The organism is Gluconobacter sp., from assembly GCF_047722525.1.
In the GTDB taxonomy this organism is placed as follows: Bacteria; Pseudomonadota; Alphaproteobacteria; order Acetobacterales; family Acetobacteraceae; genus Gluconobacter.
In genome coordinates, this window is record NZ_JBDNYY010000006.1 from 115,344 (window position 1) to 225,471 (window position 110,128).

The 110,128-nt window shown below is 62.9% G+C and carries 111 protein-coding genes and 2 tRNA genes (1 of these 113 running past the window's edge); 42 read left to right on the forward strand and 71 right to left on the reverse strand.

The window, feature by feature from the left end:
* The 4 genes from ABF859_RS07650 to ABF859_RS07665 all read left to right on the forward strand — a co-directional run.
* Positions 1-1,602, forward strand: the 3' portion of a protein-coding gene (locus ABF859_RS07650; RefSeq protein ID WP_415527181.1) for an FUSC family protein. 567 nt of this gene lie to the left of the window's left edge; 1,602 of the gene's 2,169 nt are visible here — the last part of the coding sequence; its start codon lies off the left edge, out of view; its stop codon occupies positions 1,600-1,602.
* 159 nt (positions 1,603-1,761) lie between these two features.
* Positions 1,762-2,163, forward strand: coding sequence for an alcohol dehydrogenase subunit III (adhS, locus tag ABF859_RS07655; protein WP_215745288.1), 402 nt, complete (start codon positions 1,762-1,764; stop codon positions 2,161-2,163).
* Between the two features lie 173 nt (positions 2,164-2,336).
* Entirely contained in the window at positions 2,337-2,858 is a 522-nt protein-coding gene (gene ppa, locus ABF859_RS07660) for an inorganic diphosphatase (protein ID WP_415527182.1), read from the forward strand.
* 219 nt (positions 2,859-3,077) lie between these two features.
* Positions 3,078-4,685: a carbohydrate porin gene (locus tag ABF859_RS07665; RefSeq protein WP_415527183.1), complete on the forward strand. Its 1,608-nt coding sequence runs from the start codon at positions 3,078-3,080 to the stop codon at positions 4,683-4,685.
* Positions 4,686-4,849: 164 nt separating this feature from the next.
* On the opposite strand, the gene ABF859_RS07670 is transcribed toward ABF859_RS07665, so the two are convergent.
* Together ABF859_RS07670 and ABF859_RS07675 are read right to left on the reverse strand one after the other, a co-directional pair.
* Positions 4,850-4,924: transfer RNA gene (locus ABF859_RS07670), tRNA-Gly, on the reverse strand.
* Positions 4,925-5,073: 149 nt separating this feature from the next.
* Positions 5,074-5,148: transfer RNA gene (locus ABF859_RS07675), tRNA-Gly, on the reverse strand.
* A gap of 171 nt (positions 5,149-5,319) precedes the next feature.
* Here ABF859_RS07675 and ABF859_RS07680 point away from each other — a divergent pair.
* From ABF859_RS07680 to ABF859_RS07690, 3 genes are read left to right on the forward strand one after another with little or no spacing between them, the layout of a single operon-like run.
* On the forward strand, positions 5,320-6,288 hold the full coding sequence (locus tag ABF859_RS07680) for a tetratricopeptide repeat protein (protein WP_415527184.1): 969 nt from the start codon (positions 5,320-5,322) through the stop codon (positions 6,286-6,288).
* A gap of 4 nt (positions 6,289-6,292) precedes the next feature.
* The gene (locus tag ABF859_RS07685; protein ID WP_415527185.1) at positions 6,293-6,967 is read left to right on the forward strand and encodes an LON peptidase substrate-binding domain-containing protein; all 675 of its coding nucleotides are present in this window, start codon (positions 6,293-6,295) and stop codon (positions 6,965-6,967) included.
* A gap of 2 nt (positions 6,968-6,969) precedes the next feature.
* Positions 6,970-7,149: a Trm112 family protein gene (locus tag ABF859_RS07690; protein WP_011252335.1), complete on the forward strand. Its 180-nt coding sequence runs from the start codon at positions 6,970-6,972 to the stop codon at positions 7,147-7,149.
* Between the two features lie 15 nt (positions 7,150-7,164).
* Here the strand turns inward: ABF859_RS07690 and ABF859_RS07695 are convergent, their stop codons facing one another.
* Positions 7,165-8,727 (reverse strand): methyl-accepting chemotaxis protein, encoded by a 1,563-nt coding sequence (locus ABF859_RS07695; protein WP_415527186.1) that lies wholly within the window; start codon positions 8,725-8,727, stop codon positions 7,165-7,167.
* Positions 8,728-8,827: 100 nt separating this feature from the next.
* The gene (locus ABF859_RS07700) at positions 8,828-9,130 is read right to left on the reverse strand and encodes a hypothetical protein (RefSeq protein ID WP_415527187.1); all 303 of its coding nucleotides are present in this window, start codon (positions 9,128-9,130) and stop codon (positions 8,828-8,830) included.
* Positions 9,131-9,307: 177 nt separating this feature from the next.
* Between ABF859_RS07700 and ABF859_RS07705 the strand changes: the two genes are divergently transcribed.
* Entirely contained in the window at positions 9,308-9,970 is a 663-nt protein-coding gene (locus tag ABF859_RS07705) for a protein tyrosine phosphatase (RefSeq protein ID WP_415527282.1), read from the forward strand.
* A gap of 3 nt (positions 9,971-9,973) precedes the next feature.
* Here the strand turns inward: ABF859_RS07705 and ABF859_RS07710 are convergent, their stop codons facing one another.
* The 5 genes from ABF859_RS07710 to ABF859_RS07730 all read right to left on the reverse strand — a co-directional run bounded on the left by ABF859_RS07710 (position 9,974) and on the right by ABF859_RS07730 (position 14,212).
* Positions 9,974-10,588 carry a helix-turn-helix domain-containing protein gene (locus tag ABF859_RS07710; RefSeq protein WP_415527188.1) on the reverse strand — a complete coding sequence of 205 codons (615 nt, stop codon included), beginning with the start codon at positions 10,586-10,588 and terminating at the stop codon, positions 9,974-9,976.
* A 62-nt stretch (positions 10,589-10,650) separates the two neighbouring features.
* Entirely contained in the window at positions 10,651-12,150 is a 1,500-nt protein-coding gene (gene lnt / locus ABF859_RS07715) for an apolipoprotein N-acyltransferase (protein WP_415527189.1), read from the reverse strand.
* Positions 12,151-12,226: 76 nt separating this feature from the next.
* Positions 12,227-13,057 carry a GNAT family N-acetyltransferase gene (locus ABF859_RS07720; RefSeq protein ID WP_415527283.1) on the reverse strand — a complete coding sequence of 277 codons (831 nt, stop codon included), beginning with the start codon at positions 13,055-13,057 and terminating at the stop codon, positions 12,227-12,229.
* Between the two features lie 110 nt (positions 13,058-13,167).
* Entirely contained in the window at positions 13,168-13,701 is a 534-nt protein-coding gene (locus tag ABF859_RS07725) for a Fur family transcriptional regulator (protein WP_415527190.1), read from the reverse strand.
* A gap of 103 nt (positions 13,702-13,804) precedes the next feature.
* Positions 13,805-14,212 carry a MucR family transcriptional regulator gene (locus tag ABF859_RS07730; RefSeq protein WP_415527191.1) on the reverse strand — a complete coding sequence of 136 codons (408 nt, stop codon included), beginning with the start codon at positions 14,210-14,212 and terminating at the stop codon, positions 13,805-13,807.
* Between the two features lie 87 nt (positions 14,213-14,299).
* Between ABF859_RS07730 and ABF859_RS07735 the strand changes: the two genes are divergently transcribed.
* The gene (locus tag ABF859_RS07735) at positions 14,300-14,542 is read left to right on the forward strand and encodes a sulfurtransferase TusA family protein (RefSeq protein ID WP_415527192.1); all 243 of its coding nucleotides are present in this window, start codon (positions 14,300-14,302) and stop codon (positions 14,540-14,542) included.
* Here the strand turns inward: ABF859_RS07735 and ABF859_RS07740 are convergent.
* The 6 genes from ABF859_RS07740 to ABF859_RS07765 form a co-directional block, all read right to left on the reverse strand.
* Positions 14,529-14,936 (reverse strand): GNAT family N-acetyltransferase, encoded by a 408-nt coding sequence (locus ABF859_RS07740; protein WP_415527193.1) that lies wholly within the window; start codon positions 14,934-14,936, stop codon positions 14,529-14,531. The two genes, ABF859_RS07735 and ABF859_RS07740, sit on opposite strands and share 14 nt — an antisense overlap.
* A 44-nt stretch (positions 14,937-14,980) precedes the next feature.
* The gene (gene tsaB / locus ABF859_RS07745; protein ID WP_415527194.1) at positions 14,981-15,601 is read right to left on the reverse strand and encodes a tRNA (adenosine(37)-N6)-threonylcarbamoyltransferase complex dimerization subunit type 1 TsaB; all 621 of its coding nucleotides are present in this window, start codon (positions 15,599-15,601) and stop codon (positions 14,981-14,983) included.
* 11 nt (positions 15,602-15,612) lie between these two features.
* A complete protein-coding gene (locus tag ABF859_RS07750) occupies positions 15,613-16,245 on the reverse strand; it encodes a malonic semialdehyde reductase (RefSeq protein ID WP_415527195.1) in 633 nt (210 codons plus the stop codon).
* A gap of 3 nt (positions 16,246-16,248) precedes the next feature.
* A complete protein-coding gene (locus tag ABF859_RS07755) occupies positions 16,249-16,812 on the reverse strand; it encodes a NifU family protein (RefSeq protein ID WP_415527284.1) in 564 nt (187 codons plus the stop codon).
* Between the two features lie 117 nt (positions 16,813-16,929).
* Complete coding sequence (locus tag ABF859_RS07760) at positions 16,930-18,243, reverse strand: ATP-binding protein (protein WP_415527196.1); 1,314 nt, start codon at positions 18,241-18,243, stop codon at positions 16,930-16,932.
* A 71-nt stretch (positions 18,244-18,314) separates the two neighbouring features.
* The gene (locus ABF859_RS07765; RefSeq protein WP_041111363.1) at positions 18,315-19,082 is read right to left on the reverse strand and encodes a response regulator; all 768 of its coding nucleotides are present in this window, start codon (positions 19,080-19,082) and stop codon (positions 18,315-18,317) included.
* A gap of 170 nt (positions 19,083-19,252) precedes the next feature.
* Between ABF859_RS07765 and fbaA the strand changes: the two genes are divergently transcribed.
* Entirely contained in the window at positions 19,253-20,329 is a 1,077-nt protein-coding gene (gene fbaA / locus ABF859_RS07770; RefSeq protein WP_415527197.1) for a class II fructose-bisphosphate aldolase, read from the forward strand.
* A 50-nt stretch (positions 20,330-20,379) separates the two neighbouring features.
* Here the strand turns inward: fbaA and ABF859_RS07775 are convergent, their stop codons facing one another.
* Positions 20,380-21,957 carry an efflux transporter outer membrane subunit gene (locus tag ABF859_RS07775; protein ID WP_415527198.1) on the reverse strand — a complete coding sequence of 526 codons (1,578 nt, stop codon included), beginning with the start codon at positions 21,955-21,957 and terminating at the stop codon, positions 20,380-20,382.
* A 98-nt stretch (positions 21,958-22,055) separates the two neighbouring features.
* On the opposite strand from ABF859_RS07775, the gene ABF859_RS07780 reads away from it, so the two are divergent.
* Positions 22,056-22,724, forward strand: a complete 669-nt coding sequence (locus ABF859_RS07780) for a TetR/AcrR family transcriptional regulator C-terminal domain-containing protein (RefSeq protein ID WP_415527199.1) — start codon at positions 22,056-22,058, stop codon at positions 22,722-22,724.
* Here ABF859_RS07780 and ABF859_RS07785 read toward each other — a convergent pair.
* The 4 genes from ABF859_RS07785 to ABF859_RS07800 form a co-directional block, all read right to left on the reverse strand.
* Entirely contained in the window at positions 22,718-24,295 is a 1,578-nt protein-coding gene (locus ABF859_RS07785; protein WP_415527200.1) for a DHA2 family efflux MFS transporter permease subunit, read from the reverse strand. The genes ABF859_RS07780 and ABF859_RS07785 overlap by 7 nt on opposite strands.
* Complete coding sequence (locus ABF859_RS07790; RefSeq protein ID WP_415527201.1) at positions 24,292-25,398, reverse strand: HlyD family secretion protein; 1,107 nt, start codon at positions 25,396-25,398, stop codon at positions 24,292-24,294. The genes ABF859_RS07785 and ABF859_RS07790 overlap by 4 nt, the downstream gene beginning before the upstream one ends.
* Before the next feature lie 172 nt (positions 25,399-25,570).
* Complete coding sequence (locus tag ABF859_RS07795; RefSeq protein WP_415527202.1) at positions 25,571-27,073, reverse strand: UdgX family uracil-DNA binding protein; 1,503 nt, start codon at positions 27,071-27,073, stop codon at positions 25,571-25,573.
* Complete coding sequence (locus ABF859_RS07800) at positions 27,070-28,302, reverse strand: putative DNA modification/repair radical SAM protein (protein WP_415527203.1); 1,233 nt, start codon at positions 28,300-28,302, stop codon at positions 27,070-27,072. The genes ABF859_RS07795 and ABF859_RS07800 overlap by 4 nt, the downstream gene beginning before the upstream one ends.
* Before the next feature lie 178 nt (positions 28,303-28,480).
* On the opposite strand from ABF859_RS07800, the gene ABF859_RS07805 reads away from it, so the two are divergent.
* Positions 28,481-29,956, forward strand: a complete 1,476-nt coding sequence (locus tag ABF859_RS07805; protein ID WP_415527204.1) for a flagellin — start codon at positions 28,481-28,483, stop codon at positions 29,954-29,956.
* Positions 29,957-30,106: 150 nt separating this feature from the next.
* A complete protein-coding gene (locus tag ABF859_RS07810; RefSeq protein WP_415527205.1) occupies positions 30,107-30,532 on the forward strand; it encodes a flagellar biosynthesis regulator FlaF in 426 nt (141 codons plus the stop codon).
* Positions 30,533-30,673: 141 nt separating this feature from the next.
* Here the strand turns inward: ABF859_RS07810 and ABF859_RS07815 are convergent, their stop codons facing one another.
* From ABF859_RS07815 to folD, 3 genes are read right to left on the reverse strand one after another with little or no spacing between them, the layout of a single operon-like run.
* Entirely contained in the window at positions 30,674-32,674 is a 2,001-nt protein-coding gene (locus ABF859_RS07815) for a M1 family metallopeptidase (RefSeq protein WP_415527206.1), read from the reverse strand.
* Between the two features lie 33 nt (positions 32,675-32,707).
* A complete protein-coding gene (locus tag ABF859_RS07820) occupies positions 32,708-33,460 on the reverse strand; it encodes a methylenetetrahydrofolate reductase (RefSeq protein WP_415527207.1) in 753 nt (250 codons plus the stop codon).
* The gene (folD, locus tag ABF859_RS07825) at positions 33,457-34,374 is read right to left on the reverse strand and encodes a bifunctional methylenetetrahydrofolate dehydrogenase/methenyltetrahydrofolate cyclohydrolase FolD (RefSeq protein WP_415527208.1); all 918 of its coding nucleotides are present in this window, start codon (positions 34,372-34,374) and stop codon (positions 33,457-33,459) included. The genes ABF859_RS07820 and folD overlap by 4 nt, the downstream gene beginning before the upstream one ends.
* Before the next feature lie 83 nt (positions 34,375-34,457).
* Here folD and ABF859_RS07830 point away from each other — a divergent pair, with 83 nt between their 5' ends.
* Positions 34,458-35,522: a threonine aldolase family protein gene (locus ABF859_RS07830; protein ID WP_415527209.1), complete on the forward strand. Its 1,065-nt coding sequence runs from the start codon at positions 34,458-34,460 to the stop codon at positions 35,520-35,522.
* Positions 35,523-36,881 carry an L-serine ammonia-lyase gene (locus ABF859_RS07835; RefSeq protein WP_415527210.1) on the forward strand — a complete coding sequence of 453 codons (1,359 nt, stop codon included), beginning with the start codon at positions 35,523-35,525 and terminating at the stop codon, positions 36,879-36,881.
* A 6-nt stretch (positions 36,882-36,887) separates the two neighbouring features.
* On the opposite strand, the gene ABF859_RS07840 is transcribed toward ABF859_RS07835, so the two are convergent.
* The gene (locus ABF859_RS07840) at positions 36,888-38,003 is read right to left on the reverse strand and encodes a CDP-glycerol glycerophosphotransferase family protein (protein WP_415527211.1); all 1,116 of its coding nucleotides are present in this window, start codon (positions 38,001-38,003) and stop codon (positions 36,888-36,890) included.
* A gap of 233 nt (positions 38,004-38,236) precedes the next feature.
* Between ABF859_RS07840 and ABF859_RS07845 the strand changes: the two genes are divergently transcribed.
* Positions 38,237-39,547, forward strand: coding sequence for a lipopolysaccharide biosynthesis protein (locus ABF859_RS07845; protein ID WP_415527212.1), 1,311 nt, complete (start codon positions 38,237-38,239; stop codon positions 39,545-39,547).
* Positions 39,548-39,554: 7 nt separating this feature from the next.
* Here ABF859_RS07845 and ABF859_RS07850 read toward each other — a convergent pair whose 3' ends face one another.
* From ABF859_RS07850 to ABF859_RS07860, 3 genes are all read right to left on the reverse strand, one after another.
* The gene (locus ABF859_RS07850; protein WP_415527213.1) at positions 39,555-39,887 is read right to left on the reverse strand and encodes a superinfection immunity protein; all 333 of its coding nucleotides are present in this window, start codon (positions 39,885-39,887) and stop codon (positions 39,555-39,557) included.
* Between the two features lie 120 nt (positions 39,888-40,007).
* The gene (locus ABF859_RS07855) at positions 40,008-41,567 is read right to left on the reverse strand and encodes a Do family serine endopeptidase (RefSeq protein ID WP_415527214.1); all 1,560 of its coding nucleotides are present in this window, start codon (positions 41,565-41,567) and stop codon (positions 40,008-40,010) included.
* Positions 41,568-41,685: 118 nt separating this feature from the next.
* The gene (locus tag ABF859_RS07860; RefSeq protein WP_415527215.1) at positions 41,686-42,147 is read right to left on the reverse strand and encodes a nucleoside deaminase; all 462 of its coding nucleotides are present in this window, start codon (positions 42,145-42,147) and stop codon (positions 41,686-41,688) included.
* 51 nt (positions 42,148-42,198) lie between these two features.
* Between ABF859_RS07860 and ABF859_RS07865 the strand changes: the two genes are divergently transcribed.
* From ABF859_RS07865 to ABF859_RS07885, 5 genes are all read left to right on the forward strand, one after another.
* On the forward strand, positions 42,199-42,933 hold the full coding sequence (locus ABF859_RS07865; RefSeq protein ID WP_415527216.1) for a gamma-glutamyl-gamma-aminobutyrate hydrolase family protein: 735 nt from the start codon (positions 42,199-42,201) through the stop codon (positions 42,931-42,933).
* 32 nt (positions 42,934-42,965) lie between these two features.
* Entirely contained in the window at positions 42,966-43,766 is an 801-nt protein-coding gene (locus tag ABF859_RS07870; protein WP_415527285.1) for a pseudouridine synthase, read from the forward strand.
* Positions 43,767-43,769: 3 nt separating this feature from the next.
* The gene (rsmD, locus tag ABF859_RS07875; protein WP_415527217.1) at positions 43,770-44,369 is read left to right on the forward strand and encodes a 16S rRNA (guanine(966)-N(2))-methyltransferase RsmD; all 600 of its coding nucleotides are present in this window, start codon (positions 43,770-43,772) and stop codon (positions 44,367-44,369) included.
* A gap of 119 nt (positions 44,370-44,488) precedes the next feature.
* Positions 44,489-47,206 (forward strand): DNA translocase FtsK, encoded by a 2,718-nt coding sequence (locus ABF859_RS07880; RefSeq protein WP_415527286.1) that lies wholly within the window; start codon positions 44,489-44,491, stop codon positions 47,204-47,206.
* Positions 47,196-47,993: an RluA family pseudouridine synthase gene (locus tag ABF859_RS07885; RefSeq protein ID WP_415527218.1), complete on the forward strand. Its 798-nt coding sequence runs from the start codon at positions 47,196-47,198 to the stop codon at positions 47,991-47,993. The genes ABF859_RS07880 and ABF859_RS07885 overlap by 11 nt, the downstream gene beginning before the upstream one ends.
* On the opposite strand, the gene ABF859_RS07890 is transcribed toward ABF859_RS07885, so the two are convergent.
* The 12 genes from ABF859_RS07890 to ABF859_RS07945 form a co-directional block, all read right to left on the reverse strand.
* Complete coding sequence (locus ABF859_RS07890; protein WP_415527219.1) at positions 47,984-48,721, reverse strand: DUF4097 family beta strand repeat-containing protein; 738 nt, start codon at positions 48,719-48,721, stop codon at positions 47,984-47,986. The genes ABF859_RS07885 and ABF859_RS07890 overlap by 10 nt on opposite strands.
* 20 nt (positions 48,722-48,741) lie before the next feature.
* A complete protein-coding gene (locus tag ABF859_RS07895; RefSeq protein WP_415527220.1) occupies positions 48,742-49,167 on the reverse strand; it encodes a hypothetical protein in 426 nt (141 codons plus the stop codon).
* Between the two features lie 141 nt (positions 49,168-49,308).
* Positions 49,309-49,731: a hypothetical protein gene (locus tag ABF859_RS07900; protein ID WP_415527221.1), complete on the reverse strand. Its 423-nt coding sequence runs from the start codon at positions 49,729-49,731 to the stop codon at positions 49,309-49,311.
* An 87-nt stretch (positions 49,732-49,818) separates the two neighbouring features.
* Positions 49,819-51,246, reverse strand: coding sequence for a sugar porter family MFS transporter (locus tag ABF859_RS07905; protein ID WP_415527222.1), 1,428 nt, complete (start codon positions 51,244-51,246; stop codon positions 49,819-49,821).
* An 87-nt stretch (positions 51,247-51,333) separates the two neighbouring features.
* Positions 51,334-52,353 carry an asparaginase gene (locus ABF859_RS07910; RefSeq protein WP_415527223.1) on the reverse strand — a complete coding sequence of 340 codons (1,020 nt, stop codon included), beginning with the start codon at positions 52,351-52,353 and terminating at the stop codon, positions 51,334-51,336.
* Positions 52,354-52,384: 31 nt separating this feature from the next.
* Entirely contained in the window at positions 52,385-52,840 is a 456-nt protein-coding gene (locus ABF859_RS07915; RefSeq protein ID WP_415527224.1) for a hypothetical protein, read from the reverse strand.
* A gap of 5 nt (positions 52,841-52,845) precedes the next feature.
* A complete protein-coding gene (locus tag ABF859_RS07920; RefSeq protein ID WP_415527225.1) occupies positions 52,846-53,400 on the reverse strand; it encodes a Fur family transcriptional regulator in 555 nt (184 codons plus the stop codon).
* A 57-nt stretch (positions 53,401-53,457) separates the two neighbouring features.
* Positions 53,458-55,329: a phosphoenolpyruvate--protein phosphotransferase gene (ptsP, locus tag ABF859_RS07925; RefSeq protein ID WP_415527226.1), complete on the reverse strand. Its 1,872-nt coding sequence runs from the start codon at positions 55,327-55,329 to the stop codon at positions 53,458-53,460.
* Positions 55,322-55,621, reverse strand: a complete 300-nt coding sequence (locus ABF859_RS07930) for an HPr family phosphocarrier protein (protein WP_408872624.1) — start codon at positions 55,619-55,621, stop codon at positions 55,322-55,324. Before ABF859_RS07930 ends, ptsP begins: the two co-directional genes overlap by 8 nt.
* Before the next feature lie 14 nt (positions 55,622-55,635).
* Positions 55,636-56,076: a PTS sugar transporter subunit IIA gene (locus ABF859_RS07935; protein WP_415527227.1), complete on the reverse strand. Its 441-nt coding sequence runs from the start codon at positions 56,074-56,076 to the stop codon at positions 55,636-55,638.
* Positions 56,073-57,038, reverse strand: a complete 966-nt coding sequence (rapZ, locus tag ABF859_RS07940) for an RNase adapter RapZ (RefSeq protein WP_211558925.1) — start codon at positions 57,036-57,038, stop codon at positions 56,073-56,075. The genes ABF859_RS07935 and rapZ overlap by 4 nt, the downstream gene beginning before the upstream one ends.
* Positions 57,039-57,087: 49 nt before the next feature.
* Positions 57,088-57,549 (reverse strand): HPr kinase/phosphorylase, encoded by a 462-nt coding sequence (locus tag ABF859_RS07945; protein ID WP_415527228.1) that lies wholly within the window; start codon positions 57,547-57,549, stop codon positions 57,088-57,090.
* 92 nt (positions 57,550-57,641) lie between these two features.
* On the opposite strand from ABF859_RS07945, the gene ABF859_RS07950 reads away from it, so the two are divergent.
* Both ABF859_RS07950 and ABF859_RS07955 read left to right on the forward strand, forming a co-directional pair.
* Positions 57,642-57,992 carry an endoribonuclease L-PSP gene (locus tag ABF859_RS07950; protein WP_415527229.1) on the forward strand — a complete coding sequence of 117 codons (351 nt, stop codon included), beginning with the start codon at positions 57,642-57,644 and terminating at the stop codon, positions 57,990-57,992.
* A 170-nt stretch (positions 57,993-58,162) separates the two neighbouring features.
* Positions 58,163-58,531, forward strand: coding sequence for a UrcA family protein (locus tag ABF859_RS07955; protein WP_415527230.1), 369 nt, complete (start codon positions 58,163-58,165; stop codon positions 58,529-58,531).
* A gap of 134 nt (positions 58,532-58,665) precedes the next feature.
* On the opposite strand, the gene ABF859_RS07960 is transcribed toward ABF859_RS07955, so the two are convergent.
* Entirely contained in the window at positions 58,666-60,333 is a 1,668-nt protein-coding gene (locus tag ABF859_RS07960; RefSeq protein WP_415527287.1) for a stimulus-sensing domain-containing protein, read from the reverse strand.
* 189 nt (positions 60,334-60,522) lie between these two features.
* Positions 60,523-61,293, reverse strand: a complete 771-nt coding sequence (locus ABF859_RS07965) for a response regulator transcription factor (protein ID WP_415527231.1) — start codon at positions 61,291-61,293, stop codon at positions 60,523-60,525.
* A 162-nt stretch (positions 61,294-61,455) separates the two neighbouring features.
* Here ABF859_RS07965 and ABF859_RS07970 point away from each other — a divergent pair, with 162 nt between their 5' ends.
* From ABF859_RS07970 to infC, 5 genes are all read left to right on the forward strand, one after another.
* The gene (locus ABF859_RS07970; RefSeq protein WP_415527232.1) at positions 61,456-62,121 is read left to right on the forward strand and encodes a nucleotide exchange factor GrpE; all 666 of its coding nucleotides are present in this window, start codon (positions 61,456-61,458) and stop codon (positions 62,119-62,121) included.
* Between the two features lie 113 nt (positions 62,122-62,234).
* Complete coding sequence (locus ABF859_RS07975; protein ID WP_415527233.1) at positions 62,235-63,155, forward strand: glycosyltransferase family 9 protein; 921 nt, start codon at positions 62,235-62,237, stop codon at positions 63,153-63,155.
* Positions 63,152-64,207, forward strand: coding sequence for a glycosyltransferase family 2 protein (locus ABF859_RS07980; protein ID WP_415527234.1), 1,056 nt, complete (start codon positions 63,152-63,154; stop codon positions 64,205-64,207). Before ABF859_RS07975 ends, ABF859_RS07980 begins: the two co-directional genes overlap by 4 nt.
* Before the next feature lie 113 nt (positions 64,208-64,320).
* Positions 64,321-66,258, forward strand: a complete 1,938-nt coding sequence (thrS, locus tag ABF859_RS07985; protein ID WP_415527235.1) for a threonine--tRNA ligase — start codon at positions 64,321-64,323, stop codon at positions 66,256-66,258.
* Between the two features lie 153 nt (positions 66,259-66,411).
* Positions 66,412-66,933: a translation initiation factor IF-3 gene (infC, locus tag ABF859_RS07990; RefSeq protein WP_011252394.1), complete on the forward strand. Its 522-nt coding sequence runs from the start codon at positions 66,412-66,414 to the stop codon at positions 66,931-66,933.
* A gap of 73 nt (positions 66,934-67,006) precedes the next feature.
* On the opposite strand, the gene ABF859_RS07995 is transcribed toward infC, so the two are convergent.
* The 15 genes from ABF859_RS07995 to ABF859_RS08065 all read right to left on the reverse strand — a co-directional run bounded on the left by ABF859_RS07995 (position 67,007) and on the right by ABF859_RS08065 (position 80,970).
* Positions 67,007-68,521 carry a tetratricopeptide repeat protein gene (locus ABF859_RS07995; protein ID WP_415527236.1) on the reverse strand — a complete coding sequence of 505 codons (1,515 nt, stop codon included), beginning with the start codon at positions 68,519-68,521 and terminating at the stop codon, positions 67,007-67,009.
* A gap of 82 nt (positions 68,522-68,603) precedes the next feature.
* Positions 68,604-68,951, reverse strand: a complete 348-nt coding sequence (locus ABF859_RS08000) for a thiol-disulfide oxidoreductase DCC family protein (protein ID WP_415527237.1) — start codon at positions 68,949-68,951, stop codon at positions 68,604-68,606.
* 28 nt (positions 68,952-68,979) lie between these two features.
* Positions 68,980-69,708 carry an SIMPL domain-containing protein gene (locus ABF859_RS08005; protein WP_415527238.1) on the reverse strand — a complete coding sequence of 243 codons (729 nt, stop codon included), beginning with the start codon at positions 69,706-69,708 and terminating at the stop codon, positions 68,980-68,982.
* Between the two features lie 45 nt (positions 69,709-69,753).
* Positions 69,754-70,098, reverse strand: a complete 345-nt coding sequence (locus ABF859_RS08010; RefSeq protein ID WP_415527288.1) for a hypothetical protein — start codon at positions 70,096-70,098, stop codon at positions 69,754-69,756.
* Positions 70,099-70,156: 58 nt separating this feature from the next.
* Positions 70,157-71,575: an ATP-binding protein gene (locus tag ABF859_RS08015; RefSeq protein WP_415527239.1), complete on the reverse strand. Its 1,419-nt coding sequence runs from the start codon at positions 71,573-71,575 to the stop codon at positions 70,157-70,159.
* A gap of 6 nt (positions 71,576-71,581) precedes the next feature.
* On the reverse strand, positions 71,582-72,262 hold the full coding sequence (locus tag ABF859_RS08020) for a response regulator transcription factor (protein ID WP_011252400.1): 681 nt from the start codon (positions 72,260-72,262) through the stop codon (positions 71,582-71,584).
* A 99-nt stretch (positions 72,263-72,361) separates the two neighbouring features.
* A complete protein-coding gene (locus ABF859_RS08025; protein WP_415527240.1) occupies positions 72,362-72,547 on the reverse strand; it encodes a hypothetical protein in 186 nt (61 codons plus the stop codon).
* 25 nt (positions 72,548-72,572) lie between these two features.
* Positions 72,573-73,826, reverse strand: a complete 1,254-nt coding sequence (locus ABF859_RS08030) for a S1C family serine protease (RefSeq protein WP_415527241.1) — start codon at positions 73,824-73,826, stop codon at positions 72,573-72,575.
* Positions 73,827-73,901: 75 nt separating this feature from the next.
* Positions 73,902-76,409: an ATP-dependent helicase HrpB gene (hrpB, locus tag ABF859_RS08035; RefSeq protein ID WP_415527289.1), complete on the reverse strand. Its 2,508-nt coding sequence runs from the start codon at positions 76,407-76,409 to the stop codon at positions 73,902-73,904.
* 92 nt (positions 76,410-76,501) lie between these two features.
* The gene (locus ABF859_RS08040; protein WP_215745346.1) at positions 76,502-76,708 is read right to left on the reverse strand and encodes a cold-shock protein; all 207 of its coding nucleotides are present in this window, start codon (positions 76,706-76,708) and stop codon (positions 76,502-76,504) included.
* A gap of 324 nt (positions 76,709-77,032) precedes the next feature.
* Entirely contained in the window at positions 77,033-77,863 is an 831-nt protein-coding gene (locus ABF859_RS08045) for an NADPH-dependent oxidoreductase (RefSeq protein ID WP_415527242.1), read from the reverse strand.
* Between the two features lie 11 nt (positions 77,864-77,874).
* Entirely contained in the window at positions 77,875-78,414 is a 540-nt protein-coding gene (locus tag ABF859_RS08050) for an adenine phosphoribosyltransferase (protein ID WP_415527243.1), read from the reverse strand.
* Positions 78,415-78,514: 100 nt separating this feature from the next.
* A complete protein-coding gene (locus ABF859_RS08055) occupies positions 78,515-78,862 on the reverse strand; it encodes a response regulator (protein WP_415527244.1) in 348 nt (115 codons plus the stop codon).
* Between the two features lie 13 nt (positions 78,863-78,875).
* Positions 78,876-80,144 carry a multidrug effflux MFS transporter gene (locus tag ABF859_RS08060; protein WP_415527245.1) on the reverse strand — a complete coding sequence of 423 codons (1,269 nt, stop codon included), beginning with the start codon at positions 80,142-80,144 and terminating at the stop codon, positions 78,876-78,878.
* Positions 80,145-80,187: 43 nt separating this feature from the next.
* Positions 80,188-80,970 carry a TVP38/TMEM64 family protein gene (locus ABF859_RS08065; protein ID WP_415527246.1) on the reverse strand — a complete coding sequence of 261 codons (783 nt, stop codon included), beginning with the start codon at positions 80,968-80,970 and terminating at the stop codon, positions 80,188-80,190.
* A gap of 123 nt (positions 80,971-81,093) precedes the next feature.
* On the opposite strand from ABF859_RS08065, the gene ABF859_RS08070 reads away from it, so the two are divergent.
* The 3 genes from ABF859_RS08070 to ABF859_RS08080 all read left to right on the forward strand — a co-directional run bounded on the left by ABF859_RS08070 (position 81,094) and on the right by ABF859_RS08080 (position 82,713).
* Positions 81,094-81,903, forward strand: a complete 810-nt coding sequence (locus ABF859_RS08070) for a PadR family transcriptional regulator (RefSeq protein ID WP_415527247.1) — start codon at positions 81,094-81,096, stop codon at positions 81,901-81,903.
* Positions 81,904-81,962: 59 nt separating this feature from the next.
* Complete coding sequence (locus tag ABF859_RS08075; protein WP_415527248.1) at positions 81,963-82,340, forward strand: hypothetical protein; 378 nt, start codon at positions 81,963-81,965, stop codon at positions 82,338-82,340.
* 79 nt (positions 82,341-82,419) lie between these two features.
* On the forward strand, positions 82,420-82,713 hold the full coding sequence (locus ABF859_RS08080; protein ID WP_415527249.1) for a putative quinol monooxygenase: 294 nt from the start codon (positions 82,420-82,422) through the stop codon (positions 82,711-82,713).
* 3 nt (positions 82,714-82,716) lie between these two features.
* Here the strand turns inward: ABF859_RS08080 and ABF859_RS08085 are convergent, their stop codons facing one another.
* Positions 82,717-83,274, reverse strand: a complete 558-nt coding sequence (locus ABF859_RS08085; RefSeq protein ID WP_415527250.1) for a hypothetical protein — start codon at positions 83,272-83,274, stop codon at positions 82,717-82,719.
* 33 nt (positions 83,275-83,307) lie between these two features.
* Positions 83,308-83,886: an NUDIX domain-containing protein gene (locus ABF859_RS08090; protein ID WP_415527251.1), complete on the reverse strand. Its 579-nt coding sequence runs from the start codon at positions 83,884-83,886 to the stop codon at positions 83,308-83,310.
* 50 nt (positions 83,887-83,936) lie between these two features.
* Here ABF859_RS08090 and dinB point away from each other — a divergent pair, with 50 nt between their 5' ends.
* The 4 genes from dinB (at position 83,937) to ABF859_RS08110 (ending at position 87,475) form a co-directional block, all read left to right on the forward strand.
* Entirely contained in the window at positions 83,937-85,007 is a 1,071-nt protein-coding gene (gene dinB / locus ABF859_RS08095; protein WP_415527252.1) for a DNA polymerase IV, read from the forward strand.
* Positions 85,008-85,121: 114 nt separating this feature from the next.
* A complete protein-coding gene (locus ABF859_RS08100) occupies positions 85,122-85,565 on the forward strand; it encodes a hypothetical protein (protein WP_415527253.1) in 444 nt (147 codons plus the stop codon).
* A gap of 129 nt (positions 85,566-85,694) precedes the next feature.
* On the forward strand, positions 85,695-86,888 hold the full coding sequence (locus ABF859_RS08105; protein WP_415527254.1) for an MFS transporter: 1,194 nt from the start codon (positions 85,695-85,697) through the stop codon (positions 86,886-86,888).
* 32 nt (positions 86,889-86,920) lie between these two features.
* Positions 86,921-87,475 (forward strand): TIGR00730 family Rossman fold protein, encoded by a 555-nt coding sequence (locus ABF859_RS08110; RefSeq protein WP_415527255.1) that lies wholly within the window; start codon positions 86,921-86,923, stop codon positions 87,473-87,475.
* 25 nt (positions 87,476-87,500) lie between these two features.
* Here the strand turns inward: ABF859_RS08110 and ABF859_RS08115 are convergent, their stop codons facing one another.
* Positions 87,501-87,977, reverse strand: coding sequence for a GAF domain-containing protein (locus tag ABF859_RS08115; RefSeq protein ID WP_415527256.1), 477 nt, complete (start codon positions 87,975-87,977; stop codon positions 87,501-87,503).
* A gap of 220 nt (positions 87,978-88,197) precedes the next feature.
* On the opposite strand from ABF859_RS08115, the gene ABF859_RS08120 reads away from it, so the two are divergent.
* A complete protein-coding gene (locus tag ABF859_RS08120; RefSeq protein WP_415527257.1) occupies positions 88,198-89,673 on the forward strand; it encodes a mannitol dehydrogenase family protein in 1,476 nt (491 codons plus the stop codon).
* Between the two features lie 125 nt (positions 89,674-89,798).
* Here the strand turns inward: ABF859_RS08120 and murA are convergent, their stop codons facing one another.
* From murA to ABF859_RS08160, 8 genes are all read right to left on the reverse strand, one after another.
* A complete protein-coding gene (murA, locus tag ABF859_RS08125) occupies positions 89,799-91,055 on the reverse strand; it encodes a UDP-N-acetylglucosamine 1-carboxyvinyltransferase (protein WP_415527258.1) in 1,257 nt (418 codons plus the stop codon).
* 34 nt (positions 91,056-91,089) lie between these two features.
* Entirely contained in the window at positions 91,090-91,641 is a 552-nt protein-coding gene (gene dcd, locus ABF859_RS08130) for a dCTP deaminase (protein ID WP_011252421.1), read from the reverse strand.
* A gap of 95 nt (positions 91,642-91,736) precedes the next feature.
* Entirely contained in the window at positions 91,737-92,651 is a 915-nt protein-coding gene (locus ABF859_RS08135) for a DMT family transporter (protein WP_415527259.1), read from the reverse strand.
* Positions 92,652-92,657: 6 nt separating this feature from the next.
* On the reverse strand, positions 92,658-92,837 hold the full coding sequence (locus ABF859_RS08140) for a hypothetical protein (RefSeq protein WP_415527260.1): 180 nt from the start codon (positions 92,835-92,837) through the stop codon (positions 92,658-92,660).
* Complete coding sequence (locus ABF859_RS08145; protein ID WP_415527261.1) at positions 92,827-94,011, reverse strand: glycosyltransferase family 4 protein; 1,185 nt, start codon at positions 94,009-94,011, stop codon at positions 92,827-92,829. The genes ABF859_RS08140 and ABF859_RS08145 overlap by 11 nt, the downstream gene beginning before the upstream one ends.
* A 200-nt stretch (positions 94,012-94,211) precedes the next feature.
* Positions 94,212-96,443: a pyrroloquinoline quinone-dependent dehydrogenase gene (locus ABF859_RS08150; RefSeq protein ID WP_415527262.1), complete on the reverse strand. Its 2,232-nt coding sequence runs from the start codon at positions 96,441-96,443 to the stop codon at positions 94,212-94,214.
* Entirely contained in the window at positions 96,443-96,823 is a 381-nt protein-coding gene (locus ABF859_RS08155; RefSeq protein ID WP_415527263.1) for a glycerol dehydrogenase, read from the reverse strand. Before ABF859_RS08155 ends, ABF859_RS08150 begins: the two co-directional genes overlap by 1 nt.
* 151 nt (positions 96,824-96,974) lie before the next feature.
* Positions 96,975-98,126: a hypothetical protein gene (locus ABF859_RS08160; protein WP_415527264.1), complete on the reverse strand. Its 1,152-nt coding sequence runs from the start codon at positions 98,124-98,126 to the stop codon at positions 96,975-96,977.
* 269 nt (positions 98,127-98,395) lie between these two features.
* Here ABF859_RS08160 and dnaK point away from each other — a divergent pair, with 269 nt between their 5' ends.
* The 3 genes from dnaK (at position 98,396) to ABF859_RS08175 (ending at position 104,230) form a co-directional block, all read left to right on the forward strand.
* Positions 98,396-100,300, forward strand: a complete 1,905-nt coding sequence (gene dnaK / locus ABF859_RS08165) for a molecular chaperone DnaK (protein ID WP_415527265.1) — start codon at positions 98,396-98,398, stop codon at positions 100,298-100,300.
* A gap of 143 nt (positions 100,301-100,443) precedes the next feature.
* On the forward strand, positions 100,444-101,586 hold the full coding sequence (dnaJ, locus tag ABF859_RS08170) for a molecular chaperone DnaJ (RefSeq protein WP_415527266.1): 1,143 nt from the start codon (positions 100,444-100,446) through the stop codon (positions 101,584-101,586).
* Positions 101,587-101,827: 241 nt separating this feature from the next.
* The gene (locus tag ABF859_RS08175) at positions 101,828-104,230 is read left to right on the forward strand and encodes a TonB-dependent receptor (protein WP_415527267.1); all 2,403 of its coding nucleotides are present in this window, start codon (positions 101,828-101,830) and stop codon (positions 104,228-104,230) included.
* A 215-nt stretch (positions 104,231-104,445) separates the two neighbouring features.
* Here the strand turns inward: ABF859_RS08175 and aroE are convergent, their stop codons facing one another.
* Both aroE and ABF859_RS08185 read right to left on the reverse strand, forming a co-directional pair.
* A complete protein-coding gene (aroE, locus tag ABF859_RS08180) occupies positions 104,446-105,303 on the reverse strand; it encodes a shikimate dehydrogenase (RefSeq protein WP_415527268.1) in 858 nt (285 codons plus the stop codon).
* A gap of 86 nt (positions 105,304-105,389) precedes the next feature.
* Entirely contained in the window at positions 105,390-105,839 is a 450-nt protein-coding gene (locus ABF859_RS08185) for an RrF2 family transcriptional regulator (protein WP_415527269.1), read from the reverse strand.
* An 80-nt stretch (positions 105,840-105,919) separates the two neighbouring features.
* On the opposite strand from ABF859_RS08185, the gene hmpA reads away from it, so the two are divergent.
* The gene (gene hmpA / locus ABF859_RS08190) at positions 105,920-107,101 is read left to right on the forward strand and encodes an NO-inducible flavohemoprotein (protein ID WP_415527270.1); all 1,182 of its coding nucleotides are present in this window, start codon (positions 105,920-105,922) and stop codon (positions 107,099-107,101) included.
* A 15-nt stretch (positions 107,102-107,116) separates the two neighbouring features.
* Here hmpA and ABF859_RS08195 read toward each other — a convergent pair whose 3' ends face one another.
* The gene (locus ABF859_RS08195; protein WP_415527271.1) at positions 107,117-107,722 is read right to left on the reverse strand and encodes an FMN-dependent NADH-azoreductase; all 606 of its coding nucleotides are present in this window, start codon (positions 107,720-107,722) and stop codon (positions 107,117-107,119) included.
* Positions 107,723-107,813: 91 nt separating this feature from the next.
* Here ABF859_RS08195 and ABF859_RS08200 point away from each other — a divergent pair, with 91 nt between their 5' ends.
* Complete coding sequence (locus ABF859_RS08200) at positions 107,814-108,221, forward strand: winged helix-turn-helix transcriptional regulator (protein WP_415527272.1); 408 nt, start codon at positions 107,814-107,816, stop codon at positions 108,219-108,221.
* Positions 108,222-108,245: 24 nt separating this feature from the next.
* The gene (gene dapB, locus ABF859_RS08205; RefSeq protein WP_415527273.1) at positions 108,246-108,992 is read left to right on the forward strand and encodes a 4-hydroxy-tetrahydrodipicolinate reductase; all 747 of its coding nucleotides are present in this window, start codon (positions 108,246-108,248) and stop codon (positions 108,990-108,992) included.
* A 67-nt stretch (positions 108,993-109,059) separates the two neighbouring features.
* On the opposite strand, the gene ABF859_RS08210 is transcribed toward dapB, so the two are convergent.
* Entirely contained in the window at positions 109,060-109,848 is a 789-nt protein-coding gene (locus tag ABF859_RS08210) for an SDR family NAD(P)-dependent oxidoreductase (protein WP_415527274.1), read from the reverse strand.
* Positions 109,849-110,128: the final 280 nt, after the last annotated feature.

Sequence of the window (110,128 nt, forward strand, 5' to 3'; positions counted from 1 at the left end):
ACCAGCACATTCGAAGACACCCTCAAACCGGCCCTGACCGCCATCGCCGGCATTCTGGCGGGCCGGGCAGAAGCGTTACAGAACGTACAGGCCATCTTCACCCAGATCACGACGCTCGGCGATCAGGTGGAGTTCGCGGAAGTCGAACTCGGCCGCCGCGACCATGCCGGAGACCATGCCCGCGCAGCTTTGGCAGACATCGCCGTGCTGCTCGCACGCGCGCTCGATCTTGCGACCCTCATGCGCCTGCCTCTCAGTCAGGACGACATGTTTCACCGCGAGGCCGAGGCCATTCGCAATGTCTTCCTGACCCTTCCGGCCCGGCTGGAAAGTACGGAGAGCATGACCTCCATCCTGTCGGACCTCCTGACCATGCGCCGTCAGTGCCGCCGCAAGGTAGTCTCCGACTTCAGCACGGCCCAGCCCGACGATACGGCCCGGGAGGCCGTTCTGCGGCACGGCATGCTCCAGCAGGCGCTGGTCGAACTGATCGATGCACTCCGCATGGCCCTGACCCAGTTCGAGGCGAGCCGCCATCCGCAACCCCATGACCACTTCCATTCCCCGATCCGCTCCTACCGCGACTGGCAGCAGGCCATCACCAACAGCCTGCGCTCTTCCGTCACGGTCTTCGGCGCCGGGCTGATCTGGATCTGCACCGCGTGGCCCAGCGGACTGACCTTCATCATGTTCGTCTGCATCGTGTGCAGCCTGTTCTCCACGCTTGAGCGCCCGGCACTGGCCACACAGGCCTTCCTGCGCGGCGCGTGCTGTGCCGTCGTGGCGGCAGGCGTGCTCAATCTGGCGCTGATGGGCAAATCGACGACGTTCGAGATGCTGGGCATGTGGTCCGGTCTGGCGATGATGATCGGCGGCCTGGCCTTCGCCTATCCACCCCTGACCCTCCCGGCCGTCTCCTACAACCTGTTCCTGCCCATCCTCATCGGCCCGTCCAATCAGGCGAAAACCGACGAAATCGTCTATTTCAACACGGCCCTGCCGCTGGTGCTGGGCCTGCTCTACGCATCATGGATGTACCGGGTTTTCCTCCCTTACGATCCCGCCCATCAGCGCTGGACCATGCGCGAGAACATCCTGCGGGACCTGCACCGCATCGCGGACGGTCGCGCGCAGGAAACAGTGGACAGCGTGGTGTCACGCAACGTGGACCGCTTCGTGCGGCTGATGACCAATTCGGGCTCGACACCATCGCCGGTGATTCAAGCCTATCTGACAGGCATCCTGTCGGGCATGCGCGTCATGCTCAACCTTCTGCGGCTTCAGGCCATCCGGCGTGACACCCGACTGAGCGACGATGCCAGACAGGCCCTGTCCCTCGTCATGGGGCGCATGAGCCATTTCAGCGGGCGCTATCATGGCCATTACGGCCGTACCCTGCGGGCAACGAAACTCGCGATTCTCCGCCTGCGGACCTGCGAACGCGACGAAGCCCATCCCCGTGAACGCTTCGTCCTGATCGCGGCCCTGACCAGTCTGGATGTCATCGCCACGGAACTGGACACGAACCGCATTTTCTTCGACGCCAGAAGTCCGTATTTCGACCCGTCGCTCGGGTCTGCCGAACTGGAATCCACAGGCTGATCCGAAGCTGACACAATGTTCACGAACCGATCACGAAGAAATGTTCTGCAACAGACTTCCCTTTTTCGGGAAACATGGGAATTGTGCATTTTCAGCCGCGGGTGACCGCGGACGATCAGGGTTTCAGACCTACTGGGTTTCAGAACTAAGGATACCGTGATGTTTCGTCGTATCGTGCCCGTCCTCGGCCTCGCCCTCGGGCTGGGTCTGGCTTCCCAGGCCGCCATGGCACAGGAACAGTCCCCCCCGCCCCCGCCGGCCGTCCAGGGTACGCCTGGCAAGGACTTCACGGGCGTCTCGCCCACCAACCTGGCCGGCATCATGAACTACTGCGTCGAACAGCAGTACGTATCCTATGACGAAGGCAATCCCGTCCTGTACGGGCTGAGCGAGAAGTACAAGGCAACCGAGCAGACGGTCGGCAACTTCGACTACGCCCTCGGCACCGCCGGCTATTTCGACAGCAATGGCAAGCGCTACTATCTCGTGGCTTATACGAACGAAGACGATCGTCGTGCCGCCTGTCATGCTGCCGTCAAGGCTGCCCAGCCGATGCTCTGAGCCCCGCTCGCAGGGACCAGACCTTTGAAAGCTCCCCATGCCGGACGGTATGGGGAGCTTTTTTATGACTGCTTCAGACCGCCGGACCGGAGTTCTCCCCTTTCCACTCTGGGCAGAGGCTCCGGGCGCCGGTAATATCCCCGCCTCTCCAAACAGTTCAGGACATGAACATCATGGACGTTTCCAAGATCTCGCCCGGCAAGGACCTGCCCAACGACATCAACGTCGTCATCGAAATCCCGCAGGGTTCGCAGGTGAAATACGAAGTGGACAAGGACAGCGGCGCGCTCGTCGTAGACCGCTTCCTCTTCACGCCGATGGCCTATCCGGCGGCCTACGGCTTCATCCCGGGCACGCTGGCCGCCGATGGCGATCCGGCCGATGCCCTTGTCCTGACACCCTCCGCCGTCGTTCCGGGCGCCGTGATCCGCGCCCGGCCGATCGGCATGCTGAAGATGGAAGATGAGAGCGGGCAGGACGAAAAGATCATCTGCGTCCCGCACGACAAAGTCCACCCGCAGTTCACCAACGTCCATTCCGTGGACGACCTGCCGGAAATCACGAAGAAGGCGATCACGCATTTTTTCGAGCGGTACAAGGATCTTGAACCCAACAAATGGGTTAAGGTCACAGGCTGGGCCGACAAGGCCGCCGCAGGTGAAGTCATCATGGCCGCTCTCGCAGCAGCCAAGTAAGAAGCTGCCTCGCAGGCCCGGAGCAGTGCGCCAACCCTGACCGGAACTGCGACGACTTCCCTGTTAAAAGCCCTGCCTTCCCTATGGAGGCAGGGCTTTTTTGCCAATATCACATCTTTTTGTGACGTTTTGCGATACAAGTCACATTATTTTATGATCTTTAGCGTTAAATGCATGTTACCTCGGAATTGCTAACCTGCTTTCCAAGGAATCAGCGGCTTGTCTCGAGTCCATCTCCACGCAGCTTTCTGCCTGGCCACGTTTCTTCCGTCCTGCGCAATCGCCCAGAGCCTTGGAGCCACAGGCACCACAGCTCAGAATGAGGCCGCACGGGCTCCCTCAGCTTCCAGCACCGGATCCGTCCCTTCAAACCGGACACGATCGACTTTCCATATCTATAATCCAGCCGGAAAAATCACCCAGGTCAGGGTTACGGCGCCACCGCAGACCATCCCGTCGGTCGTCTGGCCTTCCGAAAACTCGGAACTCCCCAGCGAGCGCGTCAACACGCCGCTGAACCAGATCTATTTCGGCAAGGAATGGGTCCCACCCCTGCCCCACCCGGAAGCCATCCTCACAGATCCGTTCGGCTGGAACACCTGGCTGCGCGACCGGGGCGTGGCCATCATGATGGATACGACCAACGAGTTCTCGGGCGCCATCACCAGCCCGACCCCGGGCTATGGCCTGCGCCAGGGCAGCAGCAATGCCGGCCAGTACAGCCTTGAAAACGACATCGACTGGGAAAAGCTCGCCAATGTGCGCGGCTTTTCGACCCATGCGCTTGTCGTAGGCCGGTACGGCATTCCCGCAAGCCGCATGTTCGGCGACAACCTCAACCCGAGCTCCGAAATCTACGGAGCCGGCGGCAACGTGGTCGTCCATCTCGTCTACGCCTATGCGGAAGAGACGATTGCCAAGGGTCGTGTGGACCTCGCGGGCGGCCGTATCCCGTTCCTGAACGATTTTTCATCCAGCCCGCTCTACTGCACGTTCCAGAACAATGCGTTCTGCGGAAACCCGAAAGCCTCGTCCGACAACCTCTCCCATTCGTCCTACCCCGATGCAAGCTGGGCCTTCCGGGTGCGCACACGCCCGACCATCAGCACCTACATCCAGACCGGCGTGTATTTCGCGCAGGCGGGCATCTACGGCAACACGCAGTACCGCACGGGCTTCAAGTTCAATGGCGCGGATATTCACGGTGAGGCCATCCCGGTCGAAGCCGGCTGGGAGCCGCTGTTCGGCAAGGACAAGCTGCCGGGCCACTACAAGGTCGGCTATGCCTTCGACAACGCCCCCCACAAGGACAATTACTACGACCGGAACGGGCAGCCTTACGTCATCAGCGGCCTGCCTGCCCGCGTACTGAACTATTCCTGGTCGGCCTGGGCCCTGGCGGACCAGATGGTGCTGCGTCATCATGTCCGCGGCAATACCGATGCAGGTCTGATCCTGATGGGAGGCATGTATGCCAACAGCCCCCGGACCCAGCTTCGCGGACAGCAGTACTTCGCGGGCCTGCTCGACAGCGGCTTCTGGCCCTCTCGCCCGCTGGATACGATCGGCATCAATTTCAGCTATGTCCGCGTCTCCAAAACCGCCACCCAGACGGAACGGCTTCAGGCACTGTACGGCATGCCCCTCATGGGCGGATCCCTGACCCCCCAGACATTCGGGGAGGTGCTGGAAGCGATATACCGTATCCACGTCATGCGCGGCGTCACATTCGCGCCGGATTTCCAGTACTTCTTCCGCCCGGGCGCGCAGAAGGCCCTGAAGGACGCCGCGATGCTCGGCTTCAAGAGCCACATCCAGTTCTTCTGAGACCCGTCTTCTCCGGGAAACATCGTCCCACAGGATGTTTCCCGGCCATTGCTGGCGGACAGAACCGCGGCTGAACTGGCGTCCAGAAAGGGCGCCGGGACGGTCAGCAGAAATCCTGCCCGGAACAGGGCCAGTCTGCGATTTATGTTTTTCTGGAAATTTTCTGGAGCGGGCGATGGGATTCGAACCCACGACCCCAACCTTGGCAAGGTTGTGCTCTACCCCTGAGCTACGCCCGCACTCCGTGGAAGGGCTTATGACCGAATCCCGAACGGCACGCAAGAGGGAACACGCACTCTCGAAAGCACATTGCGGAGGGGAAAATGGAAGGTTTTTCGAAGAGACTGCCTGAAACGAAAAAAGGCACCAAAAGGTGCCTTTTTTTCGATGGAGCGGGCGATGGGATTCGAACCCACGACCCCAACCTTGGCAAGGTTGTGCTCTACCCCTGAGCTACGCCCGCACTCCGTGGAGGGGCTTATGACCGAATCAGAGCCATCGCGCAAGAGGGATTTTTCAATTCCGGTGCAATATCCTTCTCCACGGCCCTGGCTGCCTCTTGCGGACTTGCACACGGCGCCACCGCATCCGATCTTTCAGGGAACTCTTCTTCCCAGCGAACGGTTCCCGCCCCATGAGCAGCACATTCGACGAACACCTGATCGGCCAGCCTCGCGCAGGAGCGTCCCCCGCAGGCGCACCGGCGACGGGAACCGCCACCATCATTGACGCCGATCAGTCCAGTTTCATGGCGGATGTGGTGGAAGCCAGCCGGACAATCCCGGTTCTCGTCGATTTCTGGGCACCGTGGTGCGGTCCGTGCAAACAGCTCACACCTGTCCTTGAAAAGGTCGTTCGCGCCGCGGCTGGTCGCGTCAGACTCGTCAAGGTCGACGTGGAGGCCAATCAGGCCCTCGCCGCACAGCTTGGACAACTGGGACTGCCCCTTCAGTCCATCCCCGTCGTGGTGGCCTTCTGGAAGGGTCAGGTGCTCGATCTTTTCCAGGGCGCACAGCCGGAGAGCGAAATCCGCAGATTCGTGGAGTCTCTCCTCAAACTTGCCGGCGACGTCATGCCCGCCACCGAAATCCTTGCAGCCGCCCGTCAGGCGCTGGCTGATGGACACGCGGATCAGGCAGCCGGCCTTTTCTCACAGCTTCTGGAGGCCGAACCTGAAAGCCCCGAAGCCTGGGGCGGCATGATCCGCGCGCTCATCGCCCTGAAGGAGGCCGAGGCCGCCGAAGATGCCTCCGCACAGGTGCCGGCAAAGCTGGACACACATCCCGAGATTACCGGAGCCCGCGCGGCTCTGGCCCTCCATAACGAAGGCGCAAAAGCCGCTTCGGAACTGGACACCCTCCGTCAGCAGAGCGCCGCGGCACCGGATGATTTCGAACTGCGCCTCAAACTGGCGGCGGCGCTCAATGGTGCGGGCCAGCGGGCGGAAGCAGCCAACACCCTGCTGGAGATCCTCCGTCAGGACCGGAACTGGAACGACGGCGCGGCAAAAACGGAGCTTCTGCGATTTTTCGAGGCCTGGGGCCATACGGATCCTGATACGCTCGCGGCGCGACGCAAACTCTCCTCCCTTCTGTTTTCGTGAACCGATGACCGAAACGCCCGACTTCCCCTCCAGCGACTTTCCCCGGCGCGCCCCACCGCTGACGGAACTGACGCTCGCCGATATTCCGCCGCGTGTTGGCCTGTTTCCCCTTTCGGGCGCGCTGCTGCTGCCGGGTGGACATCTGCCGCTGCTGGTCTTTGAGCCGCCTTATGTAGCGTTGCTCGAGGATGCGCTGGCCGGACGCCGGATGATCGGCGTGATCCAGCCCCTCATGGACCCGGACACGGACGAGCACCCCCTGCTCTACCGGACCGGAACCCTGGGCCGCATCACGGAATTTACCGAACATGTGGATGGCACGTTCTCCGTAACCCTCCTTGGCATCTCGCGCTTTCGCCTGATCCGCGAGACCCAGACGGATCGTGGCTGGCGCGAGGGCATCATAGACGCCACCCCCTTCGCAGCCGACCTCGTCGAGGAAGATCCCCGCCCGATCAACCGCGATCTGCTGCTGGAGGGCCTGAAGACCTATCTCGACTCCCGGGATCTCCAAGCGAGCTGGCCGCTGATCGAGGATATGGACGATGAGACGCTGCTGGTCGTCCTGCCGATGCTCGTGCCGTTCACGCCGGTGGAAAAACAGTCCCTTCTGGAAGCCATGACGCTGGATGAGCGTGCGGGGCTCTTGCTGGATCTGCTTGAGAGAGGCATGGAATAGACATGACTACAGAACTCGATCCCCGCCTCCTGTCCCTTCTGGTCTGCCCGGTCACCAAGGGGCCGCTGACCTATGACCGCGAGACCCAGGAACTCATCAGCCCCCGGGCGAAGCTGGCCTTCCCGATCCGGGACGGCATTCCGATCATGCTGCCCGAAGAGGCGCGCCAGATCGACGCCTGATCCCTGCGCGGGGGATCAGACCTTTTCTTCGGTGCTGTTCGGGGACGGTGTTTTCCGGACCGCCGGCGCCCGCTGTGACGGGCGGGACTGGCTTTTACGGACCTTGAAATTCCGCACGACGCGCGTCAGTTCGCCGGCATCCCCCACAAGCTTCTGACTTGCGCTGCTGGTCTGGTGAACGATCGCAGCGTTGCTCTTGGTCACGCCTTCGAGCTGGGTCGTGCTCGCATTGATGTCCATGATGCGCTGGGCCTGCGCTTCGGCTCCTGAAGCGATCTGCCCCACGGCCGTTCCCAGACGCTCGACGGAGGTACTGATGTTCCCCAGCGCCGTCCCGGTCTCGTCTACCATCTGCACGCCGCGCTGTACGTCTTCCATGCTGCTGGCGATCAGCGATTTGATTTCCTTGGCCGCCGTGGCGGAGCGCTGCGCCAGAGCCCGGATTTCCTGTGCGACAACCGCAAAGCCGCGTCCCGCGTCACCGGCATGGGCGGCTTCGACACCGGCATTCAGCGCCAGGAGATTGGTCTGGAACGCAATCTCGTCGATCACGCCGATGATCTGGACGATCCGGTTGGACGACGAGGAGATCTTGGCCATGGCCTCGACCGTCCTGCCCACGATATCGCGCCCCTGCTCGGTTTCCTGACAGCAGTCGGCCACGGTCGTATCGGCCTGACGGGCCTCCTCGGCGACTTCCTTGACCGAGGAGGTCAGCTCCGTGATGTTGCGCGCCACGGCTGCCAGCGCATCGACCTGTTCGGCGATGCGACAGGTGATGTCTTCCGTGGAACCACTGATTTCGCGGGCCCTCTGTTCGACGGCCCCCGAGGTCTCCCGCACGGCATGCACGATCTGCCCAAGCCCTTCGCAGGCACGGTGGAAGGCGCCGCTCATTCGGGTCGAGCCATTTTCCAGCGAGGGGTCGATCTGCTGAAGCAGGTCGCCGCCCGCCATCCGGTCCAGAGCCTCCGCCAGTGCGTCCGAAAGAGCCGCAAGGCTTTGGATCCGCTCGCCCTCCGCCCGTGAACGCTCACGGACATCCAGATTCTGGGTGTAGGTTTCCAGACCGAGTTCCATGTCCAGAAGACCACATCGGATCAGCAGGCCGATCTGCGCGGCCGCTTCCTCGGCAGAGGTTCCCCTGGCGGGACGTCGCAGGAGGCGGTCCAGAATGCTGCGGCGCGGCTGGGGCCAATACTGGCGAAGCAGATCCGTCACCATGCCCTCGATCAGGAGCGCATAGCCGCCGACATACCACTGCGGCCTGAGGCCGATGCGGGCATGGGTATTGCCGATGGCGCGGGTGCTCTCGACGTAATCGGGACCGAAGTCACCTTCAAGAATCCGCTTCCAGTGCTTTTCCTGCTGGTTGCGCGCACCGATGCGATGCTGCTCGTTGGCAAAAAAGCGGTTCAGGGCCGGGGTCTTGTGAATCCGGCCATAAAAGCGGTCCAGCGCAGGCCCGAGCACCCCCAGCGCCTGAGGGCGGATTCTGGCCAGATGGGCTTTCTCAGCTGCGCCGATGCCAAGAAACAGCAGCCGCTCGGCAATGTCTGCCTTGACCTGCTCAGTCATAATCGGAGTCTCCAGAGCGTGGATTTGGCGCGTGTTCAGGGCAAAGCCCGTAACACACCAAGAGTTACGCAATCATGAAGAACAGCCGACAGGCCCGGGATCAGTTGGACGCGCTGTTCTGTCCGTAGGAGACTTCGGTATCGGGGGTCGCGGGGTGGGGCGCGATATCGACGCTGCCGCCCTGACCACCGAAGGACATGCCCCCCGGAGACGAACTGCTGCCGGAATCATGCGAGGACGACGCAGGACTTTCCGCACCCGGCGGCATCGGCATGACCGGAGCATCATCGGCATAGGACATGCCACTGGCCTGACGGTGATGGGTGCTGCCGTGGGAATGATGACCGGGCGCCGCACCTGGCGGCGGGAGGGCCGCCATGTCCGGGGCGGGCCCGCTGAACATGGACCCGCATCCCGTCATGGCGAGAAACGACAGCATGAGGAAAGGAGAAACGAAACGCATGCGAAGCAGTATAGCACTTTTCAGCGGTTGACGCATCCCTTTGCGGGATGGGACACAGCGCGTTCTTCCCGCCGCCCCTCCCTCCTGAGCGGCATGTCCAGCAAGGATGCACTCTCCATGTTCGAAGGCCGGATCACGTCCCCCGCCACACGGCGTCGCGCCTGGTGGGACAGTCTGTTCGTGGACCATTCCATCTTCCGGCTGGGCTGGACCAATCTGGCACCCGTCGTGCCGGGCAAGGTCTGGCGCTGCAACCATCCCACGCCCTCGCGCCTGCGCAGCCTGACGCGGCGTCTGCATCTGAAGACGCTCGTGAACCTGCGCGGGCATCGCAAATGCGGATCGGATGCGCTGTCCCGTGGCGCCAGCGCGAAGCTGGGGCTGACGCATCTGGACATGGCTTTCGAGAGCCGCGGTGCGCCGCATCGCGACCGTATCCTGCGCTTTTACGACATGTACCAGACGCTCGCCTTCCCCATGCTCATGCACTGCAAATCCGGCGCGGACCGGGCTGGTCTGGCTTCGGGGCTGGTGCTGATGTTTGAAGGCGGGACGGCGCAGGACGCTCTGGGGCAGTTGCACTGGCGGTTCGGGCATTTCAACCGCTCCCGCACCGGCATTCTGGACGCGTTTTTCCTGCGCTATCAGACGGAAGCCGAAGGACGTCTGCCGTTTCTGGACTGGGTCCGGGACGAGTATGACGAGGACCGTCTGCGGGCCGATTTCAAGGCCGGGAAGCTGGCGTCTTTCGTAAACGACAGCATCCTGCGCCGGGAATAAGGCTCAGTCCGCCTTGACGTCCGCCGGGCCAAGAGAGCGGATCAGGTCCAGCATCCGCTTGCGGATCGCGGGGTCCGGGATCCGGTAATAGGAGCGGACCAGATCAACCGTTTCGCGGCGGCTGAACAGGGCGGCTTCGTCTACCGGCAGATCGAACAGCCGCGGTGACGGCGCAGCAGGACGGGGCGACTGGGCTCCGAACGCCGACTGCGTTTCGGCAAACCCCGTGACGGGGGCCTGAGCGGCGGGTGTCTGCCCGAAGACTGGATTGAACGTTGGGGTGGAACCGGAAAACGGCCGGGGCGCGCTGGACGGCGCGACCGGACGGGTATCCTGCGGTTCATGCATGTCATCGAAGAAAAAGCCGATCGGCACGTCCAGAACCTGCGCCAGATCGTACAGACGGCTGGCGCCCACGCGGTTCGCGCCACGTTCGTATTTCTGGATCTGCTGGAAGGTCAGCCCCAGCGCCTCGCCCAGTTTTTCCTGTGACAGACCCATGAGGGTACGACGCAGCCTGATGCGGTTGCCGACATGGACATCCACAGGCCCCGCCGCAGCGGAACTGCGGGATTCGGGGCGGGTGCGATCCGTGGGAGAGGGTTCTTTTCCTGACACGCTTAAATGGTTAATAAGACAACCACAGATTGTCAATGTTAACCTTTTTGCGCCTTAACAACCTATCCGCGTCGTCTCCGACCTGCGGGAAGCAGCGCTACCAGCATGCACAGGAGCGACAGGGTAAGTGGCGTGGCGCGGCCGAAACGGGAGAAGAACGTCGGTGGGAGTGGCGACGGGATGTCGCTGACCAGCACATCGGCCCGGCCCCAGCCCAGACGCGCCGTTTCGTGTCCGGTGGCGTCATAGATGGCGGAAATCCCGGTATTGTTGGCGAAAACGACCGGCAGGCCCTCTTCCACGGCCCGCATCCGTCCGGTGGCGAGATGCTGGCGGGGACCGGCGCTGTTGCCGTACCAGGCGTCGTTCGAGATCGTGACGAGCCAGTCCGGGCGGTCATTGCGAGCCGTGACGGAGCCGGAGAAGATGATCTCGTAGCAGACCATCGGCCCCACGCGCCCCATGCCCGGCAGATCCCATGTTTTCAGGCCCGGCCCCGGCGTCAGAACGCCCGGCAGGACGTTAAAAGGCAAGATCCAGGGCTGGTATTCGCCGAACGGGACAAGGCGGCTCTTGTCGTAGATGGCCGCGATGCTGCTATCGGGAGCGACGGCGATCAGGCTGTTGAACCAGTCCTTTCCGGACTGCCGATCCGAACCGACCAGCGCCGGAGCGCCGTCTGCGGCACGGGCGATCATCTCACGAGCAAGGGTGTCCTCGTCCAGCAGGCCGGGGAAGCCGGATTCCGGCCAGATGACCACGGGGGAACGGCCACCCTGTGCGAAGGCTTTCTGTGCGCCCTGTGCCGTCAGGCTCAGGTAACGGCGGAAATTGCCGACCGCGTCCGCATGACTGATGACTTCCGCTTCGGGCACGTTGCCCTGCACCAGAACCGCGCGGGGATTGCTGATGTTCAGCGGCGTGGCGGACGACAGGCGCCATGTGCCGAAGCCGATCCAGAGCACGGATACGGCCAGCACGGCCAGCGCCGCGCGTCTGCCACGGAACAGGGCGAGTGAGCCAAGCACGAGGGCCAGAGAGAGGCCATCCACACCCAGAACCGCAGCCGGCTGGATCATGACGTCTCCGGCGAAACCCGGGAATTCAAGGTCACTTCCCAGCGGATTCCACGGAAAGCCCGAGAACATGAAGACGCGCCCCATGTCCATGACGGTCCAGCTTCCCGCGAATATCAGCACCCGCCGCCAGCCGGGCTGCACCACGCGACACAGGATCGCCGGGACGCAGATGAAGGGAGCGATCAGCAGCGCCACACCGGGAGAGGCGAACGGGATGACCCACCAGAACTCGTGGACCCGCGTCAGGATGGCATTGGTGAGCCAGTACAGCCCGACCGTATGGAAGCCCATGCCGAACAGGAAGCCACACCACGCCGCCTGTTTCCACGACCATGCATCCTCCGACACGCGGTAGAGGATCATCAGACCCACGGGCAGCAGGAACAGGGCGTGGACCGGAGGCAGGGACAGGGCTGCCAGTGCTCCGGCGAGCAGCATCAGTCCGGCAAGGCGCCAGCCACGGACAGGGAGCGTCGAAATCATGAGGAAACCGTCCGGCTGACGAAGGGCTGAAACAGAAAAACAGCCGGATCCTGAAGATCCGGCTGCGAACAGGCTGTCAGTCGAGGGCGTCGCGGAGGCGGCGTTCGTAATGGCGGTAATACTTGTCCGCCAGAAGCTCGCTCTTCACCAGAACGGCGACATCCGTGGTGTTGAACTGCTCGTCCACCACGGCCCCGTCCCCGACATAGCCGCCCAGACGCAGATAGCCCTTGATCAGCGGGGGCAGCTTGTTGAGGCAGGCACGAAAGTCCAGCACATGCGGATCGGTCCGCTGCATTTCCACATAGCGGTCCGGCAGCGCACGGATGCGCAGGGCCGGCGGGGCCAGATGGTTGTGGTGCATGTAAGTGAGCTGGTCGGCCAGGGCGTCCGGATTGGTGCCCGGAAGGCTGCCGCAGCCGAACAGGACGTCGATCCGGTGCAGGAAGATGTAGGACGCGATGCCGCGCCACAGGAGCTGCATCGCGGACCGGCCGCGATATTCCTTCGCCACGCAGGAGCGTCCGACTTCGAGCAGGCGCCCGGGAAACTCCGTCAGGGTCGAGATGTCGTATTCGGACGACGTGTAGAAGCGCCCGACCTTCTCAGCTGCGTCCGAACGCAGGAGACGGTAGGTCCCGACCACACCGGCGGCACCGGGGCCCTTGGCATGGTCGATAACGAGAAGGTGATCGGCGGCCTCGTCAAACTCGTCCACATCGCGCTTGGTGCGGAAGGCGCGTTCGTCGGGGTGTGCACCGAGTTCCTCAAAGAAGACGCGGTAACGCAGGGCCTGTGCCGCGTCGCGCTCTTCGGCCGTTTCGGCAATACGCACACCGAGCGTACCGCCACGCAGTTCCTGAAAGCCGCCATCACGGTTCAGGGACAGCGTGGAGAGCGTCTCCATCTGGCGCAGGGTTTCCTCGCTGCTGGTCAGCGTATGCGGGGCCGGCGCCGATACTGGGGAGACGGTGTCGTCATCCGGAGCGGAATGGGGCGTGCCAGCCGGTTTGGTGGTCATGATCCGCTCTTGTTCCTATTTTCTGGAGGAGAGTCTTTCCTGTCACCGGCTTCGGCGCGACGACCGAACAGCTCGATACGATGGGAGACAAGATCAAATCCCAGACGCTGGGCCAGCCGGCTCAGAAGACGTACCGTCTCTTCGTCCTCGAACTCGATGACCCGGCCACTGTCCACATCGATCAGATGATAGTGGTTCCCGCTGTCGCTGGCTTCGTACCGTGCACGCCCGCCACCGAAATCGCGGCGTTCGAGGATGCCTTTTTCTTCCAGCAGGCGCACCGTGCGATAGACCGTCGCCACGGAAATGCGGCTGTCGATCTCGGATGCGCGCCGGTACAGTTCCTCAACGTCGGGATGGTCGTCGGCAACGGACAGGACGTGCGCGATCACACGTCTTTGGCCGGTCATTTTCAGACCGCTTTCCACACACAGGCGGGCAATGTGCGAATCATCCGGCACCGGGGAAGAAGGGACCTTCCGATTCCCTGGGCTGACGCGTCTCTCAGCGGTTTTCGTATCTGCGACCATATCTGCGGCCTAGCCGAAAAACAGGCTTGTTGTCCAATTTATGGAGCCTGTCAGGGTTTCCCTGCCGTCGGGATGAAGAGACCGAAGGCAGGGAAAAGGACACTCAGTCTTCGCGACGACGGCCGAGACCGATCTTGCGAGCCAGGGAGGAACGGTGGTTCGCATAGTTGGGAGCGACCATCGGATATTCCGGCGGCAGGCCCCAGCGCTCGCGGTATTCCTGCGGGGTCATGTTGTAGGCGGTCTTGAGATGACGGCGCAGCAGCTTCAGCTTCTTTCCGTCCTCCAGGCAGATGATGTAGTCCGGGAAAACCGACTTGCGCGGCGAAACGGCGGGCACCGGCTTTTCGGCAGGAACCTCTTCCGGGACATTCACCGTTGCAAGAGAGTCATGAACGGACCGGATCAGCGCCGGGAGAGCGTCGGCCGGAATATCATTATTTGATACATAAGCCGTAACGATCTGGGCGGTCAACTGATGCAGTTCGGGAGCATTTGTCTCTTGCGACATGATAGATAAGTCCTTCATCCTTGAGCGAGTGAGCATGTAGCAGTCATAAATTGCTGCATTCAAGCATAAAAAGAAAGAAACGTGTTCGTGACAGAAAATGAAACATTTTTCATAGATATAACTGAAAAAACATGCCCCATGACGACAGTATATGTACGGGCAAAACTGGACGCCATGACTTCCGGTCAGAGACTTGACGTACGCCTCCGCGGAACAGAGACACGGAAAAATGTCAGGGCATCGGTACAGGCACTGGGCCATGCAATTCTGGCAGATTTACCTGTTACTGAAGGCACAGATCTTTATTGCCTGAGTCTCAGGCGTCGTTAGAAACAAGCACCTGCGCGTCACTTCCGTCCCTGTAGTAACCACGACGGAGCCCTGCTTTTACAAAACCGCACTGCACATACAGCGCGAGAGCAGGAGTGTTACATACTGCGACTTCCAGAAATACTTTTCCTTTGCCCTGAACACTCCGCACCAGGGACTTTCCGATGCCCCGCCGACGAAAATCCGGATGCACGGCCAGGGTCAGGATCTCCGTTTCGTCCAGAACGGTCCGTGACAGGATGAAACCGGCCGGGTCCTTGCCCATCAGAGCCAGAGTGACTTCGGTCCCATGACCCGAAAGCAGGGCGGCAAAGGAAGTTGCGTCCCAGACTTCGCCGCCGCAAAACGTGACTTCATGCAGGGCCGCCAGAAGTGGTGCGCACTCGATGCCCATTTTCCGGAACTGGAGCCTTGACTGGGAATCCTTTTCAGGACTGTTCACAGTGGCGCAGGCCTCAGACCGGCAGCCGGGGGCTTTGCTTCGGGCGGATCGACATAAAGCGGCATGAGCGGCCCGGGCGCGACGGTTTCCGCCGCCTGTACGATGCCCAGCGCATGGGGGGCCTCGCAGGGGAGCACGGGACAGGGCCAGTCACTCTTTTCGGAGACGGCATCCCCCGTCACGCAGGCCCAGCCCGTGGGGTCGAGATCAACGGTCTGACGGGCCAGAACCGGCCCTTCCGGCGGATCGACAAAAACCCGGCCACGACGGGCGATACTCACACAGACGGCGTCCGGACGCGCAAGGGTGGCGCGGATGGCCGCACCGAGCGTGACGCCGATCGTGGGGCAGTTCCAGCCCGCCGCCAGTCCCGCCGCGAGCGACAGGGAGGAACGCAGACCGGTGAACGAGCCCGGGCCGATGACGGCGACGACGCAATCAGGGGCGGTGGTCCAGTTGTTCTGCGTCAGGAGATCGCGGATGGCGGGAGCGAAATGCTCGGAAGCGCCACGACCGGCCATCAGTTTTTCCGCAACGACATGTCCGTCCTCAACCAGCGCCACCAGACTGGTCAGACCGGTGCCCGCCCCTGCCCCGTTGAAAACGACTGTCCTCACAGACCCCGTCTTTACAGACACAGACACGCCTCGCCGAAGTCCAGACGGGGAGCGCGGGGCTCGGCGTGATCGGGGGCGGGTTCATTTTCCGCCGGGTAGCCAAGCCCCACGAGGAAGTTCACGCGCCAGCCGGTGGCATTCAGCAGCGTGTCCTCGACCATGAAGCTGTCGAAGCCGGACATGGGCATGGCGGACAGGCCGAGCATCCGGGCGGCCATGATCAGATAGGCGCCTTCCAGCGTGCCGTTGCGGAACGCCGTCTCGTCGGACAGGCCCACATCGGCGGCGAACCAGTCACGCAGACCTTCCTGCGGGTTCAGGCGCGGCAACGCCTCGAAGAACAGCGGATCATGACAGACGACAGCCAGAACCGGAGCCGCCATCGCGCGGGCCACGTTTCCCGGCGACAGGGCGGGGCGGATACGCTCGCGGGCATCCCGTGTCGTCAGAAAGACGAAGCGACCCGGCGAGCAGTTGCCGGAGGTCGGCCCCAGCTTCACCAGATCGTACAAATGGCGCAGGACATCCTCCCCGACCGGGCGCGGCGAGAAGCTGCGCGGGGTCCGGGCCTGCGTGAACAGGGCTTCCGCGCCCGGAACCGGTCCGCAGGGGAGTGTTTCACTCGCAGGTGTCTGGCCGTCCATGGTTCAGTCCTCGACCTGTTCGACCGAGACGACTTCGGGAACATAATGCCGGAGCATGTTCTCGACGCCGTGCTTCAGGGTCGCACGGGAGGACGGGCAGCCGGAGCAGGCGCCCTGCATGGCCAGGTAGACCACGCCGTCCTTGTAGCCGCGGAAGGCGATGTCACCGCCGTCACCGGCGACGGCGGGGCGCACGCGGGTATCGAGCAGGTCCTGGATACGACTGACGACTTCGGCATCCTCGGGGGAGACGTCATGTTCGGGCGCAGACTGCGTTCCGGACAGGACCGGGCGGCCGCTTTCGAAGAAGGTCGTGATCGTGCCCAGCACGACGGGCTTGAGGTCGCCCCAGCTGATGTCGTCGGACTTGGTGACGGAGACGAAATCGCCGCCAAGGAAGACGCGGCGCACGTTCGGCTGGTCGAAGAGGGCGCTGGCCAGTTCGGAGCGTCCGGCGGCAACATCCGCATCGCCGAAATCGACGGGACGGGCATCGCCGGTCACGCTGCGGCCGGGCAGAAACTTCAGGGTGGCGGGGTTGGGAGTGTCTTCGGTCTCGATGAACATTGTGATCATGTCCTTGCGTTCCAGTCCGCCCTGACATGTGCCACTTCGCCCGAAGGTGCAAGTGTCGGGACTGCATTGGTCCGACTTCCCGTGTTTTTAACGGCCGGCCGCACCTTTTCAGACCTGTTCGCCCTGTCCCTCGGTTTTCCTTGCGGGAGACGGGAGTCCCCGGGGCAGGATGATGGTGGCGCACAGGCCGCCATACCCTTTCGAGGCGTCCCCGCGCCCCAGCACCAGTGAACCGCCCTCGCGCGAGATTTCGCGCTGCACGATCGCCAGACCCAGTCCGATTCCCCCCGTAGCCCGCGAACGCGACCCTTCCAGACGATAGAACGGCGTCAGGACGCGTTCATATTCACTTTCGGGGATGCCGGGACCGCTGTCGCTGATGGCGATTTCCAGCGCGCCGTCCTCGCGGGTCCGCAAGGTGGCGAGAACATTCCCGCCATAGTTGATGGCATTTTCGATCAGGTTCGACAGCACACGCTTCATGGCGAGCGGACGAACATGGACCAGCGCGCGGTCCGGCCCCTCGTAACGGGCCTCGTGTCCGCGATCGACATGATCGTCCACGAGGGTTTCGAGCGTGGCGACGATATTGATGGTGCGGGGCACTTCCGGATCATCCGCGCCGGCAAGATAGGCGAGGATGCCGTTCACCATGGCTTCCATCTCGTCCAGATCGGCTTCGATGGCGGCCTGTGCCTCTCCGTCATTCAGAAAGCCGCAGCGCAGGCGAAGACGGGTCAGCGGTGTTCGCAGGTCGTGCGAGACAGCCGCCAGCGCCTGCGTCCGGTCGTTGATGAGGCTCTGGATCCGGTCCTGCATGGCGTTGATGGCATGGGCCAGCCCGCGCACTTCAGGCGGACCACGTTCGGCCAGTGGCACCCATTTTTCGCTGGAGCCGATGCGGTCCGCCACCGAGACCAGCGCACGGAGTGGCATGCTGAGGCCACGGATCAGCATGGCCGCCGCAATGGCCACGGCCCCGGCCGCGATGGCCGCAGAGGCGAGGCCCCGCGTGACGCGGTGATGCCCGAGCATCCCGGGGACGCGGAAATGGATGTAGCTTCCGTCCGGCAGGCGCTGCGAGCCCAGTACGTCCGCGCTTCCCGGCCCAAGCGTGTACAGGTCCAGATGGGCCTGTTCGAGAATGGGATCGTCAGCCGTCAGGCGCCTGACGAGCTGGGTCAGGGCGACCGGATGGTGTCCCGGCAGCGCGGGCGTGATCGAGGCAGGCTGCCACGCCACGCTGAGTTCACTACCCGAGAGCATGACGGCCAGAAAGGATCTCTGGCTGACCGGGGCGGCGGCGAGCACGCGCAGATCCGTGCTCAGCGCCTCCCCCAACTGGGCGATGCGCACGTCATCGACGATGTAGGTCTCTGCCTGACCGTAGAAAATGGCATTCGTCAGGAACACCAGTGTCACTGCGACGGTCAGGACAACGCAGACGCGCCCGACCAGCCCCAGCGGCCATAACAGAATGCGATTCTGGATGTTCAGACCCGTTCAACCTCGGCCACGAAGATGTAACCCAGACCGCGCACGGTGCGGATCAACTGATCCGCGTCCGAACCCAGCTTGCGGCGCAGGCGGCTGACGAGAACGTCGATGCTGCGGTCCGACACATCGCCCAGACGGGTCCGTGACAGTTCCAGAAGCCGGTCACGGGCGATGACCCGTTGCGGGTTATCCAGAAAGCTGGTCAGCAGATCGTGTTCGGCGCCGGAAATATCGACGGTGGCCCCGGACGGGTCCGTCAGTTCGCGGCGGCGCAGGTCGAGCGTCCAGCCCGCGAAACGCAGCGTCTCGCGACGCACACGCTCCTGCGGGGCACCGGTGGCGATTCCGCGGCGGAGCACCGCACGCACACGCGCCAGAAGTTCGCGCTGGCCGAAGGGCTTGGGAACGTAGTCGTCCGCGCCCGATTCGAGACCGTTCACGCGGTCGCGTTCCTCGCCACGGGCCGAGACCATGATGATCGGGACCTGGGCCGGCGGGGTTTCGTTCTCATGCGTGGCGCCCTGTCCGCTGCGCAGCGCGCGGCACAGTTCGATGCCGCTTTTGCCCGGCAGCATGATGTCCATGATGATGAGATCGACGGGGGCCACCTCAAGCGCAGCCCACATCTCGTCCCCACAGGCGACGCCACGGGCACGGAAACCGCCGCCCTGAAGGGCACGGAGAATGAGGGTCCGCATGCCTGCGTCATCTTCGACGACGAGGATACGGGCGGGAAGATCGGGGTCGGAAAGATTTGGCACCATGTCTTTTCCATAGTCTCCACAGGGTTGGCATCACAAGCAACAAATCCTGACAACAACTGTTCCCGATACTTGAGCGCTCATGACGAAAACAGATTAGCATCGTACAGTACAACGCATCACGGCCATGCCCGTTCTGCTGGCCCGTTTCATGCGTTGTGTTGGAGTCGCCAATGTCACGAGTTTCACCCGGCGTCGTCAGTGGCGCCAGTTATACGGCCCTGATCAGGGCCTGCCATGAAGGAAAATATGCCCTCCCCGCTATCAATGTCGTCGGCACCGACAGCGTCAACGCAGTTCTGGAAGCCGCTGCCAGCAACGGATCGGACGTCGTCATCCAGGTCTCCAACGGTGGCGCGCGTTTTTATGCCGGTGAAGGCCTGCCGGATGCCCACCGCGCCCGCGTCCTTGGTGCGGCCTCGATGGCGCGTCATGTCCATCTTCTGGCGAAGGAATACGGCATCGCCGTCATCCTCCATACCGATCACGCCGACCGCAAGCTGATCCCCTGGCTCGACGACCTCATCACGATGAGCGAGGACGAGTTCAGGACAACCGGAAAACCGCTGTTCACGTCCCACATGCTCGACCTCTCCACGGAACCGCTGGAAGAGAACCTTGCGACTTCGGCCTCAATGCTGAAGCGTCTGGCGCCTCTGGGCATGGGTCTGGAAATCGAACTGGGCGTGACGGGCGGCGAGGAGGACGGCATCGGCCATGACCTCGAAGAGGGTGCGGACAACGCACATCTCTACACGCAGCCCGAGGACGTCCTGAAGGCGTGGAACCTGCTCTCCCCGATCGGAACCGTGTCGATCGCCGCGTCTTTCGGCAATGTGCATGGCGTCTACAAGCCGGGCAATGTGCAGCTTCGCCCCGAAATCCTGAAAAACTCGCAGGATGCCGTGCAGAAAGCGACGCAGAGCGGTCCCAAGCCGCTGCCGCTGGTGTTCCATGGCGGGTCAGGCTCGACGCTCGCGGAAATCGACGCTGCCGTGTCCTACGGCGTGTTCAAGATGAACCTCGACACTGATATCCAGTTCGCTTTTGCCCAAGGTGTGGGCAGCTACGTTCTGGAACATCCGGTGGCCTTCCAGCACCAGATCGATCCCGGCACCGACAAGCCGATGAAGTCCCTCTACGATCCTCGCAAATGGCTGCGCGTGGGGGAGAAATCCATCGTCGAACGGCTGGATGAGGCCTTCGAGATCCTGGGCTCCAAGGGCCGGTCCATCGCCCGCAAATCCTGACGGGACCGGCGTTCAGGAGGCTCCGGCCTCCTGAACGGGTTTGCCGGATTTCAGGGGCCGGGGGTGGCGGAGGCGAGCTGTGCCTTGGCCACGTCCCGGCTGTCGGGAAGTGCATCCTCCCAACCGCCGCCGAGCGCGTTGTAAAGGCGCGTCAGGTTGGTCGCCAGCGTGGCGTCGCTGCTGGCGAGGTCAAGCTGGGCGGACTGGAGCTGCGCCTGCGCGTTCAGGACGTTCAGGTAGTTCGTCAGGCCGCTGCTGTACTGGCTCTGGGCCAGTATGAGCGCCTTGCCGTTGTCGTTGACGGCGTTCTGTAGCCCCTGACGGTGCAGTTGCTCGTCACGATAGGCGATCAGCGCGTTGTCCACGTCATGCCAGGCCTTGATGACCGTCTGCTGATAGGAAATCGCCGCCGCCTTCTGCGCGTATTTCTTCAGTTCGAGCTGACCGTACAGACGGCCGCCCTGGAAGATCGGCAGGGAGATGGACGGACCGACGTTCCAGGCGCGCGCGTTCCAGAAGCCCAGATCGCGGAAAGACAGGGTCTGAAAGCCGAAATCGGCGTTGATCGTGACCTTCGGATAGAAATCCGCCGTGGCTTCGCCCACTTCGGCGACCGACCCGCGCAGACGGGCTTCGGCCTCACGGATGTCCGGACGGCGATGGGCCAGCTCGGACGGGAGACCCACTGGCACGACCGGCGGAACGACCGGCACGCCGGCGTTCTTTTCCAGCTCGGTGTTCAGGCTTTCCGGGGGCGCACCGAGAAGCAGGGCGAGTGCGTTCTCTTCCTGCGCGACGGCCTGTTCGAGCTGCGCTTCCTGACCCTGCGTGTCATGCAGCCGGGCCTGTGCGGAATCCACGTCCAGCTCCGTCACCAGCCCCCCGCGATAGCGCTCCTGCGCAATGGCGGCAATCTGGGTGAGGATCTGGATGTTGTCGCGCAGGATCTTCAGGCGCTGCTGATCTCCGCGCAGGCTCATATAGCCATGCGCCATGTCGGCCTGCTGCGCGATGAGGACGGAGCGACGCTCTTCATCTGTCGCCTGAAGGTCGGCCTTGGCGGCATCGTACTGATGCGCCACACGGCCCCACAGATCGACTTCGTAGGTGGCGTCGATCGCGCTGCGCCACTGGTTCAGCAGTGGGATGTTGGCGCCACCGGCGGCATCCTGAAGCATCGGTCCGACCGTACTGCCGATCGAGCCACCCTCGGACTTCGCAATGCCGCCCGCAACGTGGCCGATGATTTCCTGCAACTGCTTGGTGCTGTACTGGCTGCGCTGGTACGAACCCGAGGCACTCAGGGCCGGAAAGCGCTCGGCACCCGCCATGATAAGCTGTGCGCGGCTCTGCGCGAGATTGGCGGTTGCGAGGCGGAAGGACAGGTTCTGGTTGACCAGACGGTCTTCCAGCGACGTCAGCTCGGGATCGTGGAAGACCTGCCACCAGTGACTGTCGGCCTTCATTTCGCTGACGATGCTGTCAGGCGCGCCGGCCGTATGGTCGGTGTAATGGGCCGGCGACCAGGGCTTGGGCGCATGGTATACAGGCCCCACCATGAGGCAGCCGGACAGGGTGAACAGGGCGCAGCCGCAAAGCAGCGCGCGGGAAGTGAAGGCTGCGCTCACAAAGAAACTCCTGAGGCGGAAATGATCTTGCGGTGACCGACCGGTTCGGTCAGCATGTCAGGAACTCGACCTGACGGACAGAAGGACCTTTCGCTCACATGACGGGCATCATGGACGACGGTGGCGCGGGCACTCCCGACGGGGCCGGCATCACCGATCCTGCGGGATGCGCCAAGCGCGAGCAGATCCTCAAGGGCGCCGGAACCGTCTTTCTGGCGAACGGGTACGAAGGGGCGTCCATGTCCCAGATTGCGCAGATGGCGGGCGTATCCAAGGGGACGCTCTACAACCATTTCGATGGCAAGGCGTCCCTGTTTTCCGCGTTCTTTGAAGAACAGGCCCGCTGCCGCCTCGCCCCGATCGAGGCGCTTTCGCGCAGCGACGGACAGTCCGTCCGCGTGACGCTGGTGCGGTTCGCGGAAATGACCGTTCATCTGCTTGTGTCGCCCGTGGCGCTCGGGCTGTATCGCATCATTGTCGGCGAGGTCGATAAATTCCCCAATCTGGCCGACACGTTCTGGCGCTACGGCTTCGACCGCACACTGCGCAACCTGACGGAATACCTGACGCGCAGCGTGGCCCGCGGGGAGCTGGACATCGCCGATCCGCGCCTGTCGGCCGAGCAGTTCATGCTCATGTGCCAGGCCCGCATCGTGCAGCGCCGGCGGTTCGGGATGCCGGTCGATGACAGCGACGCCGCGATCGCGGCGTTCGCCGCCTTCACCGCCGACAGCTTCCTGAAGATCTACGAACCGCGCCATCAGTGACCGCCGCCCGAGGCCTGAGCCTCCTTCTTGCCGTTCGGTGACAGCAGGAAGCACAGGGGCACGACGAACAGCGCGATCACGCCGATCCAGTCGAACACCTCGTTATAGGCCAGCATGGAGACCTGCGAGGTAAAATCCTGGAAAAGCCGGTACATGGCAAAGCTGTGGGCCTGCGCGGCGGGCATTCCATGGGCCTGGGCGACCTGCTGCGCGTTGGCGATATAGGCGTTGAACTCCGGGTTCGCCGGGGTCATGTGGTCCGTGACGTAGTTCTGATGACGCTGCCGGGTTTCAATGATGGCCGCCGTGGCGAGCGAAATCGCCAGAGAGCCGATATAGTTCCGCGCCATCGAAAACAGCGCCGACGCATCGGAATTCAGTTCACGCGGCAAGGTCGAATACGCGATCGTCGAGATCGGCACGAACAGGAAGGCCAGCGAGGCCGTCTGACTGATGCGGTAGAACATCAGATGCCTGAAATCGGTCCCGGCATAGAGGTTCGAGGCCTGGAACATGGCCATGCCCATGGCGAAGAACCCGAACGCGATGATGTAGCGCATCTGGATGAACGTCATCAGCCGTCCCACGATCGGGATCAGACAGATCACCGCCACGCCGCCGGGTGCGAGCAGCAGACCGGAATTGGTCGCAGTATAACCAAGCACCTGCTGGGCGAACTGCGGGACGACGATGGCGGAAGCATAGAGCGTGGCGCCGACCATCGAGATCAGCAGCATGCCTGTCGCGAAGTTGCGGTCCTTGAGAACGGACAGGCGAACCAGCGGGTTCTTCGCGTAGCACAACCAGACGATCGCCCCGATGACGCCGATCACGCCAAGCACCGCCATGGTAATGATGAAGGGCGAGCCGAACCAGTCGTCATCCTCGCCACGGTCGCACATGACCTCGAGGCAACCAAGGCCCAGCGTGATCAGACTGATGCCGATCACGTCCACCTTCTCGCGCTTCTTGCGCTCCCAGGGTGGATCCTCGACGAAGGCTGTCACGGCCATGACCGTAATGATGCCGAAGGGCACGTTGACGAAGAAGATCCAGCGCCAGGAGAAATTGTCCGTCAGGTAGCCGCCCAGCATCGGACCCAGAACCGGGCCGACAATGGTGGCGATGGCGGTCAGGCCAAACGCCGCGCCGCGCTTTTCGGGCGGGAACGTGTCCAGGATGATGGACTGCTGGCTCGGTTGGAGGCCGCCGCCGAAGAAGCCCTGCATGAGCCGGAACACCACCAGCATCGGCAACGACGTCGCCAGTCCACACAAAAAGGACGAGACGGTAAACATCGTGATGCAGATCAGGAAGTAGCGCTTGCGGCCGAACAGCCGCGAGAGCCAGCCTGAAATCGTCAGGACGATTCCGTTCGCCACCAGATAGGACGTCAGCGCCCAGGTGGCGTCATCATACGAACTGCCGAGCGATCCCGCGATATGCGGCAGCGCCACGTTGACGATGGTGGTGTCCAGCACCTCCATGAAAGCCGCCAGCGTGACCGTGACGGCCACAAGCCACGGATTGTGACTGGGTTTCCAGTCCTGATGCCCGGCAGTATCGCTCATTTCACATAAACCGTCGGCACGACAGACAGGCCAAGGGCCAGCGGAAGGTTCGGATCAAGGCCGCTGTCCACCACGATCTTGACCGGGATGCGCTGCACCGTCTTCACGAAATTGCCGGTCGCGTTCTCGGGGGGGAAGGCGCTGAAGGATTCACCCGAACCAAGCTGGATGGAGTCCACATGGCCATGCAGTTCGAGCTGCGGATAGGCATCGACCTCGATGTCCACCTTCTGGCCCGGACGCATGTGGGTGAGCTGCGTTTCCTTGTAGTTCGCCACGACCCAGACTTCCGGTTCGACGATGGAGAACATCTGCTGGCCGGTCTGCACGAAATTGCCGCGCTCGACGTTACGCTGGGAAATCCAGCCGTCATGCGGCGCGCGCACTTCCGTCCATTCGAGGTTCAGCCGGGCCTGCGTCAGATCCGCGTTGGCGGAAGCGAGAGCAGCCTGTTCCTGCACGACGCGGGCATCGGCATTGGCCACGTTTTCCTTGACCGGCTCGGCCTGCGTCAACTGACCCTGGGCCTGAAGGACGCGGGCTTTCGCCTGATCCAGCGCGGCGCGGGCATAGTCGATGTCCTGCTGCGACGTTGCGGCACGGGCCACCGACCGCTGACGGCGGTAATCGGCCTCGGCCTTGACGAGCTGCGCCTGTGCCGCGGCCAGATTGCCCTGCGCGGTGACGAGCTGTCCCGGGAAGTTCTTGTGCGCCACGGCCAGCATCAACTGATAGGCGTCGATATTGGCTTTCGCCTGCGACACGGCGGCTTCGGCCTTGTTCAGCGACGCCGCGTAGTCCCGGCTGTCGATCCGCACGAGCAGGTCGCCCGTGTGGACGAACTGGTTGTCGTTCACCAGAAGCTGCGTGACATAACCGTTGACGTGGGGCGCAATGGCGATCTTGCGACCGGCCGTGTAGGCGTCATCCGTCTCGATGTTGTTGCGGGTCAGGAAAAGATAGGCCCCGATACCCACGAGAACCAGAACCACCAGCAGGATCAGCGCGACCCGGACAAGGGGATGACGCTTTTTCTGCGGCTTTCCGTTCTTGTCGGATGTCGTGTCATCCTGCGCGTGCTCGGCCTGATCGCCTTGCGCCATAATGTTTGTCTCGCTTTGAAAACAGGTCTGTCAGATCGTGACCGGATATGCTGTGCGGGGTCTGGAAACCCTCTACTGACCGATCGGTTCGGTCATCCATGACATATCGTCTCACGGGCTTCAAGCAGCAAAAAACTGATCCGTTTCCATTTCCTCCCTGCGCGTCGATCCCTCACTCTTCCCGCGGATCCAGAAAGGAGCGAAGCCGGAAAAGGCCCTCGACGAAGTGTTGCCGCTCGATATCGCGCCGTGGCCCCTCCTCCAGCCGCAGCAGCCAGGACGGATGGGCAAGGGCCAGACGCTGGACCGCGTTCTCTCCCGCCCCCACCGTCCATGACGTCCCCCGCACGTCCGCCATTGCCAGACCCGGACCATCCAGTGCCTTGAGCGCCGTGGCCCCCAGCGAGACGATGAGTTTCGGGCGAACCAGTGCGATTTCCTGTTCCAGCCAGGGACGGCAGGCCACGACATGCCCTCCATCCGGGGCCTGGTGGATGCGGCGGCGCCCCTGAAGGCGGAACCGGAAATGCTTGACGGCATTCGTCAGATACAGCGCGGTACGGTCCACGCCAGCCTCTTCGAGAGCCCCGTGCAGAAGCTGTCCGGCCGGACCGACGAAAGGCCGTCCCGCCAGATCCTCCTGATCCCCCGGCTGTTCGCCGACCACCATGATGCGCGCCGTCGCAGGCCCTTCCCCGACGACCGCCTGCGTGGCCGGACAGTGCAGCGGACAGGCGGTGCAGTTCCGGATCTGAACGGCCAGCCCCTCAAGTGTCTCCGGCAGGTCCGGCAGCGGTTGGACCGGAAGCTGCTCACGGGCCCTCAGCCGTTCATGAAAGGCGGGGGCGGGCCGGAGGTCCTGCTCCGCCATTTTCCGGACCCGCGCTTCCGCCCCGGAAACGAGCTGTGGGATCAGGCGGGTTTCGGGCAGGTTCTTCCAGTAACGCCCCGGCATTTCCCGGCGCATGGCTTTCGTGCGGACACGGGCGGGATTGAAGGTCGAGGCATAATACGTGTTCCACAACTCCCCGAACCCATCGTCCAGTTCCGGCCGCTCGCAGGGTTCCGTCCCGCAGACCAACTCTTTCCCGTCCCAGCGGATTGAGCCGCGCGGGGTAAGGATCATCCAGTCCATATCCGTGAAGCGCCTGGCGAAGAACGGGGCGATGCGTTCGAGGATATGATGTTCGGGTTCGAACCATGCGAGAAAGTGCCGCCGTCCGCCGTGCTGCCCCTCGTCGTGCTGACCGGGTTCTTCCCGGAAACGGACGAAGGACGCCATCTTGTGGCAGTCCTCCCGGTTCTGCCGCACCATGATGCGCGCCTTTGCGATATCGGCATCTGTCGCCACCTCCAGCAGATGCGGATTACCCTGCACGCGCCAGGCGATCCGGTAGGCGAGCGCGAACCGGGCGGGATCGGAATGGCACAGCATATCCCGCAGGAGCGCGATGCAGGACGCGCGCAATGTCACGGTCTTTACAACAGGAATGGCCGTCAGCGCCTCCAGTCCGTCACCCACAGGGGCAAGCTGCCCGAAAAGATCCGTCTCGCCACCCCGGATGCGCCAGTCGATGGCTTCAGGCGGGATGGCGCGCTGCAATGCCCCACGGGCCATCTCCCGCCAAGGCTCGAACGCGGCACTGTCCTCAAGCGTCAGCACATAGCGCGTCACAGAAGGCTCATCTGCCGGGGCGCAGGGCTGAACAGGCTCCGCAGATCGTGCCGGTCCGTGAGACGCGCAGGACTCCAGCCCGGCGTCTGCACAAAGGGCCGGACCTTGCGGATGGACACGTTCAGCCGCGCCAGATCCTCCAGCCGCACCGCCTGATGCCGCCGCGCCCTGAGAATGGCGGCGACGGCCTTCACCCCCAGCCCCGGCACCCGCAGCAGCATTTCCTTTGGCGCCCGGTTCAGGTCGAGCGGGAACAGCGCCCGGTTGTCCAGCGCCCAGGCCAGCTTGGGGTCCAGCTCCAGATCGAGCATCCCGTCCGCGCGGCCAGCCGTCAGTTCTCCGAAAGCGAACCCGTAAAACCGGAACAGCCAGTCCGCCTGATAGAGCCGGTGCTCACGCTGAAGGGGCGGACTTTTCGCGGGGAGCAGGGCGGAAGCGTCCGGAATGGGGCTGAAGGCCGAATAATAAACCCGCCGCAGCCCGTAGGAGCCATAAAGATTGGCGCTGCTGGCCAGAATGTCCTGATCGGACGCCGCATCCGCCCCCACGATCATCTGCGTGCTCTGTCCGCCCGGCGAAAACCGCTCGGCCCGGCGCCCGGTATGGCTGCGCTCCTTGCCCGCGTCGATCTTCAGGCGCATTTCGCCCATCGCCTGCCGAATACCCCCCGCTTTTTTCTGTGGGGCGTACTGCTCCAGCCCGGCGACGGTCGGCATTTCCACATTGATCGAGAGCCGGTCCGCATAGCGCCCCGCTTCTTCCAGCAGACGCGGGGACGCATCGGGAATAGTCTTGAGATGGATGTACCCCCGGAAGCCATGCTTCAGCCGCAGGTCCCGCGCCACCTGCACAAGCTGCTCCATCGTGTGATCCGAGGAGCGGATGATGCCCGAGGACAGGAACAGACCCTCGATGCAGTTGCGCCGGTAGAACTCCAGCGTCAGCCATACAACCTCCTCGGGCGTGAAGCGCGCGCGTTCCACGTTCGAGGACGAACGGTTGATGCAGTAGGCACAGTCATAGACGCAGAAATTGGTCAGCAGGATCTTGAGCAGCGACACGCAGCGCCCGTCCGGCGTGAAGGCATGGCAGATCCCGTTTCCCGTCGTGGAGCCCAGGCCGCCGCTCTTTGACGAGTCCCGGCGCCCCGAGCCACTCGACGCGCAGGACGCATCGTATTTGGCGGCATCGGACAGAATCGCCAGGCGCTGGGAGAGGGATTTCTTCATGACGTGTTCTTATTTCGTTCCAAAGTATGGAGCGCAAGAGAAAACGTGAAATTAACCTGTTGTTTTCCGGTTTTCCGTTATTTCCGCCGGGCTTTTTTTAACGGTGCGGATTCAGCTTCCGTTAACCACTCCCCCCTATCCTGAGGGTGCAAACCTGCACCGACGGAGAACAGATTCAATGTCATTGTCAATCAATACGAACACTGCGGCAATGGCCGCACTCCAGAGCCTCAATCAGACGACGGCTGACCTGAACAAGACCGAAAACACGGTCTCCACGGGCAAGTCCGTCAACACGGCCTCTGACAATCCCGCAATGTACTCCATTGCCCAGAACATGACCGCCCAGATCTCGACGCTGTCGGGCGTTTCCACGGGCCTTCAGTTCTCCGCTCAGGTGCTGAACACCGCAACGCAGGGCCTGTCGAGCATCTCGGCTTCCCTGCAGTCGCTCGCGACCACGATCGGCACGAACACGACGGGCGTCGACAACTCGACCCTGAACGATGCCATTACCAAGACGCTGTCCGCCATCGACTCCGCCGCGACCGGCGCGAAGTTCCAGGGCGTGAACCTGCTGTCCGGCCAGACGGGCAACGGTACGACCTACACGACCCTGTCCACCGCCATGGACTCCCAGGGCACGATGTTCACGCAGAACGGCTTCAACGTGACGTCCGCCGGCCTCGGCCTGAAGAACCTGAGCATGGACACGGCAGGCATGGACATTGCTCTGGGAAGCACGGATTATACCGGTTCCCAGTCTCTCAAACTGAGCAGCGTACCGGCGATTGCTGGGGGAACCACAGGAACGACCACGACTGCCGCGATGGGAACGGCAACAGACCCGCTGGTCAGCTACAACTTTGTCATGGATGAAGACGGCAAGAAGACGGATGCGCTATCGGCGCTGAACACTGCTTCTGGTGGAACATTCAGCTATGACGCCAGCGGCAAACTAACGGAAGCTGCATCTACCACCACCTCCACTACGGCTTCCGATGGCTCGGTGACGTTCTCACTGGCCAACGGCAAGAGCGTTGTTGCCTCCAAGGATGGAAACGGCAACGCCGTTTACACCGTTACGACGGGCACCGATTCGAACGGCAATGCGACCGCCAAAACCGTGATCTCCGACGTTGATCTCAGCGGTGCCACCGGCTCAGATACGGCAACGACGACCGGTTCTGCCAGCCAGAAGATGGTCAACAAGACCAATCTGCTCACGCAGGCCATGCAGTATCAGGGCTTTGCCGTAAGCCGCGATTCTGACAACCACCTGACGGTTGCTGGCAACAATCTCGACACATCAAGCGATGCCCTGACTGCTGCCAATGGGCTGAACTCCGCAGCCACCCCCACAGCCGTCACAGGCGCTGCCGTCGTCAGTACTGTTGTCCAGGCAGCGATTTCGAGCGTGACGCGTACGGCATCCACGATCGGTTATTCCAGCACGACGATCTCCAACCTGCAGACCACGACGTCCAGCCTGTCCGACGCCCTGACGACAGGCGTCGGTGCGCTGACGGACGCCGATCTGGCAGCGGCGAGCGCCAAGCTGACCTCGCTTCAGACGAAGCAGCAGCTTGCTGTTCAGTCCCTGTCGATTGCGAACTCGCAGTCTTCCACCCTGCTCAGCCTCTTCCGCGGCTGATCAGGTTTCTGGAGGGTACCGGTCTGTCCGGTACCCTCCAGGCCCAGACCCTGCTGCGGTCCCGGCCACGCGCGCGGGACTGCTTCAGAAGCCGTTACCCCATCCTGTAGCGGCTCCTGAAACAGTCTTTCCCGAAAGGAGTTTGCCTTCGTGACTTATGCATCCTCACAGTACCAGAAACAGTCCGGAAGCTACCTTTCCTCCCGGGAAGTCGAGGTCATGGCGTTCCGGCACGTCAATGCGCTACTGTCGCAGGCCAGCGATCATGAGAAAAAGGTGGCGGCTCTGGCAGCCAATCTGAAACTCTGGAGCCTTCTGTCCCTGAGCGTCGAGCGAGTCGACTGCCCGCTTCCGCCTGTTCTGCGTGATGATCTCATCAAGATCGGGTCATGGTCGATGCGGTATTCCAACGCCGCCTTCAATGCCCCGAAAGATCTGCAACCCCTCATCGATGTCAACAATGACATGATCGAAGGTCTGGCCTCCTCCGCACCTGTGCCTCAGGGCGTCGCACCCTCCATGCCCAGTGCCTATTCCACCCCTGCCGCAAGATCGTCGCTGGAACTTGTCGGCTGATATCCGGCGCGCCTGACCACCCCTCACGTCACCACTGCCTAAAAAGATGATTCAGGGCGCCGTCTCAGTCCGGCGCCCTTTTTTCGTGTTCCGCCGAACAGGACGTGCGAAGCATTCTGGTCCTCGCACGTCTCCGTCACATCAGGGCGTGATGGCAAGCCGGTTATCCGAGCGGTCGATATCCGGGATGACATGATCCGGGTCCAGTGTGACGGCTTTGAGGCCATCATGCGCTGGCAGGGAAACGACGATATCGCTGCTCTGGCGCCAGGCTTCCGTAGGGATGCGGAGTTCGTCCGATTTGCCATCCGCATACTCCGCCCGCAGAAGAACGGGAAGCGGAAGCGCCCCGTAATTGCGGACCTGCACGGTCGCGGACTTTCCGGCATCGTGATGCACCTCACCCAGCGCATAGTCGGGGGCGGCATTGGTGAAGTACCAGCCGCGCCAGAACCATCCCAGATCCTCGCCCGCTTCGCTGCTCATCAGGCGGAAGAAATCCGATGGCGACGGGTGTTTGAACGACCATTCGGAAATATAACGCCGGAAGGCCGCGTCGAACCGGACCGGGCCGAGGATCTGTTCGCGCAGGAGTTTCAGGCCATAGGCGCCTTTGAAATAGGTCACGCTGTGGCGGTATTTTTCGGACACGCTGTCTGCGGCCGTCATGAGCACGGGGGCATCCGGATCGGTCAGGACCGGGACGATGTCCTGTGCGGGATTGCCGGTCTTGGGAGCGAACTCGGAATCACGCTTGGGGGCAAACTCGCCATTGTTGAAATGGTCGGACGCATAGACGTCGATGAACGTATTGAAACCTTCGTCCATGAAGGCATTGCGACGTTCGTCCGTACCGACGATCATCGGGAACCAGCCGTGGCCCAGTTCATGCGTCGTGATCCAGAACAGTTCCGGGTCGCGGTCGCTCATACCGTCGAAGACGATACCCGGATATTCCATGCCCGCGCCATGTCCACCCAGATTGACGGCGTTCGGCCAGGGATATTCGAACCACTGTGACGAGAAATACTCGATGGCGTGTTTGACGTAATCCGTCGAACGGTCCCAGCCATGCGGCCCGATCCCTTCACGCGGATAGACCGACATCGCAAGCCGGGGCACGGCGTGATAGTTCGCCCAAGGCACGATCGGCGGCAGGTTGATCCGCGCGGCGTCCCAGACGAAAGCAGGTGAAGCCGTGAACGCCACGTCACGCGTGTTGCGCATGCCGTAATGCCAGGTAACTTCGCCGTTCTGCTTCAGATGGCTTTTCGGATCGGTAATGTCATCGAGCGTGCGGATCATGACGCGCGTGTCGCTCTGTGCCGCCTGCGCCAGACGGCTGCGCTCGACGGAGGTCAGGACCTGTTCGGGATTGAGCAGCGCGCCGGAACCGACCAGCGTGTAGTTCCACGGCACGGTGACGCTGTAATCGAAGCTGCCATATTCCAGAAAGAACTCCTGCCCCAGATAGGGCAGCGTATTCCAGCCACGGCGGTCATCATAGACGCTCAGCCGCGGATACCACTGCGCGACTTCATAGATGTCGCCCTCGCGTGTCGGCGTGACAGCCGTGCGGCCACCCCACGGACCGGGCAGCGTGTAGTGCCAGTCGATCTTCACGAAGGCCACGCCATGCGGGTCGATCGTACGGGGAAGCGTGAGCTGCATCCGCGTGTCGGAAATCAGGGGTGTGACGTCGACTTCACGCCCGCCCTGCACGACCGAAACATGCTCGATCACCATGCCGTCGGTGTGGTTGCCGGCCAGATTATGACTGCTGGCGACCGCTCCAATCGCAGAGCGCGTATCGGCCCGGTAAATGTTCTGGTCAAGCTGGAGCCACAGGACGTCCAGCGCCTCGGGGCTGTTGTTGCTGTAGGTCACGGTTTCGGAGCCGTGCAGGACGTGGGCCTGTGTGTCGATCCGCGAATGGATGACGTAATCCGTGCGGTTCTGCCAGTATTGCGGGCCCGGAAGACCCGACCCAGAGCGATAGGCGTTCGGGGCATCGGGGAGGGTCAGGGGAGCGAAGACGGCTGCGGGGTCAGCAAGTGTTTTTGCGGTGACGGTCGCGGGCAACAGGGCAGCGGGAACGAGCACGCCTCCCAGCAGAGGAAGCAGAAAAAGGCGCACAGACATCCGGGGCGGACCCTCCGTTTCGGTGGTTCGATGTTACCCCGTTATAATATCGTCAAGCGCTCCCAGATAGGATGCCAGGTCAACTTTCAGGGGCATCAGGTAGGCATTGTCGTTTTTCTCGCGGATGACGGTCAGCATCCGGCGTGCAAAAGCGATATTGCCTTCCAGCGTCCCATCGTAATCGCGCGGGAAGACCACATGGTTAACGCGCTCCCAGTAACGACGGGACCGGTCTCCCAGAACGGGCGAGATGCCCCAGAATACCGTGTCGTCGCGCAGCCAGTCCATGCAGCATTCGAGCATCGGAATGTCGAAAAGCGGCTGGGTAAAGAACCCGCAGGCCCCGGCGTCGCGCTTGCGGGCGATGTCCTCGAGTTCCTGATACGGCGCGCGGCGATAGGGGTCGAACACCGCATAGACCTTCAGATGGGGCGCTTCGCGGCGGTAGCGTTCGATGATCTGGGCGGACGTGTTGGGATAGACCTTCCAGTCGCTTCCGGCCGGAGGCGGATCGCCGGCGACCACAAGGATGGAGGTCAGTTCCGGACGGTCCGCACCCGGCAGCGGCGCGCCCGGTGCGATATCGACGGCGCGGATATGCGGGATAACCTCGAACCGCGCCTGTTTCGTAACCAGCGAGGCGGCGTCGTGGCTGCGCAGGTCAAAGCGCATCAGGTCCGGAACATTCAGCGTGCGGACCTGCGGCAGGACCTCGCGCACCGTCTGCACGTCAGCCAGCAGAGCTTCTATGGAGCGTGGAACCAGCTCGACCGAGACGCGGGTCATGAAGACACTTCCGCAACAGCCTGCGTCGCGCGGGCGGCCTGAAGCGTGTTGTGCAGCAGGCAGGCGATGGTCATGGGACCAACACCGCCCGGAACCGGCGTGATGTGACCGGCGATCGGGAGCGCCTCATCGAACGCCACGTCACCGACCAGACGGGTCTTGCCATTCTCGGCCGGAACACGGGTGATGCCGACATCGATCACGGTGGCGCCCGGCTTGATCCAGTCTCCACGAACCAGACCGCTCTTGCCGGTCGCCACGACCAGGATATCCGCTTCCCGGGCCAGTTCCTTCGTGTTGCGGGTATGGATATGGGCGACCGTCACCGTGCAGTTCTCCTTGAGCAGGAGCTGCGCCATCGGTTTGCCGACGAGGTTGGACGCACCGATCACCACGGCATGCTTGCCGGTCATGTCCTCGTGGACTGATTTGAGCAGCATCAGGCAGCCCAGCGGCGTGCAGGGCACGATCCCGTCAATCCCGAGCGACAGGCGTCCGGCATTGACCTCACCCAGACCGTCCACGTCCTTGTGCGGGGCAATGGCGTTCGTCACCACGACCGGGTCGATCTGCGCCGGGAGGGGAAGCTGCACAAGGATGCCGTGGATCTTCGGATTGGCGTTGAGCTGTGCGATCAGGTCCAGCAGTTCGGCCTGCGACGTGCTCTGCGGCAGCATGTGCATGAAGGAGCGCATGCCCACGCGATGGGTCTGGATCGCCTTGTTCTTCACATAGACTTCAGACGCCGGATCGTTGCCCACCAGAACGACGGCGAGACCGGGAATGGTGTTGCCCTGCTCCACGAATTTCGCCACTTCGCGGCCCACCTGATCGGTCAGGGCGCGGGCGATGCCCTTGCCGTCGATGATCCTGGATGCCAGTTCGGAAGACTTCTCGGGGGACATCGTGCTCATGGGCTCTCCGGATGACAACAGGCGGGCATTTCAGTTACGCTTGCGGGCAGGCCGTAACGGTCGCAGGAACTGAGGATGGTCTCGTGACCGACGAAATACGCAAGAACTTCGCCAGTGACAATGTTTCGCCCGCATGTCCAGCCGTCATGGATGCCATGATGCGCGCCAATGAGGGCTGCGTCGGGTCCTATGGCGACGATGCAATGAGCCGGGCACTGAACGCGCGGTTCGGCACGGTCTTCGAAGCGGAGGTCGCGGTTTTCCCGGTCGTGACGGGGACTGCGGCCAACAGTCTGTCGCTGTCCTCGCTTGTCGCCCCCTATGGCGCCGTCCTGTGTGACCAGAGCGCGCATATCAATAACGATGAAGGCGGCGCGCCCGAGTTCTTCATGCATGGGGCCAAGCTCGTGACGCTGCCCTCCGCCGATGGCCGCATGGAGCCCGAAGCCCTGCGGACGGGTCTGCGGGCCAATGCGCAGGGCGGGATTCTCAAGCCTCCCATTCAGGCGCTGTCCCTGACGCAGGCGACCGAATGGGGCACGGTCTATGCCCTGAAGGATCTGGCGGCGCTGTGCGGGATTGCCCATGAACACGACATTCCCGTGCATCTGGACGGCTCACGGCTGAGCAATGCCATCGCGCATCTGGGCTGCACGCCGGCCGAGGCTACATGGAAAGCCGGGGTGGATGTCCTGTCGTTCGGCGGCACGAAATGCGGGGCGCTGGCGGCGGAAGCGGTCGTGTTCTTCGTCAATGACCGCACCCGCCCGGCGCTGAAGGATTTCGAGCGGCGTATCAAGCGCAGCGGGCATCTGTGGTCCAAGGCACGGTTCCTGAGCGCGCAGCTTCTCGCACTGCTGGACGACGATCTGTGGCTGAAGAACAGCGCACATGCCAACGCCATGGCGCAGCGCATTGTCGAGGGGCTGCGCCGTCATGCGGGGGCACAGCTTCCGTTCGAGACGCAGGGCAACGAGGTGTTCGTCATCCTGCCTGACCGCCTCGTCGAGGAACTGGAAGCCGCGGGATACGCCTTCTATCGCTGGCCGACCCCTGAGGGTGTGTCCGGCAGACTGATCCGCCTTGTGACGAGCTTCTACACCCGCGAACAGGACGTCGATGCCCTTCTCGCCGAGACTGCCGCCTGAATGATCAGCCTGTTCGACCTGTTCAAGATCGGGATCGGTCCCTCCTCCTCCCATACCGTCGGTCCCATGCGGGCGGCGGCCCGGTTTGCGGACACTTTGCTTCATGCGCCGGACGTGGCCTGTCTGCGCGTTACGCTTTACGGCTCGCTGGCCTGGACGGCGCGCGGACATGCGACGGACCGGGCGGTGATCCTGGGACTGGCAGGGGAAAAACCCGACACGATGGACCCCATGCTGGCGGACAGCATCGTACAGTCCGTCACCGAGACGCATCTGATCCCGTTCAACGGTCATCCCACACCGTTCGATCCACAAACAGACATCGTTCTCGATACGACGACCATCCCGCCGGTCCATCCCAACACGCTCCAGTTCGAAGCGTTTGATGCGCAAGACCATCTGCTGGGTCATGCACGCTTCTGTTCGGTGGGCGGCGGGTTCATCGTCCATGAACAGGCGACCGAAACCGCGACCTATGCCCAGCCCGACATGCCGTATGACTTCACCAGCGGCGCGGAACTCCTGACCCGCACGCAGGAAACCGGGCTCGATATCGCGGGCGTAGTTCTGGCCAATGAGAGCGTGCTGCGGCCGCGTGCCGAGGTCGAGGCGTATCTCGACCGGATCGTGGCCGTGATGATGGACTGCGTAGAGGCCGGGCTGCACCGTTCGGGCACGCTGCCGGGTCGGCTAAACGTGCGTCGGCGGGCGGCGGCGCTGTATGAACGGCTTCAGGAACAGAGCCGCAGCAACCAGCCCTCCGCGCATGGGATCATGGACTGGATCAGCCTGTTCGCCATTGCCGTGAACGAGGAAAACGCCGCCGGAGGGCGCGTCGTCACGGCCCCTACCAATGGCGCCTCAGGCGTGATCCCGGCCGTGCTGCGCTATTACAGGGAGTTCTGCCCCGAATATTCACTCGACGGACAACGCCGGTTTTTGCTGACCGCCGCGGCCATTGGCGGGCTGTTCAAGCTCAATGCATCGATTTCAGGCGCGGAAGTCGGGTGTCAGGGCGAAGTCGGGGTGGCATCCTCGATGGCGGCGGCGGGGCTGGCGGCGGCTCTGGGGGCCACGCCGCTTCAGGTGGAGAACGCGGCCGAGATCGGCATGGAGCATCATCTGGGCATGACCTGCGACCCGGTGGCCGGACTGGTGCAGATTCCGTGCATCGAACGCAATGCGTTCGGCGCGATCAAGGCCATCAACGCGGCGTCCCTCGCCATGCACGGCGATGGTGCCCATCATGTGTCGCTCGATCAGGTCATCCGTACGATGGCCGAGACGGGGCGGGACATGAACCACCGCTACAAGGAAACGTCACTCGGCGGACTAGCCGTCAATTTTCCCGAGTGCTGAAGGATTTCACGCTACGGCCATAAACTGCGCGATGGCATCGGCAGCACGCTGCGACGCACCCAGCAGGGGCTCACCGAAAGTCTCGCGAAAGAGCTTTTCCTGCGCCGGGCGGTAGAACGCATGACGCTCCTGCGCGCGGGCGATGGCGGGCATCAGGTCGTCGGGATCCTCCACCACGTCTCCGAGCGTCCAGTGCAGGAAATGCGGCTCGTCCTGCCAGGGCAGCTTTCGCGGGTTGAGAAAAACGCAGGGGCGCGGGATGGCCAGGAACTCGTACACCTGACTGCTGACATCGCCGATATAGAGCGCGGCCTGGGACGTATAGGTCATATCCAGCATGGCGGACGATCCCGTATCGACCAGCACTTCCGTACTCCGCTGCCGTTTGAGCTGACGCTCCCGGATGCCGAAGCCCCTGTGGAAGGTCTTGATATGGGGAGCCACCACGAGGTTGTACTCACTCTGGGCCTTGAAGCCCCGGATCAGCGGCATCATCCAGCCTGAAGCCGAGGTCAGTTTGCGCTGGTAATGCGGATTGTACAGCGCAAAGGGACGTCCATTGCTGAACGAAATGGTCTTTTCCCGCTGCACGGCCTCGAACACGTCGAATTTCGGATAACCGACCACTCGTGTGGTCTCAGGTCGCAACAGGCCCCTGTCCTGAAAATAGCTCGCGATCTTCGGGCCGGAAACGAGCGTCAGATCGAATTCGCGAACAAGGTGCTCGTCATTGACGTAACGGTCCCCGGCGCCATGCATGAGCAGAATGAGCCTGGGGCCGGAGAGCCCCATCTCTTTGAGAACACCAGCCGTATATTCCGTCGCCACGACCGCATCGTACTGGTTCAGTTCGGAAATGTTTTCCCGCAGTACCAGAAGCCGCTCCTGATCGAGCCGCCTTGCACGCTTCAGAAGCCGGGCTTTCAGGGACTTTGGAAAAGCCTTCAGGGGAAGATCGGGGAGGTCCAGCGCACGGCGGATGCGCCTGAGATGCGCCACCGTTTCGGGAAAGCTGTAATACTCCACCACGTCATGACCGGGAATGGCGGCAAGAGCACTGGCAACAGACGCGACGTGGTAACACTGATAGGGTTCAGCGATATAAATAAAGGCAATTTTCATGACTGGTCTGTTGCGTCCTGCCTGAAAAACAGGCGTGTCACCTGTATTTTCCGAATGAGGGCCTTCAGGAGAAGACGGATCGCCGCGAGATCCCCGTCTGCAGAAATCCTGGCAACGATATGGATGAGGGATTCTTCATAATCCCTGCCCCCACCCTGTCAAGGATCTTCAGCCACCCTGACATTCCACTCCCGGCATGGACACTCCCGGGGCTTTGTGGTCAGTAAGCCCGCATGTCCGGCGAGCGCTCCGTTTTCAGATCCATTTTCAAAAATGTCAGCGTTCTCACACTGGGCCGTATCGCCAATGCGCTGTGCAGCTTCATCTATATCGCCGTGGCGGTCCGGGCGCTGGGACTGTCCGATTTCGGGCTGCTGATCCTGATCCACTCGCTGGCTTCGACCAGTTCGGTCCTGTCGAGAATGCAGTCCTGGCAGACGCTGATCCGCTTCGGCAGTGAGAGCTTCGGTAATGGGGATACGGACCTCCTGCACCGGGTGATCCATTTCTGCATCCGTCTCGATACGCTCTCGGCCGCGTTCGCCATCGTGTTCGGACTGGTGGGTGTGCAGATCTACGGACACACCGCGCACTGGTCCGCGCATGTGCGGTTTCTGGCGGATCTGTATGTGTTCGTCAGTCCGCTGATGTATTCAGGCTGGGCGAACGGCATCCTGCGGATGGCAGGCAAGTTTCATCTCGTCCCGATCATCGACAGTTGTGCTGCCCTCGCCAAAACATTCGGCGTTCTGCTGGGCTATGTGCTGCATCTCAAGCTCGGATATTTCCTGTTCGTCTGGGCGATGACGATCGTTATTGATTACGGATTTTACATCCATTACGCGCTGGATATCCTGCACCGGAAATTCCAGTTCCGGTATTTCCGGGCCTTCCGGCACTGGCGCTGGCAGCTTCCGGGCATGTGGCAGTTCACGCGCGCGGCCAGCGTCAACCAGACACTGGGCAACATCTCGGGCCATGTGGCGACACTGCTGGTCGGCAACGGACTGGGACCGGCGGAGGCAGCCGTGTTCCGCGTCTGCCGCCAGATCGCCGACGGGATCGTGACCCCCGCGCAGCTCATCTCACCCGTGCTCTATCCCGAACTGGTCCGGATGCGGGACCGGAAGGACTGGCGCGGCCTCAAGCGCGTGACCTGGAAAATGTTCGGCGTTTTGAGCGGACTATCCGTGCTGCTCCTGCTGCTATCAGCATTCTTCGGCTCGACGATCTTCCGCTTCCTGCTGCATGTCCATGTGCATCACACGTCGCTGTATATTTCCATCATGCTGCTGGCGGCAGTGTTCAGCCTGCTGGTCATTCCGCTGGAACCGCTGCTGATCGTGGTGGGGCATGTGAAGTTCCTCATGGCCAACCGTACGGCCGTCATGGCGGTCTATTTCCCCGCGCTTTATGTGCTGACGCGCCATTTCGGGCTGGCAGGGGCCTGTCTGTCCACAGCGGCCTGCAATGCGACGATCCTGCTCTCGCAGATGCTGGGCGTCTGGTTCTTTTACGACCGGATCGGCAAGGCGGAGCGCTGAACCCGGATCAGTGCAGAAGATGCGTGGCGTGAGAAGAGTGGTGGAACACGAGATATCCCGTCGCTGCGGCTTCTATGAAAACAAGCTCCAGAACGAGCAGGACCTTTTTGGGAGTTGAAAGCCCTCTGAAACGGGTCTTGATCTTCGCATCGTCTCCGGTTGCGGCCCAGGCAATGGCGGCGAACCAGCCTGCAAACGTGAAGGCAAATGCCAGGTTGACCACAAACGCCTCGCGCCAGTGAACCTTGCGGGTACAGAGCGCAATGATCGTTGGGAGAAAAGTCAGCGCCAGCAAAACGAATGCTCCGCCGACAAACTTCATGACAGTGATCAGATGCACGACAACACAGTCCCGGACAGGGTGAAAGCCCGACAGTATTTCGGATCCGATACGAAAACAAACATAAAAAAAGGCGGGAAGGTCTGACCCTTCCCGCCTTTTCCAGTCCTGACGCAAACCTTACTGGGCGTCGTCGGAGCTGTCGTCATCCGAGCCGTTCGGGGAGACGGCGACGAAAAGCTGCTGTCCGTCACGCAGAATCCGCAGGAGCGGCGGCTGCTTGCGGCCCAGCGCGTCATGCACCTGCGCCACCACGGCCTTGGGCGACGGCGTCACATGATTGCCAACGGCCACGATGATATCGCCCGGACGGATACCGGACTGATCGGCCGGAGAGCCCTGCACGACATCGGCCACAACCGCGCCCTGCACGCTGTCATCCAGACCCAGTTCCTGACGCGCCCGCGGCGTCAGTGACGCGAGCGACACGCCCAGCTTGCCCGCGCCGGACTGTGCTGTATCGGTAGCATCGCCCGAAGCATGGTCCTGAGCGGAGAGATTGCCGACCGTGAAGTTCATGGTCATCGGCTTGCCGTCACGCAGCAGGCCCAGCGACGCAGCGGTTCCCGGTGCGATGGAGACAACCTTCACCGCCAGGTCGTGACCATTCTTGATCGGCTTGCCGTTCAGCGTAGTCACGACGTCACCGCTCTTGATCCCTGCCTTCTCGGCCGGGCTGCCCTTGGAGACGGACGCCACCAGCGTTCCGTGCGGGGGTGCGCCCGGCTCGGGGGACTGGAGGTTCAGGGCCTGCGCCATCGTGGGCGAGATGTCCTGCCCTTCGATACCGAGATAGCCGCGCGTGACATGACCGGTCTTTTCAAGCTGGCTCACGACGGATCTGACAGTGTCGGACGGGATGGCAAAGCCGATACCGATCGAGCCGCCACCATTGGGCGAGATGATCATGGAATTGATGCCCACGACCTTGCCGTCCTGCGTAAACAGCGGCCCACCCGAGTTGCCGTGATTGATGGGCGCATCGACCTGGATGAAATCGTTATAGGCGCCCGAATGCAGGTCACGACCCAGTGCGGAGACGATACCCGCCGTCACCGTGCCGCCCAGACCATAGGGGTTGCCCACGGCGATGACCCATTCGCCCGGCTGGACCTCGTCGGAATCGCCCAGTTCGATGAACGGCAGCTTGCCGGTCGGCTTGACGCGCAGGAGAGCAACGTCCGTCTTCGGGTCGCGGCCGATGATCTTGGCCGGCAGCGTCGTGCCGTCATCGAGCGTGACCGTCACCTTGGTCGCGCCATTCACGACGTGGTTGTTCGTCACGACATAGCCGTCAGCCGAAATGATGAATCCCGAGCCACGGGCTTCGACCGTACGGTTGGGCTGCTGCTGCGGCATCATCTGGAACGGGAAAGGAAACGGGAAAGGCATACCGCCCCCCTGTCCGCCGCCACCGCCCGGACCGTTTTCCTCTTCATCGGCCACATCCGCCTTGATGTGCGACGTGATGGACACGACGGCAGGCTTCACCTGCTTGACGAGATTGACGAAGTTGGGGAGCGTCTGAACGCCCGTCTGCGGCTTGATGGCCCCGCTGGCGGCGGTCGTGGCGCCCGCCTGAGGGGCGGCCGAGGGCGTATCCGCGAAAGCGAACGGAGCCGAAACCAGCATGGTGGTGGCAGCGAGGGCGGAGAGGGACGCGCGAAAACGTGAGGTCATGACAATCCCGACTGGTTACGAAAACATCGTGGCTATAGCGTTGAACTATGGACCCCGTTCCCGTTCCGCAAGCTGACCGCCGCGTGAAACATCCGTAAGTTCGTGACGGACTGTGAATTCAGGCGCCCGGAACGCTCTTTTGTGATGGGTTGCGGAGCCTGCGGAAAAAATCCTTCAGAAGCTCCGACGCCTCGCGTTCACAGACCCCGCCAATCACTTCCGGGCGGTGCAGACAGGACGGACGCTCGAAAATACGCGGCCCGTGCTCCACGCCCCCGCCCTTGGGATCATAGGCCCCGAACACCACGCGCCCGATCCGGAAATGCACGATCGCGGCGGCACACATCGGGCACGGCTCCAGCGTCACGACCAGCGTGCAATCCGTCAGGCGCGGGCTTTGCAGACGCGCGGCAGCCTCACGCATCGCCAGAAGCTCGGCATGGGCAGACGCGTCATGCGTGCCCTCCACATGATTGCGGGCCACCGCCAGAACGCTCCCATCTGGCGCAAGTACGACCGCACCCACCGGCACTTCCCCGCACGCCGCAGCTTCCCGCGCGGCCTGCAGCGCCGTCTGCATGGCCGGGCCGATATCCGTCTGAATCCTTGTCTGATCCTGAATCATGATGCGATGATGCGGCGCATGACCCTTCCCCGTCCATCCCCTTCACAGCGCGCGCCGCTGATCGGCCTGACGCTGGATCATGAACCCGGCGGCCCGGGGCAGTTCTCGCGCTATCCCTTCCATGCGCTGCGGGAAAACTACCTGACAGCCGTGAGCGATGCGGGCGGGATGCCGGTCTGTCTGGGTTACGGCTGCGATGCCGAAGCCCTGATGGCGCGGTTGGACGGGCTGATCGTCACAGGCGGCGCCTTCGACGTTGATCCGGCGCTCTATGGTGAAACACCCCATCCGCTGACCAGCCCGCGCCCATCCCGCACCGCCGCCGAACTGACCCTGCTGCGGGCTGCACTGGCGCAGGGCAAGCCGGTTCTGGGCATCTGTGGCGGAATGCAGCTTCTGGCCGTGCAGACCGGTGGCACGCTGATCCAGCACCTGCCGGAAGACCTGCAACACGAACAGCCCAACCCACGCCACGAACCGGGACATGACATCGACATCGTCCCCGGCACGAAACTCGCGCAGATCGTCGGGGCGGGCCGCATGAGCGTGAACTCCTCGCATCATCAGGCCGTGCGTGACCCCGGACGGGCCAAAATCTGCGCTTATGCGCCGGATGGCACCATCGAGGCGATCGAGCTTGATGGCCCCGGTTTCGCCATTGGCGTACAGTGGCACCCCGAATTCTCCCTCGACCCCGGCGACCGTCGCCTGTATGCGGCGCTTGTGGAGACTGCACGATGACCGACGACAAGACCGAAAACACCGCCCCCGAGATGCCCGAAATCCCTGACCTGCACGAGGATACTGCGCCTGAAACGGACGCAGCGGCCCCGAGAGGCGAGCGCATCGCCAAGGCGCTGGCCCGCGCCGGCGTGGCGAGCCGCCGCGATATCGAGCGCATGATCGAAGACGGACGCATCAAGCTGGGCGGACAGGTCGTCACGCATCCGGCGACTTTCGTGCAGCCGGGCGACATCATGCTGGTGGACGGCAAGCCCGTGGACTCTCCCGAGCGCACGCGCCTGTGGCGGTATCACAAGCCCGACGGCCTGATGACGACCCACAAGGACCCCGAAGGCCGCAAAACCGTGTTCGACACGCTGCCCGAAGGCCTGCCGCGCGTCATCAGCGTCGGGCGCCTCGATATCAATTCCGAAGGTCTGCTGCTGCTGACCAATGACGGCGAACTGGCCCGCCGCCTCGAACTTCCGGGCAATGCCTGGGTCCGCCGCTACCGCGTGCGTGTCTTTGGCGTGGTGGACGAAAAGCGTCTGGCCTCGCTGATCGACGGCTTCGAATATGAAGGCGTACGCTACGGCTCCATCGAGGCCGCGCTGGACTCCACGAAGGGCGACAATTCCTGGCTGACGGTCAGCCTGCGCGAAGGCAAGAACCGCGAGATCCGGCGCGTCATGGAAGGTCTGAACCTGCATGTCAGCCGCCTGATCCGCCTGTCCTACGGCCCGTTCCAGCTTGGCTCGCTGAAGGTGCGTGAACTGGAGGAAGTACCGGGCAAGACGCTGCGCGAGCAGGTGCCGGACCTTCCCGCCCCGAAACGCCACCGGACGCGCTGATCCATGCGGATTGTTGGAGGAGACAACAAAGGCCGCGCCCTGACTGCGCCGTCAGGAACCAGCACACGCCCCACATCGGACCGCACGCGACAGGCGATTTTCGACATGCTCGCCCACGCCCCCTGGTATGGACAGGACGAACTGGAACAGGCCCTCGTGCTGGACTGCTATGCCGGAACCGGGGCGCTGGGGCTTGAAGCCCTGTCCCGCGGCGCGCAGAAGGCCGCGTTCATCGAGCGCGACCGGAATGCACTGGCGGCCCTGCGCGCCAATCTGGACATCTGCAAGGCGCGGGACCGCTCCCGCGTGCTGAGTTGCAGCGTCACGCATCCGCCCAAGGCCACGGAACCCTACACGCTGGTTTTCCTCGACCCGCCCTATGGCAAGGGGCTGGTCGAATCGGGTCTGCGGGCGCTGGCGCGGACCGGCTGGCTGGTGGAAGGCGCGCTGATCGTGGCCGAGACGGGAGCCACGGAAGAATTCACGCCCATCGTGCCACCTTCCGAACACTTTATACCCACATTGACGCCAGAAATCCTCTGCGAACGTCGTTTCGGCGCCGCGAAGGTGACGATCTGGAGGCATTCCTCCACTTTTCCTTAATTTTCCCTCTGTATTCAGTACCCTGTCGGCTATAGTTCAGAGTGAATTTTACAAGCCGCTAATCCAGAAAACCGACGGGGTGACGAGACTTGGCCGCGTTCAGCCGATCGACCAGTACAGTGCGCAACATCGTCCGCGACGCGCATGACCGGCACATGACACCAAAACTGCGCAGTGCCCTGCGCGCACGCTGCATGGAGCTTCTCGGGCTTGTCCTGCTGATCTTTGCCGTGGCAGTCGGGATTGCCCTGTGGAGCTTCAATCCGCACGATCCGTCCTTCAACACCTCGACTGGCACGCAGCCGACGAACCTGCTGGGCCGGACGGGCGCGACCATTTCGGACGGACTGATCCAGTGGCTCGGCCTCGGCAGCGGCATGCCGATCGTCATCCTGCTGGCCTGGGCGTGGCGCATGGTCCGCCATCACGGCATGACCCTGCCGATCCTGCGGATCGTGGCCGCCCTCGCCCTTCTGCCCGCCAGCGCCACCTTCATCGGCACGCTCCAGCTTCTCATTCCCGGCCTTCAGGTCGCCTGGCCGACCGCCAGCGGTCTCGGCGGGGAAATGGGCGTCTCCTGCGCGCAGCGTCTGCTGGGGGCAGCCCATGCGGAAGCCGGGGCCGCCGGAAACGCGATTGCCGTCATTCTGGTCCTGCTGCTAATGGGCCTGCTACTGCCGCTTGCGATGGGTCTTGAAGCCCGCGAATGGCGCGCGCTGGGCCAGACGCTCATGCTTCTGGGCCGTCAGCCTTTCGCCATCGCAAAGCGCATGAACGGTCCGCAGACCTCTGACCGCCCTGCTCCGGACCCGCGGATGTACGAGTTCCAGCCGAGCCCCGCCGGTGGGGTTCCTGCAGCCGATGCCGCACCGTTGTCCTTCCTGCGCCGCAGCTTCGGCAAGAGCGATCCGCAGTCCCGTCCGGCGCCCTTCGTGCCCCAGAATACCGGCTGGATGCAGCCGCCCATGGAAACGCAGGACGATCCCTACAGCCAGCCGGCTGCCGAACGTCAGACCAGCAGGACGGAAGCCGCGGCTGATCGCGCCCGTCAGGCCCCGGTCCCGCAGGAAGAAGAGGCACCGTCCAACCCCTATGCCGAGCGTCTGGCGCAGATTGCCCGTCAGCGTGAAACGCCGCCGCCCGCGCTGCGTCGTCAGATGGACGATGAAATGGACGAGGACCTGCCGCAGAGCAGCATCGACACGCCACCCGAACCCGAACCGCAGAAGCGCGGCCTGTTCGGAATGCGCCGCCCGGAACGTCCGGCAGAACCCGTCCCGCCCCGCCCCGCCGCGGCACCCCGCAATGCCGTGGCGACGGGCTGGGAACTGCCGCCTCTCGCCCTGCTGAATCCGCCTCCGCCGCATGCCGTGACCGGCCCGTCGCAGGAGACATTGCAGTCCAATGCGCGACTTCTGGAGAGCGTTCTGGCCGATTATGGCGTGCAGGGCACGATCGGCGACATCCATGCCGGTCCGGTCGTCACACTGTATGAACTGGAGCCCGCACCGGGCATCCGCTCGTCCCGCGTGATCGGGCTTGCCGATGACGTGGCGCGCTCCCTTTCGGTGCTGAGCGTGCGTATCGCGACCGTGCCGGGACGGAATGTGATCGGTATCGAAGTCCCGAACGCCAAGCGCGAGACGGTCTATTTCTCCGAACTGCTGCGCACTCCGGAATGGCTGAACGGCACCGGACGTCTTCAGATCGCGCTCGGCAAGGATATTGCCGGTGTGCCGGTCTATACCGACCTCGCCAAAATGCCGCATCTGCTCGTCGCGGGTACGACGGGGTCGGGTAAGTCGGTGGGCGTGAATGCCATGATCCTGTCGCTGCTCTACCGGCTCAGCCCGGAAGAGTGCCGCCTGATCATGATCGATCCCAAGATCCTCGAACTGTCGATCTATGACGGGATTCCGCATCTGCTGACGCCGGTCGTGACCGAGCCTGCCAAGGCCGTCAGCGCGCTGAAATGGACCGTGCAGGAAATGGACCGCCGCTATCGCCTGATGGCGCAGCTTCAGGTCCGCAACATCAACGGCTACAACGAGCGCGTGAACCAGCTTCGCGCCACGGGTGAGATGGTCACCAAGCGGGTGCAGACCGGTTTCGATCCCGAGACAGGCCGCCCGGTATTCGACGAACAGCAGGTCGCGACGGAAAACCTGCCCTATATCGTCGTCGTCATCGACGAAATGGCCGACCTGATGATGGTCGCGGGCAAGGAAATCGAGACAGCCGTGCAGCGTCTGGCCCAGAAGGCCCGTGCGGCAGGCATTCACGTCATCATGGCGACACAGCGGCCCTCCGTTGACGTCATCACCGGCACGATCAAGGCCAACTTCCCGACCCGGATTTCCTTTCAGGTCATCAGCAAGTTCGACAGCCGCACCATCCTTCAGGAACAGGGCGCCGAACAGCTTCTGGGTCAGGGTGACATGCTGTTCATGCAGGGTGGCGGGCGCATCACGCGTGTCCACGGCCCGTTCGTGGCCGACGATGAAGTCGAGGCCGTGGTGGCGGATCTGCGCTCCAAGGGCGACCCCATCTACAACGACGACGTGGTGTCCGGACAGGATGACGACAGCGCGGGCGGCCTGACGGCCGGGTCCGGCTCGGGCGGTGATGGAGAAGGCAGCCTGTTCGATCAGGCGGTAGACATCGTAATGCGTGAAGGCCGGGCCTCCACCAGCTTTATCCAGCGCCATCTCTCCATTGGATATAACCGCGCGGCCAAGCTGATCGACCAGATGGAAAAGGAAGGCATCATCGGTGCCGCAAACCATGTGGGCAAACGCGAGATCCTTGTCCGCCGCAAGGAAGAACATGAAGACTGACCGGAAAGACCGGATCCGACGTGCAAAAGCCGCACGCAGTTCACACAAACCCCGCCGCATGCCGGAACAGGCGGCATCCGACGCTCCGGAAGGGCCGCGCACGCCGTTCCATCCCGGGATGGACATTCCCATCCTGTTGGAAACACCGCGTTTCCTGATTCTGGACAAGCCGGTCGGTCTGGCCGTTCATCCCGGCCCCTCCACGCAGGATTCCGTTGAAACACGGCTGGTCTCGCATCCGCGTGGGGGGCCATGGCTGGTGCATCGGCTGGATGCGGATACATCCGGCTGTCTGCTGATTGCACGACGCAAGACGGCGCTGATCGAGGCACAGAAGGCGTTTCAGGAGCGGCAGGTCCGCAAGCTGTACTGGGCCGTCGTCGTGGGGGATCTTCCGCAGGACAGTGGTGAGATCAATGCGCCACTTCTGCGTCGGTCTGACGCCTCGGGCTGGCATATGGTCGTGGACCCGAAAGGTGATGAAGCCCGGACGCGCTGGCGGGTTCTGGGACGTAGCAGGGGTCTGTGCTGGGTGGAGCTGGAACTGCTCACGGGGCGGACGCATCAGGCGCGCATCCATTGCGCGGCACTGGGCACGCCGATCCTTGGCGACCCGGTTTATGGCACCCCTGCTCCGAAACATTCAAATATGCCCGGACTGCATCTTCTGGCGCGCAGTCTGGAGCTGAACCTGCCATCCGACACGCTCAGCGCGCAGGCGCCTCCCCCAGAGTTCATGGCGAAGACGCTGCGTGCGATGGGCTGTGAAAGTGCGGCTCAGTCCTGAACGAGTTTCAGGGTTCCGACCACACTGCGGACGATGATGTGATCGCGGCCATCGCCAACCTTGCCGGTCGCCGTGATTGTCCGGACGTCTTCTGAACTGCCCGATTCTTTCTTCCAGTCCCCGAGCTGCACCGTAAGGCCAAGGGACTGCTGAAGCGGGAGCGTCGTGTCCGAGCGGCGCTGTTTCAGGTGGATGTCGAATGTTCCGCCGAAGCCGGGCGGCAGGTTCAGGGTCATGTCGCCACTGACCGTGCCGATATCGACCGTGCGCATCTGGGGCGTGGCCTCCAGCGTGAGGGTCGTACCCCCGCTGACGCTGCGGATCAGGACATCGCGCGCTGCGTGCTCGAGTGTACTATGGCCGCTCATGGTGCGGATGGACACGGCCTGATCGGAATGCTCCAGGGTTACGTCACCGCTCGCAGTGTGGAGTTCGACCGTGCCCGCGGCATGATCCACGTCCAGCGTACCGCTGACGGTATGGACAGCGAGCGGGCCTCTGGACTGCGTGACATGGATGTCGCCGCTGACAGTCCGGACAGACAGGCCGCCATCTGATGTCCCGATGCTGACGTCTCCGCTGACCGTGGAAATCTTCCCGCCTTCGGGCAGGGCAGAGAGGGAAATGTCATCGGAAATCGAGGACTGGTTCAGCGGTGCGGCACAGGCCGGAAAGACCAGTGCGGTTCCGAAGGCAAGAACAGGAAGGGAGAGCGTGAAACGGTTCATGGTGGGAGGCCTTTCTGACTTCAGAACTGTGCGGAGGCGACAGGGCGGTTGAGGAGCGCGGCATGAACGCCGCGCGCAATCGCCCAGGCTGTGAGAATCCCCCAGGCCAGTGTCAGTCCCCACGGCACCACCATGAACACCAGTCCCAGACCGCCCGTAATGGCGCCCAGCCCTGTCACCATGAGATGGATCATCCCGATGACCGTCAGGGCCAGTGCGCCGTACCAGAACATCCGCACCTGCCAGTCCAGTTGCGCGCGCTTCAGACCCATGGCGTACCGGCGGCTTCTATGCGCGATGATGACCCCGACCAGGGCTGTCACGCCGGTAAAGAAACCGGCCACGTACAGGGCATAAACCAGCAGGACCAGATCGCGCCCGGTATCGGCATCGCCTCCGCGACCATGATGCCGGGCGGGTTCATAAGGGGCGTAGGATGCATACATGAGGGAAAACTCCTCTGAGGAAAACTCAACAGCAACCTTGATGCATGAACCGTGCCAGAACATGATTTCCTTCGATTCTGGCGTAGATAATAGATCTGAAACATCCGGAAATGGCGGATTACGCCAGTTCGCGAACACCTTTCATTCTGCCAGCACCCGGAAGCGCTCCGGCAGCGGGCCACGCCCGGCGAGGAAACCGCGCAGGCCCAGAACCAGCGACACCAGCATAACAATATTCCACAGTACAAAAATCCCGATCGGCAGCAGAAAAATAAGCTGCCCAGGGCCGGAGCTTCCCGGCGGCTCGGTCATGAAGCAGGCGAGGAACAGGGCTGCCGAGCCGATGATGAAGGCTACGTCATACCAGAACAGGCGCACCAGCCAGTTCAGATGCGCCCGCTCCATTCCGACGCTCGATCTCCGCAGCAGATACGCAATAATAACTCCCGCGAGAAGGCTGATACCGGTGAAGAACCGGGCGATATAGAGCGCGTAGACGAGAAGGACGCCGCCTCTGCCCACACCACGGCTGAAGTCACGGGAGGATGGGGAAAATTCGCTCAAGCGCGTTTCCTTACAGAAGGTTTACATGAAAACGCCCGGCTGAGAGGCCGGGCGCATGGTCACTCGATGGTGATGCCCGGAAGATGTCTAGCGGCCCAGCTTGCGGAGCTTCACGCCGGACATGAGCCGTTTTTCGATGACAGCGAGAGACATGCCGCGGGTTTCGGGCACGAAAAGAATGGTCAGCAGCAGGAACAGGGCGTTCAGCCCTGCGAACAGCCAGAAGGTGCCAGCCGTACCGAAAGTTTCCATCAGGGTCAGGAAACTGACGCCGACGAGAAGATTTGTCATCCAGTTGGTGAAGGTGGAGATGGCAATCCCGAAATCGCGGCCGCCCAGCGGCTGGATTTCCGAACACAGAACCCACATCAGCGGACCCGCCGACATGGCGAACCCGGCGCAGAAGATCATCAGCAGGAAGACAGCCGCGATCTGTGAAGACTGCGTGGTCATGCCCGTCTGGAGCAGCATGGCCAGCACGCCCATGCCAAGCGCCATGACCGTAAAGCCGGCATAGAGGATCGGTTTGCGACCCCAGCGATCGACGAGGCCCAGCGCCACGAAGGTCGCGAGCATGTTCACCAGGCCAATGATGGCCGTACACCACATCTGGGACTGTGCATCGAAATGCGCGGCCGCAAGGATGTTGGGCGCGTAATACATGACGATATTGATGCCCGCGAGCTGCTGCATCATCTGGAGCATCACGCCCAGCGCCACAGAGCGGCGGAAGTTGGAGTTGCTCAGGAAGAGTTTGAAGCCTTCCTGTTTCGTCTCAAGCTGCTCGCGGATGGCGCGGATTTCCTTGGCGGCTTCCAGCGGATCATTCCGCAGGTCCAGCAGGATCTGCCGGGCCTCCTTGTGCCGCCCCTGTGCCATAAGCCAGCGCGGGCTGTAGGGCAGGAACAGGACGCCGATCAGGAACAGCACGGCCGGGATGCCGGCGACGCCAAACATCCAGCGCCAGTTGCCGCTATAGGAGAAATAGGTGTCCGACAGGAACGCAATGAAGATGCCGACCGTCACCATAAGCTGATAGGTCGAGACCATCGCCCCGCGCGCGTCCTCGCTGGCGATTTCGGACAGATAGAGCGGGGCCGTGAAAGCGGAAATGCCGACCGCGATACCCATGACGACGCGGAAGGAAATCATGGAGGCGACGGACCAGCTCATCGCACAGCCGATCGTCCCGACCACGAAGATCGCACCGCCCACGATCAGGGAATGCTTGCGGCCGAGCGCCTTGGACATCCAGCCCGCACTCAGCGCACCCGCTGCTGCCCCCGCCATCATGGAACTGACGACCCATTCCAGCGCGATGGTGGAGGCGTGGTATTCCTTGCCAAAAAGATCCAGCGCGCCGGCCACAACACCAATATCAAGCCCGGACATGAGACCTGCCAGCGCTGCAATCACGCCAATGACGACGATCTTGAAACGGGTGGCATCGAAAATGGATGTATTGCTGTCATCCTGTGGCGAAATGGTCCCTGTCGTTCCGACCTGATCATTCATATTGTGGTGCGTTCCTTTCACTCAGTCATAAAATGACATCAATCTGTCAGCCGGATGTCATATCCGTAATCTATAACACAAATCCGTTTATTGCGGGAGGGCAGAGCGGATTTCGCCGACCGTGAACCCGTTCCAGTTCCGCAGGGTCTGAACGGCTGTCGCGTCCAGAATGTCGCGATCTGCTGCATCCCTGCACAGGGTTTCGCCGCCAAAGCGACGCATCAGGGCGGACATCGCAACCTCCGCAGCGCGGTTGGCGCCGTCATCCGTCTTGATGGCCAGACCCAGTCCCAGTTCGGGCAGGGAGGCGATCATCACGCCTTCCGCGCCCATCTTCACGAAGGCCCTTGTGCCGAAGCGATCCATGATCTTCGTGTCGTAGCGTCCCGTCCCGGCGACCATGAACGGATTGGCCGCCACGGCCTCCCGAAGGCGTGTGGCCGCACGGAAACGCCCTTCGGACAGCCCGGTTCCCGCGCCAAATCTTGCAAAACCTTTCGCCAGCGCCTTCAGCGGCACGGCATAAGTCGGCATGGAGCAGCCATCCATGCCGCGATTGCTGTCGTCATGCGGCGTATCCATCATCGCGGCGAGCACATCCGTCACGCGTCGCTGGATCTCATGGGAGGGATCGATATAGCCCGACGGATCAATCCCCTGATCGCAGGACAGGCACACCATGCCCGCGTGCTTGCCCGAGCAGTTGTTATGCAGCGGGCAGGCGTTCTGATGCGCGGCGGCCAGTGCGCGGCCTGCGGGTTCATAGGTCGGCCAGTGCGTTCCACATTCCAGCGCCGTCACATCGCGACCAACAGCGGCGAGCATCTTGGCGGCCATTTCGGCATGGACCTTCTCACCACCATGCGAGGCGCAGGCGAGTGCCAGCGCATCCGGGGTCAGGCCGAGACGGTCGGCAGCGCCACTCTCCACCAGTTCGATCGCCAGCAGGGATTTGACGGTCGAGCGCGGGAAGACGGCGGCGTCCACATCCCCGCAGGACCAGACCACGCCACCATCGGCATCCACGACGACCGCCCGGCCCAGATGATGGGACTCGACCCGTCCGCCGCGCGTGACCTCGGCCAGAAGGCCCGACTGTGCTGCCATTTGATTGCTCCCCTGTTTCTGATGATGTCTGTCATGACGGTTCCGGGCCGAGCACATAGCACGGACGGCCCTCCTGGCGATCCGCTGTCAGCCAGGGCTGGATCAGGCGTCGCCGGACGCGGACCACGCCCATGTCATCGACGGCCGAAACATGCGCCAGATCTTCCGCAAGATGCGCCGCCGTACGGAACATGAGCCCGTCCGCCAGCGGCAGACCCTCGTCCACGAAGCTCCGGGCCGTAGCGGCATCCGTCAGATGATAGACGAACGCCTCGCCTGCGGGTGGGCGAAAGCCGACGGGGCTCAGGAAGCTGGCCTCCACATCCGCAGCCGCAAGCTGGGTGGGCGGAGGCGTCCAGCCGAGCAGGTCGGGCTGTTCCGGCGGGGCGGCAGATCTGCGGGCGGGAGCGGTCTCGGGGCGTTCGCGGCGGGATTTCGGCAGATGCTCGAACAGGGAGGCCGACGACGGGAAACGGCGGCGTCCCATCCGTTTCAGCCTGCCGCGGTTTTCGGACGCCGCACCGGCATGACACCCGCCTTCTGGCAGGACGCGCACAGGCCCTCGATTTCTACGGTGGCGGCTTCAGCGCGGAACCCCATGCCCTGGGCGGCGCGGGTCAGAACCGGGGCGATGGCCTCCTGCTCCAGTTCCCAGGCCCGGTCGCAGCCGCGACAGATCAGGAACTGCGCGCGGTGCATCCCGCCTGCGTCATGATGGGTGCAGCCATGCGGACATTCCACGGCATGCGAACAGCCAACAAAGGCGCTCAGCCGCTCCAGACGGTGGATCAGGCTGTGTTCCAGCAGGAAATCCAGTGCCCGGTAAACCGTGGGGGGAGCCGCTTTCGGATGGGCGGGGCGCAGTCTGGCCAGAAGGTCATAGGCCCCGGACGGTTTCTCGCTGGACAGGATCAGGCCCAGCACCTGCCGCCGCGTCTCCGTCAGGCGCTGTCCGTTGCGCTGGCACCATTCGGCCGTACGATCGAGGCGTTGGGTGACCTCGGGCGAAAAGGTCAGGGCGTCAGCGATGGCAGAAGAATCCGGCATAACCGTCAATATGGCATCCCGATCGCGCTTTGCCGAGAGAGGCTGGAGCAAACAGCGTCAGGTTGCGAACTGTCGCACCAGATCGCGGATCACGAGCGGATCGGTTTCCAGCATGACCTGCCGCCGCAACTGGTCGCAGTCTTCGAGCGTCAGGGTGCGGATCAGGCGCTTCACGCGCGGCAGGGACGCGGAGTTCATGGAAAAGGACCGCAGGCCCAGACCGATCAGCAGACCCACCACCCGGGGATCCGACGCCATTTCACCACAGACCGAAATCGGACGACGTGCCCGCAGCGCCGAATCCGCCGCCGCCGCGATCAGCCTCAGCACACCGGGATGAAGGGGGCTGTAGCGATCCGCCACCATGGAATCCGCACGGTCCACGGCGAGCGTGTACATCGTCAGGTCATTGGTGCCGAGCGCCATGAAATCCGCATGTCTGGCCAGCGTATCGACCGTGAGCGCCGCCGCCGGCGTCTCGACCATGATCCCCAGAGGCGGCAGCGGATCGGGAAGCGTGTGCCCCTTGCGTTTCAGACGCCGCGCCACCTTGTCGTAAATCTCGCGGGCGTCCACGATCTCGTCCGAAGACGTGACCATCGGCAGCAGAATCCGCACCCGGCCGGGAGGAACGCCCTCTTCAGGCTCGGCAGCCCGCAGAATGGCGGCGAACTGCGTTTCCAGAACGTCCGGCACCCGCAGCAGAAGCCGTACGCCGCGCAGGCCCAGCGCGGGGTTGTCGCCATCCGCGACCTGCTCCGCCAGACCCAGACGCCGCATGCAGGCCCGGCCCTTCTCCCCGCCCCAGTCCAGAACGCGGATCGTGACGGGACGGCCCTCCATGGCCTGAACGATGGCACGATAGGCGGCCGTCTGGCCGTCTTCGTCCGGCAGGTCCTCGCGCTCGCCGAACAGGAACTCGCTGCGCAGCAGGCCGATGCCCTTGGCGCCATTGCGCAGCAGCATCGGCATTTCCGCCGGGAGTTCCAGATTGGCGGACAGTTCGATCTGCTCGCCGCTCTGAAGCTGGGCCGGCAGACGCTTGAGCCGCCCGAAAGCCCGCTTTTCCTTCACTTCCCGCTGCGCCGCTTCCGCCGCCAGACGCAGTTCGGTCTCGTTCGGCGAGAGCGTAACGGTCCCCAGATGGCCGTCCACGACCAGCATTTCGCCTTCCTGAACCTGCGCCATGAGGTTGGGCACCGCGAGGATGGCGGGAATGTCGAGGGCGCGCAGGAGGATCGCAGTGTGGTCCGCACCGCCACCACCCTGCGTGACGACTGCCGCAATCCGGGCGGGATCGATCATCGCCACATCCGCCGGGCGGAGCTGCTCGGCGACCAGGACCGAGCCCGGCGGCAGGCTGGAAAACGCCCGGTAGGAAATACCGGTCAGGTTCCGCACCAGACGGCGGCCAATTTCCTCAAACTCTCCCGCCAGACGCAGATTGGCGTCAGCTTCCTGCGTATTGTTCTCGCGCGCCACGGCCTGCGCCATGCGCGAGACCTGCAACGCCAGTTCCTGCGTGACTTCCGAAACCGCAGCCTCGGCACAGAGTCCGTCATCCGCGATCCGGCTGCGCACCTGACGCACCAGCCGCGATGGGCCGAGCATCCGCTCATAAACCGTCAGGAGGGAGGCGATCTCCGCGCGGCCTTCTTCCGGCAGACCGACCAGCCGGTCCCGCATCTTTTCGATCTGGTGAAGCGCGCGGGCGATCGCCTCGTCCAGCCGGACGCCCTCGGCTTCCGGCCCGATCGCGCTGTAGCGCTCGGTAATGTCGGGAAGGGGAAGTTCCTCGACACGCCCGGCAGGGCCAAGCCCCATGCCAGGCGTGATGGCCTTGCCCTGAAGGAAAACGCCGGAACGCGGGCTGCGGCGGGAGGAGCGGGCGGAACGGCTGCGGGACGATCGTGAGGCCGGTTCAGTCACGCTCGCCGAACCCGTCCGCGATCAGGGCCTCAAGGGCGTCCAGAGCCTCTGCGGCCTGTGGTCCGTGGGCACGGAGCGTGACGGTCTGGCCTTCGCCCGCGCCCAGCATCATCAGCCCCATGATCGAAAGGGCCGAGACGACATTGGAGCCATGGGCGATCGTGGTCTCGGCGTCAAAACGCTCGGCCGTGGTCACGATTTTTGCGGCGGGGCGGGCGTGAAGGCCCAGATGATTGACGATGGTGACGGTGCGGGGCGCAACGGTAGCGGAAGAAAGGGTCGTATCGCTCATTCAGTGAACTCAATTCAATGAACAGGCAGCGTACAGGCACGCGGCCCTCCATGGAGGCAGGGATCGGGAAGCTGCGACGCCACGGCGATGTACTTCCGCCCCGCCATTGTGGCCTTTTCCACGCAGCCTGCAAGATCCAGATCCCGCCGTGTTTTCGCCAGCTTGACCAGCATCGGCACATTCACGCCCGAGACCACCTCGACATGCCCCGGTTCTCGCAACGAGAGCGCCAGATTGGACGGCGAACTGCCGAAGATATCGGTCAGCAGCAGCACACCCTCGCCGGTATCAAGCCGCTGGAGCAGGCGTTCGGCCGCCGGGCGCAGCATGGCGGGATCATCATCATCCGCCACTCCGACCACACCCACCTGCGTCTGCGGACCCACCACATGCACCAGCGTTTCCAGCAGGACATCGCCAAGACGTCCATGCGTTACCAGCATCAGTCCGATCATACCGTTCTGTCCTGTGAAGGGTCCTGGGGAGGGACGGCCCAGCGCCAGGACGCCAGACCCTTGCGGGCGAGTTCGCGGTGCAGGACCATCATCGGTCCGACCGGCATTGTTTTCGGGAGGATGCGGGCCAGTTCTTCCACGATCGTCACCGAGCGGTGACGGCCGCCACTGCACCCGATGGCAATGGTCGCGTATTTCTTGCCTTCCGCCACGAAGCGGGGAAGCACAAGCTCCAGCAGGCTCTGGATATGGCCAAAAAACGCGGGATAGGCCGGGTCTGACTTCACGTACTGCACCACCGCCTCGTCCAGCCCGGTCATGGGCTGGAGGGCTGGATCATAATGGGGATTGCGCAGGAAACGGGCATCAAAAACCATGTCCGCCTCGCGGGGCAGACCGGACGGATAGGCAAAGGACATCAACGCAACCGTCAGCCCTTCCCCGCCCGTGCTGCCAAAGCGCGTCTCGATGAGCTGGCGCAGTTCGGGCGAGGGCAGATCGGACGTGTCGATGACCAGATCCGCATTGGCCCGCAGGGGGGCCAGAAGAGCGGTTTCCTGTTCGATTCCGGGGAGAATGGTTCCGCTGGTCACCAGCGGATGGCGGCGGCGCGTGGCTGTGAAGCGGCGCAAAAGGATTTCGGGTTCGGCAGTGGCGTACAGGAGTTGCACCGAGCAGTCGGGCAGCAATCGCAGCCGTTCGAGCTCTTCCAGCACGCGGGAGGCCTCGAACCCGCGACTGCGGACGTCGATCCCGATGGCCAGATTCTGCCCGGCCCGTGACGCGAGCGCCTGGATCAGGTTCAGGGGTGGGTTGTCCACGACCTCATGACCCAGATCTTCCAGAACCCGCAATATGGATGATTTTCCCGCCCCGGACAGACCCGTTACGATCAGGATCCGACGGGAACCGTGACCATATTCGGATAAGGAGCCAGACTCGGGATGGTTCGCCGATGCCATGTGCCACACTCTAGCCGTTTTTCTTTTTGTGCGGAACTATTTCGCACCTTCACGTTTCTGCAACATCGCCCCCTGCTCCGGCGACCCATTCATAAGGGCCACAACAGGCCCCCAGAGCGGCCCTGATCCGGGCCACCGTTCCCGGAAAACCGGGCTCCAGACGCAGCATGACCGCACCCGTCCAGGGGTCCCGGCAGGGCTCGGGCAGGCGGGGCTGCCCTTCCCCCAGACAGACCCGCAGACGGACCGGCGCCTTTATGACAAAAGGTGTCCTCAGGATCCCGACCCCCCGGACTTCGATCAGACCCGCAATGCGTTCGGGCGCTGAGGCTATGATGCCCTGCAGCAGGACTCGGTCATCCGCCACGAGGTCGAAACCCGCATCCATCAGCCGCAGCGCCAGCTCGGATTTTCCCGATCCCGAAGAACCTGAAATCAGGACACCCTCTCCCTTCCACGCCACACAGGACGCATGGACCGGGCCTTCAGGCGAAGCAGGCAGGACGGACATGATGGATTGCGACCTCCACGGGAGCGGACTAAGACCTTGGGTCGGACAGGGGCATGACGGACCTCTGGCATGGATCAGGAGTACGAACCGCAATGGGCGCATCCTCCCCTCACCAAACCGTCACCGTACATGGAGACGAAGTCACCTGCACCGATTTCAGCGGATTCAGCCCGGACGGGGAACGTCCCGGCCGGCTGGTGGATGAATGTCAGGCGGCGCTTTCGGCCATTTCGCTGGTCCTTGCCGATCACGGCCTGACCCTGAACCACACCCGGCACGTCGCCGCCATGATCCGGGAAGGCCAGACCTTCAGCCAGTGTCAGGCGGCCCTGAACGAGGCTCTGGCCGCGGCAAGACCCGCGCTCACCCTGCGGATCGTGCAGCGCTTCCCGCTCCCCGAACAGCGCATCGCCCTGAGCCTGACGGCCACTCCAGAAGAATAAACAGCATAATACGCCATTTTATGGCCCCCAATGCCACTTTTCCGAAAATTATGCTTTCGGGGCGTTTCCGGAACAGTTTTCTGAACCGGAAAACATAAACTGGCACGCTTCCTGCATTGAAGATTTCCAGACGCCACGGGCGTCGGATCTTTCTTCAGGAGCTTCGTGCCATGACCCGTTTTTCTTCCCTTTTGCTCTGCGCCCTTTCCGCCAGCGCTGTCCTGCCCTTTCAGGCCGCTCAAGCCCAGAACCGTTCCATTCCGACCCATCCCGGCACGATCAGTACGGAAATCGACCTGTCGTCACTGGATCTTACCTCCACACAGGGATGGCACCGGGCCACCAAGCAGATCGGTCAGGCGTCCCATGCCGTGTGCCAGCAGCTTCATGATGAGGGCTGGCTGACCATGAGCGACGTGACCGACTGTGAACAGGATGCTTTCTCCAATGCCCGGAATGACCTGTATGACATCCGGAACCAGCAGCGGGCCCGGCATCAGACCGGCCATGTGCTCCTCGCACTTTCCGCCCGGAAGTGACGGCCATGTCGCGGCATGTCTTTCCGGTCCTGATCCTGGCGCTGCCCTTTGCGGCAACGCTGCTGCCGGGCGTGATCGACGACCTGACACCGGGACCGGCCATTGACGTTCAGGTCCCGGACCGGATGCACGCGTCAGGGCGCGCGGGGGAGCCGCACCACGAAACAGGCGCCCCGGATCGCACCGGCCGCATCCATCCGGTTCTCGGCGAACAGACTGCCGCGCAGGGCGTGAATGATCTGCCGGCTGATCGCGAGGCCGAGGCCGGAATGCTGGCCGAAGTTTTCGGTCTGGGGCCGTTCTGAATAGAAACGGTCGAAAATGCTGTCGAGCTTTCCGGGCGGAATACCGGGGCCCTGATCGGTGATGGTGATTTCCACCACGCTGCCCGTCCCCGGCCCGCTCCCGGCAATGTCACGCGCGCTGGCATGCAGGGCGATGATGCCCTTTGGCGGCGAAAACGACACCGCATTGCCGATCAGGTTGCGCAGGACCTGCACCAACCGATCCTCCACAGCCAGCGCCTTCAGTGGCGGATCCTGATCGCGGACATCGAGCCTGAGCACGGGATCGTTTTCCCGGCGCGTCGTCTGGTGCATTTCCGCGAGGATGGACAGGAGGGCCACGACCGAGACGGGTTCGGGACGCACACGGGATAGTTCGGCGTCGATCCGGCTGGCATCGGAAATGTCCGTAATCAGACGGTCCAGCCGTTTGACGTCGCTGTTGATGATACCCAGCAGGCGTTCGCGCCGTTCGGCGATCTGGATGCGCGGCAGGGTCTCGATGGCCGAACGGATGGAGGAGAGCGGGTTCTTGATCTCGTGACTCACGTCAGCGGCAAAGCGTTCGATGTCGTCCATCCGCGCCCAGAGCGCCAGCGCACTGCCCCGGAGCGAGCGAGCCAGCACGCCGATTTCGTCACGACGGGCCAGAAGCCGCTCGGGAACAAGGTCCTTGCGGCCATCCGTTTCGCGCATGTCGTTGGAGGCGCGCGCCAGCGTCAGGAGCGGACGGGCGATCGTAAGCGACAGATACCACGACAGCAGGACCGTCACGACGAGGGCGGCCAGAACCAGCGACAGGATCGAAGAGCGGACGGCGAAAAGCGTGCGATCCACTTCCGGAGCGTGACGGGTGAGCTGGATCTCGCCCACTGTCACACCATCCCGCACGACGGGCTCCACGACCGTCACGACAAGCTGATGGTCCTTGGTGCGCCGGATGAAGGGGGGCAGTTCGGCCTGCGAATGGAGCGGCTGGGCATCATGCGGGCCGTCCATGGCGGTATCGTTCGTGTCGAGCGTGACTTCCTCACTGGAGGTCAGCGGCAGGAGCGACAGCAGCCAGTCGTAGAAGCTTTCAAGGATATTGTTCCGGGGCGGTTTCCACGATCCATCATCCGCGGCTTCCGGCGGGGCATGATCCTGCCTGCGACGCGAGGCCGTACGGCTGTCCACGACGAGCTTGCCGTCCGGATCGAACAGCAGGGCATGAGCGTTGGGGCTCGGTTCGGTCAGGCTGGCCAGCAGCGGGCGGGCCTGTGCGACGTCGAGTTCCAGATTGCCGCCGGGCGCCGGATGGCCTGGCGCATGGGCACTTACCCGGACGGCGGACTGGCCAAGAGCACCGGCATAGATATGGGCCTGCTCGCGCAGGGCGTTGACGTCCGTTTCCAGCAGGCCGTTCTGGAACTGGTCCAGAAACAGCAGCGTGACGGCCAGAAGCGCCAGCGGCAGGGCGTTGAGCAGCAGGATCCGCACCAGAAGCGGCGAGGCCAGACGCCTGCGGGAGAAAGACATCTCCGACAGGGGACGTGGTCTCAGGCGCTTCAGGAGCCGCGCCCGGACAGTCCGAAGCGATTCGCCCAGCCCCGTACCCGATCCCGGGCGCGCCGATTCGGCACGGCGGCGGTCCCGCCCCTGTTCGAGCCGGTCGGCATCAAGGGCATGCCCCGTCGGGAAAGAGGCGGAATCATCATCCACGCGCGCTTACTCGTCCCGATAGCGGTAACCGATGCCGTACAGCGTCTCGATCTGGTTGAACTCGTCATCCACCTGACGGAACTTCTTGCGGACACGCTTGATGTGGCTGTCGATGGTGCGGTCATCGACATAGATGTTGTCGCCATAGGCCGCGTCGATGAGCTGATCGCGCGACTTCACCATACCCGGACGCAGAGCGAGCGCCTTGACCAGCAGGAACTCCGTGACCGTGAGCGCGATGTCCTGTCCGCCCCAAAGGCACTGGTGGCGCGTCTCGTCCAGCGAGAGCTTGCCGCGCACGATGGCGGAGCCGACGGAGGCAACACCCGTGGCCTCGGCCCGGCTGGCATCCTGACGGCGCAGCAGGGCGCGGATACGCTCGATCAGCAGCCGCTGGGAAAAGGGCTTGGTGATGTAGTCGTCCGCGCCGAGACGCAGGCCCATGAGCTGGTCCAGTTCCTCATCCTTGGAGGTCAGGAAGATCACCGGCAGGTTCGAGCGCGAGCGCAGGCGCTGGAGCAGTTCCATACCGTCCATGCGCGGCATCTTCACATCCAGAACCGCGAGGCTGACGGGGCGCGAGATGATGCCCTGCAGCGCGCTTTCGCCGTCAGTGTAGGTGTGAACGGTAAATCCTTCGGCTTCGAGCGTCATCTGGACGGACGCAAGAATGTTCCGGTCATCGTCCACCAGCGCGATGATCGGCGCGGCGGAGGCTCCGGACGGCGTCTGCGAGGCAGGCGCGGGCGGCGCGTAGGGGGTTCGGGGCGTCTCCATGAGGGGTCCGTCTGCTGAGAACTGTTGCGGCTTTTTACCTATAGCCCATGATCCTTGATGGCAGAAAATAGGCTTTTCAATGACATGATGCGTCGCTATGCGACGGCGCAACCCTTGTCTTTGAGACAATCAGCGTTATCTCCTGAAGGAGAACGGGGCCGCATGATGGCCCGTCCCATAGCAGAAGGTCGTGACATGACAGACCACAACGCCTCGCCGGAAACGGCCCACGGCGCGCCTGAACAGGGCGTCGAGACTTCCGGCCATGATACTCCGGGCATGAACGAGACCGGCGGTGAAACGCTGGAAGAGACGACGCCAGAAGCCCGCATCGAAGCCCTTGAGGCCGAAGTCGCCGAACTGAAGGACCGCTGGGTCCGTTCCGAGGCCGAAAGCCAGAACATCCGCACCCGCGCCAAGCGCGACATCGAGGATGCGCGCCAGTACGCCATCCAGAAATTCGCCCGTGACGTGGTCGAGGCTGCCGAGAACCTCCAGCGCGGTCTGGCGTCCCTGCCGCCGAAGACCGAAGGCGAGGACGTCCTCATCACCAAACTGCGTGAGGGAATCGAAGGCACCGAGCGTTCCTTCATCAACATTCTCGAACGCCACGGCATCACCTGCGAGGACCCGACCGGCAAGCCGTTCGACGCCAACCTGCATCAGGCGATGGCGGAACAGCCGTCAGACCAGCACCCGTCGGGCCATGTGATGCAGTCCTGGACGCCGGCCTGGCTGCTCAAGGGCCGCCTGCTGAAGCCGGCCATGGTCGTGGTCGCCAAGGGTGGCGCACAGGCCGCACCGCAGGGCGTCGACAAGACGGTCTGATCCCTTCCCTCGAAGCAGAGGGGCGAAGGACCGAAATCCCACGCAAGGGATTTCTTTGCGGAACGGCAACCGGGAGTGGTTGGCGTTCCGCAACACCCTGCTAAAGTCGGCTCATGAGTCGCATTCTTGTCATAAAGCTCGGCGCCCTGGGCGATTTCGTTCAGGCCTTCGGAGCTTTCGCGTCCATCCGGGCCGCTTTCCCCCACGCCACAGTGACCCTCCTGACCACCGCGCCCTTCGTGGATCTGGGCCGCGCCGCGCCATGGTTCGATGAGGTTCTGACGGATGAGCGTCCGTCGATGGGCAATCTTCCGGGGTTGTGGCGCCTGTCGCGCAAACTGCGCGGGTATGACCGGGTCTTTGATCTTCAGACCTCGGGACGTTCGAAAACCTATTTCCGCCTCGCCGGGCAGCCCGCGAACTGGTCCGGCATTTCCGACGGCTGCTGCCATCCGCACGGCAACCCGTCGCGCAACGACATGCACACGCTCGCACGGCTCGACGACCAGCTTCATGATGCCGGTGTCACGCCCCTGCCCCGTAGCGTTCCGCGCTGGCTTGAGGGGAATGGTCCCGAAATCGCAGCGCCCTATGTCGTTCTGGTGCCTGGTGCGGCGTTCCACCGCCCGCAGAAACGCTGGCCTACATCGCGTTTCGCCGAGGTCGCCAATGCGCTTGTGGCAAAAGGCATCCGCCCCGTCATCGTGGGAACACAGACCGAGGCCCCGCTGGCTCAGGACATCCTGCGCCTCTGCCCCACCGCCCTCGACCTCACGGGCCGGACCACACTCATAGAACTCGCAGGCGTGCTGGACCGCGCGCAGATCGTGATCGGGAACGATACCGGCCCGATGCACCTGGCCGCCGCGATGGACACGCCCTGCATCACGCTCTTCGGTCCTGACAGCGACCCGCGCCTGACGGCTCCCCTCACCCCCACGGCGGGACGGACGGACCTGATCGTGGTGCCGGATCTGGCGATGCTGCCGGCCGCCCGGGTCGAAACCTGTCTGGAAGCGATGCTGTCCCGATGACCCGGGTCCGCTGCGTCATGATGCAGAAGAACGAGGCGACACTGCTGGAGCCCTGGATTCTGTGGCACGCGGCGATCTTCGGCTTCCCGAACCTGACCGTAATCGACAATGGCTCGACCGATCCGGCCGTTCTGGACCTCCAGACGCGGTATGAAGGCAAAGGTGTCCGGATCGTCCGGGACCATGCGTCACCTGCTGATTTCCTGCACAAGGGAGAGGTCATTGCCGGGATCATCCGGCAGTGGGATGCGGAAGGGTCCTGCGATTTTGCCGTCCCGCTGGACTGCGACGAGTTCCTGACGGTCTTTCTGGACCAGCTTTCGCTCGATCCGGACGTCATCCGGAGGCAGTTCGATTATCTGGTGCAGGAAAATGCTACGTTCATTACAGACCGGCTTCTGCTGAACGTGCCGGAAGCGCCGGATTACTATCTGCCCCAGATCGTGCGGCGCGGACTGTTCCGGGCAGGGACGATCGTCAGTCTGGACCGGGGGTTTCATAACCCGCAGAGCATCTACCCCGAGCGCTATGTCCGCACGCCGTTCGTGCATCTCCATCTGCACAACCGGCCGGACTACGAGGAAATCCGCCGCTTCGCACGCCAGAAACTGGATGCTGCCGAGACAGGAGAAACGCTGGAGCATCCCCGGGACGGGACACATCTTCACTTCTATTTCGAGACCGGCTCCGAGGATTTTGCCGCCGGGTATCGGCCTGTTCCGAATATCTACGCACCCATGATTGCGCAGCGCCTGCGGGAACTGGGGATCGATCCGGATATCGTGCTTGGAACTGGCGATACCATTCCTCATCCTCCCCTCGACATCCCGGCTGGCTTTGTCGTGCATCGGGCGCGGGACGACGGGCAGCAGCACGAATACCGGGTGTTCGATCCGGTCTTCTACGCCGAGAGCAACCCGGATGTGGCGCAGGATGCCTATTACGGGATCTGGCCGCTCGTCCATTATCTCACCTGTGGATGGGATGAAGGACGGCCGGCCGATCCCACTGACGTGCCACCGCTTGTGCTCCAGATGGACAAAGCGACCTGAAAACGGACTGTCTGGCCGTCTGGGGGTTGCAGCGCAGCGGGGATTGGGGCCATTTACCGGTTCGTTTTTCGGCAGAGCAATCTGCCGTCCCCACTCGCACAGGAGCGATCTCCATGCCCGCCATCACACTCCCCGACGGAAGCGTCCGCACATTCGACGGGACGGTGACGGGCACGACGATCGCGGCCTCCATCGGACCCGGCCTCGCCAAGGCTGCGCTGGCGATGGAAGTGGACGGCAAGCCCGTCGATATCGGCACCGAAATCAGCAGCGATGCATCCGTGAAGTTCGTCACCCGCAAGGATGAGGACGCGCTGGAAATGATCCGCCATGACGCGGCGCATGTGCTGGCCGAGGCCGTGCAGTCCCTGTGGCCCGAGACGCAGGTCACGATCGGACCGAGCATCAAGGACGGCTTCTATTACGATTTCTCCCGCGAGAAGCCGTTTACGCCGGAAGACTTCCCGGCCATCGAAGCCAAGATGCGCGAGATCGTAGCGGCCAACACGCCGTTCGTCCGCGAGGTCTGGGACCGTGACGAGGCCATCCGCTTCTTTGAAGAGAAGGGCGAGGACTTCAAGGCGCAGCTCATTCAAGACCTGCCAGAAGACGAGCAGATCTCGATCTACCGTCAGGGGGAGTGGCTTGATCTGTGCCGCGGCCCGCATCTGCGCACGACTGGTGATGTCGGCACGGCGTTCAAGCTGATGCGTGTGGCCGGGGCCTACTGGCGCGGCGACCACCGCAACCCCATGCTGACCCGCATCTACGGTACCGCCTGGCGCGACAAGAAGGAGCTGGACGCCCATCTCCTGCGCCTTGAGGAAGCCGAGAAGCGCGACCATCGCCGCATCGGCCGCGAGATGGACCTCTTCCACATCCAGGAAGAAGCCGTCGGGCAGATCTTCTGGCACCGCAAGGGCTGGCGCCTGTACACCGTCCTTCAGGACTACATGCGTCGTGCGCAGGAGCGGAACAACTACGAGGAAGTCCGCACCCCGCAGCTCGTGGACCGTGCGCTCTGGGAGGCTTCGGGCCACTGGGACAAGTATCGCGAGAACATGTTCATCGCGACCGTCGAGGACGAGGACAAGACCCTCGCGCTCAAGCCCATGAACTGCCCGTGCCATGTGCAGATCTTCCGTCACGGCCTGCGTTCCTATCGTGAGCTGCCGCTGCGAATGGCGGAATTCGGCGCGTGTCACCGTTACGAGCCGTCGGGGGCACTGCATGGCATCATGCGCGTGCGCGGCTTCACGCAGGACGACGCCCATATCTTCTGCACGGACGACCAGATTGCGGACGAAACCGCGAAGTTCGTGAAGATGCTGGCGGAGGTCTATTCCGATCTTGGATTCGATACCTTCCGCGTGAAGTTCTCCGACCGTCCGGAAACGCGGGCGGGCTCGGATGAAGTGTGGGATCGTGCGGAGGGCTCGCTCAAGAAGGCCTGTGAGATCGCGGGCGTCGAATACGAGTACAATCCGGGCGAAGGCGCGTTCTACGGTCCGAAGCTCGAATTCGTGCTGACCGACGCCATCGGCCGTGACTGGCAGTGCGGTACGCTTCAGGTGGACTATGTCCTGCCGGAGCGTCTGGACGCCTCTTACATTGGCGAGGACAGCAACCGTCATCGTCCGGTCATGCTGCACCGCGCGATTCTCGGCAGTTTCGAGCGCTTCATCGGCATCCTGATCGAGCAGTATGCTGGCAAGTTCCCGCTCTGGCTCGCGCCGACGCAGGTTGTCGTGGCGTCCATCGTCTCCGACGCGGCCGATTACGCCAACGAAGTCGCGGCAACGCTCAAGGCCGCGGGACTCCAAGTCGAGACCGACACCCGCAGCGACAAGATCAACGCCAAGATCCGCGAACACAGCCTTGCGCGCGTTCCGGTCATCCTGGTGGTTGGTCGCCGCGAGGCCGAGGAACGCAAGGTCGCCATGCGGCGTCTGGGCGGTGCGGCACAGGAAATCCTGTCGCTTGACGAAGCCGTGACGGCGCTGGCGAAAGAGGCTCAGGCCCCCGACATCGCGCGCTTTGCGAAGGATTGAACGTAATCCCCTTGCACCGGGCGTAAGGCAGGACTATGTGCAGAAGGAACGGGATCGGAAATGGCCGTATCCCGCCTTTCTTCGTGAAGGCGGATGCTGGTGACCGGACCCGAACGAAACTGATGACAGGAGCTGACCATAGCTAGACCGCCGATGCAGGCCGCGCCCACCCGTGAAGGACCGCGCGTCAACGAGGAAATCCGTGTTCCGCAGGTTCGTCTGATCGACGAAGAAGGCGAAATGCAGGGCGTCATGACGACCCGGGATGCCCTGATGCGCGCTTTTTCGGTAGGTCTCGACCTTCTGGAAATCAGCCCGACCGCTGTTCCTCCTGTCGTGAAGATTCTCGACTACGGCAAGTTCAAGTATGAGCAGCAGAAGAAGAAGAACGAAGCCCGCAAGAAGCAGAAGGTCATTGAGATCAAGGAAGTGAAGGTTCGTCCCGGTACGGGCGAGCATGACTTCCAGACCAAGCTCAAGGCCATCCACAGCTTTCTTGACGAAGGTGATAAGGTCAAGATTTCCCTGCGCTTCAAGGGCCGCGAAATGGCCCATCAGGAGCTCGGCATCAAGATGCTTGAGCGTATCCGGCAGGAAGTCGAGGAAAAGGCCAAGGTGGAGCAGATGCCCCGTCTTGAAAACCGTCAGATGCTGATGGTGATCGCACCCCGCTAAGGGGCGCTTTCAGCCCACAAATGAAAAACCGGCCGCCCTTTCGGGAGCGGCCGGTTTTTTTATGGCCTGTTTCTCAGGCTGCCTCGGCTTCGAGATTCGTCCGATAGAGTGCAACAAACTGCCGCAGCAGACCTGCGATCTCGGTAACCGGGGTCTCCCAGTCTCCCGAAAAGGGCTGTCGGAAAATGCGCATGCTCGGGTACCAGGGCGTCGTCGTGCCGGTTTCGCCCCAGCGCCAGCAGGCATCGCTGCGGGACAGCATCCAGACCGGCAGGCCGAGTCCGCCAGCCAGATGGACAATGGACGTATCGACACTGATGAGCAGGTCCACGCCATAAAGCCGGGCGGCCGTATCGGCGAAATCCGTAATTCCGTCCGTCGCATCCAGCACAGGCAGGCCGGTCTCCGCAATCTGCCTGCAAGGCGTCCCAATCTGAAAACTGACGAAACGGATACCGTCCACGCCCAGCAGGGGCGCGAGCTGCTCCAGCCGCATGCTCCGACGCCGGTCAACCTGCGAAGCCGCCGGATCATGAGGACGCGGATCACCGCTCCAGACCAGACCGACGATCAGATCGGGCTGTTCCGTTTTTTTCAGGACGCTCTGCCGGAGGGCCCCACCCTGTCGCACCTGTTCTTCAGCAGACACCGACAGGTAAGGGCATCCCGGCGCCGTCGAGGGCGTCAGGTTCAGACGCAGCGGCAGTCCGACAAGCGGGCAGTGCCGATCCAGATGAAGCGACGGGTCGAGCGTCGATATAATCCGGTCGATCCCTTCCATCCTCTCCAGAAGCCTGACGAGGGGGATGGGAACCTGCACCACGACGGTGGCTCCGCGCTCCTTGAGCAGCGGCACACAACGGATGAACTGGAGCGTATCGCCGTAACCCTGCTCATGATGGATCAGGATGGTCCTCCCGGTCAGGTCCTCTCCTTCCCATTGCGGCATGCTCAGGTCTGTACGCGGGGTCTGACAGGACCGCCAGCGCCATTCATATTCGCGCCATCCGGCTTCGAACTGACCGAGTTTCAGCAGGCTGACGGCACGGCCGAAACGGCAGGTGCCATTTTCTGGAGCAAGGGCGATGGCCCGGTCATAATACGGCAGGGACTCCGCGCTTCGGCCAAGCCCCTGAAGGGCATGGGCAATGTTGTTGATGGCCGCCACACGGTCCGGGCACAGGGCGTCGCCTGCCCTGGCGGTTTCAAGTGCCCCTTCGAAGGCTCCCTTCCGCGCCAGGACCATACTCAGATCGACATGAAAGGAGGCTTCTTCCGGCTTCTGCTGGATCGCAACCTTCAGGGCCCTTTCCGCACCGTCCAGATCCCCGGTTTCGAGACAGACAATGCCCAGACGATGCCAGATCCTCGGGGCATTGACGTGCTGATGCAGGCTCTGAACATAGAAATGCCTTGCCTGATTCCAGTCTTTGAAACGCTCATAAAGACATCCCGCCAGAAACGCGGAATGGGGATCCTGTGGCAGGGTCTGGACACCTTCATGCAGCTTTTCAAGCGCACCGGGGATATCGCCTGCATCCCCCAGAGCGAGAATGTCCTGCGCCAGCAAACGGAAAGAGTTGGGCATGAAGACTCCTTTTTTTCCGTCGTAAAGGACGCCTCCTAAGAAACCCTTAAAATCCTCCGTTTTCCTGTCCTGTCGGACAGGCTCAGCCCTCCAGCTTCCGGGTCAGGCGCTGGAGGAGCGGGCGAAATCGCAGGAATATTCCGTATCCCCATTGCAGTACGGCCAGAACAGCCGGGTTCCGGGCCGCCAGGCCCAGTGGCCGCAGCAGGGGAATCGCCCGCCACATGGCGGCAAAGGCGGCCGCGCCCTCATACAGGCGGCCATCCTCCTCGGCATGGAACCGGGCCAGCAGGGTTGCCCGGTCCAGCGGGCATGCCTGAGCCGACTCCAGATCGACGAAGCGGATGGCGCCCCGCCGGTCCAGACGTTTCATCAGGGCAATCTCACGCCGGCAGAGAGGACATCCGCCATCGAACCAGACCGTCACCATGGCCGGAAAACCTCCGGCATCTGGGGGTTCATGGAGAAAGTTCAGCCTGCACGGACACGTTCACGCGAACGATCTGATCATCCGGACTGCGCTGGGGCGGGGCGGAATCGGCCATTCGCGCGGCCATGAGCATCACGGGGCGTGGTCCCGGCTCCAGGGAGGAGATGCGGATTTCCTTCAGGCGGACAAGATGCAGTCCCAGGGTCTGCGCACTTTGTTCCGCCTGCTGACGGACCTGTTTGAGGGCCTGTGTCCGGGCTTCCTGCAGAAGCTTCTCCCGGGTTGCATCATCCAGGGACCAGTCCAGCCCTTCCAGCATCAGGGACTGCGACTGGAGTTGGCCGGCCAGACCGAGCAGACGCACGGAATCCTGTCCGCTGAGTTCAAGCTCCTGCCGGGCCGTCCAGCTCTTCGGGCCATGTTCGGGCGTGTTTTCATAAATGGAGTATCCACCCGCCTTTGCCACGATACCCGCCTGACCACCCGCCAGCTTCATAGCGGCTTCCATGCGCGTGTTCACATCCTTCTGCGCAGCCGCGGCTGACGGGCTGTCGGCGCGGACGAAAAGACGAACCGTCAGTTCCGTCGGTACGGCATGGGCCTGCCCCATGACGCTGAAGTCAAGCTGGGTGGTGTTCTGCTGCATATCGGCTGCCTGTGCGGTAGAAAAAGCGCCTGTCCCGGACAGGGCGACGGGCGAGGAGGCCAGCGCAGCCGCCAGAAGCGGAACGGACCGGAGGCGAGAAAAACGGATCATTGGGTCTCCTGAAAACAGGTGTCGTAAAGAACGCCCGAAATACCGTCAGCGTGGCTCCGGAGCGTGTTTCAGCAGGACCAACGCCCGACGCAGGCGTTCGATCCCCGCCCGGACGTGCCCCTGCGCACAGAGAAGGTCTCCCTGAGCGCGCAGGTGGCGGGCATCCTCCATGGTCCCGAGCGGGATGGCGGCGGGAGGAGCGGCGAGTTGCATGTCCACGCTTTTCCGCAGCCGGGCGCAGTATTCCGCGTTCTCGGACGTCACCGGAATGGCATCGTCCGAATGTCCGGACGACTGATGCTGCACCGGGTGCAGCGCCGGTGACGCAGCCAGACAGCCGAGCAGACAGAAGGCCGGAAGGGCGGCTGGCGAAGAAAGGAAGGAACGCATCACGGAGTGTGTAGCCCATTCCAGTTAAGCGCAGGGTGGGGCGTGGATGAAACTTCCGTCATGCCGCTTTCGGAACAGGCGTTGCGACAGGGAGCAGAAGGGTCGCGGACAGACCCGGATGTCCGGCTTTCAGTTCGAGCGAGCCACCATGCAGGCTTATGACAGCCTGCACGACGGAAAGACCCAGCCCCACGCCCGGTGTGTTGCGCGCGGCTTCGGCCCGAAAGAACCGTTCGGAAGCGCGGCTCAGGTCTTCCTCGCTCATGCCCGGCCCCTGATCCGCAACCGTGATGGCCAGCCGTTCGCCCCGCATGTCCACGGAGAGGGTGATGGCTGTTCCAGGCGGAGCGAACTTGATGGCATTATCCAGCAGATTGGCCACCGCCTGTTGCAGAAGATGCGGATCGCCATTGACGGGCGGTGTCGTCCCCGCGCGGAAAACCAGCCGGACGCCTGCATCCTCGACGGAGGCTTCATAGAGTTCGCACAACCCCTCCAGCAGCGGGCGGACATCCAGAACCGTGAAGGCGGCCCGTCTGGCACCGGCCTCAAGCTGCGCAATTCTCAGCAGGGCCTCGAAAATCGACGTCACCCGGTCGAGATCCATGACCGCGCGGTCGATGGCGGCATGAAGCTCCTCTGCCGAAGTGGCGGTGCGGTTGGCGTCCTCCAGACGCGCACGGGCACGGGCAATCGGTGTGCGCAGATCATGGGCAATGGCGTTGGAGACCTGCTTGACGCCATCCATCAGGCGGTTGATCCGCTCCAGCATGGTGTTGACCGTCTGGCCGACCAGATCCGTTTCATTGCCCGTCAGCGGGATGCGCTGGCTCAGATCGCCCTGCGCGACAGCCGCCGTGGTGCGGGCGATGGAACGGACGACCTGTCGAAAGATCCGCCGGATTGCGAGCGCCCCGCCCGCCGCCAGCAGCGAGACCATGACCCAGGCCCAGATCAGCGTATCGGTCAGAACGTGGCGCACAAGCTGCCGCCCGCGGACATCGCGCCCCACGATCATCCGGAACCCGTGCGTCAGGGGATAGGCGTGCATCTTGGCGTTCGTCCGGAAGCCGTCGCGCTTGATGGCCAGTTCGTAAAACTGGTCCGTCCGGGTGATGACGACGGGCCAGCCCGGCAGGTTTCCGGCAAATCTGCGCCCGTCCGGCCCGATCAGGAGATAAAGCTCGTCATCATCGACGTTCTGGTCCAGCCGGTCCTGAATGGCGAGGCTGAGCGCGGACGGTCCTCCCTGCGCCCAGCGATGGGCCAGATCGGCGGCATCGACCTGCACCGCAATCTCGACCTGATGGTCGAGCTGGCCGGTCGTATTCCACCAGATGAAGGAGAGAAACGCCCCGGCCGAAATCACGAAGACGAGCCCATAGGCCAGCGCGAAGTTCAGCCCCGCCGAGCGGATCGGCCAGCGCAGGCGCTTTTTCAGGAACACTCCGAAACGACGGGCCCTGCGCCGCAACATCCGGCCTCAGTCCGCCCGCAGGATGTAGCCGGCGTTGCGGATCGTATGGATCATCGGCTTGTCGAACGGCTTGTCCACCTTCTGGCGCAGGCGCGAGACATGCACGTCGATCACGTTGGTCTGCGGGTCGAAATGATAGTCCCATACGCGCTCGAGCAGCATGGTGCGGGTTACGACCTGTCCGGCATGACGGATCAGGAACTCCAGCAGACGGAACTCACGCGGCTGAAGATCGATCTTCTCGCCACCGCGTTTGACGGTCCGCGAGAGCAGATCCATTTCCAGATCGCCAACCACAAGCCGCGTCTGGGGGGCGCTTTCCGGGCGGCCACGACGGCCCAGCGCCTCGACACGTGCCAGAAGTTCGGAAAAGGCGAAGGGCTTGGTCATGTAGTCGTCACCACCGGCCTTGAGCCCGGCGACGCGCTCGTCCACATCCGCCAGCGCCGAAAGCAGCAGGACCGGCGTTGCGTTTTTCTGCCCGCGCAGGGTTTCCAGAATCCGCAACCCGTCGATGCCGCCCGGCAGCATCCGGTCCAGGATCACGACGTCATAATTCTCGCTGACGGCCAGAAACAGGCCGTCCTTGCCATTATCCGCCTCATCCACGACATGCCCGGCCTCCCGGAGCCCCTTGAGCACGAAAGCACGGACAGTCGGATCGTCCTCGACCAGCAGGATACGCATCGTTGTCTTTCTTCCTTCCGAACGCAGTCTTGCCGTTCCTTGCAGAAGAATACCGGCTTGAAGGGCGCCGTCAAAGGCGGTTGTTACAGAAAGGCACGCCTAGCGCGGAATGGCGTTGTCAAAATCGTCCTGCTGGGCATCACGCAGGGAGGACGCGCTGATCGGTCCCCATGAGAACGGGGACGCTTCCGACAGTCCATCCTGGTAGCCGCTGCGATCATGCGACGGGGGAACGGGGCTGCATCCGGCAAGCGCGCCCAGCAGAAAGACACCGCACAATCCCAAGCAGATTTTTCTGCCGGATAGCGGCTCAGTCATCGGCATCGCGAGGACGCGGGCCGATATGGATGGGCAGCGTCAGGGACTGCCTGCCACGCTGGATCCGGAAAGACAGGGTCATGCCCGGCCGGGCCGCCGCGATACTGCGCAGGAGCATCCGCGCGCTGGTGACAGGCACATTGTCCACCTGCTTCACGACATCACCGCGCCGCAGACCGCCCTTCTGCGCCGGGCCACCATTATCAACGCCCGCGATGCCGATATCGGTGTCACCGTCATCGAGCGTTATGCCGAGCCAGCCATGTTCGGCATGGCCCGTCGCCTCGATTTCCGCGACGATCGGGGCCACGATCTCGGACGGGATGCCAAAGCCAATCCCGACAGAACCACCCGCAGGCGTTACGATGGCGGCATTCACGGCCACGACCTGTCCGCGCATGTTGAAGGCCGGACCACCCGAATTGCCGGGATTGATCGGGGCGTCGAGCTGGATGAAATCATCAAGCGAGCCGATCCCCAGATCGCGCCCGACGGCCGAGACGATGCCCGCCGTGACGGACGAGCCAAACCCGAACGGATTGCCCGCAACGAGAATCCAGTCTCCGATATCGGTCTGCTGGCTGTCGCCCCAGGTGACATGCGGAAGCGGCTCGGGACTATCGACCTTGATGACGGCAATATCCGTCAACGGATCGGCCCCCAGCAAACGCGCCGGCATTTCATGCCCGTTGGACAGCGAGACCACGACCTTGTCCGCCCCGCCCACGACATGGCGGTTCGTGACGATAATGCCGGACGGATCGACGATGAAGCCTGATCCGGCGCCGACCATTTCTTCCTGCTGGCGCTTCATCCGGTCCCGGTAGCGCTTTTCGAGCGGGGTGCCGCGAATCTGGGGTGGGATGTGGTCGTGCCCGTCCGGGCTGTTCTGGGTGATGGCGATGTTGACGACAGCCGGGATCACCTGCCGCACCAGCGGGGCGAAACTCAGCGGGCCGTATTTGACCAGAAGCGGCGGCAGAGCAGGCGCAGGTGCCGGGACGATGGCGGGCTGTGTGGGGATGCCCTGCGCGTCCGTATTCTCGCCCGCCACCGTGCGGTCGGGGATGATCGTCGGGAGCATTTTCGGTGCTGGGACCTGCATGACCAGCGGCTTCTGCGGGTGTTCCGCGGGATGCTGGCGCTGCGCACCATCACCATGACCGCGCAGCGCCAGCATCAGCCCCACCGTCACGACAGTGGCTGTTCCGGCACCGATCGCAGCAGCCTGCAGGGCGCGGTTCATGGGAAACAGGACAGGAACATCGTCATATCCCTGCTGCTAACACAGAATTGTTCCACCTCCTAAGATCATGGCGATTCAACGCCTCGGACGCGGTTTGGGAGGCTCGGCGGTCGCGGGATCCTCGGGCCAGTCATGGCGGGGATAGCGCCCGCGCATGTCCCGGCGCATGTCGGCCCAGCTCCCTTTCCAGAACCCTTCCAGATCGGCCGTGATCGCCTGTGGGCGTCCGGCCGGAGACAGCAGCGCGCATTGCAGGGCAAGCTGCCCGTCGGCAAGCTGCGGCGTCTGGGCCGTGCCGTAGAAAGCCTGCGCACGGGCCGAGACCGTAGGAACCGCGCCGGTATAGTCGATGTCGTGGGTGCTGGCTTTCAGCGTCAGGCGAGGCGGGAGCTTGCGGTCCAGCGCGGCCAGATCGGCATAGTCCAGACGGGCACGCAGGATGGACAGCAGATCCAGCGCCCTGACCTGCGACAGTCGGTCACATCCGGCCAGATAGGGCTCCAGCCAGTCGAGCGAGGCCGCCAGCCCCTCATCGGACAGGTCCGGCAGATGGGGCGCGTAGGTCGCGCGGGCATGGGCCACACGGGCCTGGAACTGACGTCCGGCCTCTGTCCAGGTCAGGGCCTGCGCCGGAGTCGCGGCGACCTGCTGCATCAGGAGCGTCTGCGCTTCCTCGGGGCTGATTTCGCCGTTGCGATCGCGCAGAACCAGCGCGCCCAGACGAAGCCTGCGACGGGCGATGATGCGGCCGGATGTGCCGTCCAGTGTTGTTTCAACCTGCTCGCGCGTCCGGTCCAGCAGGGTCTGCGGCAGATTTTCAGCGTCCAGCGGGGCAGCGAGCGTGATTTCGGTTGAGGTCCGCGTATGGAACGCCGCACCGGCCAGCAGCTTTTCGCGCGCCAGCGGATCATTGGCTGAAACGCGGGCACTCCCCCCGCCCGCCAGCCGGAAACGCCCGAGCTCACCCGCTGCCTGCGCGACACGGTCCGGGAAACCGGCGGCCAGCAACGAGCCTGCATGGTCCGGTAGCGGCACAAGCGGCATGTCCCGATCACCCATGCGGCGCAGGAAGCGTTTGGCGGACTGGCGCATATGAAACAGGCTGGCGCGATCCGCGCGGGGATCGTCACGCTCGAACAGGGCGAAGCGGACGCGAATATCAGCGCCCGGCGTGGGGCCAGAAGGGCGGTTCGGGCGTGGACGGAGCGGATCACGTTCTTCCAGCAGGGCCGCCAGACAGGCCGCCGTCACACGTTCCGGCAGTGTACGGGCGGCGCAGAGCATCGCAGCCAGACGCGGATGCGTGCCGAGAGACGCCATGCGCTTGCCAAGCGCCGTGATACGGTTGGCGTCATCCAGCGCGCCAAGTTCCCGGAGCAGTTCGCGGCCCCCCGCCAGAACGCCCGTCGGCGGCGTGTCCAGAAGCGGCAGACTGTCTGGAGCCGTTCCCATGACCTCCTGCCAGGCGGCGGTGACAAGCGCGAAATCCGTCAGATCGGCCACGAGAATTTCCGGAGCGTCCTGCGGGCGCAGGCTGCGCTGCGTCATTTCCGACCATAAGCGAATGGCGATGCCCGGAGACTGCCGCCCCGCACGGCCCGCGCGCTGGGTGGCGGTGGCGCGGGAGATTTTCAGCGTTTCCAGCCGCGACAGGCCGGTATTCGGGTCAAGACGCGGGGCACGACGCAAGCCACCATCCACGACGATCCGCACGCCCGAGACAGTGACGGAGGTTTCGGCAATGGACGTCGCCAGCACGACGCGGCGCGTGTCGGACGGGGCGATGGCGCGGTCCTGATCCTCGGTCGTCTGTTCGCCGTGCAGCGGGAAAACCGGGACCGTGCCGTCCAGCAACGCCTGTGTGCGGCGGATTTCGCCAACGCCGGGCAGGAAGGCGAGGATATCGCCCTCTTCTTCCACCAGTGCCTGACGGATCGCGCGGGCGCAGGCTTCGGGCAGGTCGCGCATATGGGGAATGTCGCGGGTGTGGCGGATGTCGATGGGGAACTGACGGCCCTCGCTCTCGATCAGCGGGGCGTTCATCAGCGTCGTGAAAGCGCGGCCATCGGGCGTGGCGGACATGGCCAGAATCCGCAAATCCGGCCGCATTTCGCGCTGCATGTCCAGACAGAACGCCAGCGCCGCGTCCAGATCCAGCGAGCGTTCATGCACTTCATCGAACAGCACCGCGCCCACGCCATCCAGCAGCGGATCAGTCAGCAGACGACGCAGGAGCAGCCCTTCGGTCACGACCTCGATCCGCGTTCTGGCGGACATGGCGGAATCAGTACGGGTGCGGAACCCCACGATGCCACCCGGCTTTTCGCCCAGCGACGACGCCATGCGCGACGCCGCGCCACGGACCGCCACACGACGGGGCTCCACGAGGATGAGGCGCTGCGTCCCGAGCCAAGGTGCGTCCAGAAGCGCGAGCGGCGTCAGCGTCGTCTTGCCTGCACCCGGTGGGGCGACGAGGACGGCGTTGGGCTGCGTCTGCAACGTCGCCAGAAGCTCCGGCAGGATTGCCGTGACGGGGAGTTCGGGGGGAAGGGTAAAAGTCAGGGCGCGGCTCCGGCACAGCAGGGCAGAGCCGCTGTTATACCGTGCGCCTGCGCGAAAGCGATGGCGCGGAAAAGCGCCTGAAACGAAAAATGGTGGCCGGAGCCACCATTTCTTCAGATCGCCTTGAGGCTTCCTGCGGACTTGCGTCCGTTGCGGCCATCTTCAATCTCGTAAGAGACCTGCTGGCCTTCGTCCAGATTCTGCAGCCCGGCTTTTTCGAGAGCAGAAATATGAACGAAAACGTCTGTGGTGCCGTCGCTGGGCTGGATGAAACCAAAGCCCTTCGTGGCGTTGAACCACTTTACTGTACCTGTCGCCATTGCAGGTCTCCTTTGATAACGCAGCTTTACGCGCAAACATTCACGTAATCAGTTTTTTCAGAGGGGGAAGGTGCGCCTGCGCAGAAAAACGGCAGGCGATATTCTCCAGCCGGAAAAACAGCTGCATTTATAATATGCCTGAAGACCCTGATCGGAAGCAACGTCAAAATAAAACCCTTTCCGTCTCTTTCCCGGAAAGGATTTTACCGAAAAGGTTTATTTTTCAGGTCCAGTAACCGCGCCAACATCCTGAAAAATGAACCTTTAATTTCCTGAAGGACTTCCGGATCGGAAACGGTTTCTTATCGGAGCCGGACTTCACGTTTAGCGGAGCGGAAAGCCGAGTTTGTGCAGAACCGAACGCATGACGTGGCGGCCGCTCAGCCCTTTGAAACTGTCCACACGACTGGCGACCGTTTCCGACCAGGCCCGGGATGCCAGTCCCTGTTCCTTCTGGTAATCATCGGCGATCCGGTCATAGGCCGCGATGCCCTGAACTTCGTTTTCCGTACTGTAGTGCTCGCGATGCAGAACGACATCCTGTCCCAGACGCGGCTTGTAACCGTTCTGATGGGACGGATCGGGCCTGCCGACGCAGAGACCGACAACCGCGACCGAGCGCGGCGGGAGCGACAGGAGACTGGCCACCTCTTCGGGGTGATTGCGCAGACCGCCGATATAGACCGTGCCCAGACCGAGGGATTCGAAGGCGGTGACGGCATTCTGGGCCGCAATCCCGCTGTCGAGCGTCGCCATGAGGAAAACTTCTTCGTAATCGAGCGCCTCATGACCCTTGCCGGCCCGTTCGGCAATCCGCTCCAGCCGTCCCAGATCCACGATCCAGGCCAGAAACAGCGGTGCAACCTCGATATGCTTCTGGTTGCCGCACAGTTCCGCCAGTCTGGCCCGGGTCTCCGCGTTTTCCACGGCCACGACGGACCAGACCTGAAGATTGCTGGACGTGGCGGCTGAGGACGCCGCCGCGATACCGGCTTGCAGCGTGCCTTCCGGCAGGGCGTCAGGCAGATACGCCCGGACCGAATGATGCGACAGCAGCAGGTCGAGCACCGCGTTGTCCGGCAGGGTTTCCGGCGCCGGTGTGCGGTACCGTGTCTGCCACAGCGTGGAAATCCGTTCGGAAGAGGTGCCCGACATGTGGTGTTTCCTTATTCGTCGTATGTCATCAGAGCGTTCAGCGGCACGTCCAGTTTCTCACGACCCTTCAGATCCGCAAGCTCGATCAGCACGGACGCACCCACGACTTCGGCACCGACCTTGCGCAGAAGATCAACGGACGCCGCCAGCGTGCCACCCGTTGCCAGAAGATCATCCAGCACCACGACGCGCTGACCCGGCTTGATGGCGTCGGCCTGAATGTGCAGTTCGTCCTCGCCGTATTCGAGGCCGTATTTCAGGGAAATGGTCTTGCCCGGCAGCTTGCCCGGCTTGCGCAGCATCGTGAAGCCACAGCCCAGACGCAGCGCCAGCGGAGCAGCGGTCAGGAAGCCGCGGCTCTCGATTCCGGCAAGGATGTCCGGCTGCCAGGCAGCGATCGCGCGGGCCAGACGGGCGGTGGCGACCTGCCAGGCATCGGGCGAGCGGATCAGGGTGGAGATGTCATAGAACAGGATGCCCGGCTTCGGAAAATCCGGGATCTCGCGAATGTAATTCTTGAGATCGAGCGGCTGGGGATCCTGAAACGACATGGCGGCACGGCTTTCATCTGGTCATGGCAAACAGCGCGGCATGTAGGGGACTCTCCCCCCCGACTCAAGCCCGGATTGCGCCGGGCGGCCAATCGCGAGCCTAATCCCGGACCTGACCGAGGGCCTGTGCGATGGCCGCGAGAAGCCCTGCCCTGCGGAACGGCTTGGGCAATACCGCCATACCCTGCGGCGCCATATCGCTCTCTTCATAGTCGCCCGACATGAGCACGACTGCCATCTGCGGACGGCGCTCACGCAGCAGATGCGCAATCTCCAGTCCGTTCTGCGCACCGGGCAGGTTGAGATCCGTCACCAGCAGATCCGGAGTCTCCTCCTCCAGCGCGGAAGCCCCGTCCGCGACATGCCGTACCGTCCAGCCCTCGCGCTGGAGAACCGTCTCGACCACCAGAGCAATGGCCTCGTCGTCTTCAACCAGAAGTGCCTTCATGATGGATATTTCCTCAGGAATGGTTCGACGGTTCTGCCACGGCAGGCAGATTGGGGCGCAGCAGGGCGAACCCCATGGCCGCGGCAAAGGCAAAGGACATGAAGATTGCCATCGGAACGGCCGTCCCCGACGGTACCAGTCCGAACAGGGCACTGGCTACGGCCCCGAAAAGATACTGCATCGTTCCTGCCAGAGCCGAGGCCGATCCGGCGCGGTCGGACTGTTCGGAGAGAACGCCCACCATGGAATTCGGACCGATGATGCCCGTGGGCGCCATCGTGATGATGAGCGCGATGATGAGCGGCCACAGGAAGATCGCCCTGATATGGCCCTGCGGGTCAACGTCATAATTGGAGATCAGTGCCAGCAGCAGCAGGATGGCACAGCCTGCCAGACTGACGCCCAGCGCCGTGAACAGCATCCGCCCGGTACTGACACGTCCCACGAGCTGCCCGTTGATGGCGGAGGCTCCGATCATGCAGATCGCGAACAGGCCAAACAGCATCCCGTAATGGAACGGCGACATCCCGAACACGTCCTCGAACAGCATGGGCGCCGCCGTCAGATAGGTGAAGGTCACGAAGCCGAGGAAGCTCCAGACCAGACCATTCGTGACGAAACTGCGGGTCCGCAGGATATAGATGTAGCGCTCGATGATGGAGACAGGACGCAGGTCCCGCCGGTCGTGGGGCGGCAGGGTTTCGGGAAAAACCGTCATCAGCAGCAGGGTACAGATCCCGCCATAGACCGCCGTCACCCAGAAAATGACACGCCAGTCCACGAATTTCAGCGCAAACCCGCCCAGCATCGGAGCCAGGATCGGCACGGTTCCCTGAATGACGATCAGGCGTGACATCATCCTGGAAGACTCGTCGCCTTCCGTCAGATCGCGGATGCAGGCGTTCGGCACCACGAGTCCGGCCGAGGCCATGATGGCGGAAAAGACACGGCAGATGCACAGGAACGTCATGCTCGGCGCCATGGCGCAGCCGATTTCGCCCAGCGTATAGCCCAGCATGCCGAGCAGCAGCGGCCAGCGGCGGCCGAACCGGTCGGAAATCGGGCCGATGGTGATCTGTCCGATGGCCAGCCCGATCACCCAGGCGGCCATCGTGGCACTGCCCGAACCCGGCGCCGTATGAAGCTGACGCTCCATTTCGGGCAGAGCCGGGAGATAGACATCGGTCGAGACCGGCCCGACAGCCGTAAAGATTCCCAGCAGAACCGGCAGCCATGCGGGCAGGGGATCCCCCCGTCTGAATGTCATGTTCTGGTCTGTCATGCGCGTCTGCCTGTTCCATTCAGGTTGCGGAGGGTGAAGCTCTTCAGGAAGCCGGAGTATCTGCCTTGTCCTTCGGGGCAGTCTGGCCATGCTGACGGAGCAGAACGGCGCCCAGCACACCCGACACGACGAACAGGATTCCCGCAAGCCCCAACTGAAGGACGTGCCCGATCCGTGTCCCGGACCCCACCAGCACGAAAACCAGCGTCTGCGGCAGCCCTCCCAGAAATGTCGCCACCGAGAACGGCAGCAGCGGCAGTTCGAACAGTCCCGCCGCCGTCGAGACCAGCAGGGCGGACCCCACCGGCATCAGCCGCAGCGTCAGCACCGCCCGGAAAGGCTTTGCATGGAGCGTCCGGGCCAGCGCGGCATAGTCCGCTTCCAGCCTGTCATGCAGCCGTGCCCGGAACGCGGCCGGCGCCAGAACCCGCGCCCAGCCATACGCCAGAACCGCCCCCAGCATATAGGCCAGCGAACACAGGACAAGCCCGCCCCACAGCCCGAAGGCGAGCCCTGCCGCCACGCAGAGCGCCTGACGGGGAAGCCCGCACGCGCTGTAAGGCACGGCCAGCAGCAGGAACCACAACGGCGCGCCCGGCGTCTCGTGCCAGTGGGGTGCGTTTTCCAGCAGGTGATGGATGAAGGGCAGCCGCTGGAGCGCGGCCACCAGAACCAGCATCGCGCCGATCGTCAGGGCCGCGCGCCAGGGCACGAGCTGCCGCAGCGTGCGACGCAGTTCGGGATCGGGGGGAAGAGAGATCGGGCTACCCATCCCTGCCCGATACCAGCCGGAGCGCCCTTCGGCTACGGCCCGGACCCTAAACACCAGTTCATGCCTGCGCCCCTGCCGCAGGAGCAGGGTCCGGGAAAAAATCGATCAACCGTCTTTTTCCATTGAAGATATATCTTAAGATACTATATCGTTCGATATATCGAATAGGAGAACACAATGTTCAAACGTAAGACAGAGCGCTTCAATAATGACCGTCCGGATGCTGGCCAGCACGGCCATCGCCGGGGATTCTTCCGCATGGGTCGCCCGGTTGCGGAAGGCGAAGAGCGAGGCGAAGGCCGAGGGGAAAGACCCGGAGGACGTCATCACGGCATGGAACGTGGCGAAGGCGGTTTTGGCCGTCGGCATGGTGGCCGTGGGGGCGGAATGGGTGGCGGGCGCTTCGGTGGCCGGTTCGGCAGGGGTTTTGGTGGCGATCTGGGAGGCGAGGGCTTCACACGCGGCCGCAAGCTGACGGCCGATGAGCTTCAGCTCGTCATCCTCGCCCTCCTCGCCGAAGCACCAGCCCATGGCTACGAGTTGATCCGGCGTCTCGAAGAACGGTCCGGTGGATTCTACAAGCCCAGCCCCGGCGTAATCTACCCGTCCCTCACCTATCTGGAAGAGACCGGCCTCGCCGCCGTCACGCAGGAAGGCAACCGCAAGCTCTACAGCCTGACGGAAGAGGGAAAGGCGCATCACGAGACCAATAAGGAGGAGGCAGCCCGCATCCTCGATATCCTCAGCCGCATCGGGGCCCGTATGGCCGATGTCCGCGACGCCTTTACCGGCATCAACGATCTCGACCCGACACTGGGGCAGGCGTTCCATGACGCGCGCTTTGCGCTGAAGGCAGCCCTGAAATCCCGCCGGGGCGCGGATGCCGACGAACTGCGCCGGATCGTGGCGATCCTGAACCGCGCCGCAACGGAAATCGCGGGGCCTGCCTCCGGTGAAGCCTCTTCGGAAAATGCTCCAGCCGAATAAGGCCGGCGACACCGGGGGGCCTCTCCCAACGGCTGACGCAATGCCGTAAAGGATGGTCCATGATCGTTCAGGACCATCCCCATTTCTGCAATATGCCCGAAGACATGCGGTATTACCGGCCGGAGCATTTCGGAGAGGGATTCATCGAGAAATCGATGGTCTTTCTTCTGCCTGAACGGCTGAAGAAGTTTCGGCGCAACCTGTGGCATGTGCGGCGCAATCCCGGAGACGATGCGGTCTATATGCCACTGTTCCGGGTGACGTGCAGCCTGCCGTCAGAGCCCGCACCCACCGGGCTTCAGGGGCCGTTCGACGTCTATCCCTTCTATACCCGCACCACAAAAACCCGCAGCCGAGAGCTGGACTACTACGTCCTGTTCATTTTCCGGGACCGCATGTCCTGGATGCGCTGCAAGACGCTGCTGGAAAAATCCTGACCTCACGGAGCTTTGCCTTTGCGACATGGCCACGGCGGCCCAATGATGGCGGACCTTCACCAGAACAAGGTTCCCCGTCATGGCCAAGACCCTTTACGCCACGCTCAGGGCCCTGCCCGGCAGGCGCGAGACCCTGCGTGATCTGTTGACGGCACTGGCTGCTGACGTCCGCGCCGAGCCGGGCTGCGAGCGCTTCATGGTCTATACGCTCGCCTCCGACCCCGACCTGTTCCATGTGCAGGAAACGTATCGGGACGACGACGCCTTCGCCGCTCACATGGCCACGGAACATGGCCGGGTGTTCAACCAGACGATCACGTCCCTGGTCGAAGGTGGCGGTTCCGAGGTCGTCTTTCTGGACGCCGTGACCTGACCGCTATTTCAGATACAGATAGAACGGGATGACCCCGAAGACCGCCCAGGCCACCATGAAGATAAACGGGGCCTGATGGGCGAACAGCGCGCCACGCTGGGCGCGGCGCATCATATCGCGGGTTTCGTCCTCGTTCGGTGCCAGGGTGAAATCGGTCAGGTCCGGGCTGCGGGTGTGCAGATGGCGCTGCTTGCCTTCCCATTTCCCGATCGCGGCATAGGCCGCCCGGATGCCCGGCAGCGCCATCAGGGCCAGCACGAAGCCCAGCAGTGAGAACAGGGGCGGCAGCAGAAGCACCATGCTGTCGCCCCATCTCTTGGTCGAACCGGTCATGGCCGTCGCATAGGCAATGACGAGAAACGCCTGCGACCCCAGAAGGGCCTGTAAACGGCCGTTTACGACTTCGGTCTCGAAGCGGATTTCCGAGCGGTAAAACGCGAGAAGCTCGTTATCGGTCGGATGTCCCCGTACGATGATCTGGCTGGTATCGGGAGACGGCGATGCGGTGTCGACCATCGGGACCTTCATGCTGTGCTGGAGAACACCTAGCGCCCCAGACACATTTCCAGTTCCGTGAGATCAGAGGAAAACCCCTCAGATCAGGCCTTTTGCCCGGATCAGGGCAAAAGCGGCCAGCGAAACCATGCATTTCAGTTCGCCGTTGCGGATCATGGCTTCGAACGCCTCGAGCGTCATGTCGTGGCAGGTGATGTCCTCTTCCGTCGCCTCACGCGCCGTCTCGCCGCGCGTCAGATTGCGGGCGAGGAAGACATGCCCTTTCTGGTTCGAGTAGCCCGCCCCCTGATACATGCTACCCACATGGATCATCTCGCCGGCGCGCAGACCGGTTTCCTCCCGCAGCTCGCCCAATGCGAGTTCGACCGGATCGACGTTCTCTTTCGTCTCCCACATGCCCATCGGAAGCTCCCACAGCCGCTCGCCCACCGGATAGCGGAACTGCTGGATCAGCGTGACCTTGCCATCTTCATGCAGCGGCAGGATCACGACGAACTCGCCCCGCTCCACGATGCCATAAAGGCCCTGCTTTCCGTTGGGATGAACGATGATGTCCTCACGCAGCGCGGTCCAGGGATTGCTGTAGGCCAGCCGGGTCGAAAGCGTCTGGAAACCGGCGTCCCTGCGGGCGTCTTCGAGAGTTTTTTCGGAGCTCATGGACGGATCCTGATCTTGTTTCGTTCTACCGAATCGGCGAAACTTGTCTCATGGAGCAACGCCGGATCGTGCATATCGACATGGACGCATTTTACGCGTCTGTCGAACAGCGGGACGACCCGTCCCTGCGCGGCCGTCCGCTCGCAGTCGGGCGGGGCGAGGCACGGGGCGTGGTGGCCGCCGCAAGCTACGAGGCCCGGCGCTTCGGCGTCCGCTCGGCCATGCCTTCGGTCACGGCCAAACGTCTGTGTCCGGAGCTTGTGTTCGTCCCCGCGCGGTTTGACGTCTATCGCAGCGTCTCGGCGCAGATTCATGACATCTTCTCGCGCTACACGCCCCTGATCCAGCCGCTGTCGCTGGACGAAGCGTATCTGGACCTGACGAACCATCTGGGCGCCTATGGCTCCGCCACGCTGGTCGCGGACCGCATCCGCGCCGATATCCACACCGAAACGGGGCTGACCGCTTCGGCCGGCGTGTCCTACAACCGGTTTCTGGCCAAACTGGCCTCGGATTACCGCAAGCCGGACGGGCTTTTCGTTATCACGCCCGCCATGGGGCCGGACTTCGTGTCCACCCTGCCCGTAGATGCGTTTCACGGCATTGGCCCCGCCACCGCCCGGAAAATGCGGGCGCTGGGGATCGAAACCGGCGCCGATCTGCGGGAGCGAGACATCGAGACGCTGACCCGGCATTTCGGCAAGGCGGCGGCGTTCTATTACGGCATTTCACGCGGCATCGATCACCGGCCTGTCGTCGTGAACCGGGAGCGCAAATCCCTCGGAACCGAACAGACCTATCTTCGGGACCTGACCTCCGAAGCCGATGCGCATCAGGCGTTGACGCAGATCGCAGCCAAGCTGTGGGGCAGCGCACAGCGCCGCCAGCTTCAGGCCCGGACCGTGACCCTGAAGGTCAAATACGCCGATTTCCGCCAGATCACCCGCGCCCGGACCCTGTCCGCGCCGGTTCCGTCCGAAAACGTTCTGCTGGAAACAGGCCAGAGCCTCATGGCGCCGCTGTTTCCGTTCGTGTCCGGCGTGCGGCTGCTCGGGCTGACGCTTTCAGGATTTCATGCCACCGAAACCGCGCCCTGCGATCAGATGGAACTGCTCTTTTAGAAAGCGTCGGAAAGACCGGGCACAAATCCTCGCATTCTTTCGGCCGTCTGATGCGTTGGGGATCAGCCTGTCCTGAAACGGGCTGTTTCCTTACTGCCCGGACCCATGCCGTTCATGACCGCACGCCTGCACCGACCAACACTTTCCGCCGTGCTGATGGCACCCCTTCTGCTGCTCGGGGCCTGCGCGTCCAGAACGTCCCTGTCACCCGGCTTTGAAAAGACCCTCTCCCGCAACCAGCAGGGGCACCCGTTTTCCCCGGCCCGCAACCCGCTGGCTTTTCTGGGAGAGCCGGATCTGTCCTCGGCGAAACCTGCCAACCTTGCGGGGACGCTGCATTACTGTCGGCAGAACGCCGCCCTGACCGCTGACGAAACCGCTGTCCCCTCGACTTCCGCTCAGAACGACAGCGCCTACACTGTCGGAAGACAGGGGATTCTTCAGGCCCTCAGCGTCAGGACGGGACAGCACGAACAATATGCCCTGCCCTCCATGCCCGCTCCCCTGCGTCAGACCGTCTGCACGTCCGTCGCGGGCCGCCTGCGACAGCCGGCCTAGTCTTTCATTCCGGACGGTTTCACTCGGGATTGTGAAGTAAAGGGGAACACGCCCCCGTGACGGCTTCCCTTATCTGGCTTATGCCATGAAGAGTCTCTTGATATTCGAACTCCGGGGAGAGCAGATTTCATGACCGCGCAAGACACGCCGGCGGACTCACCGACGAAACGCGTTCTTGCCGTCGTCCTGTTCAATCTTCTCGTCTACATCGTGATCGGCCTGCCCAATGCCGTCCTGACGATTTTCGTTCATCAGGGACTGGGCTACAGCACGACCGTCGCAGGCATCACGTTCTCCCTGCAATATTTCGCGACCTTCGCGGCCCGCCCTTCCGCAGGGCGACTGGTGGACCGGATCGGCCCCAAACCGGTCGTCATCGGTGGCCTGGTCACCTGTCTTCTGTCCGGTCTTCTTATCGCAGGATCAGGGCTGCTGGCCGCCACGCCATTGCTGTCGCTGGGCGTGCTGCTGCTCAGCCGCCTGCTGCTGGGCTGGGCGGAAAGCTGGGCCGCAACAGGGGTGATCGTCTGGAACATCCGTCGGGCGGGAGCGGAAAACACCGCTATCGCCATTTCATGGAACGGCATCTGCTCCTATGGCGGGATCGCGCTGGGCGCGCCGGTCGGGGCCAAGCTGTCCATGCTGGCCGCCCCCTATGGCGGGCTGGTCTCGGTGGGGATTCTCTCGGCGGCCCTGCCACTGTTCGGTCTTGCGATCATCGGGTTCTATCCGGGCGTCAAACCCATTCCCTCGACCAGCCAGCCCATTTCCTTTTCCCGCGCCCTCAGACTCGTCCTGCCTCACGGTTCGGCGCTGGCGGCGGGATCCATCGGTTTCGGCGCGATCTCGTCCTTTCTGGCGCTGTACTATTCGGTCCTGCACTGGCAGGGCGCGGCGACGGCCCTTGCGGTCTTCGGCTTCACCTTCGTCGTCATCCGCTTCTTTTTCGCCTCGCAGATCGCAAAGCGCGGTGGTGTGTTCGTGGCGATCGTCTCGCTGCTGGTGGAAGCGGCTGGGCTCCTCATTCTCTGCCTGTTCCAGACGCCTTCAGCCGCCCTTGCGGGCGCGGCGCTGACGGGGGCGGGCTTCTCGCTGCTCTTCCCGGCACTCGGTGTTCTGGCCGTCAACAGTGCTGGACCGGAGAACCGCGGGGCGGCTCTGGGCGCCTATTCCATCTTCATTGACCTTGCCATTGCGTGCTCGGGGCTGTTTCTTGGACAGGTCATCGAGTTCGCGGGCTACAGGACGATGTTCGCCACCACCGCCATCTGCTGTCTGGTGGGTGTGCTGATCAGCCGTTCGCTGGGCCGCCGGACTCCCTGACAGATCATTGCTCCAATTGACACGGACCTGACATGACCATTCGTTCCTGCGCCGTTTTCTGTGGCTCCCGCTTCGGCAACTCCCCCGTCTATGCCGAAGGGGCAAAAGAAATCGGAACGGCCCTGGCGCGACACGGAATCACACTGGTCTATGGCGGCGGCCATGTCGGGCTGATGGGCACCGTGGCGGATGCGGCCCTTCAGGCGGGCGGCAGGGTGATCGGCGTCATCCCCGAATTCCTCCATGCCCGCGAAGTCATGCACAAGGGCGTCACGCAGCTCGAAGTCACGCCGGACATGCACACCCGCAAGGCCCGGATGTTCGAACTGTCCGACGCCTATGCGATCATTCCCGGTGGCCTCGGTACGTTCGACGAGCTGATGGAAATCATGACCTGGAAGCAGCTCGGCCTGCATCAGGAGCCGATCTACATCGTCAATATCGGCGGCTGGGCTACATCACTGGTCGACACGCTGAATGCTGCCGTCGATCAGGGTTTTGCGGACCCATCCGCCCGCCGTCTATTCACAGTTGTGCAGGGCGTGCCGGAACTGATGGAACACCTCTCCGTCAACGTCCCGGCCTGAGTTCTGGAGCGGGGGCCGTCCCCGCTCACACCTCCAGCGTTGCCACCAGCAGACTGATAATCTCTTCCAGCCGCGCCCGGTCAGCATCGGAAAACCGGTCCTTCACCGGGCTGTCGATGTCGAGAACGCCCACAAGCGCATCCCCGACCACGACCGGCAGCACGATTTCCGACTCCGATGCCGCATCACACGCGATATGGCCCGGAAACGCATGCACGTCCGGCACAACCAGCGTTTCGCGGTTCTGCGCGACCGTCCCGCAGACGCCACGACCCAGCGGAATCCGCGTGCAGGCCAGACGACCCTGAAACGGTCCGAGCACGAGCTGGCTGTCCGCCTCTTTCCACAGATAGAACCCGGCCCAGTTGATCTGCGGCAGGGCCTCGAACAGCAGGGCCGCGATATTGGCCATGTTGGCGATCATGTCCGTCTCGGTCTGAAGAACGGAACGCACCATCGGGACAAGCTCGTCCACACTCAGGCGATGGATGGGAGCACTCATGCAAAGACAGTCCTGCAAAACGGGGGGATAGATCTGCCAATCATAGGACAGACGCGAAAAAACCGGAAAATCCCCTGCATCTTATGGAAAGTACGCGGTTCCAGTAATGCTCTCGGTTCCGGGAGAATTATTAGAAATAATTCACAAAATACAAAAACGGTTTCCTCGAAATGGGAGGCTTCTAAAAGAGGCCGGTCCTTTCGTCTGAAAGATCCTTTCCATGATCCTGACTTCCCAGACTCTGTCCGAACTCCCGGAGTCCATCCTGACATCGCCCTATGATCGGGACGGAGTGACGGCCGGTATTGTCCATCTCAGTGTCGGCAATTTCCATCGCGCCCATCAGGCCGTCTATACGGACCGTGCGCTTGCGCTGCCGGGACAATCCGGCTGGGGCATTGTCGGGATGGGTCTGATGGACCATCCGGCGGAAGTGGCAAAAGCCGAGGCCCTGCATGCGCAGGACGGCCTCTATACCCTGCGCGAGTGCCCGCCGAACCGCCCCGATACGGTCCGGGTGGTGAAATCGCTGGTCGAATACATCCACGCCCCCGCCGATCGCGAGGCTGCGCTGAAGCGCCTGACGGACCCGGCCATCCGCATCGTCAGCATGACGGTGACCGAAGGCGGCTACTACATGGACGAAGCGGGACGGTTCATGACCGAACATCCCACCATTGCCGAAGACCTGCACCGTCCGGTCCCGCACACGGCATTCGGCCTGATGACCGAAGCCCTACGCCAGCGCCGGGACGCCGGGATCGCGCCGTTCACCATCCTGTCCTGCGACAACGTTCCCGCGAATGGCGATGTGGCCCGCAATGCCGTGCTGTCCTTCGCACGCCTGCGGGACGCGGAACTCGCCGGATGGATCGAGGCCGAAGTCGCCTTCCCATCCTGCATGGTCGATCGCATCACCCCGGCCGTCCACCCGGCCGATGTGGCGCGTCTGGATGCGCAGAGCGGAATCGAGGACCGCGTTCCTGTCTTCTGCGAGGACTTCATCCAGTGGGTGGTGGAAGACAACTTCCCCGCCGGACGTCCGGCCTGGGACCAGGTCGGCGTACTGTTCACGGACGATGTCGAGCCTTACGAACAGGTCAAGCTGCGGATGCTGAACGCGTCCCATTCCACGCTCGCTCTTCCGGGCGTGCTGATGGGATACCGGCTGGTCGATGAAGCCATGGGCGACGAACATCTGGCCGCCCTGCTGGAGCAGTTCCTGCGCCACGATGTCTCACCGCAGCTCACCGCCCCTCCGGGCATCAGCCTGTCGGATTATGCGACCCAGCTTCTGGAGCGGTTCCGCAACCATGCCGTCAGCGACCAGCTTCTGCGCATCACGTCCGACAGCACGTCCAAGCTCCCGGTCTTCCTGCGCGCCACAGCCGAGGACGTACTGAAGAAGGCTCAGGACCCGCGCCGGATTGCTTTCGTCCTCGCCTGCTACTGTGCCTATCTGGGGGGCCGGGATGACGTTCAGGCTACCTTCGCCGTCACCGAACCCCGCCTCAGCGCCGAAGACCGGGCTCTGGCGCTGGATACGAACCCTGCCAAGGCGCTGGATATGAGCGTATTCGCCGGATGGGGCCTTGAGGACTCCGCCGAGTTCCTCACGCGCTTCATCCAGACCCGCGAAGACCTGAAAACGCGCAGTACGGCTGCCGTCCTGAAGGCTCTGGTCACAAACGCATAAAAGTTTTTGGGTTCCGCCTTTTTTCAAAAAGGCGGAGAGACCTGAAGCTTTTTGGAAAAAGCTTCACCAAAAACTTTTATAAATTATTCAGGGCGGCCTGATCGCCGGGCGCCCTGTTCTGCCTGTCAGTCCGAGACGCGGGCGATATCGGCACCGCAGGCGGCGAGCTTGCGGTCCACGCCTTCATAGCCCCGGTCCAGATGATAGATGCGGCTGAGCTGTGTCTCGCCTTCCGCCGCCAGCCCGGCGAGGATCAGCGAGAACGAGGCGCGCAGGTCGGTCGCCATGACAGGCGCGCCCGACAGCTTCGGAACGCCGCGAATGATAGCGGAGCGGCCATGCACGTTGACGCGCGCGCCCATGCGGTTGAGCTCCGGCACATGCATGAAACGGTTCTCGAAGATCGTCTCGGTAATCATGGACGCGCCCTCGGCCACGGACAGCATCGCCATGAACTGCGCCTGCATGTCGGTCGGGAAGCCGGGATACGGCTCGGTCATGATATCCACGCCCTGAAGCGTGCCGCTACGACGGACCCGCAGGCCCCGTGCCTCTTCCACGACTTCGACGCCCGTTTCCTCAAGCGTGCGGATCACGGCCCCCAGATCATCGGCCCGTCCACCCACGAGCAGCAGATCGCCGCCCGTAATACCAGCGGCGCAGGCATAGGTGCCGCACTCGATACGGTCCGGCATGACGGCGTAATGCGCGCCGTGCAGCTTCTCCACACCGTCGATGACCAGCGTGCCCGAGCCTTCACCTGTGATCTGCGCGCCCATGGCATTCAGGCAGTGCACCAGATCGCTGATTTCCGGCTCACGGGCGGCGTTGACGATATGGGTGCGTCCCTTCGCCAGCGTCGCGGCCATCAGCAGGTTCTCGGTCGCGCCCACACTGGCAAACGGCAGGATGATCCGGTCACCCTTCAGCCCGTCCGGCGCGGTCGCGTTGATATAGCCGTTTTCGAGACGGATCTCGGCGCCCAGCGTCTCAAGCCCTTTGAGATGCATGTCCACGGGACGCGTGCCGATGGCGCACCCACCCGGCAACGAGACCTTCGCCTCACGCGCGCGGGCCAGAAGCGGTCCGAGCACCAGAATGGAGGCGCGCATCTTGGAGACGATGTCATACGGCGCCTCGACGGAGCCGATCTCGCCGCCGATGGACAGCGTACGCGGCCCGGCATCCTCAACCGTGATACCCAGACCGACCAGCAGGTCGCGCATCGTCTTGATATCGGCGATACCCGGAACATTGGACAGCACCAGCCGCTCTGACGTCAGCAGACCCGCGACCATGAGCTTGAGGCCGGAGTTCTTGGCGCCCCCGATCTCGATTTCGCCTGTCAGGCGGCGGCCACCGCGAATGATGAAACGGTCCATGGTGCGATCCTTGAGAAGCGGGCCTTGAGAGGGGTTAGAGGCGGGGCGTGGTGACGCCGGACTGGCGCATGTATTTTCCGGCACGGTCGGCATAGCTGACCTCACAGGGGCTGGCACCCTGGAAAAACAGGAACTGGCAGATGCCTTCGTTCGCATAGATTCGCGCGGGCAGCGGCGTGGTGTTGCTGATCTCGATCGTGACCTGCCCTTCCCATTCCGGCTCAAGCGGCGTGACGTTCACGATGATGCCGCAGCGTGCATAGGTGGACTTGCCGAGGCACACGACCAGCGTGTCACGGGGGATACGGAAATATTCGACCGTATGCGCCAGCGCGAAACTGTTCGGCGGGATGGTGATGTCGCCGGTGCGGGTCACGAAGCTGTTGGAGGCGAAATTCTTCGGATCAACGATGGCGCTGTCCACGTCGGTGAAGATCTTGAACTCTTCCGCCACACGTGCATCGTAGCCATAGGATGACAGGCCGTAGGAGATGACACCTTCACGCTTCTGGGCTTCCACGAACGGTTCGATCATGCCTTTTTCCCGGGCCATCTGGCGGATCCATGTGTCGGGCATGATGGGCATGAAGGCACTCCTGAACGAGGGACCGGAAAAAACCGTCCTGGGCGTATTACCCCACCTGCTCTAGCGAGCAGCGGCAGTTCACGCAATGTGTCCGCTCAGTCATTTTTCGTGAGCGCCGGTGGCGAGCGTCCCAGCAGAGCCTCCAGCCATTGCGGACGCAGTTCGCTCGTCAGCACGCCCCCTACGATCAGCGCGGCCCCGAGAAGTGTCGCGGGGGGCAGATGATCGCCCGCCAGCCATCCCACAAGACCACCCCAGACCGGCTCTCCGGCGTAGATGACCGCTGCCTTTGTCGGCGCAACGGATTTCTGCGCCCAGTTCATCACCACCTGCACCAGCGCGCTCAACGCACCCAGCGCCAGCGCACAGGCGATCCAGACCCATGAACATGCCGGAAGCGCTTCCCCCGTGACCGGGACCATTATCCCGGCGAAGACGCTCCCGGCCAATAGCTGCATCACCGTCACGCGCAGGCTGTCCACACCCCGCGCGTAAAGGCTGATGAGAACGATCTCGACCGCAATGGCGATGGCTGCGCACAGCGTCAGCAGATCCCCACGCCCGAAGGACAGCGACAGCGCGGCCGGTCCCGCCAGACAGACCAGCCCGGCAAAAGCCAGGACGATCCCGAGCCAGCTCATCAGGTGCGGCGCCCGGCGCAGGAACGCCCACTGGAAAATCGGCACCAGCGGCACATAAAGCGCGGTGATGAAGGCCGAACGGCTGCTGGTGATGTCGCGCAGACCTGCACTCTGCAACACGTAGCCGGTCGCAAGAGCGACTCCGATCAGCGTCCCTGCCCGGACTTCCCGCCAGTTGAAATCCAGCAGTTTCCGCCCGGCCAGAAACCCGACGAACACCGCCGCCATCATGAAGCGGACAAAGACGAAAAAGCTCGGCCCGCAATGCCGCATGGCGATGTGCAGCACGAGAAACGTGCCGCCCCACAGCACGGTCACGCCCGTCAGCGCCAGTTCCTGCGGCGTGGGGAGCGGAAAACTGCGTTTCACCGGCACTCAGCGCTCGTCAGTGGAGGATGGACTGCCCTCATCCTGCGGTCGGGCGCGCTGCTGCTGTTTACGGCGCATCAGATTGGCCCGGAGTGCCCTGGCCTCCCGGCTTTCGCGCTCTTCCTTCGCGGCGGCAGCCCGGTCCCGGATGATCTGTTCCGTGGGTTTTCCGTCCTTACTGGTCATGGCTGTGTTCCTCGAATGTCGTCCGCAGGCTGGTGCCCAGAAGCTCGTCATAAACGCCCAGCGTGCGGGCCTGCATCAGTGTCGTCGTATAGTTGGCAATGGCATGGGCCCTTGCCTTTTCCGCCAGCCAGTCCAGCGCGCCTTCGTCCGTTTCCAGAACGCTGTTCAGAGCATCAGCCAGCGCATCCGGATCATCGGGAGGCACGACGAGACCCGTTTCGCCGGGCAGGATCGTCTCCATCATCGCCCCCTGCGCCGTCCCGATCACGGGACGCCCCATCATCTGCGCCTCCACCAGCGTCCGCCCGAACGGCTCGGGGCGAAGCGAAGGGGCGACGATAACGCTCGCCAGTTCGCAGGCTGCCGGCATGTCCGTGCAGGTGCCAGTGAAGCGGACATGATCCTCAAGGCCCAGTTCATGCACGCGCTGTTGCAGTCGGCGCGAAAACTTCCGGTCGCTTTCCGGGCCGGCCAGAACGCAGAGCCAGTGCGCATCACTCCGGGATCGCAGACGGGCCAGCGCCTCGATCAGAACGCCCTGCCCCTTCCACGCCGTCAGCCGCGCAGGCATGAGGATGATCCGTTCCTCCCCGGAGAGCCGCCAGGCTTCGGCCAGTTTCTGCACCCGCTCGCCGGAGACCGAACCGGGCGTGAACTCCCGCACATCCGCCCCGCGCGGAATGACCCGCAGACGACTCTCCGGCACGCCGTACTCACTCCGCAGGCGACCTGCGATGAACTCCGAAATGGCAATGACCCGTGCGCCGCGCGCAAGCACGGAATTATAGAGTTTCTTGCCGCGCCACTTCGCCTCATGCACGCCGTGCCATGTCGTCACGAGCGGAATGTTTTCCCGACGGCACGCAATCCAGGCCGCCCAGGCCGGAATCCGTGAACGCGCATGCACCAGATCCACGCCTTCGCTACAGATGATGGCCTGCAGGTCTTTTGCCCGACGCAGCACTGCGAAAGGAGATTTTTTCTTCAGATCGAGGTCGATATGCCGCGCACCGGCATGACGGAGCTGCACCAGCAGCCGACCGGGACGGGACGCCACGAGTGCCATGCCGCCTCCCTGCGCGATCGCAGCCGCAATCTCGACGGCCCCGCGCTCCAGACCGCCGGTGCCCAGCGCCGGAAGAACCTGAAGGATAACGGGAGGACGGTCGGTCATGACGGTTGTGTGCGGCCTGTTCCGGAAAAGATTTTCAGACGAAAACAGCCTGTAGCCGGGTCTGCATCACCTTCCCACCCGAAAAATGGAAAAAACGGCGCCGGAGACGACAAAGGGGTGGCTCCCGTGCCTTTTCCGGCACGAAAACCACCCCTTTCGTCATTCGGGTCCGTCAGTCGGGAGCCTCAGCCCCCGGTTTTTCAGCCCTTGTGATCAGGCAGTGCGTAAACCACCAGCTGATCGCTGACGGGCGTCATCATGAAGTGATGACCACCCGCCATGATGGCGACGTACTGATGACCATTGGCCTCGTAGGTCATCGGATTGGCCTGTCCGCCGCCCGGCAGGACCGCACTCCAGACAACCTTGCCGGTCCGTTCGTCGATGGCACGGATCTGGTTATCCGTAGCCGCTCCGATGAACACCAGACCGCCGGCCGTCACGACCGAACCACCATTGTTCGGTGTCCCGATTTCCCAGGGGAGACCTGTCGGCAGACCCCACGGGCCATTGGCGCGGGCCGTTCCCAGCGGGTGCTGCCACAGCACCTTCTGACCGTGCTTCATGTCGATGGCCGTAATCATGCCGTAGGGCGGACGGTTGCACATCATGCCCGTGTACTGGTTCCAGAACGGGGTCACGACGATACCGTAAGGCGTGCCATCCATGGCGCCGTTACCCTCGGCTCCGCCACCACCCGGCTTGTAGTTCGGGTCATCGATCGGCATCAGGCCAAGTTCGTCGGCCTTCTTGCGGGTCACGAGCTGGTCGTACATCGGGGTGATGTTCCAGTTCGCGATCAGGATGCCACTCTGCGGATCATAGGACATGGAGCCCCAGTCGCTACCGCCGTTATAGCCCGGATATTCGATCCAGGGCTTGTCGACGCTCGGCGGCGTGAACTCACCCGTATAGTTCGCACGGCGGAACTTGATGCGGCAGAAGAGCTGGTCAATGGGGGACATGCCCCACATGTCCGTTTCTTTCAGATCCGGCACGCGCAGGGCCGGGAACCCCGTGGACCAGGGCTGCGTCGGCGAACGCGGATCACCCGGAATCACACCCGGCGACGGAGCAGGACGCTCCTCGACCGGCAGGATGGGCTTGCCGTCACGACGATCCAGCACAAAGGTCTGACCGCGCTTGGTCGGCATGATGAGCGCCGGCACAGGCTGGCCGTCCGGGCCGGGCATGTCCATCAGCGTGGCCTGCGAGCCGATATCGTAGTCCCAGACGTCCTTGTGGACGGTCTGGAAGACCCAGCGCGGCGCACCCGTCTTCACATCGAGAGCAACAACCGCAGACGAAACCTTGTTCTCGGCATCGCTGCGCAGGGCACTGTAATAATCGGAGGCCGAGTTGCCGGTCGGGACGTAAACGAGACCCAGCGCATTATCGCCGGTCATCGCGGCCCAGGAGTTCGGCGTACCACGGCTGTAGTGGTTGTTGCCGGTCGGCTGGCTGTGATCGTCGGGGCGGTTCACATCCCAGGCCCACAGGAACTTGCCGCTCTCGGCGTCATAGCCACGGATCACACCGGACGGAGCCCAGCGGCGCTGACCGTCCAGAACCTCGTGATTGACCACGACCACACCGTTCACGACGGGCGGCGGCGTCGTCATGGACACGAAGCCGGGGACGGATTCGCCCAGACCCTGCATCAGGTTGACCTGACCGCCATTGCCGAAGCCCGGGCAAAGATTACCGGTCGCGGCATCAACCGCGATCAGGCGCATGTCGAGCGTGCCTTCGAGAATGCGGTTATGGCAGGGCTCGCCTTCCGGCACCTGCGACGAGGTGAAATACGTCACGCCCTTGCACGCGGCGGTGTAGGGAATGGCTTCGTATTTCTCGTTGATGTTGTGACGCCAGATTTCCTTGCCTGTCGCCGGGTCGAGCTTCATGATGTCGTTCTGCGCCGAGCACATGTAGAGGCCGTCACCCACCTTGATCGGCGTGGTTTCGGCAGCCCATTTGTTCACCTGCCCCGCACGCGGATAGCTGCCCGTATGGTAGACGAAGGCGACCTTGAGCTGATCGGCATTCTGCGGCGTGATCTCGGACAGCGGTGAATAGCGCATCTGGCTGTCGTCGTGACCATAGGCGGCCCAGTCCCCTGCGGCAGGGCTGGCGCTCTGCTGGGGGACCATCTGCGGAACGTCGTTCGGATCCATGGACCCGATATCCGGCAGATTGGCCGCATTCACACCGGCCGCCTGGGGCGCATAGGGAGACGGACCGGAAAACCGGCTTTTCGCGGCCGGCGTGTTTTCCGTCGGCTCGAAGGAATTGCTGCTGCCATTGCCAGGTCCGGGCACGCTGGATGTCGGCGCGCCGCCACTTCCGGCGGGAGCGAACTGGGCATTGGCGGCCAGCGGTGCGCAGGCCAGCGTGGCACAGGCAGCGGTGGCGAGAAGATGGGATCTGCGCATCAGACGGCTTCCCTCAGGGTACGGCGGGTTTCCATCCGGCGAAGAACCGGAATGGTGAGGGCGACAAGGATCCCCAGGATCGTCGGACCGAAAGCGCGCGGAAGAAGATCGACCGGGCTGAGGCCCACTTCCCACAGCGCCCAGATCCATGTGTAGCCCAGCGCACCCAGATAGAGGTATGCGCCCAGAGTGCGTCCCATGACCATGAACACACCGCCGGCGACCAGCAGGATGCCACAGAGAACGTAATAGACAGACCCGCCCAGCATCGCGAGGTCAGCCCCGGCGATTACGAAGAACAGGCCCACCAGAACGATAACGACCCCGAGGAGCAGCGTGAGCCACTCGGTCAGGCTCCTGTTGCCATAAGTACCTGGCATTGGTGAAAGCCTCCAGAACTGAAAGTCCGGACGGTAAGTCCAGACTTTCAGGAAAGCTATGCTTCTTTTCCAATATTGCCGAATATTCTTCTAACAAAACCGTGTATTAATACAGTTCCACTTTGACGGGTTCAAATACCCGTTACCTTTATTACCCGGCGGGGATGGTCACGACAGCTCCGCCGGTATGGTTCGTTGCCGCCAGCGCGGCCAGAACCTGCACCATTGTGAAAGCCAGTTTGCTCTGGAAATCCCGGTCACTGATCCAGAACCAGGTGTTATTGTAGCTCACCGCGGCATAACGGCCATCGGGCTCTTCCTTGCCAGAGTGGATCACCACTTCCGGCCGGTTCTCGATCCCGACCTGCCCGATCGTGGGCGGTGTGCGGCCGGTCTTGATATCGTCTTCCGGCACCTCGACCTCGTAGGCGAGCTGCGTCAGCATCGCGAGCATGGAACGCGTGAGGATGGCGATCTGCTTGCCGGGATGCTTGGGATACGGCCCATAGACGATTTCTGCTTCCTCGGCCCCGGGATCGAGATGCAGCAGGCGACGCACTTCCGCCTGGATCGCCAGAAGATTGCTTTCGGACGTGGATGTCAGAACGAGATAGGAGCGTTCCGCCCCGCCACCATTTCCACCGCCGCCACTGTCGGACTTGCCACCGTTTTTCTTGCTGTCTCCGGACGTAGGGCTGTCGGTCGTGATGCGGATGGTCATGGCGCCGGCGAGCTGGAGCTGCCTCAGATCGTGCAGGAGCAGGTAGAACCGTACCGATCCCCCGCCGAACGGACCGGCGCCCAGCCCGCGCACATTGGACAGGCCATCAATGGACTGCGCTGTCAGACGCAGCAGCGTATCGATCGGCAGGCCGCCGAGGCTGAGCGGCATGATGACCGTCGGTGAGATCGGCCGGACCACGTTCTCGGCATATTGCTGGCCCGTCACGGGCTGGTAGGTGAAGGTTGGGCTTTCCCCCAGCGACATCGTCCCCGTGCCGAACAGGTAGTTCCCGACAGCAGTGGCCGGATAGGCGTAGAAGCCGCCGCTGATGCTCTTGGACACGCTGTAACCCGCAATCACCTGCGTCGTGTCCAGAAAGGTCGGCGGATCGGCATAGCGCAGACGGACGATGTTCAGCAGCATCTCATGCTTCTGGGTATCTCCCAGCGCACGGGAATATTCGAGCTGGTCGTTCCGCAGCTTTCCCGGCCCCATCGGGCCACAGGCGGAAAGACCGGTTGCGGAAAAAATGGCCAGGGCAGCCATCAGCGTGGCACGAAAATAGGAATGGTTCGGCATGGCTGTGTGAAGACTGTCCCATTGGCAGGCAAAGCGAAAGACACAACCTTACTAGAGGGCGTTGCCAATATCTGAAACAGCCATCTTCCCCTTCATGCCGTGCGAAGCGAACATTCTCGACGAAATGTGTCGTCCAAGTGCTTGAAAGACCTTGCGGCGTTGCCTAGATCAGTAGTCGGAACACAGGCCCGTGAGGGTCTGAATTACGTCAATAGGGTTCGACCCGGTGCCTCACAGGGCCGGGACGGACCGCTGAGAGGACTGATTACATGAGCAAAGTCATTGGCATTGACCTTGGTACCACCAACTCCTGCGTCGCAGTGCGCGAGGGTGACGAAACCAAGGTCATCGAAAACAGCGAAGGCGCCCGCACGACGCCGTCCATGGTCGCTTTCACCGACAACGGTGAGCGTCTCGTCGGACAGGCTGCGAAGCGTCAGGCCGTCACCAACCCGTCCAACACCCTCTATGCCGTCAAGCGCCTGATCGGCCGTCGTTACGACGACCCGACCGTCCAGAAGGACAAGGAGATGGTGCCGTACGCCATCGTCCGTGGCGACAATGGCGACGCATGGGTCGAAGCCCGCGGCGAGAAATATGCTCCGTCGCAGATCGCGGCCTACGTTCTGGGCAAGATGAAGGAAACCGCCGAGAGCTATCTCGGTGAGACCGTCTCCCAGGCCGTCATCACGGTTCCGGCCTACTTCAATGACGCCCAGCGTCAGGCAACCCGTGATGCTGGCAAGATCGCCGGTCTTGAAGTCCTGCGCATCATCAACGAGCCGACCGCAGCTGCCCTCGCCTATGGCCTTGGCAAGCGCGATTCCGGCACGGTGGCCGTGTATGACCTTGGTGGCGGTACGTTCGACGTCTCCATCCTCGAGATCTCCGACGGCGTGATCGAAGTGAAGTCCACGAACGGTGACACGTTCCTGGGTGGTGAAGACTTCGATAACCGCATCATCGGGTTCCTGGCCGACGAGTTCAAGAAAGACCAGGGCATCGACCTGCGTGGTGACAAGCTCGCCCTGCAGCGCCTTAAGGAAGCCGCCGAAAAGGCCAAGATCGAGCTGTCCTCCTCCAAGGAGACCGAGATCAACCTGCCGTTCATCACGGCTGATGCTTCCGGTCCGAAGCACCTCGTCGTCAAGCTGTCCCGCGCCAAGCTGGAAAGCCTGGTCGAAGACCTGATCCAGCGGACGCTCGGCCCGTGCCGTGCAGCCATCAAGGATGCGTCCGTCTCCGCTAACGAGATCGACGAAGTCATTCTGGTCGGCGGTATGACCCGTATGCCGAAGGTCATCGAGACGGTTAAGGAATTCTTCGGCAAGGATCCGGCCCGCAACGTCAACCCTGACGAAGTGGTCGCCATCGGTGCCGCCGTTCAGGGCGCTGTCCTGAAGGGTGACGTCAAGGACGTCCTGCTCCTCGACGTGACGCCGCTGTCGCTGGGCATCGAGACGCTGGGTGGCGTGTTCACCCGTCTGATCGACCGCAACACGACGATCCCGACCAAGAAGAGCCAGACCTTCTCCACGGCCGAAGACAACCAGAACGCCGTGACCATCAAGGTCTATCAGGGCGAGCGTGAGATGGCAGCTGACAACAAGCTGCTGGGCAACTTCGACCTGCAGGGCATTGCTCCGGCGCCGCGTGGCGTGCCGCAGATCGAAGTCACGTTCGACATCGACGCCAACGGCATCGTGAACGTGTCTGCCAAGGACAAGGCCACGAACAAGGAACAGCAGATCAAGATCCAGGCTTCTGGCGGTCTGTCTGACTCCGACATCGACCGCATGGTCAAGGACGCGGAAGCCAACGCTTCTGCCGACAAGGCCAAGCGTGAACTGGTCGAGCTGCGCAACAGCACGGAAAGCCTCATCCACCAGACCGAGAAGTCCATCACCGAAGGTGGCGACAAGGTTCCGGCGGCTGACAAGTCCGAAGCGGAAGCGGCCATCGCCGAGGCCCGCGAAGCTCTGGGTGGCGAAAACCTCGACGCCCTGAAGGCTGCGAGCGAGAAGCTGACGCAGGCTGCCATGAAGGTTGGTCAGGCTGTGTATCAGGCTGGTCAGGGCGCTGAAGGAGCTGCTGCACCGGAAGCCGAAAAGAAGGACGACAACGTCGTCGATGCCGACTTCGAAGACCTCGAAGACGACAGCAAGAAGCACTGATCGGGTGACTTCCCCAGACGGGGCTTCACGCTCCGTCTGGCCCTGTTTTCCGAGGGCGCCCGTTCCCGCAAGGGGGTGGGCGCCATTCTTGTTTTTCCGGCCCATAACAGGGACCGCCTTCAGGACTGCCCCAAGGACCGACCATGGCCACCAGAATCGACTATTACGAATCCCTTGAAGTCTCCCGCACGGCCTCGCCGGACGAGCTGAAGAAAGCCTTCCGCAAGCAGGCCATGCGTTACCATCCCGACCGCAATCCGGGTGACGATGCCGCCGAGCAGAAGTTCAAGGAAATCAACGAAGCCTATGACGTCCTCAAGGACGAGCAGAAGCGCGCGGCCTATGACCGCTACGGCCATGATGCCTTTGAAGGCGGCATGGGCGGAATGGGCGGCGGCTTCGGCGGTGGTTTTGCCGGTGCGGGCGGTCTGGGCGACATCTTCGACCAGATGTTCGGCGACATGATGGGAGGCCGTCGCGGTGGTGGACGCCGGACCGGGGCGGATGTCCAGGTTCAGGTCGAAATCACGCTGATGGAAGCCTTCAAGGGCGTGAAGAAGGACGTCGAGGTCCGCACCCGCGTGGCGTGTGAAGCCTGTCATGGGTCGGGATCGGCGGACCCCAAGGCAGGCAGCAGCACCTGTCCGACCTGTCATGGTGCGGGCAAGGTCCGCGCACAGCAGGGGTTCTTCCTCGTCGAGCGCCCCTGCCCGACCTGTCATGGCTCGGGACGTACCGTCGCCAATCCGTGCAAGGTCTGTCATGGCACGGGCACGGAAGCGAAGACGGAAACCATCAGCATCGACATCCCGGCTGGCGTCGAAGATGGGACCCGCATCCGCATGGCTGGCAAGGGTGAGGCCGGTGGCGAAGGTGTGCAGCCGGGCGATCTGTATGTGCACATCTCCGTCCTGTCGCATGACATTTTCCAGCGCGACGGGGCGAACATCTACTGCCGCGTTCCGCTGCGCATGACGCAGGCTGCACTGGGTACGGAAGTCGAGGTTCCGGTTGTGGATGGTGGCCGCAGCAAGGTCCGCATCCCCGCCGGTACACAGACGGGCGAGACGTTCCGCCTGCGCGGCAAGGGCTTCTCGGTCCTGCGCTCTTCGGCCCGTGGGGACATGTACATTCAGGTCTCGGTCGAGACGCCGAGCCATCTGACGAAGCGCCAGCGCGAACTTCTGGAAGAGTTCGAGAAGGAAGCCGGGGACGACCACGCGAAGGGCAGCCCTGAAAACAGCGGCTTCTTCGCCAAGGTGCGGGACTTCTTCGAAGGACGCTGACCGGCCTCGCCACCTCCATGAAACCCGGCAACCCTGAAAAGGTTGTCGGGTTTTTTGATTCCTCTTTCCCTGCGGAACAGGCCATATTCCTCGCAAAACAGCGGTTTTCATAAAAATAGCGTAGGGGCGTTTTTTATGTTGCGAATCATTAATGATAACTATTACGTTTCGTTAATGGATTACGTTTTTTCGTTTCCTGTGGCGGATTGTCCTAGAGATTTCCCTTGGTGAAGAGGCAGAAATGAAAAAAATCATTGTCGCGGCGCTCTCGCTTTCGACGGCTCTATGTTCCATCAATAGCGTATACGCCAAGACTGATGCGGCCAGGCGCGGTGGCGGCAATGATGCTTCTTCATCCGGGCATGGGGCCGGCTCCTCATCCCGCAGCGTGGAAGGCAGGACGACCGAAAGCATCCGGGTCACCGGACAGGGCGTCATTTCCAATAATGGCGTTACCGGCCGCGCTCCCGGAGGGGGCCTGATGGCGCCCCAGCACGGGCCGAAGACAAAACAGACCATCACACGCGACTATATCGCCACGCAGGCACCCACCAGTAATCCGGTCCAGCTTCTGGCCATGCTGCCCGGCGCCAATACGGCCAGTTCGGATCCGTTCGGGCTACAGGGAAGCACCATTTCCGTACGCGGCATGACCAGTGGCCAGATCGGCTGGCTGTTCGAGGGCATGCCGCTCAATGACGTGGGCAATTCGGCCTTCTATGCCAATGACGTCGTTCTTTCCGAAGACCTCCAGCAGGTTTCCCTCACCCCCGGTTCGTCCAACATCAATACGCCGACGCTTTCGGCTTCGGGCGGACTGGTGGAAATGAACATGATCGATCCCTCGCATCATGCGGGCGGGATGATCGACGCGGCCTATGGCAGCTATAATACCAGCCGCGAATTCATCCGTCTGGAATCCGGCGATATCGGTCATACGGGTGTGCGGTCCTTCGTCTCCTTTGCGAACGTGCATGGAAACGACTGGCGCGGGCCGGGAAAGGTAAAGTCCAAGCAGGTGGACGCCAAGCTGGTCAAGGACTGGGCGGGGGGAAGCCAGACGCGCCTGGCTCTGAGCTATGCCGCGCAGGATACACAGGAAGACCGTTATCCGACCCTGTCGCAGTTTGAGAAATACGGCAACAGCCAAGACTACAACTATACCAAGATCCGGAATACCACGAACTATTACAAGCTGCACCGCAACATGTTCCAGAGCATGGCGGCGACGCTTCCCAATGAAATCAACGTCACGCGCCGGTTTCATCTCTCCGAAACGCCCTATCTCTATTATGGATATGGCAATGGTGGAGGTGCTTCGACCCTGACAGCGGGCAGTCTTTACTCGGGAACGCAGAAAACGGCGTTACTTGATCCTGATGGCAACGTCATGGCCAATGGCACACAGGTCATGGCCTATACGCCCTCGATTGCGAAAACCGTCCGGATCGGCAACGTCTTCAAGGGCACGCTGGAACTGGGTAACCACACGATCACCGGCGGCTACTGGTATGAATGGTCTGACAAGATGCAGCAGACCGAGGCCAGCTATATCGATCCGGTCAGCGGGGAGGCCGCGAATGTCTGGGGACAGACCTACAATTACCTGACACCCAACGGCTACCCCTATGCCAGCCGCTCCCAGATCACCTTCAGCCAGGTCCATATGTGGTTCATCGAGGACCAGATCGACCTGCTCCAGAAGAAGCTGCATATCGAGGTCGGGTTCAAGGATGCCTTCGTCAAACGCGATGGCTACAATTCCCTGCCCGGCGCGCCCTACCGCGCCACGACGTCGAACAATGTTCCGCTGCCGCAGGTTTCCGCCACCTACAAACTGGGCAAACATCACGAATTCTATGTCGTCGGCGCAACAAACTTCCGCCTCGCACCCAATACGTCCATGTTCAATGTCTATAGCGGTTCCACCGGAAAGCTTGCGACGGCCGCGACATCACAGAACCCGGAATACTCGATCGAAGAGGAAATCGGATACCGCTACCACTCCGACCTGTTCCTCGCGGATGTGGCGTTCTTCAACTACAATTTCACCAACCGGCAGCTTTCGCTGAATGCCTATCAGAACGGCGCCCTGGTTTCGGAAAACGTCAATGCCGGCGGCCAGACCACGCGCGGCGTCGATATCGAGGTCGCCACACGTCCGATCCTCTATCACCTGCGTCCCTTCGCCTCGTTTGAATATCTTCATGCGAGCATCGACAACAACCTGCATGTCGGAAATGACCTTCTTCCCACCAAGGGGAAGACCCAGATCATGACGCCGTCCATTCAGGCGGCTCTCGGGCTCAACTATGACGACAGCCATTTCTTTGCGAGCGTCAATCTCAAATATATCGGCAAGCAGTATGCGACGTTCATGAACGACCAGCATATTCCGGGCTATTTCACCAATAATGTGACGCTTGGATACCGGATGCACAAACTCGGTTTTCTCAAGGCGCCGCAGTTCCAGCTCAACCTGTCCAACATCGCGGATGCGAAGTTCCGCACCGGCGTCTACAGCTTCACGAACGCTGCCCAGACGACCCAGGGTGTTTACGGGACATCCATGTCCGGCTCCGCGCCGACCTACTACCTGATGCCCGGCACCTCCGCGATGTTCAGCTTTTCGACGGGGTTCTGAAACTCATATGACGCCGGATTTGCAAAATCCGGCGTCACACTGCCCTTCCGGCTCCGGGCATGGTCCTGCCTCTTTTCGGCCTATGTGCCGGGCCGGAAAGACGGCAATCTTCCGGGCGTTAAGGTTTTGGCGGGGGATCATTGCCGTCTCCCCTCCCGCCACCCGGATTCCCTTCAGGCGCGCCTGTGGCCGGTGCGGCGATACGCGCACTCCTGTCAGCCGGCATCATGGAAAATGGTCTTGAGGGCCTTTTCCATGACCCCGGCGTCCAGCGTCCGGCCGAGCCAGTGCTCCACGCCGATCACGCCCTGATTGACCAGCATCCCCAGCCCGTCGATGACCGTGCAGCCCCGGCTTTCCGCTTCACGAAGCAGTCGGGTCATGGGCGGATTGGGGATGACATCGGCGACGATCAGCCCTTTCCGCAGGGTCTCGATCTTCACGGGCGGCAGCGCATCGGCATCCCCGAGACCGATGGACGTGGCATTGATCAGGATGTCCACATCCTCCGGCACGCTGGCCTCTCCGTCCCATGACCGGACATCGGCCTGGGCAGACGTATTGTCCCGCACGAGCGCGGCAATGGTTTCCGCTTTTTTGGGATCGCGGTTCATGACGGTGATGTGGGCGGCGGAAGCAAGCCCCAGTTCCACGGCGATGGCGCGTGCGGCGCCACCGGCTCCCAGCAGCAGGACTCTTTTCCCCTTCGGGTCCGTCACCTTTTTGAGGGACGCCAGAAAGCCTTTTCCGTCCGTATTGTCACCGATCAGGCGTCCGTCCCGGATGGAGACGCAGTTCACCGCCCCGATGATCCGGGCGGATTCCGCCAGTTCGTCCAGATGCTCGATCACCGCGACCTTGTGCGGCAGGGAACAGTTGAACCCCACCCATTCCATGGCCCGCGCGCCCGCAACCGCGTCCTTCAGGTTCTCCGCCTTGACGTCACAGTTGATGTAACGCGCGTCGATATCATGGTGCCGGTAGGCGGCCTCGATCATGGCAACGGTGGGGTTGTCATCGCAGGGTGTCGAGAACGATCCGGTCAGGATGCTGCGGAAATTCTGCTGGCTCATGAGAGGCTCCTCGGATCTGTGGATGTCTTTCGCTCATCCGACATGACGCACGGGATCGCGAAAGGTCCATTCACATTCCGGAAATCTCAGTTTTCGGGAACGGTCAGACCCAGAAGCGCGGCCTCACGCCCCGTCAGCAGATCGGCCAGCGTGTAGCGGTCCAGCACCGCCAGAAACGCGCCCAGCGCATCGCCCAGAACCCCACGCAGAACACAGGCCGGAGACAGAATACAGGGCCGTCCGTCCGTGCTGTTGCGGCCTTCGCAGTCCACCAGCGTCATGTCGTCTTCCGTGAAACGCACGACCGCGCCCACATTGATCTCCGCAGCCGGGCGCGAGAGTTCCAGCCCGCCGCCGCGCCCGCGGACGGTCGTAACGAAACCGCCCTGCCCCAGACGGTGCACGACCTTCACCAGATGGTTTTCGGAAATGCGATAGGCCTGTGCGATCTCGCGGATGGAGACGCGGCGTGACGTGTGAACGCCAAGATGGATCAGCACGCGCAGGGCGTAATCGGTGTGCAGTGTCAGGCGCATGGCGACTCCTCTGCCAGATTGACAGACGCAGGTCACGTTTTTAAAGATGTATTTCAAATACACCTTTAAGGGGACCGCTCATGTCCACTTCCGCCGACCGCAGCCTCACGCCTGAGACCATCGCCATCATCAAGGCGACCATCCCGGCACTCGAAGCCCATGGCGTGACGATTACGTCCGAAATGTACCGCCGCCTGCTGGCCGATCCCGCGATTGCGGAAATGTTCGACCCCACGCACCAGTCCACCGGCACGCAGCCCCGGGCGCTCGCGATGGCCGTGCTGGCCTATGCGAAGAACATCGACAATCTGGGCGTGCTGGGTGGGGCGGTCGAACGGATCGCGCAGAAACATACGAGCCTCGAAATCCAGCCGGAGCATTATCCGCATGTCGCGACGGCCCTGCTCGGCGCGATTTCAGCCGTTCTGGGGGATGCTGCAACGCCGGAAATCCTCGATGCCTGGGGCAAGGCCTACTGGGCGCTGGCAGATATCCTGATCGGCCGCGAGCATCAGCTTTATGACAGCAGCGCCCATGCTGAAGGTGGCTGGAGTGGCTGGCGCCCGTTCCGCATTGCCCGCGCTGTGCCGGAATGCGCGAATGTCACGTCGCTCGAACTGGAGCCTGTGGATGGCAAGCCGGTCATCAGCGCCATTCCGGGGCAGTATCTGGGCGTTGATCTGGACATTCCGGGCCATGGCCGGACCCGCCGCAACTACAGCATCACCTCCAGCCCGAACCGGAAGGGCTATCGCATCAGCGTGCGCCATGTGCCGAACGGAGTTGTTTCAGGCTGGCTGAACAGCGGAAAATGTGAAGGCACGGAGGCCCTTCTGTCTCCGCCGGCGGGCAATTTCGTGCTGCCGGAAAAAGTTGAGGGCCCGCTGGCGTTCGTCTGTGCCGGAATTGGCATCACGCCGATGATCGGGATGCTGGAAGCGCTGGCCAAACCGGACGTCACGACGCCCGTGCATGTGGTGCAGATCGCCCATTCCGCCGAGACGGCGCCATTCGCGAAGCGTCTGGCGGAACTGTCCCGCGACTCGGGCGGGCGCATTCAGGTCGTCACGCGCCTGACGTCGCAAGACGGTCGTCCGAGCGCCGCCTGGGTCGCGGAGCAGTTCCCCGGCGACGTGTCCACCTATCTGTGTGGTCCGACAGGCTTCATGCGTGACATGGTGCAGGACCTGCCGAAAGCCGGCATTCCGGCCGAACGCCTGCGTTACGAGACATTCGGTCCGGATACCGGTGTGACGGACTGATCAGTCCGGACTGAATCAGAGCGCGCTGGCCTTCTGCTCCGCGTCCGACAGGATGCGGGCACGGTCGGCGCCACCATTCGTGGCGAGGCCCTCGGCCTCGATCACGGTGATGTCCGTGATGCCGATCATGGTGAAGATGGACTTCAGATACGTCATCTGGTGCTCGAAGGCTGCCGCCGGGGAGCCTTCGGCATAGAGGCCACCACGGGCCACGGCGAGCACGACCTTCTTGCCCTGTGCCAGACCTTCGATCCCCCCGGGCGTGTAGCGGAAGGTCTGGCCCGCCACCATAATGCGGTCGATCCAGGCCTTGAGCTGGCTGGGAATCGACAGGTTGTACATCGGCACGCCAATGACGACGACATCCGCAGCCTTGAACTCTTTCAGGGCCTCCGCGCTGGCGATCAGTTCGGGACGACCGGAGACGTCCGGCGTCAGCTCCTTGCCCAGCCAGGACAGCGCCTCAACGTCCAGATGCGGCAGCGGATCGCTGGCAAGATCACGGGAAATGACCTCCACGGACGGATCTTCCCTGCGGAAGCGGGCGACAACGGCGGCGCTGACATGGCGACTGGCGGAGCTGTCCCCGAGAATGCTGGAATCGATATGGAGAAGTTTCATTTTGATCTTTCCGGTTCCTGATCGTAACCAGCACCAGATAAGGAACCTTTGAACCCCGCCGCAAGAAGGCACATTCCGGAGCCATAGGCACATGGATGTTCGCGTCAGCGAGACTGCCCTTTCCCCACCCGCCGACACGCATGACAGCGAGGCCTGCGCCGTCATCCGCTCCATTCTGGCGCGCACGACGGATAAGTGGAGCATCCTGATCGTCAAGTCGCTCGGACGCGGGCCGCACCGTTTCAGCGAACTGCGCCGCGCGATCGACGGGATTTCGCAGCGGATGCTGACCCTGACCCTGCGCAATCTGGAACGCGACGGCCTCGTCCTGCGGACCGTCACGCCGACGACACCGCCCCGTGTGGATTATGAGCTCACGATGCTCGGGGAATCGCTATGGTCACTGACGGAGGCTTTCGGGCAGTGGGCGCTGTCCAACCGTTCCGAAATTGAGGCGGCCCGCACCCGTTTTGACGCCCGGCTTGAATCCGAGACCTGATATTCCCGCTCTGATGGACTGACCATGACCCTGATTTCTGCTCCCCGTATCGGTATCGCCGGCATTACAGGCCGCCTTGGCACGCTCTGTGCCGAAGAAGCCGGAAACGCCCTCGTCGGCGGCCTCTCCCGCACCGCGGACGCCCAGCGCAACATCACGACTGATTCCGCCGCACTCGCAAAGGCCTGCGATGTCGTGATTGATGTCAGCCATGCCACCACGGTCCCGGCCCATGCCGCCGCCTTCGCACAGGCCCGATGCGCCTGGGTGCTGGGAACGACGGGCCTCGACAGGGCTGCGCAGGATGCCGTCAACGAGGCGGCGCAGCATATCCCCGTTCTTCAGGCCGCCAATTTCTCCCCGGCGCTGACGCTGTTTCTGGAACTGGCGCGGCAGCTTGGCGCGGGACTGCCGGATTATGATGCGGAAATCCTGGAGGTTCACCACCGCCAGAAGCTGGACGCTCCGTCCGGCACGGCTCTGGCGATTGGCCGGGCCGTGGCTGAAGGACGTGGGGTCAGTTTCGAGGACGTAGCCCGGACCGACCAGAACGGTCGCCGTCCGGATGGCGCGATCGGATTCGCCTCCCTGCGCGGCGGACAGATCGTGGGCGAACACGATCTCGTTCTGATGGCCGCGGACGAACAGATCACCCTGTCCCACCGTGCACTGGACCGCAGGGTTTTCGCAAGAGGCGCCCTACTGGCCGCAAGATGGCTCGCAGGACGCCAGGCCGGTCTCTACACAATGGCCGACGCCCTAAAAGCCTGACCCCAAAAAGCAGGGTGCAGGGATCAAGATCCCTGCCGGGCCCGGGCAGCGCCCGGACCTCCCTCAATCAACCACCAGCGATCGGCAGATTCACACCCGTCATGAAGCTGGAATCATCCCCCAGCAGGAACGCCACCACACCGGGGATTTCGTTGATGTCGCCATAGCGGCGCATCGGGACGCTACCGATCATCTGCTCGGCCACAACCTTGGGGTCGGTAGAGAAATACTGGCTTCCGACCTTGGCCTGAAGCTCGACCTGACGCTCCCACATGAAGCCAGGGCCCATGTAACCGGGGCTGATGGCGTTCACGCGGATGTTGTAGGGGGCGAGATCCAGCGCGGCGGTTTCGGTCAGGGCGATGATGGCGCCTTTGGAGGCACCATAGGCAGCCATATTCGGCGGCCCCTTCACACCGGCCATGCTGGCGGTATTGACGACACGGCCGTAGTTCTGCGCGATCATCTGGCGGGTGACAGCCTTGAGGACATGGAACGCGCCGGTGACGTTGATCGTCAGAACGCGCGCGAAATCCTCGGCGGGATAGTCCTGCACCGGGGCGAAAGCCCCCTGATAGCCGGCATTGTTGAACAGGAAGTCGATCTTCCCGAAATCCCGGACCACGGCGTCCACGGTCTCGGTTACGGCCTCTTCGGACGTCACGTCACAGACATAAGAGCGGGCTTCAACGCCCTTTTCCCGGACGGCGGCTTCGGCCTTTTCCAGAGCCTCGCGGTTCATGTCCAGCAGGGCGATGGCCGTTCCTTCCCCGGCCAGACGGAGGGCGGTCGCGAGACCGATATTGCCACCTGCGCCGGTGACCAGACATACTTTACCGCTAAACTGCTCAGCCATGATGCTTGTCCTGCTCGACTGTTCATGAGGATCGCGCCCCACCTGACAGATGGATTGCCGATCTGCATTTGAACGTCAACCAGACGTCCCGGTTGAAAAAGAAGGAGGGTTCCCCGCCTCTCTTTTTTGTGACCATCTGCCGTTTTCCGGGCCTTTTCCGCAGAAAACCGGGTTCAGACCCGTTGCTACCCCTTGACCCTTGCGCCCAATTCCGCCAAGCCGTCCCCTCCCTGAATGCCACAGCCTGTCTGCCAAGACACCCTGTGGCCCTTCTCACCAC

What these genes read in the sequence shown, in the direction of transcription:
- adhS (WP_215745288.1), top strand. Translation starts at nt 1,762, where the DNA reads ATGTTTCGTCGTATCGTGCCCGTCCTCGGCCTCGCCCTCGGGCTGGGT.
- ppa (WP_415527182.1), top strand. Translation starts at nt 2,337, where the DNA reads ATGGACGTTTCCAAGATCTCGCCCGGCAAGGACCTGCCCAACGACATC.
- ABF859_RS07680 (WP_415527184.1), top strand. Translation starts at nt 5,320, where the DNA reads ATGAGCAGCACATTCGACGAACACCTGATCGGCCAGCCTCGCGCAGGA.
- ABF859_RS07685 (WP_415527185.1), top strand. Translation starts at nt 6,293, where the DNA reads ATGACCGAAACGCCCGACTTCCCCTCCAGCGACTTTCCCCGGCGCGCC.
- ABF859_RS07690 (WP_011252335.1), top strand. Translation starts at nt 6,970, where the DNA reads ATGACTACAGAACTCGATCCCCGCCTCCTGTCCCTTCTGGTCTGCCCG.
- ABF859_RS07695 (WP_415527186.1), bottom strand. Translation starts at nt 8,727, where the DNA reads ATGACTGAGCAGGTCAAGGCAGACATTGCCGAGCGGCTGCTGTTTCTT.
- ABF859_RS07700 (WP_415527187.1), bottom strand. Translation starts at nt 9,130, where the DNA reads ATGTTCAGCGGGCCCGCCCCGGACATGGCGGCCCTCCCGCCGCCAGGT.
- ABF859_RS07705 (WP_415527282.1), top strand. Translation starts at nt 9,308, where the DNA reads ATGTTCGAAGGCCGGATCACGTCCCCCGCCACACGGCGTCGCGCCTGG.
- lnt (WP_415527189.1), bottom strand. Translation starts at nt 12,150, where the DNA reads ATGATTTCGACGCTCCCTGTCCGTGGCTGGCGCCTTGCCGGACTGATG.
- ABF859_RS07720 (WP_415527283.1), bottom strand. Translation starts at nt 13,057, where the DNA reads ATGGAGACGCTCTCCACGCTGTCCCTGAACCGTGATGGCGGCTTTCAG.
- ABF859_RS07725 (WP_415527190.1), bottom strand. Translation starts at nt 13,701, where the DNA reads ATGGTCGCAGATACGAAAACCGCTGAGAGACGCGTCAGCCCAGGGAAT.
- ABF859_RS07730 (WP_415527191.1), bottom strand. Translation starts at nt 14,212, where the DNA reads ATGTCGCAAGAGACAAATGCTCCCGAACTGCATCAGTTGACCGCCCAG.
- ABF859_RS07740 (WP_415527193.1), bottom strand. Translation starts at nt 14,936, where the DNA reads ATGGGCATCGAGTGCGCACCACTTCTGGCGGCCCTGCATGAAGTCACG.
- ABF859_RS07750 (WP_415527195.1), bottom strand. Translation starts at nt 16,245, where the DNA reads ATGGACGGCCAGACACCTGCGAGTGAAACACTCCCCTGCGGACCGGTT.
- ABF859_RS07755 (WP_415527284.1), bottom strand. Translation starts at nt 16,812, where the DNA reads ATGTTCATCGAGACCGAAGACACTCCCAACCCCGCCACCCTGAAGTTT.
- ABF859_RS07765 (WP_041111363.1), bottom strand. Translation starts at nt 19,082, where the DNA reads ATGGTGCCAAATCTTTCCGACCCCGATCTTCCCGCCCGTATCCTCGTC.
- fbaA (WP_415527197.1), top strand. Translation starts at nt 19,253, where the DNA reads ATGTCACGAGTTTCACCCGGCGTCGTCAGTGGCGCCAGTTATACGGCC.
- ABF859_RS07780 (WP_415527199.1), top strand. Translation starts at nt 22,056, where the DNA reads ATGACGGGCATCATGGACGACGGTGGCGCGGGCACTCCCGACGGGGCC.
- ABF859_RS07785 (WP_415527200.1), bottom strand. Translation starts at nt 24,295, where the DNA reads ATGAGCGATACTGCCGGGCATCAGGACTGGAAACCCAGTCACAATCCG.
- ABF859_RS07790 (WP_415527201.1), bottom strand. Translation starts at nt 25,398, where the DNA reads ATGGCGCAAGGCGATCAGGCCGAGCACGCGCAGGATGACACGACATCC.
- ABF859_RS07800 (WP_415527203.1), bottom strand. Translation starts at nt 28,302, where the DNA reads ATGAAGAAATCCCTCTCCCAGCGCCTGGCGATTCTGTCCGATGCCGCC.
- ABF859_RS07805 (WP_415527204.1), top strand. Translation starts at nt 28,481, where the DNA reads ATGTCATTGTCAATCAATACGAACACTGCGGCAATGGCCGCACTCCAG.
- ABF859_RS07815 (WP_415527206.1), bottom strand. Translation starts at nt 32,674, where the DNA reads ATGTCTGTGCGCCTTTTTCTGCTTCCTCTGCTGGGAGGCGTGCTCGTT.
- ABF859_RS07820 (WP_415527207.1), bottom strand. Translation starts at nt 33,460, where the DNA reads ATGACCCGCGTCTCGGTCGAGCTGGTTCCACGCTCCATAGAAGCTCTG.
- folD (WP_415527208.1), bottom strand. Translation starts at nt 34,374, where the DNA reads ATGAGCACGATGTCCCCCGAGAAGTCTTCCGAACTGGCATCCAGGATC.
- ABF859_RS07835 (WP_415527210.1), top strand. Translation starts at nt 35,523, where the DNA reads ATGATCAGCCTGTTCGACCTGTTCAAGATCGGGATCGGTCCCTCCTCC.
- ABF859_RS07840 (WP_415527211.1), bottom strand. Translation starts at nt 38,003, where the DNA reads ATGAAAATTGCCTTTATTTATATCGCTGAACCCTATCAGTGTTACCAC.
- ABF859_RS07845 (WP_415527212.1), top strand. Translation starts at nt 38,237, where the DNA reads ATGTCCGGCGAGCGCTCCGTTTTCAGATCCATTTTCAAAAATGTCAGC.
- ABF859_RS07855 (WP_415527214.1), bottom strand. Translation starts at nt 41,567, where the DNA reads ATGACCTCACGTTTTCGCGCGTCCCTCTCCGCCCTCGCTGCCACCACC.
- ABF859_RS07860 (WP_415527215.1), bottom strand. Translation starts at nt 42,147, where the DNA reads ATGCAGACGGCGCTGCAGGCCGCGCGGGAAGCTGCGGCGTGCGGGGAA.
- ABF859_RS07865 (WP_415527216.1), top strand. Translation starts at nt 42,199, where the DNA reads ATGATGCGGCGCATGACCCTTCCCCGTCCATCCCCTTCACAGCGCGCG.
- ABF859_RS07870 (WP_415527285.1), top strand. Translation starts at nt 42,966, where the DNA reads ATGCCCGAAATCCCTGACCTGCACGAGGATACTGCGCCTGAAACGGAC.
- rsmD (WP_415527217.1), top strand. Translation starts at nt 43,770, where the DNA reads ATGCGGATTGTTGGAGGAGACAACAAAGGCCGCGCCCTGACTGCGCCG.
- ABF859_RS07885 (WP_415527218.1), top strand. Translation starts at nt 47,196, where the DNA reads ATGAAGACTGACCGGAAAGACCGGATCCGACGTGCAAAAGCCGCACGC.
- ABF859_RS07890 (WP_415527219.1), bottom strand. Translation starts at nt 48,721, where the DNA reads ATGAACCGTTTCACGCTCTCCCTTCCTGTTCTTGCCTTCGGAACCGCA.
- ABF859_RS07895 (WP_415527220.1), bottom strand. Translation starts at nt 49,167, where the DNA reads ATGTATGCATCCTACGCCCCTTATGAACCCGCCCGGCATCATGGTCGC.
- ABF859_RS07905 (WP_415527222.1), bottom strand. Translation starts at nt 51,246, where the DNA reads ATGAATGATCAGGTCGGAACGACAGGGACCATTTCGCCACAGGATGAC.
- ABF859_RS07910 (WP_415527223.1), bottom strand. Translation starts at nt 52,353, where the DNA reads ATGGCAGCACAGTCGGGCCTTCTGGCCGAGGTCACGCGCGGCGGACGG.
- ABF859_RS07915 (WP_415527224.1), bottom strand. Translation starts at nt 52,840, where the DNA reads ATGGGACGCCGCCGTTTCCCGTCGTCGGCCTCCCTGTTCGAGCATCTG.
- ABF859_RS07920 (WP_415527225.1), bottom strand. Translation starts at nt 53,400, where the DNA reads ATGCCGGATTCTTCTGCCATCGCTGACGCCCTGACCTTTTCGCCCGAG.
- ABF859_RS07930 (WP_408872624.1), bottom strand. Translation starts at nt 55,621, where the DNA reads ATGAGCGATACGACCCTTTCTTCCGCTACCGTTGCGCCCCGCACCGTC.
- ABF859_RS07935 (WP_415527227.1), bottom strand. Translation starts at nt 56,076, where the DNA reads ATGATCGGACTGATGCTGGTAACGCATGGACGTCTTGGCGATGTCCTG.
- rapZ (WP_211558925.1), bottom strand. Translation starts at nt 57,038, where the DNA reads ATGGCATCGGCGAACCATCCCGAGTCTGGCTCCTTATCCGAATATGGT.
- ABF859_RS07945 (WP_415527228.1), bottom strand. Translation starts at nt 57,549, where the DNA reads ATGTCCGTCCTGCCTGCTTCGCCTGAAGGCCCGGTCCATGCGTCCTGT.
- ABF859_RS07950 (WP_415527229.1), top strand. Translation starts at nt 57,642, where the DNA reads ATGGGCGCATCCTCCCCTCACCAAACCGTCACCGTACATGGAGACGAA.
- ABF859_RS07955 (WP_415527230.1), top strand. Translation starts at nt 58,163, where the DNA reads ATGACCCGTTTTTCTTCCCTTTTGCTCTGCGCCCTTTCCGCCAGCGCT.
- ABF859_RS07960 (WP_415527287.1), bottom strand. Translation starts at nt 60,333, where the DNA reads ATGTCTTTCTCCCGCAGGCGTCTGGCCTCGCCGCTTCTGGTGCGGATC.
- ABF859_RS07965 (WP_415527231.1), bottom strand. Translation starts at nt 61,293, where the DNA reads ATGGAGACGCCCCGAACCCCCTACGCGCCGCCCGCGCCTGCCTCGCAG.
- ABF859_RS07970 (WP_415527232.1), top strand. Translation starts at nt 61,456, where the DNA reads ATGATGGCCCGTCCCATAGCAGAAGGTCGTGACATGACAGACCACAAC.
- ABF859_RS07975 (WP_415527233.1), top strand. Translation starts at nt 62,235, where the DNA reads ATGAGTCGCATTCTTGTCATAAAGCTCGGCGCCCTGGGCGATTTCGTT.
- ABF859_RS07980 (WP_415527234.1), top strand. Translation starts at nt 63,152, where the DNA reads ATGACCCGGGTCCGCTGCGTCATGATGCAGAAGAACGAGGCGACACTG.
- thrS (WP_415527235.1), top strand. Translation starts at nt 64,321, where the DNA reads ATGCCCGCCATCACACTCCCCGACGGAAGCGTCCGCACATTCGACGGG.
- infC (WP_011252394.1), top strand. Translation starts at nt 66,412, where the DNA reads ATGCAGGCCGCGCCCACCCGTGAAGGACCGCGCGTCAACGAGGAAATC.
- ABF859_RS07995 (WP_415527236.1), bottom strand. Translation starts at nt 68,521, where the DNA reads ATGCCCAACTCTTTCCGTTTGCTGGCGCAGGACATTCTCGCTCTGGGG.
- ABF859_RS08000 (WP_415527237.1), bottom strand. Translation starts at nt 68,951, where the DNA reads ATGGTGACGGTCTGGTTCGATGGCGGATGTCCTCTCTGCCGGCGTGAG.
- ABF859_RS08005 (WP_415527238.1), bottom strand. Translation starts at nt 69,708, where the DNA reads ATGATCCGTTTTTCTCGCCTCCGGTCCGTTCCGCTTCTGGCGGCTGCG.
- ABF859_RS08010 (WP_415527288.1), bottom strand. Translation starts at nt 70,098, where the DNA reads ATGCGTTCCTTCCTTTCTTCGCCAGCCGCCCTTCCGGCCTTCTGTCTG.
- ABF859_RS08015 (WP_415527239.1), bottom strand. Translation starts at nt 71,575, where the DNA reads ATGTTGCGGCGCAGGGCCCGTCGTTTCGGAGTGTTCCTGAAAAAGCGC.
- ABF859_RS08020 (WP_011252400.1), bottom strand. Translation starts at nt 72,262, where the DNA reads ATGCGTATCCTGCTGGTCGAGGACGATCCGACTGTCCGTGCTTTCGTG.
- ABF859_RS08030 (WP_415527241.1), bottom strand. Translation starts at nt 73,826, where the DNA reads ATGAACCGCGCCCTGCAGGCTGCTGCGATCGGTGCCGGAACAGCCACT.
- ABF859_RS08040 (WP_215745346.1), bottom strand. Translation starts at nt 76,708, where the DNA reads ATGGCGACAGGTACAGTAAAGTGGTTCAACGCCACGAAGGGCTTTGGT.
- ABF859_RS08045 (WP_415527242.1), bottom strand. Translation starts at nt 77,863, where the DNA reads ATGTCGGGCACCTCTTCCGAACGGATTTCCACGCTGTGGCAGACACGG.
- ABF859_RS08050 (WP_415527243.1), bottom strand. Translation starts at nt 78,414, where the DNA reads ATGTCGTTTCAGGATCCCCAGCCGCTCGATCTCAAGAATTACATTCGC.
- ABF859_RS08055 (WP_415527244.1), bottom strand. Translation starts at nt 78,862, where the DNA reads ATGAAGGCACTTCTGGTTGAAGACGACGAGGCCATTGCTCTGGTGGTC.
- ABF859_RS08060 (WP_415527245.1), bottom strand. Translation starts at nt 80,144, where the DNA reads ATGACAGACCAGAACATGACATTCAGACGGGGGGATCCCCTGCCCGCA.
- ABF859_RS08070 (WP_415527247.1), top strand. Translation starts at nt 81,094, where the DNA reads ATGTTCAAACGTAAGACAGAGCGCTTCAATAATGACCGTCCGGATGCT.
- ABF859_RS08075 (WP_415527248.1), top strand. Translation starts at nt 81,963, where the DNA reads ATGATCGTTCAGGACCATCCCCATTTCTGCAATATGCCCGAAGACATG.
- ABF859_RS08080 (WP_415527249.1), top strand. Translation starts at nt 82,420, where the DNA reads ATGGCCAAGACCCTTTACGCCACGCTCAGGGCCCTGCCCGGCAGGCGC.
- ABF859_RS08090 (WP_415527251.1), bottom strand. Translation starts at nt 83,886, where the DNA reads ATGAGCTCCGAAAAAACTCTCGAAGACGCCCGCAGGGACGCCGGTTTC.
- dinB (WP_415527252.1), top strand. Translation starts at nt 83,937, where the DNA reads ATGGAGCAACGCCGGATCGTGCATATCGACATGGACGCATTTTACGCG.
- ABF859_RS08100 (WP_415527253.1), top strand. Translation starts at nt 85,122, where the DNA reads ATGACCGCACGCCTGCACCGACCAACACTTTCCGCCGTGCTGATGGCA.
- ABF859_RS08105 (WP_415527254.1), top strand. Translation starts at nt 85,695, where the DNA reads ATGACCGCGCAAGACACGCCGGCGGACTCACCGACGAAACGCGTTCTT.
- ABF859_RS08110 (WP_415527255.1), top strand. Translation starts at nt 86,921, where the DNA reads ATGACCATTCGTTCCTGCGCCGTTTTCTGTGGCTCCCGCTTCGGCAAC.
- ABF859_RS08115 (WP_415527256.1), bottom strand. Translation starts at nt 87,977, where the DNA reads ATGAGTGCTCCCATCCATCGCCTGAGTGTGGACGAGCTTGTCCCGATG.
- ABF859_RS08120 (WP_415527257.1), top strand. Translation starts at nt 88,198, where the DNA reads ATGATCCTGACTTCCCAGACTCTGTCCGAACTCCCGGAGTCCATCCTG.
- murA (WP_415527258.1), bottom strand. Translation starts at nt 91,055, where the DNA reads ATGGACCGTTTCATCATTCGCGGTGGCCGCCGCCTGACAGGCGAAATC.
- dcd (WP_011252421.1), bottom strand. Translation starts at nt 91,641, where the DNA reads ATGCCCATCATGCCCGACACATGGATCCGCCAGATGGCCCGGGAAAAA.
- ABF859_RS08140 (WP_415527260.1), bottom strand. Translation starts at nt 92,837, where the DNA reads ATGACCAGTAAGGACGGAAAACCCACGGAACAGATCATCCGGGACCGG.
- ABF859_RS08145 (WP_415527261.1), bottom strand. Translation starts at nt 94,011, where the DNA reads ATGACCGACCGTCCTCCCGTTATCCTTCAGGTTCTTCCGGCGCTGGGC.
- ABF859_RS08150 (WP_415527262.1), bottom strand. Translation starts at nt 96,443, where the DNA reads ATGCGCAGATCCCATCTTCTCGCCACCGCTGCCTGTGCCACGCTGGCC.
- ABF859_RS08155 (WP_415527263.1), bottom strand. Translation starts at nt 96,823, where the DNA reads ATGCCAGGTACTTATGGCAACAGGAGCCTGACCGAGTGGCTCACGCTG.
- ABF859_RS08160 (WP_415527264.1), bottom strand. Translation starts at nt 98,126, where the DNA reads ATGCCGAACCATTCCTATTTTCGTGCCACGCTGATGGCTGCCCTGGCC.
- dnaK (WP_415527265.1), top strand. Translation starts at nt 98,396, where the DNA reads ATGAGCAAAGTCATTGGCATTGACCTTGGTACCACCAACTCCTGCGTC.
- dnaJ (WP_415527266.1), top strand. Translation starts at nt 100,444, where the DNA reads ATGGCCACCAGAATCGACTATTACGAATCCCTTGAAGTCTCCCGCACG.
- ABF859_RS08175 (WP_415527267.1), top strand. Translation starts at nt 101,828, where the DNA reads ATGAAAAAAATCATTGTCGCGGCGCTCTCGCTTTCGACGGCTCTATGT.
- aroE (WP_415527268.1), bottom strand. Translation starts at nt 105,303, where the DNA reads ATGAGCCAGCAGAATTTCCGCAGCATCCTGACCGGATCGTTCTCGACA.
- ABF859_RS08185 (WP_415527269.1), bottom strand. Translation starts at nt 105,839, where the DNA reads ATGCGCCTGACACTGCACACCGATTACGCCCTGCGCGTGCTGATCCAT.
- hmpA (WP_415527270.1), top strand. Translation starts at nt 105,920, where the DNA reads ATGTCCACTTCCGCCGACCGCAGCCTCACGCCTGAGACCATCGCCATC.
- ABF859_RS08195 (WP_415527271.1), bottom strand. Translation starts at nt 107,722, where the DNA reads ATGAAACTTCTCCATATCGATTCCAGCATTCTCGGGGACAGCTCCGCC.
- ABF859_RS08200 (WP_415527272.1), top strand. Translation starts at nt 107,814, where the DNA reads ATGGATGTTCGCGTCAGCGAGACTGCCCTTTCCCCACCCGCCGACACG.
- dapB (WP_415527273.1), top strand. Translation starts at nt 108,246, where the DNA reads ATGACCCTGATTTCTGCTCCCCGTATCGGTATCGCCGGCATTACAGGC.
- ABF859_RS08210 (WP_415527274.1), bottom strand. Translation starts at nt 109,848, where the DNA reads ATGGCTGAGCAGTTTAGCGGTAAAGTATGTCTGGTCACCGGCGCAGGT.